The sequence below is a fragment of the Bradyrhizobium sp. WSM3983 genome (assembly GCF_000473045.1).
Classification (GTDB): Bacteria; Pseudomonadota; Alphaproteobacteria; order Rhizobiales; family Xanthobacteraceae; genus Bradyrhizobium.
This window is the reverse complement of sequence record NZ_AXAY01000007.1, coordinates 113,637-228,979: the sequence shown is the minus strand read 5'-3', so window position 1 is coordinate 228,979 and position 115,343 is coordinate 113,637. Positions and strand designations below refer to the sequence as shown.

At 64.6% G+C, this 115,343-nt stretch carries 103 protein-coding genes, 1 pseudogene and 2 riboswitches (2 of these 106 cut by a window edge); of the genes and pseudogenes, 29 read left to right on the top strand and 75 right to left on the bottom strand.

All coding sequences use genetic code 11. The features are described from left to right. The 5 genes in view from YUA_RS0114005 to YUA_RS0113985 are tightly spaced (at most 29 nt apart) and all read left to right on the top strand, a layout consistent with a single transcriptional unit that may run on beyond the window. Positions 1-698: the 3' portion of a VWA domain-containing protein gene (locus tag YUA_RS0114005; RefSeq protein WP_027531272.1), read on the top strand. The gene continues 421 nt to the left of window position 1, outside the view; only the last 698 of its 1,119 coding nucleotides appear in the window; its start codon lies beyond the left edge, outside the window; its stop codon occupies positions 696-698. Next, positions 695-1,579 (top strand): amidohydrolase, encoded by an 885-nt coding sequence (locus YUA_RS0114000; protein WP_027531271.1) that lies wholly within the window; start codon positions 695-697, stop codon positions 1,577-1,579. Before YUA_RS0114005 ends, YUA_RS0114000 begins: the two co-directional genes overlap by 4 nt. A gap of 29 nt (positions 1,580-1,608) precedes the next feature. Beyond that, complete coding sequence (locus YUA_RS0113995) at positions 1,609-2,457, top strand: MBL fold metallo-hydrolase (RefSeq protein WP_027531270.1); 849 nt, start codon at positions 1,609-1,611, stop codon at positions 2,455-2,457. A gap of 21 nt (positions 2,458-2,478) precedes the next feature. Beyond that, the gene (locus YUA_RS0113990) at positions 2,479-4,056 is read left to right on the top strand and encodes an isochorismatase family protein (protein ID WP_027531269.1); all 1,578 of its coding nucleotides are present in this window, start codon (positions 2,479-2,481) and stop codon (positions 4,054-4,056) included. A 3-nt stretch (positions 4,057-4,059) separates the two neighbouring features. After that, complete coding sequence (locus YUA_RS0113985) at positions 4,060-4,686, top strand: FMN-dependent NADH-azoreductase (RefSeq protein ID WP_027531268.1); 627 nt, start codon at positions 4,060-4,062, stop codon at positions 4,684-4,686. Positions 4,687-4,697: 11 nt separating this feature from the next. On the opposite strand, the gene YUA_RS0113980 is transcribed toward YUA_RS0113985, so the two are convergent. Then, on the bottom strand, positions 4,698-5,687 hold the full coding sequence (locus tag YUA_RS0113980; protein WP_027531267.1) for a tripartite tricarboxylate transporter substrate binding protein: 990 nt from the start codon (positions 5,685-5,687) through the stop codon (positions 4,698-4,700). Positions 5,688-6,060: 373 nt separating this feature from the next. Between YUA_RS0113980 and YUA_RS0113975 the strand changes: the two genes are divergently transcribed. Next, a complete protein-coding gene (locus YUA_RS0113975; protein ID WP_027531266.1) occupies positions 6,061-8,901 on the top strand; it encodes a winged helix-turn-helix domain-containing protein in 2,841 nt (946 codons plus the stop codon). Positions 8,902-8,990: 89 nt separating this feature from the next. On the opposite strand, the gene YUA_RS0113970 is transcribed toward YUA_RS0113975, so the two are convergent. The 3 genes from YUA_RS0113970 to YUA_RS0113960 all read right to left on the bottom strand — a co-directional run bounded on the left by YUA_RS0113970 (position 8,991) and on the right by YUA_RS0113960 (position 12,656). Further along, positions 8,991-9,929 (bottom strand): aldo/keto reductase, encoded by a 939-nt coding sequence (locus YUA_RS0113970; RefSeq protein ID WP_027531265.1) that lies wholly within the window; start codon positions 9,927-9,929, stop codon positions 8,991-8,993. Between the two features lie 94 nt (positions 9,930-10,023). Next, the gene (locus YUA_RS0113965) at positions 10,024-11,514 is read right to left on the bottom strand and encodes an MDR family MFS transporter (RefSeq protein WP_027531264.1); all 1,491 of its coding nucleotides are present in this window, start codon (positions 11,512-11,514) and stop codon (positions 10,024-10,026) included. Then, on the bottom strand, positions 11,511-12,656 hold the full coding sequence (locus YUA_RS0113960) for an HlyD family secretion protein (RefSeq protein WP_027531263.1): 1,146 nt from the start codon (positions 12,654-12,656) through the stop codon (positions 11,511-11,513). The genes YUA_RS0113965 and YUA_RS0113960 overlap by 4 nt, the downstream gene beginning before the upstream one ends. Positions 12,657-12,795: 139 nt before the next feature. On the opposite strand from YUA_RS0113960, the gene YUA_RS0113955 reads away from it, so the two are divergent. After that, positions 12,796-13,419, top strand: coding sequence for a TetR/AcrR family transcriptional regulator (locus YUA_RS0113955; protein ID WP_027531262.1), 624 nt, complete (start codon positions 12,796-12,798; stop codon positions 13,417-13,419). Between the two features lie 28 nt (positions 13,420-13,447). Here the strand turns inward: YUA_RS0113955 and msrA are convergent, their stop codons facing one another. From msrA to YUA_RS43890, 6 genes are all read right to left on the bottom strand, one after another. Continuing rightward, a complete protein-coding gene (gene msrA / locus YUA_RS0113950) occupies positions 13,448-13,963 on the bottom strand; it encodes a peptide-methionine (S)-S-oxide reductase MsrA (RefSeq protein ID WP_027531261.1) in 516 nt (171 codons plus the stop codon). Between the two features lie 160 nt (positions 13,964-14,123). Beyond that, positions 14,124-14,546: an OsmC family protein gene (locus tag YUA_RS0113945; protein ID WP_027531260.1), complete on the bottom strand. Its 423-nt coding sequence runs from the start codon at positions 14,544-14,546 to the stop codon at positions 14,124-14,126. A gap of 115 nt (positions 14,547-14,661) precedes the next feature. Further along, the gene (locus YUA_RS0113940) at positions 14,662-15,510 is read right to left on the bottom strand and encodes an enoyl-CoA hydratase/isomerase family protein (protein WP_027531259.1); all 849 of its coding nucleotides are present in this window, start codon (positions 15,508-15,510) and stop codon (positions 14,662-14,664) included. 53 nt (positions 15,511-15,563) lie between these two features. Further along, positions 15,564-16,877, bottom strand: coding sequence for an epoxide hydrolase family protein (locus tag YUA_RS0113935; protein WP_027531258.1), 1,314 nt, complete (start codon positions 16,875-16,877; stop codon positions 15,564-15,566). 280 nt (positions 16,878-17,157) lie between these two features. After that, positions 17,158-17,847, bottom strand: coding sequence for a VOC family protein (locus YUA_RS0113930; RefSeq protein WP_027531257.1), 690 nt, complete (start codon positions 17,845-17,847; stop codon positions 17,158-17,160). Positions 17,848-17,944: 97 nt separating this feature from the next. Continuing rightward, positions 17,945-18,655 (bottom strand): sensor histidine kinase, encoded by a 711-nt coding sequence (locus YUA_RS43890; RefSeq protein ID WP_051383165.1) that lies wholly within the window; start codon positions 18,653-18,655, stop codon positions 17,945-17,947. Positions 18,656-18,994: 339 nt separating this feature from the next. Between YUA_RS43890 and YUA_RS0113920 the strand changes: the two genes are divergently transcribed. The 6 genes from YUA_RS0113920 to YUA_RS0113895 all read left to right on the top strand — a co-directional run bounded on the left by YUA_RS0113920 (position 18,995) and on the right by YUA_RS0113895 (position 26,557). Next, positions 18,995-21,832: a winged helix-turn-helix domain-containing protein gene (locus YUA_RS0113920; RefSeq protein ID WP_027531256.1), complete on the top strand. Its 2,838-nt coding sequence runs from the start codon at positions 18,995-18,997 to the stop codon at positions 21,830-21,832. A gap of 117 nt (positions 21,833-21,949) precedes the next feature. Further along, the gene (locus YUA_RS0113915) at positions 21,950-22,657 is read left to right on the top strand and encodes a hypothetical protein (RefSeq protein WP_027531255.1); all 708 of its coding nucleotides are present in this window, start codon (positions 21,950-21,952) and stop codon (positions 22,655-22,657) included. A gap of 198 nt (positions 22,658-22,855) precedes the next feature. Then, a complete protein-coding gene (locus tag YUA_RS0113910) occupies positions 22,856-23,554 on the top strand; it encodes a type 1 glutamine amidotransferase domain-containing protein (protein ID WP_027531254.1) in 699 nt (232 codons plus the stop codon). Between the two features lie 149 nt (positions 23,555-23,703). Next, complete coding sequence (locus YUA_RS0113905; RefSeq protein ID WP_027531253.1) at positions 23,704-24,543, top strand: enoyl-CoA hydratase/isomerase family protein; 840 nt, start codon at positions 23,704-23,706, stop codon at positions 24,541-24,543. A 49-nt stretch (positions 24,544-24,592) separates the two neighbouring features. Next, complete coding sequence (locus YUA_RS51630; protein WP_063627782.1) at positions 24,593-25,567, top strand: heme-binding protein; 975 nt, start codon at positions 24,593-24,595, stop codon at positions 25,565-25,567. Positions 25,568-25,837: 270 nt separating this feature from the next. Then, positions 25,838-26,557, top strand: coding sequence for a hypothetical protein (locus YUA_RS0113895; RefSeq protein ID WP_027531252.1), 720 nt, complete (start codon positions 25,838-25,840; stop codon positions 26,555-26,557). Between the two features lie 13 nt (positions 26,558-26,570). On the opposite strand, the gene YUA_RS0113890 is transcribed toward YUA_RS0113895, so the two are convergent. Continuing rightward, positions 26,571-29,441, bottom strand: coding sequence for a winged helix-turn-helix domain-containing protein (locus YUA_RS0113890; RefSeq protein ID WP_027531251.1), 2,871 nt, complete (start codon positions 29,439-29,441; stop codon positions 26,571-26,573). A 306-nt stretch (positions 29,442-29,747) separates the two neighbouring features. Here YUA_RS0113890 and YUA_RS0113885 point away from each other — a divergent pair, with 306 nt between their 5' ends. Next, the gene (locus YUA_RS0113885) at positions 29,748-30,734 is read left to right on the top strand and encodes a helix-turn-helix domain-containing protein (RefSeq protein ID WP_027531250.1); all 987 of its coding nucleotides are present in this window, start codon (positions 29,748-29,750) and stop codon (positions 30,732-30,734) included. A gap of 129 nt (positions 30,735-30,863) precedes the next feature. Here the strand turns inward: YUA_RS0113885 and YUA_RS0113880 are convergent, their stop codons facing one another. The 7 genes from YUA_RS0113880 to YUA_RS0113850 all read right to left on the bottom strand — a co-directional run bounded on the left by YUA_RS0113880 (position 30,864) and on the right by YUA_RS0113850 (position 38,984). Beyond that, a complete protein-coding gene (locus YUA_RS0113880; protein ID WP_027531249.1) occupies positions 30,864-31,847 on the bottom strand; it encodes an ABC transporter ATP-binding protein in 984 nt (327 codons plus the stop codon). Beyond that, positions 31,844-32,833 carry an ABC transporter ATP-binding protein gene (locus YUA_RS0113875; protein WP_027531248.1) on the bottom strand — a complete coding sequence of 330 codons (990 nt, stop codon included), beginning with the start codon at positions 32,831-32,833 and terminating at the stop codon, positions 31,844-31,846. The genes YUA_RS0113880 and YUA_RS0113875 overlap by 4 nt, the downstream gene beginning before the upstream one ends. A gap of 19 nt (positions 32,834-32,852) precedes the next feature. Next, positions 32,853-33,776, bottom strand: a complete 924-nt coding sequence (locus tag YUA_RS0113870) for an ABC transporter permease (RefSeq protein ID WP_027531247.1) — start codon at positions 33,774-33,776, stop codon at positions 32,853-32,855. Beyond that, positions 33,773-34,714 carry an ABC transporter permease gene (locus tag YUA_RS0113865; protein WP_027531246.1) on the bottom strand — a complete coding sequence of 314 codons (942 nt, stop codon included), beginning with the start codon at positions 34,712-34,714 and terminating at the stop codon, positions 33,773-33,775. Before YUA_RS0113865 ends, YUA_RS0113870 begins: the two co-directional genes overlap by 4 nt. A gap of 17 nt (positions 34,715-34,731) precedes the next feature. Next, positions 34,732-36,336 carry an ABC transporter substrate-binding protein gene (locus tag YUA_RS0113860; protein WP_027531245.1) on the bottom strand — a complete coding sequence of 535 codons (1,605 nt, stop codon included), beginning with the start codon at positions 36,334-36,336 and terminating at the stop codon, positions 34,732-34,734. Between the two features lie 185 nt (positions 36,337-36,521). Next, entirely contained in the window at positions 36,522-37,991 is a 1,470-nt protein-coding gene (hydA, locus tag YUA_RS0113855; RefSeq protein ID WP_027531244.1) for a dihydropyrimidinase, read from the bottom strand. 60 nt (positions 37,992-38,051) lie between these two features. Next, on the bottom strand, positions 38,052-38,984 hold the full coding sequence (locus YUA_RS0113850; protein WP_027531243.1) for an N-carbamoyl-D-amino-acid hydrolase: 933 nt from the start codon (positions 38,982-38,984) through the stop codon (positions 38,052-38,054). A gap of 253 nt (positions 38,985-39,237) precedes the next feature. Here YUA_RS0113850 and YUA_RS0113845 point away from each other — a divergent pair, with 253 nt between their 5' ends. Then, on the top strand, positions 39,238-40,371 hold the full coding sequence (locus YUA_RS0113845) for an MFS transporter (protein WP_027531242.1): 1,134 nt from the start codon (positions 39,238-39,240) through the stop codon (positions 40,369-40,371). Between the two features lie 18 nt (positions 40,372-40,389). On the opposite strand, the gene YUA_RS0113840 is transcribed toward YUA_RS0113845, so the two are convergent. Continuing rightward, a complete protein-coding gene (locus YUA_RS0113840) occupies positions 40,390-41,823 on the bottom strand; it encodes a PepSY domain-containing protein (protein ID WP_027531241.1) in 1,434 nt (477 codons plus the stop codon). A gap of 12 nt (positions 41,824-41,835) precedes the next feature. After that, positions 41,836-44,184 carry a TonB-dependent siderophore receptor gene (locus YUA_RS51015; RefSeq protein ID WP_027531240.1) on the bottom strand — a complete coding sequence of 783 codons (2,349 nt, stop codon included), beginning with the start codon at positions 44,182-44,184 and terminating at the stop codon, positions 41,836-41,838. A gap of 116 nt (positions 44,185-44,300) precedes the next feature. Continuing rightward, positions 44,301-44,503: riboswitch (cobalamin riboswitch) on the bottom strand. Positions 44,504-44,576: 73 nt separating this feature from the next. Between YUA_RS51015 and YUA_RS0113830 the strand changes: the two genes are divergently transcribed. Further along, positions 44,577-45,149: a histidine phosphatase family protein gene (locus YUA_RS0113830; protein ID WP_027531239.1), complete on the top strand. Its 573-nt coding sequence runs from the start codon at positions 44,577-44,579 to the stop codon at positions 45,147-45,149. A gap of 1 nt (position 45,150) precedes the next feature. Here the strand turns inward: YUA_RS0113830 and cobT are convergent, their stop codons facing one another. Genes cobT through YUA_RS0113785 form a run of 7 tightly spaced genes read right to left on the bottom strand, consistent with a single transcriptional unit; the run spans position 45,151 to position 51,323 of the window. Further along, positions 45,151-46,203, bottom strand: a complete 1,053-nt coding sequence (gene cobT, locus YUA_RS43880) for a nicotinate-nucleotide--dimethylbenzimidazole phosphoribosyltransferase (RefSeq protein WP_035970961.1) — start codon at positions 46,201-46,203, stop codon at positions 45,151-45,153. Positions 46,204-46,213: 10 nt separating this feature from the next. Beyond that, complete coding sequence (gene cobF, locus YUA_RS0113810) at positions 46,214-46,963, bottom strand: precorrin-6A synthase (deacetylating) (RefSeq protein ID WP_027531236.1); 750 nt, start codon at positions 46,961-46,963, stop codon at positions 46,214-46,216. Further along, on the bottom strand, positions 46,960-47,691 hold the full coding sequence (gene cobA / locus YUA_RS0113805; RefSeq protein WP_027531235.1) for a uroporphyrinogen-III C-methyltransferase: 732 nt from the start codon (positions 47,689-47,691) through the stop codon (positions 46,960-46,962). The genes cobF and cobA overlap by 4 nt, the downstream gene beginning before the upstream one ends. Then, positions 47,688-48,998, bottom strand: coding sequence for a cobyrinate a,c-diamide synthase (locus YUA_RS0113800; RefSeq protein ID WP_027531234.1), 1,311 nt, complete (start codon positions 48,996-48,998; stop codon positions 47,688-47,690). The genes cobA and YUA_RS0113800 overlap by 4 nt, the downstream gene beginning before the upstream one ends. After that, positions 48,998-49,780 carry a precorrin-4 C(11)-methyltransferase gene (cobM, locus tag YUA_RS0113795; RefSeq protein ID WP_027531233.1) on the bottom strand — a complete coding sequence of 261 codons (783 nt, stop codon included), beginning with the start codon at positions 49,778-49,780 and terminating at the stop codon, positions 48,998-49,000. Before cobM ends, YUA_RS0113800 begins: the two co-directional genes overlap by 1 nt. After that, complete coding sequence (locus tag YUA_RS0113790) at positions 49,777-50,145, bottom strand: cobalamin biosynthesis protein (protein ID WP_027531232.1); 369 nt, start codon at positions 50,143-50,145, stop codon at positions 49,777-49,779. The genes cobM and YUA_RS0113790 overlap by 4 nt, the downstream gene beginning before the upstream one ends. Next, positions 50,142-51,323: a bifunctional cobalt-precorrin-7 (C(5))-methyltransferase/cobalt-precorrin-6B (C(15))-methyltransferase gene (locus YUA_RS0113785; RefSeq protein ID WP_027531231.1), complete on the bottom strand. Its 1,182-nt coding sequence runs from the start codon at positions 51,321-51,323 to the stop codon at positions 50,142-50,144. The genes YUA_RS0113790 and YUA_RS0113785 overlap by 4 nt, the downstream gene beginning before the upstream one ends. On the opposite strand from YUA_RS0113785, the gene YUA_RS0113780 reads away from it, so the two are divergent. Then, positions 51,322-52,068 (top strand): cobalt-precorrin-6A reductase, encoded by a 747-nt coding sequence (locus tag YUA_RS0113780; RefSeq protein WP_027531230.1) that lies wholly within the window; start codon positions 51,322-51,324, stop codon positions 52,066-52,068. The genes YUA_RS0113785 and YUA_RS0113780 overlap by 2 nt on opposite strands. Here YUA_RS0113780 and cobJ read toward each other — a convergent pair. The 7 genes from cobJ to YUA_RS0113745 are packed head-to-tail and all read right to left on the bottom strand — an operon-like array spanning position 52,044 to position 59,951. Beyond that, on the bottom strand, positions 52,044-52,778 hold the full coding sequence (gene cobJ, locus YUA_RS0113775; protein ID WP_027531229.1) for a precorrin-3B C(17)-methyltransferase: 735 nt from the start codon (positions 52,776-52,778) through the stop codon (positions 52,044-52,046). The genes YUA_RS0113780 and cobJ overlap by 25 nt on opposite strands. Beyond that, complete coding sequence (locus YUA_RS0113770) at positions 52,775-53,506, bottom strand: precorrin-2 C(20)-methyltransferase (protein ID WP_027531228.1); 732 nt, start codon at positions 53,504-53,506, stop codon at positions 52,775-52,777. The genes cobJ and YUA_RS0113770 overlap by 4 nt, the downstream gene beginning before the upstream one ends. 2 nt (positions 53,507-53,508) lie before the next feature. Next, positions 53,509-54,138, bottom strand: coding sequence for a precorrin-8X methylmutase (locus tag YUA_RS0113765; RefSeq protein WP_027531227.1), 630 nt, complete (start codon positions 54,136-54,138; stop codon positions 53,509-53,511). Further along, the gene (cobG, locus tag YUA_RS0113760; RefSeq protein ID WP_027531226.1) at positions 54,138-55,301 is read right to left on the bottom strand and encodes a precorrin-3B synthase; all 1,164 of its coding nucleotides are present in this window, start codon (positions 55,299-55,301) and stop codon (positions 54,138-54,140) included. Before cobG ends, YUA_RS0113765 begins: the two co-directional genes overlap by 1 nt. Continuing rightward, on the bottom strand, positions 55,298-58,546 hold the full coding sequence (gene cobN, locus YUA_RS0113755) for a cobaltochelatase subunit CobN (protein WP_027531225.1): 3,249 nt from the start codon (positions 58,544-58,546) through the stop codon (positions 55,298-55,300). Before cobN ends, cobG begins: the two co-directional genes overlap by 4 nt. After that, the gene (cobW, locus tag YUA_RS0113750) at positions 58,546-59,580 is read right to left on the bottom strand and encodes a cobalamin biosynthesis protein CobW (protein ID WP_027531224.1); all 1,035 of its coding nucleotides are present in this window, start codon (positions 59,578-59,580) and stop codon (positions 58,546-58,548) included. Before cobW ends, cobN begins: the two co-directional genes overlap by 1 nt. Continuing rightward, positions 59,577-59,951: a DUF1636 domain-containing protein gene (locus tag YUA_RS0113745; RefSeq protein WP_027531223.1), complete on the bottom strand. Its 375-nt coding sequence runs from the start codon at positions 59,949-59,951 to the stop codon at positions 59,577-59,579. The genes cobW and YUA_RS0113745 overlap by 4 nt, the downstream gene beginning before the upstream one ends. Before the next feature lie 94 nt (positions 59,952-60,045). Then, a riboswitch (cobalamin riboswitch) is annotated at positions 60,046-60,265 on the bottom strand. A gap of 40 nt (positions 60,266-60,305) precedes the next feature. Here YUA_RS0113745 and cobO point away from each other — a divergent pair. Continuing rightward, positions 60,306-60,941, top strand: coding sequence for a cob(I)yrinic acid a,c-diamide adenosyltransferase (cobO, locus tag YUA_RS0113740; RefSeq protein ID WP_027531222.1), 636 nt, complete (start codon positions 60,306-60,308; stop codon positions 60,939-60,941). Positions 60,942-60,950: 9 nt separating this feature from the next. Further along, the gene (locus tag YUA_RS0113735; RefSeq protein ID WP_027531221.1) at positions 60,951-62,399 is read left to right on the top strand and encodes a cobyric acid synthase; all 1,449 of its coding nucleotides are present in this window, start codon (positions 60,951-60,953) and stop codon (positions 62,397-62,399) included. On the opposite strand, the gene cobD is transcribed toward YUA_RS0113735, so the two are convergent. Continuing rightward, on the bottom strand, positions 62,388-63,353 hold the full coding sequence (gene cobD / locus YUA_RS0113730) for a threonine-phosphate decarboxylase CobD (RefSeq protein WP_027531220.1): 966 nt from the start codon (positions 63,351-63,353) through the stop codon (positions 62,388-62,390). The genes YUA_RS0113735 and cobD overlap by 12 nt on opposite strands. Positions 63,354-63,364: 11 nt before the next feature. Continuing rightward, a complete protein-coding gene (gene cbiB, locus YUA_RS0113725) occupies positions 63,365-64,318 on the bottom strand; it encodes an adenosylcobinamide-phosphate synthase CbiB (RefSeq protein WP_027531219.1) in 954 nt (317 codons plus the stop codon). 121 nt (positions 64,319-64,439) lie between these two features. Between cbiB and cobU the strand changes: the two genes are divergently transcribed. Genes cobU through bluB form a run of 3 tightly spaced genes read left to right on the top strand, consistent with a single transcriptional unit; the run spans position 64,440 to position 66,364 of the window. After that, positions 64,440-64,946 carry a bifunctional adenosylcobinamide kinase/adenosylcobinamide-phosphate guanylyltransferase gene (gene cobU, locus YUA_RS0113720; RefSeq protein ID WP_027531218.1) on the top strand — a complete coding sequence of 169 codons (507 nt, stop codon included), beginning with the start codon at positions 64,440-64,442 and terminating at the stop codon, positions 64,944-64,946. Next, a complete protein-coding gene (gene cobS / locus YUA_RS0113715) occupies positions 64,943-65,728 on the top strand; it encodes an adenosylcobinamide-GDP ribazoletransferase (RefSeq protein ID WP_027531217.1) in 786 nt (261 codons plus the stop codon). The genes cobU and cobS overlap by 4 nt, the downstream gene beginning before the upstream one ends. A gap of 3 nt (positions 65,729-65,731) precedes the next feature. Continuing rightward, on the top strand, positions 65,732-66,364 hold the full coding sequence (gene bluB, locus YUA_RS0113710) for a 5,6-dimethylbenzimidazole synthase (RefSeq protein ID WP_027531216.1): 633 nt from the start codon (positions 65,732-65,734) through the stop codon (positions 66,362-66,364). Between the two features lie 26 nt (positions 66,365-66,390). On the opposite strand, the gene YUA_RS0113705 is transcribed toward bluB, so the two are convergent. The 3 genes and pseudogenes from YUA_RS0113705 to YUA_RS52545 all read right to left on the bottom strand — a co-directional run. Then, the gene (locus YUA_RS0113705; protein WP_245285160.1) at positions 66,391-66,720 is read right to left on the bottom strand and encodes a nuclear transport factor 2 family protein; all 330 of its coding nucleotides are present in this window, start codon (positions 66,718-66,720) and stop codon (positions 66,391-66,393) included. A 261-nt stretch (positions 66,721-66,981) separates the two neighbouring features. Further along, positions 66,982-67,323 carry an H-NS family nucleoid-associated regulatory protein gene (locus YUA_RS0113700; protein ID WP_245285159.1) on the bottom strand — a complete coding sequence of 114 codons (342 nt, stop codon included), beginning with the start codon at positions 67,321-67,323 and terminating at the stop codon, positions 66,982-66,984. Between the two features lie 56 nt (positions 67,324-67,379). After that, positions 67,380-67,499: pseudogene (locus YUA_RS52545) on the bottom strand (PEPxxWA-CTERM sorting domain-containing protein); the annotation flags it as partial. Between the two features lie 698 nt (positions 67,500-68,197). Here YUA_RS52545 and YUA_RS46850 point away from each other — a divergent pair. Together YUA_RS46850 and YUA_RS0113685 are read left to right on the top strand one after the other, a co-directional pair. Continuing rightward, positions 68,198-71,290 (top strand): response regulator transcription factor, encoded by a 3,093-nt coding sequence (locus tag YUA_RS46850; RefSeq protein WP_051383164.1) that lies wholly within the window; start codon positions 68,198-68,200, stop codon positions 71,288-71,290. Between the two features lie 144 nt (positions 71,291-71,434). Then, the gene (locus tag YUA_RS0113685) at positions 71,435-72,892 is read left to right on the top strand and encodes an adenylate/guanylate cyclase domain-containing protein (RefSeq protein ID WP_027531212.1); all 1,458 of its coding nucleotides are present in this window, start codon (positions 71,435-71,437) and stop codon (positions 72,890-72,892) included. A 60-nt stretch (positions 72,893-72,952) separates the two neighbouring features. Here YUA_RS0113685 and YUA_RS0113680 read toward each other — a convergent pair whose 3' ends face one another. Continuing rightward, positions 72,953-73,864 carry a LysR family transcriptional regulator gene (locus YUA_RS0113680; RefSeq protein ID WP_027531211.1) on the bottom strand — a complete coding sequence of 304 codons (912 nt, stop codon included), beginning with the start codon at positions 73,862-73,864 and terminating at the stop codon, positions 72,953-72,955. 129 nt (positions 73,865-73,993) lie between these two features. On the opposite strand from YUA_RS0113680, the gene YUA_RS0113675 reads away from it, so the two are divergent. The 3 genes from YUA_RS0113675 to YUA_RS49955 all read left to right on the top strand — a co-directional run bounded on the left by YUA_RS0113675 (position 73,994) and on the right by YUA_RS49955 (position 75,796). Then, positions 73,994-74,932 carry a ring-cleaving dioxygenase gene (locus tag YUA_RS0113675; RefSeq protein ID WP_027531210.1) on the top strand — a complete coding sequence of 313 codons (939 nt, stop codon included), beginning with the start codon at positions 73,994-73,996 and terminating at the stop codon, positions 74,930-74,932. Continuing rightward, a complete protein-coding gene (locus YUA_RS0113670; RefSeq protein WP_027531209.1) occupies positions 74,929-75,549 on the top strand; it encodes an alpha/beta hydrolase in 621 nt (206 codons plus the stop codon). Before YUA_RS0113675 ends, YUA_RS0113670 begins: the two co-directional genes overlap by 4 nt. A gap of 106 nt (positions 75,550-75,655) precedes the next feature. Further along, positions 75,656-75,796, top strand: coding sequence for a hypothetical protein (locus YUA_RS49955; protein ID WP_156947113.1), 141 nt, complete (start codon positions 75,656-75,658; stop codon positions 75,794-75,796). Positions 75,797-76,084: 288 nt separating this feature from the next. On the opposite strand, the gene YUA_RS0113655 is transcribed toward YUA_RS49955, so the two are convergent. The 21 genes from YUA_RS0113655 to YUA_RS0113555 all read right to left on the bottom strand — a co-directional run bounded on the left by YUA_RS0113655 (position 76,085) and on the right by YUA_RS0113555 (position 98,279). Beyond that, positions 76,085-77,578, bottom strand: a complete 1,494-nt coding sequence (locus YUA_RS0113655; protein WP_027531208.1) for an ABC transporter substrate-binding protein — start codon at positions 77,576-77,578, stop codon at positions 76,085-76,087. Between the two features lie 58 nt (positions 77,579-77,636). Beyond that, entirely contained in the window at positions 77,637-78,641 is a 1,005-nt protein-coding gene (locus YUA_RS0113650; protein WP_027531207.1) for an ABC transporter ATP-binding protein, read from the bottom strand. After that, positions 78,638-79,651, bottom strand: coding sequence for an ABC transporter ATP-binding protein (locus YUA_RS0113645; RefSeq protein ID WP_027531206.1), 1,014 nt, complete (start codon positions 79,649-79,651; stop codon positions 78,638-78,640). The genes YUA_RS0113650 and YUA_RS0113645 overlap by 4 nt, the downstream gene beginning before the upstream one ends. A gap of 2 nt (positions 79,652-79,653) precedes the next feature. Further along, positions 79,654-80,547, bottom strand: coding sequence for an ABC transporter permease (locus tag YUA_RS0113640; RefSeq protein ID WP_027531205.1), 894 nt, complete (start codon positions 80,545-80,547; stop codon positions 79,654-79,656). After that, a complete protein-coding gene (locus YUA_RS0113635) occupies positions 80,544-81,494 on the bottom strand; it encodes an ABC transporter permease (RefSeq protein ID WP_027531204.1) in 951 nt (316 codons plus the stop codon). The genes YUA_RS0113640 and YUA_RS0113635 overlap by 4 nt, the downstream gene beginning before the upstream one ends. A gap of 84 nt (positions 81,495-81,578) precedes the next feature. Next, the gene (locus YUA_RS0113630; protein ID WP_027531203.1) at positions 81,579-83,000 is read right to left on the bottom strand and encodes an amidase; all 1,422 of its coding nucleotides are present in this window, start codon (positions 82,998-83,000) and stop codon (positions 81,579-81,581) included. Positions 83,001-83,113: 113 nt separating this feature from the next. Then, positions 83,114-84,049: a carbohydrate kinase gene (locus tag YUA_RS0113625; protein WP_027531202.1), complete on the bottom strand. Its 936-nt coding sequence runs from the start codon at positions 84,047-84,049 to the stop codon at positions 83,114-83,116. Positions 84,050-84,070: 21 nt separating this feature from the next. After that, positions 84,071-85,717, bottom strand: a complete 1,647-nt coding sequence (locus tag YUA_RS0113620; protein WP_027531201.1) for an FGGY-family carbohydrate kinase — start codon at positions 85,715-85,717, stop codon at positions 84,071-84,073. Between the two features lie 38 nt (positions 85,718-85,755). Beyond that, the gene (locus tag YUA_RS0113615; RefSeq protein ID WP_027531200.1) at positions 85,756-86,529 is read right to left on the bottom strand and encodes an SDR family NAD(P)-dependent oxidoreductase; all 774 of its coding nucleotides are present in this window, start codon (positions 86,527-86,529) and stop codon (positions 85,756-85,758) included. Between the two features lie 17 nt (positions 86,530-86,546). Then, on the bottom strand, positions 86,547-87,554 hold the full coding sequence (locus YUA_RS0113610) for an ABC transporter ATP-binding protein (protein ID WP_027531199.1): 1,008 nt from the start codon (positions 87,552-87,554) through the stop codon (positions 86,547-86,549). A 15-nt stretch (positions 87,555-87,569) separates the two neighbouring features. Continuing rightward, entirely contained in the window at positions 87,570-88,400 is an 831-nt protein-coding gene (locus tag YUA_RS0113605; protein WP_027531198.1) for a carbohydrate ABC transporter permease, read from the bottom strand. 3 nt (positions 88,401-88,403) lie between these two features. Further along, positions 88,404-89,276, bottom strand: a complete 873-nt coding sequence (locus YUA_RS0113600) for a carbohydrate ABC transporter permease (RefSeq protein WP_027531197.1) — start codon at positions 89,274-89,276, stop codon at positions 88,404-88,406. Between the two features lie 91 nt (positions 89,277-89,367). Next, complete coding sequence (locus tag YUA_RS0113595) at positions 89,368-90,678, bottom strand: sugar ABC transporter substrate-binding protein (RefSeq protein ID WP_027531196.1); 1,311 nt, start codon at positions 90,676-90,678, stop codon at positions 89,368-89,370. Positions 90,679-90,991: 313 nt separating this feature from the next. Next, positions 90,992-91,942, bottom strand: a complete 951-nt coding sequence (locus YUA_RS0113590; RefSeq protein WP_027531195.1) for a sugar-binding transcriptional regulator — start codon at positions 91,940-91,942, stop codon at positions 90,992-90,994. 6 nt (positions 91,943-91,948) lie between these two features. Continuing rightward, complete coding sequence (locus tag YUA_RS0113585; protein WP_027531194.1) at positions 91,949-92,611, bottom strand: HAD family hydrolase; 663 nt, start codon at positions 92,609-92,611, stop codon at positions 91,949-91,951. Between the two features lie 80 nt (positions 92,612-92,691). Continuing rightward, positions 92,692-94,605 (bottom strand): nitric oxide reductase activation protein NorD, encoded by a 1,914-nt coding sequence (locus YUA_RS0113580; RefSeq protein WP_027531193.1) that lies wholly within the window; start codon positions 94,603-94,605, stop codon positions 92,692-92,694. Between the two features lie 10 nt (positions 94,606-94,615). Continuing rightward, positions 94,616-95,428, bottom strand: coding sequence for a CbbQ/NirQ/NorQ/GpvN family protein (locus YUA_RS0113575; protein WP_027531192.1), 813 nt, complete (start codon positions 95,426-95,428; stop codon positions 94,616-94,618). A gap of 62 nt (positions 95,429-95,490) precedes the next feature. Next, positions 95,491-96,837: a cbb3-type cytochrome c oxidase subunit I gene (locus tag YUA_RS0113570; protein ID WP_027531191.1), complete on the bottom strand. Its 1,347-nt coding sequence runs from the start codon at positions 96,835-96,837 to the stop codon at positions 95,491-95,493. A gap of 39 nt (positions 96,838-96,876) precedes the next feature. Beyond that, the gene (locus YUA_RS0113565; protein ID WP_027531190.1) at positions 96,877-97,329 is read right to left on the bottom strand and encodes a cytochrome c; all 453 of its coding nucleotides are present in this window, start codon (positions 97,327-97,329) and stop codon (positions 96,877-96,879) included. Positions 97,330-97,440: 111 nt separating this feature from the next. After that, positions 97,441-97,701, bottom strand: coding sequence for a cytochrome C oxidase subunit IV family protein (locus tag YUA_RS0113560; RefSeq protein ID WP_027531189.1), 261 nt, complete (start codon positions 97,699-97,701; stop codon positions 97,441-97,443). 2 nt (positions 97,702-97,703) lie between these two features. Further along, positions 97,704-98,279, bottom strand: coding sequence for a cytochrome c oxidase subunit 3 family protein (locus tag YUA_RS0113555; RefSeq protein ID WP_027531188.1), 576 nt, complete (start codon positions 98,277-98,279; stop codon positions 97,704-97,706). Positions 98,280-98,408: 129 nt separating this feature from the next. Between YUA_RS0113555 and YUA_RS51010 the strand changes: the two genes are divergently transcribed. After that, on the top strand, positions 98,409-98,564 hold the full coding sequence (locus tag YUA_RS51010) for a hypothetical protein (RefSeq protein WP_198029412.1): 156 nt from the start codon (positions 98,409-98,411) through the stop codon (positions 98,562-98,564). A 118-nt stretch (positions 98,565-98,682) separates the two neighbouring features. Here the strand turns inward: YUA_RS51010 and mmsB are convergent, their stop codons facing one another. From mmsB to YUA_RS0113480, 14 genes are all read right to left on the bottom strand, one after another. After that, the gene (gene mmsB / locus YUA_RS0113545; RefSeq protein ID WP_027531187.1) at positions 98,683-99,873 is read right to left on the bottom strand and encodes a multiple monosaccharide ABC transporter permease; all 1,191 of its coding nucleotides are present in this window, start codon (positions 99,871-99,873) and stop codon (positions 98,683-98,685) included. Then, positions 99,870-101,447: a multiple monosaccharide ABC transporter ATP-binding protein gene (gene mmsA / locus YUA_RS0113540; RefSeq protein WP_027531186.1), complete on the bottom strand. Its 1,578-nt coding sequence runs from the start codon at positions 101,445-101,447 to the stop codon at positions 99,870-99,872. The genes mmsB and mmsA overlap by 4 nt, the downstream gene beginning before the upstream one ends. A gap of 89 nt (positions 101,448-101,536) precedes the next feature. Then, positions 101,537-102,610, bottom strand: coding sequence for a multiple monosaccharide ABC transporter substrate-binding protein (gene chvE, locus YUA_RS0113535; protein WP_027531185.1), 1,074 nt, complete (start codon positions 102,608-102,610; stop codon positions 101,537-101,539). A 74-nt stretch (positions 102,611-102,684) separates the two neighbouring features. Next, on the bottom strand, positions 102,685-103,563 hold the full coding sequence (locus tag YUA_RS0113530) for an SMP-30/gluconolactonase/LRE family protein (protein WP_027531184.1): 879 nt from the start codon (positions 103,561-103,563) through the stop codon (positions 102,685-102,687). After that, positions 103,563-104,639: an aldose epimerase family protein gene (locus YUA_RS0113525; protein ID WP_027531183.1), complete on the bottom strand. Its 1,077-nt coding sequence runs from the start codon at positions 104,637-104,639 to the stop codon at positions 103,563-103,565. Before YUA_RS0113525 ends, YUA_RS0113530 begins: the two co-directional genes overlap by 1 nt. A gap of 2 nt (positions 104,640-104,641) precedes the next feature. Continuing rightward, positions 104,642-105,568 (bottom strand): Gfo/Idh/MocA family protein, encoded by a 927-nt coding sequence (locus tag YUA_RS0113520; protein WP_027531182.1) that lies wholly within the window; start codon positions 105,566-105,568, stop codon positions 104,642-104,644. Beyond that, positions 105,565-106,332 (bottom strand): FadR/GntR family transcriptional regulator, encoded by a 768-nt coding sequence (locus YUA_RS0113515; RefSeq protein WP_027531181.1) that lies wholly within the window; start codon positions 106,330-106,332, stop codon positions 105,565-105,567. The genes YUA_RS0113520 and YUA_RS0113515 overlap by 4 nt, the downstream gene beginning before the upstream one ends. Continuing rightward, entirely contained in the window at positions 106,329-107,309 is a 981-nt protein-coding gene (yjfF, locus tag YUA_RS0113510; protein WP_027531180.1) for a galactofuranose ABC transporter, permease protein YjfF, read from the bottom strand. Before yjfF ends, YUA_RS0113515 begins: the two co-directional genes overlap by 4 nt. Next, complete coding sequence (locus YUA_RS0113505; protein WP_027531179.1) at positions 107,306-108,298, bottom strand: ABC transporter permease; 993 nt, start codon at positions 108,296-108,298, stop codon at positions 107,306-107,308. Before YUA_RS0113505 ends, yjfF begins: the two co-directional genes overlap by 4 nt. Next, entirely contained in the window at positions 108,295-109,836 is a 1,542-nt protein-coding gene (locus YUA_RS0113500) for a sugar ABC transporter ATP-binding protein (protein WP_027531178.1), read from the bottom strand. The genes YUA_RS0113505 and YUA_RS0113500 overlap by 4 nt, the downstream gene beginning before the upstream one ends. A 116-nt stretch (positions 109,837-109,952) precedes the next feature. Further along, complete coding sequence (ytfQ, locus tag YUA_RS0113495; RefSeq protein ID WP_027531177.1) at positions 109,953-110,918, bottom strand: galactofuranose ABC transporter, galactofuranose-binding protein YtfQ; 966 nt, start codon at positions 110,916-110,918, stop codon at positions 109,953-109,955. 412 nt (positions 110,919-111,330) lie between these two features. Next, complete coding sequence (locus YUA_RS0113490; RefSeq protein ID WP_027531176.1) at positions 111,331-112,503, bottom strand: fumarylacetoacetate hydrolase family protein; 1,173 nt, start codon at positions 112,501-112,503, stop codon at positions 111,331-111,333. A 139-nt stretch (positions 112,504-112,642) separates the two neighbouring features. Continuing rightward, positions 112,643-113,701, bottom strand: a complete 1,059-nt coding sequence (locus YUA_RS0113485; protein ID WP_027531175.1) for a YeiH family protein — start codon at positions 113,699-113,701, stop codon at positions 112,643-112,645. A 111-nt stretch (positions 113,702-113,812) separates the two neighbouring features. Beyond that, the gene (locus YUA_RS0113480; RefSeq protein ID WP_027531174.1) at positions 113,813-114,031 is read right to left on the bottom strand and encodes a hypothetical protein; all 219 of its coding nucleotides are present in this window, start codon (positions 114,029-114,031) and stop codon (positions 113,813-113,815) included. Positions 114,032-114,294: 263 nt separating this feature from the next. Between YUA_RS0113480 and YUA_RS0113475 the strand changes: the two genes are divergently transcribed. Continuing rightward, on the top strand, positions 114,295-115,343 hold the 5' portion of the coding sequence (locus YUA_RS0113475; RefSeq protein WP_027531173.1) for an NAD(P)/FAD-dependent oxidoreductase. The gene runs 862 nt beyond the window's last position; only the first 1,049 of its 1,911 coding nucleotides appear in the window; the start codon lies at positions 114,295-114,297; the stop codon falls past the right edge of the window.

Sequence of the window (115,343 nt, the reverse complement as noted above, 5' to 3'; positions counted from 1 at the left end):
GCCTGTCGCGCGAAGCTCCGCGGCGCCTGCCGCGACGGCGTGGCCATCGCCGCATGCGCGCCCGCCGCGGTCCTTTCGCCGATCTCCGCCGGACTTTACGCGACTCTGTTCGCAGCGACGGCGAGATTCTGCGGCTCGGTCACATGAAGCGGCGCCAGCGTCCGCGAAAATTCCTGCTGCTGATCGACGTCTCCGGCTCGATGAAGAGCCGCACCGAGGAGAACATGAAGCTGGCGCATGCGCTGGTGCAGGCCGCGCCCAATGTCGAGGTCTTCACCTTCGGCACCCGGCTGACCCGCGTCACCCGCGCGCTGCGGATGAAGCGGCGCGAGCAGGCGCTAAGTGCAGCCGCCCATCTCGTCAGCGACTGGGACGGCGGTACCCGCATCGGCGACGCGCTGCAAGCCTTCCTCGCGGTGCCCCGCTTTGGCGGCTATGCGCGCGGAGCGGCCGTTGTCGTCGTTTCCGATGGGCTGGAGCGGGGCGAACCCGACGCGCTCCGCCACGCCGTGGCAAAGCTGTCGCGGCGGGCATGGCGCGTGAGCTGGCTGACGCCGCTGGCGACCGCGCCAGGATTCCGCCCGCAGACGGAAGCGCTCGTTGCCATCGAGCCCTTCGTCGACGATCTCGTCGACGGCGGATCCAGCGCGTCGATTGTAGCGCATGTGCTGGCGCTGGGACGAAGGAGAGTTGCGTGACCGAAATTGTCGACGGCCATCATCATATCTGGCGACAGGCCGACCTGCCTTGGCTGGTCGGCCCGATGCAGCCTCGCATCTTCGGACCTTACGAGGCCATTCGCCGCGACTATCCAATTCAGGAATATCTCGACGACCTCAAGGGCAGCGGCGTCACCCGCTCGGTGTATGTTCAAACCAACTGGGCCAACGATCGTTTCGAGGACGAAGCCGCCTGGGTGCAGCAGACCGCCGACGAGCACGGCTGGCCGCATGCGATCGTCGCCTACGCCAATTTCGCCGTCGACGACGTGCGCCCGCAGCTCGACCGCCTGAAGCGCTATCCGCTGGTGCGCGGCGTGCGCATGCAGCTGCATTGGCACGAGAACCCGCTGTATCGTTTCGCTGCAAGGCCCGATCTCTGTGTCGATCCGATGGTCCGCCGCAACGTCGCCCACCTCTCCGATTACGGCTGGAGTTTTGATCTCCAGGTCTTCACTCCGCAGATGCCGGATGCAGCGCTGCTCGCCGAGTCCTGCCCCAAGGTGACTTTCATCCTTCAGCATGCCGGCATGCTCGAAGATCCTTCGCCGGCGGGACGCGCGGCCTGGCGTGCCGGGATGGCCCGGCTCGCGACCTGCCCGAACGTGGTCTCGAAGCTTTCGGGGCTCGGGACCTTCCTCCACCGGAATGATCCGGCGCATATCGCCGCTGTGCTCACCGACACCGTCGCGATCTTTGGCGCCGAACGCTGCCTGTTCGGCTCCAATTTCCCGATCGAGAAATTGTGGACCAGCTATCGCGAGCTCGTCGACGCATTTCGCGCAGCGGCCGCGCCGCTCACGACCGAACAGCAAGATGCGATCTTCAGGGGCACCGCAACGCGCGTCTACCGGCTTTGACAGATAAAAGAGAACAGGGAGGGAAACGAATGGCGCTGGAGATCAAGATCCTGGACTACGGCGATATCGAGCTGGAATCGAGCTTCCTGGTGCTCGGCCGCGACTGCGGCCGTACCCGCCGCGTCCTTACGTTGGGCTTTTTGATCCTCGGCGGCAAATATCCGGTCGTGGTCGACACCGGCTACCGCTCCAACCAGATCATGGAAACGCTGGGCATGAGGGGCCTGCAGTACCATGAGAACATGATCGAGAACCAACTTGCCCGCCACGGCGTGCGCATGGGCGACGTCCGCTTCGTTTGCCATACGCATCTGCACATCGACCACGCCGGCAAGGACGATCTGTTCCCGATGAACACGACCGTCGTGCTCAATCGCAAGGAGCTCGAATATTCCGTCTCCGGCCTGATGCATCCGCAATATCCGGCGCCCGACATCAAACATCTGATCGACCGGCTTCACACCAAGAGCGCGCTGCGCTTCCTGGATCTCGAAATTACCGGCCCCGTCGAGCTGATGCCCGGCGTCTATTGCGACGCGGCCAACGCCCACACCGAGGGCTCGATGAACATCATCGTCGAGACCGCCGACGGCATCGCCACCATCTGCGGTGACGTGATCTACGATTTCAACGACCAGATCGTCACGCCCTTCAACGAGATCCACGACTGGGAGCCGCGCACCACGGGCAACCATGGCACCAGCAAGCGCGCAGAGAAAGCCTCGATCAAGAAGCTGCTCAGCAATTCGCGCTATTTGCTGCCGGTGCACGATCGCCCCGCCAAGATCGAAGGTGGCAATGTCGTGGGCCGGCTCCACGATCAGGTCCCGGGCCCGATTGTGCAGTCCTTGCCCGCTCGCAACTGGTTCCCTGCCTGAGATGATCTTGGGGAAAGTCCGATGACACACGTCACCTTGCGCTCGGAATTCGAAACCCTGATCGATCCTTACGCACCCATTGCGCAGGTCGGAACCGGCTTTGACTTCACGGAAGGGCCGATCTGGCATCCGGTCGATCAGTATCTGTTGTTCTCGGACATGCCGGGCGACGTGCGCCGGCGCTGGGATGCCCGGCGCGGCGTTGCCGAGGTCAAGCGTCCCTCGAACAAATGCAACGGCATGACCTACGATGCCGAGCTCAACCTGATCGTCTGCGAGCACGCGACCTCGTCGCTGATCCGCGAGCGGCCGGACGGCAGGCGCGAGGTAGTGGCCTCGCACTTCCAGGGACAGGAGCTCAACAGCCCCAACGACGTGTGCGTGCACTCTTCCGGCGCAATCTATTTCTCGGACCCCTGGTATGGACGCATGCCGGTCTATGGCGTCGAGCGGCCGCGCCAGCTCGGCTTCCAGGGCGTCTATCGCGTGGTGCCGGGCAGCGAGCCGAAGCTCGTGGTCGATAGAACCTTGTTCGATCAGCCCAACGGACTGTGCTTCTCGCCCGACGAAAAACTGCTCTATGTCAACGACACCGTGCAGGCGCTGATCCGCGTGTTCGACGTCAATGCCGACGGCATGCTGTCGAACGCGCGCGTGTTCGCAAGCGGCATCCGCTCCGAGCTGGAGCCGGGCCTGCCCGACGGCATGAAGTGCGACCAGCACGGCAATGTCTGGGTCACCGCCCCCGGTGGCGTCTGGGTCTATTCGCCTCGCGGCGAGCTGCTGGGCAAGGTCCGTGTGCCCGAGCTCGTTGCCAACCTCGCCTGGGGCGGACCGGATTTCCGCACCCTGTACCTGACCTCGACGCATTCGGTCTACGCCATCCCGACCAAGGCCGGACCGCGTCACGAGCCCTATATGAGCGGCAGGCGCAGCAGCGGCGGATCCGCGAGCGCAGGTCCCACAGCCGCAGCCCCGATCCTCGCCGACGGCGAGATGCGGCTCGATCCAAACCGCTGCGCCATGATCATCCAGGATCTTCAGAACGACGTCATCATGGATGGCGGCGCCTTCGCCGGATCCGGTGCGCCCGGCCACGCCAAGCAGCAGCATGTCGTCCAGAACGTCCGGCGCCTGGCGGAGACAGCGCGCGCCCGCGGCGTTACCATCATCCATGTCTGGTTCGTGGTCGAACCCGGCGCGCCTGGCGTGACGCTGAACGCGCCATTGTTCGAGGGTCTCGTCGACAGCAAGGCGATGGTCCGCGGCAGCTGGGGTGCGGCGCCGGTCTCAGGCCTCGAGCCGCGCCCCGGCGACTTCGTCGTCGAGAAGATGCGAATGAGCGCCTGGGAAGGTACGCGTCTGGAAACGATCCTCAAAGCCACCGGCCGCGACATGATCATCAACACCGGCGCCTGGACCAACATGTCGGTCGAGCACACCGCGCGCACGGGCGCCGACAAGGGCTATTTCATGATCGTGCCGGAGGACTGCTGCTCGACCATGAATGCCGATTGGCACTCGGCCTCGATCAACTTTGCCATGCAGAACGTTGCTGTTGTGACTCGGGCAGATGCCGTCATCAGAGCGTTGGGATGAGCGGTGGCAAAGCTTTTGCACCTCTCCTGCTCTCCGCGTGCCGATTCCGAGTCGAGCGCCGGCGCGCGGCTCTTCCTTGACGGCTTTCGCCAGGTCCGCCCCGATTGGGACATCGACCTCGTCGATCTTTGGCGCGAACGCATGCCGGAATTTGCCGGTCCCATCGTTGAGGCCAAATATGCGCGCATGAACGCACAGGCCTTCAACGACGCGCAGCGGGACAGTTTTGCCGAGGCCGAGCGGATGGCGCTGCGCTTTTCGCTAGCCGATCGTGTTCTGATCTCGACGCCGATGTGGAATTTCGGCATCCCCTACAAGCTGAAACAGTGGTTCGACATCATCATCCAGCCCGGGCTCACCTTCCGCTTCGACCCGGCGCGGGGATATCTTCCGCTCCTGAAGGACCGGCCGACCATCGTGATCCTCGCCTCCGGCAGCGACTTTGCCACCGGCATGAACCGCGGTCGCATCGACATGGCGACGCCATACTTGCGCGAAGCGCTTCGCTTCATCGGCATCAGCGACGTGCGCTTCGTGCCGATCGGCCCAACGGTAGGCCCGGCCGAACCGATCCGCGCCGCGCGCGACACCGCCCACCGCCGCCTTGCCGAGATGGCCATGCGGTTCTGAACTGCACTCACCTACAGCGATTGAAGTCCGATCGACTTGATCACCGGAGCAAGGCTTGCCGAGGTAGCATCGACAATTCGCTGGAATTTGTCCGGGCTCGAATCGCCGTCGGGCTCCATGCCCTGCGCGCGATAGTTCGCCTGGAGTGCAGGATCTGCCATCGCCGTGCGTGTTGCCTCTGCGATGCGGTCGATGATCGCATCGTCCGTCCGTTTCGGCGCGAACAGGCCGAACCATCCTTCATAGCTGAGATCCGGCATGCCCGATTCAATGGCGGTCGGTATGTCCGGCGCGCCGCTCAATCGCTTCTCGGTTGTGACCGCAAGCAACCTTATCTTGCCGGCCCGGCTCAATTGCAGCAGTTGAACCGACATGACGGCAACGACCAGAGATATCTGGCCGCTGACGAGGTCGTTGGTGGCCTGCGCGATGCCCCGATAGGGAACGTGGACGATATCCAGCCCGCCCGCCTGCTGTTTGAACAGCTCGCCGACCAGATGATTTCCGGTGCCGATGCCGGGCGTCCCGTAAGACATCGTGCCGGGATTGACCTTGGCGTAAGCGATCAGCTCCTTCAGATTTGTGGCCGGCACAGAGGGATGGGTGGCAAAAACCAGCGCGCTGCTGATCAGGCGATAGATCGCCCGGAAGTCGCCGACAGAATAGCCGGGATTTGCCGTCGTCAGCGGGACGATGACTTGCGTGCTGCCGTTTCCCAACAGCAGTGAATAGCCATCTGGCGCATCGCGCGCGACTGCGGCCGTCCCGATCGCGCCGCCTGCACCGCCGATGTTCTCGACGAAAGTGGGACCAAGCTGAGATGACATCTTCTCGACCCAGGGACGTCCGATTTCATCGCCTGCGCCGCCGGCTCCATAGGGGATCACCAGGCGTATGGGACGCGATGGATAGCCTGCTGCGTTTCCGCTGCGTTGAAATCCGGTGACTATCGCTGCAAATGCAACTGCATTGACGAATCGTCGCCGCGAGAGGGAGGGCATGTCCTGTTCCGAAAGGCGCTTTTGATCAGTGGCGGGACCGGCTCCCAGAACTCCATTCGCAGCAGGATGCAGCCATCGTCAATGGCATGTGCGATCGGCGAGACGACCATGGCTTGTGAGCAAAGCGGACATCTCCACCCGATTTTCGGCATGCCCCTCTGCGCAGGACCGACAGCTGCGGCCGATGAGACACCTTCTTCAATCGGTCTAAGCCATTAATATGACGCCAATATTTTCTCTTGCACGAGACCAACAGAGCGACCCGGAGCGCGTTGGCAGCCTTCCCCTCTGCTTTCGTCCAGTTTACTCACTGCTTCGATCTGCTAGACCAAATTCAAACATTTTTGACTCCCTGCCGTGAGGGCAATAACGCGTGCCCGACGATAGCAACCAAGGCGCGGCCATCTCATTTGGGCCATTTCGACTGTTTCCGAAGTCCCGCCTCCTGGAGAAGGACGGCGCGCACCTTCACATCGGAGGCCGCGCGCTAGACATCCTGATCTTCCTGGCTGAGCGGCCCGGCGAAGTCGTCGACAAGCGCGAGCTGGTCAAGCGGGTCTGGGCCGACGTGAATGTGGATGACGGCAGCCTCCGCTTCCACATCGCAGCACTGCGCAAGGCACTTGGCGATAGCGGCAAATCGGCCCGCTATGTCGTCAATGTCCCAGGGCGCGGCTATTGCTTCGTCGCGTCACTCGCCCAGGTTGCCCCCGCAACTCCTGCTCCCCCGCTAGATGTCCCCATCTCCCGCTCGCTTCCCGCGCCGCTTGCACGGATGATCGGGCGAGATGACGTCATCGAGAAGATTTCGACCGGGCTCGCGCTGCATCGTTTCGTCACGGTGGTCGGCCCCGGCGGTATCGGCAAGACCGCAGTCGCCGTGACCGTGGGCCATCGCCGGCTTGCCCATTTCGATGGCAACGTCTTCTTCGTTGACTTTGGACCGGTGAGAAAGCCTGAACTCGCCGCCATCACCATCGCATCGACGCTCGGGCTGTCCATCAACGCGGAGGATCCGGTCCCGGCCCTGCTGACCCATCTCCAGGCGAAACCGACGCTGCTGATCTTCGACAGTTGCGAGCACGTGCTGGAGACCCTTGCGCCGCTGGTCGAGCGTCTGGTTCGCGAGGCACCGCGACTGCATGTACTGGCGACCAGCCGCGAATCCTTTCGCAGCGAAGGCGAGCGGATATTTCGACTGTTTCCACTGGATTGTCCGCCGCGGCGCGATGACCTCGCCGTAGCCGACGTGCTCGCCTATCCTGCAGCCCAGCTCTTCGTCGAACGTATCGCGCAGAGCTCCGGGCCATTTCAGCTCAGCGCCGAAGAAGCACCGCTGGTGGCGGACATCTGCCGGCGCCTTGACGGCATTGCGCTTGCGATCGAGCTCGCGGCGGGCCGCGTCAATGCCTATGGCATCGCCGGCACGGCGTCCCTCCTCGACAGCCGGTTTTCGCTGCAATGGCGCGGGCGCCGCACGGCCATCCCGCGACACCAGACGCTCAGCGCCGCGCTCGACTGGAGCTACGACCTGCTTCCCGCGTCCGAGAGCGCGATCTTGCGGAGATTGTCGGTCTTCGTCGGGCCGTTCACGCCGGAGGCAGCTGCTGCTGTCGCCGCGGGCGACGGGCTCAGCGCGTCGGCGACCATGGAGGCGATCGACAATCTCGTCACAAAATCGCTGATCGCACCGTCCGGCGGACGGATTTTGCGTTATCGCCTGCTGGATACTACGCGCACTTACGCACTCGGCAAGCTGAACGAGGCCGGCGAAGCGAAGCGGATTGCGCAGCGGCACGCCGAATATTTTCGCGACCTGTTCGAGCGCGCCGAGGCCGAGACCTCCGCTCCGCTGTCGGAATGGCTTGGCATCTACGGCGCCGAGCTCGACAATCTGCGCGCCGCGCTGGATTGGGCCTTCTCGCCCGACGGCGATTCACAGCTCGGCATCGCGCTGACGGCGGTGGCGGTCACGCTCTGGGTGCGTCTTTCGTTGTTCGCGGAGTGTCGCGAGCGCGCCAGGACGGCACTGGCCGCGCTCGGAGACCACGGCGACGAGCGGGTGCGCATGCAGCTCCTGGCGGCGCTCGGCTGGTCGCTGATGTATGGCGAAGGGCGGGCGCGCGAGGCCCGCCCGATCCTCGAGGCCACGCTCGAACTGGCCGAGAAGCTCGACGACAAGGATTTCCGGTTGCGGGCCCTCTGGGGCTTGTGCATCGACCAGTTCAACAACGGCGCGTTCGGCAAGGCGCGCGCGCTCGCCGATCGTTTTGCGGAAGCTGCGGCGAGTTCACCCGACAAGACCGATCTCATGCTGGGCGATCGGCTCACCGCCGTCGCCCTGCACTATCTCGGAGACCAGCGCGAGGCCAGGGTCCGCATCGACCGGGTCAACGCGTCCCTGCATGTGCTGGCCGAGAAGCCGAAGATCTTTCCGCTCGATGTCAGGCTATCGACCCAGTATTTCCGCGCCCGCATCCTGTGGCTCCAGGGTCATGCGGATCAGGCCCAGGCGCTCGCCGAGCAAAACATCCATGAAGGCCGAGCCAACGGCCACGCGCTGACCTTCTGCAGCGTGCTCGGACAGGCCGCCTGCCCGATCGCCTTTCTGGCCGGGGACTACGACGCCGCCGAACGTTATGGGACCGAATTGCTCGAACACACCGACCGCCACGCCATCAGGCTCTGGGGCCTGTGGGCGCGCGCCTTCAACGCCCTGGTCATCGCCAAGCGCACCAACGTCGAGATGGGCTTGCCGCTGCTGCGCGACGAGCTCAATCGCGCTGGCGATGCGCGCTTCCTGCCGCGTTTTCTTCCCCTGCTCGGCGAGCTCGCGGCCTGTTTCGGACAGGCCAACCAGGTCCATCACGGCTTCGACACGATCGAGAACGCGTTGGCGCGCTGCAACGACAGGCAGGAGCGCTGGTATCTGCCGGAGCTGCTCCGCATCAAGGGCGAGCTGATGCTGAGAGAGTCACCCCAATCGGAAGCCGCTGACGCCTGCTTCCACGAAGCCATGGATCTGGCAGCACAGCAGGGCGCGGAGTTCTGGCAGCTGCGATGCGCGATCAGCATCGCACGGTTCAGGATTGGAAAGGACCAGGGCGCAGAGGCGCTTGCTGTTCTGGAGAAGGCCTGCGCCGCGATGACCGAAGGATCTGATATCGCCGATATGCGGATCGCCCGTGATCTAGTCGCGCAACTGCAGTCCTGATCGAAATAACAACGCAACGCCAGGGCGCCACGACCGAGCTGCGGGCATGCCGCGTTCCGGTCGTGGAACGCGGCGCTATGCCACTCGATTCATCCGGCCCGAGGAATAAATCCCGGCACACCGGTCTCGACCACCGAGTTGAACCTGATGTTGGTTGTGATCTGGTCCCGTATCTCCTGCATGGCGTCTTCAGGCAGCGTCGAAATATCGATGTTCTCGTGGATGCGCCGGGGATTGGTCGAGGTTGTCAGGAAAGCCGTGCCGCGCTGGACGGCCCATGCCAGCGCAATCTGAGCCGGCGTCTTGTCGAGACGCTCCGCGATGGCGGTGATGACCGGGTCGGCAAGGAGGTTCGGCTTCATGGCGTGTCCCAGCGCTGCAAACGCCTGCAGCACAATTCCATGGTCGCGGCAGAAGTCGAGCAGCTCCCATTCGGGAAGATACGGATGCGATTCGACCTGCACCATGGCCGGCCTGATCCGGGCCACCGCTACAATCTCGCGCAGCTTCTCCAGGGTAATGTCCGACAAACCGATCGACTTACAATGCCCCTCGTCGACCAGGCGCTCCAGCGCACCCCATGTCTCCGCCAACGCAACACCTGAATCATAGATGACCTGGCCGCGGTCGTCTCGCGGGTCCTGGTCGTCGCCCGGCTGGAAGGCAAACGGTGTATGGACGATATAGCAATCGATATCGTCGAGCTGCAGCCGCCGCCGACTGGCGTCGAAGGCAGGCTTCACGCGCTCCGGCCGATGATTGGTGTTCCATAGCTTCGTCGTCACGAACAGGTCGCGGCGCTGAAGCGTCCCCGCCTTGAACGCCTCTTGCAGAGCATCGCCGACGGCCTCTTCATTGCGGTAGCGCTCCGCACAATCGAGATGCCGGAATCCCGCCTCCAATGCAGACTTGGTGGCTTGCCTGGTCACGAGCGGATCCGGAATGAGCGTGCCAAATCCCACAGCGGGAATCGTCCCGGACTCATGCGTGGGAATCTTCGTATAACGAAGCGTATCGGACGTCGTCATGCTGGTGCTCCTTTGTTGGTCCTCGACTCCCGCACAAGCAGGGGACGAAGTGATCGAACTTGAAAATACAATGTCATTTCACGAGCCCAGGGCGTTAACCGGCGGGCCGCGGCTTACGGAGAAGGAACACGAGCGGGATCACCACGAGCATCGCGAACATCAAGATCTCGAACTGGTCGATGACCGCCACTGTGGCCGCCTGACGCGTGACCATGCCGTTAAGCGCGGCGAGGCCTGGCTTGCCAATAGAGCCGCCAACGTAAGCGGCGACACGGTGTGGCGTCAGGTTCTTTGCGAGTGCGATGTGCACGGCTTGGGTGTTGGCGTAGAAGAAGAGCTGGACCACCGCGATGCCGATGGTACTGCCATAGAGGCGCGACAGGTTGATCAGCGCGCTGCCTTCTGGGCGGAGCTTCGGATCGAGCGTACCGAACGCAGCTCGCGCAAGCGCGGGCAACAACATGCCAATGCCGACACCCTGGAGCAGGCCGGCCTCGACCACTGGCCGCCAATCCATCGCCGGTGAATAGCCGAGCATCAACCAGTTGGCATAGACCACTAGTGCCATCCCGCCCATCAGGAACGGGCGACAGTCGACTTGCGCCGGAACCAGGCTCGTCAGCACCAGCGCGCCCACCAGCGCCACGCCACGCGGAATGGTCATGTAGCCAGTGGTGTCGACGGGGTAGTTGAGCAACTCCTCCAGCATCGGGGACGTCAGCGCCAGGGTCGGCAGCAGAACGAAGCCGAGCGCAAACGAGATGACCGTAGAGAGCACGAGATTGCGATCCCTGAACAGCGAGGTGCGGAGAAAATGCTCCCTTGTTGTCATGACGTGGACAATGAAGAGATAGAAACCGAGGATCGATGCGGTCGCTTCGATCCAGATCTCCGTCGAGGCGAACCATTCGAGGCGCTCGCCACGGTCAAGCAGCATTTGCAGCCCGATCATGCCGATGGAAAACGTCGTCAACCCGAATAAGTCGAAGGACGTGCTCTGCTCCGCACGCTTCTCGCCCAGCAACTGGGCCATCGTCAGGAAGATGAAGCCCGTCATCGGCAGGCTGAAATAGAAGATCGACGGCCAGCCGTAATATTCACTGAGCCAGCCGCCGATGGCAGGGCCGGTGCTGATGCCGAGCAGGGAGCACACAGTCCACGCCAGGCTCATGCGCGCATGTCGTGACGGCGGCGTCACTTCAAGCAGGATCGGCAGCGAAAGCGACGCAAGCGGCCCGCTCGCCGCGCCCTGGAGGATCCGGGCCAGCACAAACTGGACGGATGTGGTCGCCAGCGTATTGAGCACCAAGCCAAGCACGAAGATCGCGACGGCGACCTGAAAGACCTGCTTCCGGCCATAACGTCCCGCTAGCCACTGCGTGATCGACATGGTCACTGCACTCGCGGCGATATAGGACGAAAAGACCCAGCCGACCTCATCATTGGCCATGGAGAGCGTCGCCTGAATGTGCGGCAGCGCAGCGTTCGGTATCGAGATGTTGACGGCCTGCATATAGGTCGCCAGGAGAGCCGCCGCGGAGATCGCGTAATGACGCGCGGCGGCCGATGGGACGGTCGTACTCATTTGCCCTCCGACGCGAGCGCGGATTGAAGCAGGCGCGGCCAGCTGCGGCGATAGCCGGTATCGACCCGCGCCGTCACGCTGATGCCCGAATACAGCGGCCGGGTCGTATCGAGATCGTCGAGTTCGAGACGCACCGGCAGACGCTGGACGACCTTGACCCAATTCCCGGTCGCATTCTCGGGCGGCAGCACCGAGAAGTCCGATCCGGTGCCGGGGCTCATGCTGTCGATATGCGCCTTGAACTTGCGATCAGGATAGGCATCGACGTCGATTGTCGCCTCTTGACCGGGATGCATATGAGTGAGGTCGGTTTCCCGAAAATTCGCCTCGACCCAGACGTGTCGGCTCGACAGCAGCGAGAATGTGGGCGCCCCGGCATTGACGAAGCCGCCGATCTGCAGATCGTCGACCTTCGTCACGATGCCGTCGTCGGGCGCCGTCACCGTGGCATAGGAGAGGTCGAGCCGCGCACGGTCGAGCTGCGCTCTGGCCGCGCGAACCGTCGGATGACGATCGACGTCGATATCAGGATCACCGTTGAGCGCGACGATCGTGTTGGCGATCTGCTGTTCGATCGACCTTGCGCGATGGCGAGCGACCTTCATGTCCGTCTCGACCCGCTCGTAGACTGCGCGCGGCGTGAAGTCGGAGGCCACCAGCGTCTTCTTGCGGTCGAACTCGCGTTCGTCGAAGGAAGCCGATTCCTCGGCCGATTGCAGCTCCGCCTGCTGCTGACGGTAGGTCGCCTTGAGGGATTCGATCTGGAGCCGCGTGCTGCCGAGCCGTGCCTCCGCCTGATCGACGGCAATCTGGTACGGCTCCGGATCGATTCGGAACAGGACCTGTCCCTGTCGAACGCGCTCGTTATCATGCACAGCGATTTCAACCGCCTGACCCGAAACGCGGGCGTTAATAGTCACCTTTGCTGCGCGAACGAACGCGTCGTCGGTCGAGACGTATTGCTCCTGGGCCAGATAGACAGAGGCGCCGATCGCGGCCACAACGATCGGCACCGCCAGCATCAAGGGCCGGCGCAACCGCTTCCCGAGTTCCGGTCGGAATGACTGGCCAACAGCTTCGCTCTCGCAGAAGCTCGTGCGATCGCCCCACCAGCCAGCGATTGGCGCGAAATTGAAACGCATCGAAATCCTCGTCTTCAATTAACTAACGTTCGTTACAAATACTGTCCCATGGACTGGCAATCAAGCCTCGGCCTCTTGATTTTTATAACGATCCATACAAATATCTGTAACCAGGCACGATAACCCGGATCTTGACGAAATGGCGCGCAAAAGCAGCGAAACGAGCCCCGTACGCCGTGGGCGACCGCCGGCCTATGACGTTCAAACGGCCCTCAAGCGAGCAACCGAGAGCTTTTGGAAGACCGGCTACTCCGGAACTTCCCTGGACAAGGTGGCGGCGGCCACCGGCATGAGCCCGCCGAGCCTCTATGCGGTCTTTGGCAACAAGCACGCGCTCTACCTCGAGGCGCTCGCCCGTTATTGGGACATCAGCCTCGCCGCCACGCGCGAGGCACTCACGGGGGACCACCCCTTGGACGAAGCGCTGATGCTCGCCTACGACGCGGCCCTGTCCGTCTATTTTTCGGGTAAGGGACACGCGCGTGGCTGCTTTGTAGTCGGAACTGCCGTTACCGAAACCGCAGAAGATGCGGCGATCCGAAAAAGCGTTGCGACAGGACTTCGTGCGATTGACGCCGATTTCGAGGCACGATTCCGTCTCGCACAGGACAAGGGCGAGCTGAAGCGCGATGCCGACCCCGCGACGCTAGCCATCCTGGCGGCAGCCACGATGCACACCATCGCGATCCGAGCCCGCGCCGGCACCTCCCGCGCCGAACTGAGGGAGCTTGCGCGGAAGGCAGTAGATGTGATTTGCGGATGACAGACGGAGCCGCGCCGGGCGTCTCACCTTAGCTCCCCGCAGCAACCGCGCGCCGCGGCAACTTCCAATCGGGCCGGATGAAATGACAGGTGTAACCGTCAGGATAACGTTCGAGATAATCCTGATGCTCGGGCTCGGCCTCCCAGAATTCGCCGGCGGGGGCGACTTCCGTCACCACCTTGCCGGGCCACAGCCCCGATGCTTCGACATCGGCAATGGTGTCTTCAGCGACGTGCCTCTGCTCGTCCGACGTGTAGAAAATCGCCGAGCGGTAGCTCGTGCCCAGATCGTTGCCCTGACGGTTGAGCGTCGTGGGATCGTGGATCTGGAAGAAGAACTCCAGCATGGCCCGGAAGCTGGTCTTCGCGGGATCGAACATGATCTCGATCGCTTCGGCATGGCCTTCATGATTGCGATAAGTGGCGTTCTTCACCCGACCGCCGGTATAGCCGACGCGCGTTGAGATCACGCCGGACTGCTTGCGGATGAGATCCTGCATGCCCCAGAAACACCCTCCAGCCAAAACCGCGCGCTCTGTCGTCATTTGATGCTCCATCTGGTCAATTCGGATGATCTCACCTTACTGCGTGACTGCGTGCAAGCGAGGATCATCACGATCGTCGTGACACCTCAGGCAAAATCGCCCAAAACCTGTCCTCATCTGGCCGATGTTGGCAGGGCATGGGCGACTGCCTTTGGTTCGGCTAGGTGAGCTTGGCGTCGAGCGTGATCTCGGCGTTGAGCACTTTCGACACCGGACAATTCTTCTCGGCCTCACCGGCGATACGGGCAAAGCCGGCGTCGTCGAGGTTCGGCACCTTGGCGCGCAAGGTCAACGCCGACTTGCTGATCTTGAATCCCTTGCCTTCTGGATCGAGCGTAACTGCAGCTTCCGTTGAAAGCTCGGTCGGCGTGAAGCCCGCGAGCTGAAGACCGAAAGCCAGCGCCATCGTGAAGCAGCCGGCGTGTGCCGCTGCGATCAATTCCTCGGGATTGGTGCCCTTCTCGTTCTCGAAGCGCGTCTTGAACGAATAGGGCGTCTCGGCGAGCACGCTGGATTCGCTCGATAGATGACCGGTGCCATCGCGGCCGGTGCCCTGCCACACTGCTTTTGCCTTGCGGATCATCTCTTTTCTCCTTGTTTTGTTTGTGGTCGTTTGGCGGCGCTCCGCACCGGCGGAAGGTTATCCCGGCGCTGCCGCCGTGTCGCCTTCCAACCGGTCGAGCGCCGCAGCGGTTCCATCAGATGCCGATCTGTCCGACGTGGAAGCCCAGCCGGTTCTCGACATCGCCCGCGCGGTGGAAACCACGCGCCATCAGCGCCTTGATCCTGGTCTGGCTCGCAGGACGACCGAGGGCGGCTATGAAAGCGCCCCACTCCGGCTTGATCTCCTCATCCGGCGGCAGGCTCGCGACATCGACGAGACGCTTGGTCTCGGCGATCGCGTCCTTGTCGAAGGTGGCGATACGCATGGCGAGCGCCTCGACGAAACCGTCGAGCTCGGCATCCGGCAGGGACCGGTTCACATAGCCGTAACGCTCGGCGAGATCGCCGCGAATGTCATCGGCGCCGAGCAGCACCTCGAGCGCACGGCCGCGGCCCATCAGGCGCGGCAGCCGCGCCATCGGTCCGCCGCCGGGCACCAGACCGGCGCCGACTTCCCATTGCGACAGGATCGCCTTCTCGCGGCTGGCAAAGCGAATGTCGCTTGCGAGCGCGAGCTCACTGCCGACGCCGGTCGCGCGGCCCCGGATCGAGGCAATCGACACCACCGGTGCCCGGCTCAGGCGGACCAGCATGTCGGGCAGCGCCTGCAGCCCGGTCGGCCCCGGCGGGACATTGAGAGAGTCCTCCAGCGGCGCAAGAAAATCGTAGTGCGTGATGAAGAAACCCTCGACGGCGCTGTCGAATACCACGACCTTCACCTGCGGATCGGTTTCGATCGTCGTGATGATGTCGTTGAGCAACGGCAGGTGTTTCGGACCAAAGATGTTCACGGGCGGCATGTCGAAGGTGACCCGCCAGTATGTCGGCAGGCGTCGCTCCAACCGGATCTCATTTCCTGTGAAATTACGTTCGGGACGATTCATGGTTTTCACTCCTGATATGTTTTTGAAGGAAGGGGACGCGCGTCCCGCTCAACTCAGATCGACTGGCGCAGCGGCCGGAACGCGGTGCGCATTTCCGAGCAAAACAGCGCGGGCTGCTCCCAGGCCGCGAAGTGGCCGCCCTTGTCGAGGCGGTTGTAGTGAATCAGCTTGGGATAGGCCTTCTCGGCCCAGCTGCGCGGCGCGGCGTAGATCTCTTCCGGGAAGACGCTGACGGCGACCGGGATCTTCACGTGCTTGGGCTCGAAGAACACCAGTTTGTTCTCCCAGTACAGACGCGCCGAAGACACCGCCGTATTGGTGAGCCAGTAAAGCGTGATGTTGTCGATGACGTCATCCCGCGACAGCCCCTCGGTCTTGCCGTCGAAGACCCGCGCAATCATCGCGGCGCTGCGCGCGTCGTGATCGAGCATCCAGGAGGCCAGGCCCGCCGGCGAATCCACAAGGCCATAAAGCGTCTGCGGCCGGTTCGACATCTCGATCGCGTAGCCGAGGCCATGCTTGTAGAAATCGTCGAGCTGATCGTAGGCATATTTCTCGTCGTCCGAGAGGGCGGACGGCTTCGATCCACCGGGCTGAAGCGCCTTGGCGATGTCGTCGGGAACAGTCGCGGGCATATTGGTGTGAATCCCGAGCAGCTCCGGCGGCGCCAGCAGCGCCATCTGCTCCGTGACCGCGTTGCCCCAATCGCCGCCCTGGGCGACGTAGCGATTGTAGCCGAGCCGCTTCATCAGCACGACCCAGGCGCGCGCCACACGCTGTGGATCCCAGCCGAGCTCGGTCGGCTTGCCGGAGAAGCCGTGTCCGGGGAGCGAGGGAATCACGAGATCGAATGCGTCCACAGCCTTCACCCCATGTGCAGTCGGATCAGTCAGCGGGCCGACGATCTTCATCTGCTCGATGATCGAGCCAGGCCAACCATGCGTAACGATCATCGGCAAGGCATTCTCGTGCCTGGAGCGCACGTGAATGAAGTGAATGTCGACACCGTCGATCTCGGTGACGAATTGCGGCAGCGCGTTCAGCCGCGCCTCCATCTTGCGCCAGTCATACTCGGTCTGCCAGTAACGCACGAGCTGCTGGACGGTCGCGAGCTGCACGCCCTGCGATTGATCGGTGACGATCTCGCGATCCGGCCACCGCGTCGCCACAAGGCGGCGGCGCAGGTCGAGCAGATCCTCCTCGGGCACGTTGACGTGGAACGGACGGATCGCTCCGCTTGCAGCGGCCATTACTGGACGCGCCGGAAACAGGCTCGCCATGCTCGCGGCAACGGCGCCCATCGCGGCCTGGCCGAGCAGTTGGCGGCGGTCGGGGTTCATCATGTCGGCTCGTGTTTGCGTCGTCATTTTGGATCTCCCTGGCTTTGGTCCGCGACGTTGACCGAAATTCGAAATCGAAAGATCGGTTCGTCCTGAAGACAGATTGGCTCAGACGCCGGCCATTAGCTCGTTATGGATTGTTAGGCTGCGTTAGCCGTTGCGAGTCGTCGTAACGCAGGATCTGAGTTTGACGAGGGATGATCTTCGCAAGATGCGTCATCCAAACGCATCACGGCACGCGATGAGTCATCGCGCGCCGTGAACATTGATCTAACCTATTTACGCCCGCGATTCTTACGCTCGCGATTCAGGTCGGCAGCGAATGGCCGGCCTGCTCGCGCACGATGTAATCGGCGTACCAGTCCTGCCAGTTCTCGTCGTGCAAGCCGGTCCGCTTCTCGTGCTCGCCATGCGCTGCCGCCGCGCGTCGCAACGCGCGCGCAAGTTCGTCTGACGACGTGAACGTCGTGTCGGTTGCCTCGATACGCCCGGGTAGCCGTGTTGTGACTTCCTGGAAGAACCAACAATTGCCGTCGGGATCCCTAAAGGAGGCAAACGAGCTATAGCTGCCGCGTTTTGGATCAGCGCCGTTGAGCCGGACACTGCCGAAGAGATACGGCTCGTCCGCCCCGGCGTGAACGTCGCCGCCACCGTGGAAGGGTTCGCTGATCTTGATGCCACGCGCGAGCAGATCCTGTCGTGCCGCTTCGAGGTCGGAGACGATCAGATACAGGCCTTGCGCCGAACCGGGCGCCGCGGGCGTCACGTTCTTGCCGAAAATCACGGAGCAGGCCGAGCCCGGCGGCGTGAACTGGATGACGCGCCAGCCGTCTCCTGAGGCAAAGTCGGCATCCAGTCTCCAGCCGAGGCTCGCATAGAAGGCCTTGGCGCGGTCCACGTCCGAAACGGGGATCACGACGACCTCGAGCTTGAGGTCGATGGCGCGCGACGTCGCTGACTTGGCGTCGGCTGGGTGATTCATCTCGGGGGTGGTCATGTCGAACTCCCTGGTTTGAGATCGGGCTCGGGACCGAAACCCGCTTCTGACACCACGACTTCCGCGCGGACTGGGGAATAATGCTCGTTATCGGTTGTTATGGCTCGTTAGCGATTGCGAGCGCGGCCGCTCCCTCAAGCGACTGCGAGTGTGGCATCGCAATTGTCACGCGTGTGCCGCCCTGCCCGGCTTCGCCATGCAGCCAGGCACCGACGCTACGCGCGAGACCTTCCAGGATCCGGCTGCCGGCGCCCTGAAGCGGTCCGGTTGCACCGACGCCATTGTCAGCCACCGTGCAGAGCCAGCTGCCTTCGCGGCTCACGACCTCGATGCGGATCAGCGCGCTCTTCTTGTTCGGAAAGGCATGCTTTGCCGCATTCGTGACCAGCTCCGTCAGCATCAGTGCAAGCCGGTGGCACTGCCACGCCGGCAGCGTGCCGCTCTCGATCGATGCCTCACAGCGAATGCCGGCCGGTTCGAGCACCGCCTCGGACAGCGCGCCGCAAAGGCCTCCGAAGAAGGCATCGACGGAGATCACCGACAGATCGTCATTGTCGGACAAAAGTTGATAGAGCCTGCCGAAGGCGACGATCCGCCGCTCCAGCCGGTCCACCGCAACCGACAGGTCCTTGGTCCCGGCCCGCGTGAAATCGCGGCGGACTGACGCACCCAAGAGCGTCAGGGTGTTCTTCATACGATGGTGCGACTCGCGCAGCACGAGTTCCCAGTCACGCGATACATCGTCAAGATTGACGACAAAGTGAGATCGAACGCCCCTGTCGTCCGGTCTAGAGCCGATATCGAGCATGATAGCCTCCCCCGTTGGAAATAGGCCTAACTCGAAAGCAATACTGATGCAGACCCGCGGCTCACGCTCGTTAGACGTTGCAAGATTCTGTTATGATCGGAAGGCGCGTGATACTTGCATGACGCGACCGATGCATCGGTTCTGAAGCGCGCTGCCGAACTTTCATGCCCCGCATAAGCCGTTCGCGTTTAAACCAAATTCGCTGCGTTTCGCCCTTGCTCTTTCGGCCCGATCCCGTGCCCGTTGCTCGATTTCGCCGCTTTCGGCCGGTTTACTCACGGTCTCGTTCTGGTAGATCAATCAGACAGCAGCACTTTCCTTTCGCTGGAATCATGGCGCGTGTCAGACACTAACGACCAGGACTCAGCCATTTCCTTCGGGGCCTTTCGGCTGCTTCCCCGGTCGCGGCTGCTTGAGAAGGATGGCGTCCCGCTTCATCTTGGTGGCCGCGCGCTCGACATCCTCATTTTTCTCGCCGAGCGTGCCGGCGAGGTCGTCGACAAGCGTGAATTGGTCAAGCGGATCTGGGCCGACGTGAATGTCGACGAGGGCAGCCTGCGCTTCCACATCACGTCCCTGCGCAAGGCCCTGGGCGATGGCGGCGAAGGCTCCCGCTATGTCGTCAACGTGCCCGGCCGCGGCTATTGCTTCACGGCCCCTCTGCACCGCGCGGCGCCCGCGGCGAACCGGCCAGCCGCGACTGTGTCCTCGCTCCGGTCCATACCTGCCCCACTCGCGAAGATGATTGGCCGGGACGACTCCGTCGAGAAGATCGCGACTGAACTTCTCCTGCATCGGTTCGTCACCATCGTCGGCCCCGGCGGCATCGGCAAGACCTCGGTCGCACTTGCGGTGGCGCATGGTCAGCATGCGGAATTCGAAGGCCAGGTCTGCTTCGTCGATTTCGGCGCACTGACGGAGCCGCGGCTCATTCCCGGCACGATTGCCGCGGCGCTCGGCCTGACCGTCAATTCCGACGACCCGATACCCGGGCTGCTGCTGTCACTGCGCAACCGCCGGACGCTGCTGGTCCTCGACAGCTGCGAGCATATCGTCGACGCGCTCGCTCCCCTAGCAGAGCGCATCGTGAGGGAAGCTCCGGAGCTGCATGTTCTCGCCACCAGCCGCGAATCCTTCCGCACGGAGGGCGAACGGGTGTACCGACTGTTTCCGCTGGATTGTCCGCCGCAACGCGACGGACTCAGCATGGCCGACATCCTTGCCTATCCGGCAAGCCAGCTTTTCGTCGAGCGGATTGCCGAAAGCCTGAGCGAATTCGAGCTCAGTGAAGAGGATGCGCCTCTGGTCGCCGATATCTGCCGGCGCCTGGACGGCATTGCGCTTGCGATCGAACTCGCCGCCGGACGGGTCAACGCCTACGGGATCGCCGGCACGGCCTCGCTGCTGGACAGCCGTTTCTCGCTGCTGTGGCGAGGACGCCGCACCGCGATTCCCCGGCACCAGACGCTGAGCGCGGCGCTGAGCTGGAGCTACGACCTGCTGCCTCAAACCGAGAGCGCGACACTGCGCGGCCTGTCCGTTTTCGTTGGACCATTTACGCTGGAAGCCGCGCTCGCGGTCGCCGCGTGTCAGGGCATCGACGAGGCGGAAGCGGTCGAAGCGATCTCGAATTTGCTGTCGAAGTCCCTGATTGCAACGTCGCCTGCAGAACGGCGACTGAGATACCGCCTGCTCGACACGACCCGCGCCTTTGTGGGTGACAAGCTCGTCGAGAGCGGAGAAGCGGTCCGCGTTGCGCGCGCCCATGCTGAATATTTTCGCGACTTCCTGCAGGACATTTCCGTGAAATCGACGGGCCTGCAGAGCGCGGGCGGCTTCCTGCCCTATGCCGACCATCTGCCGAATGTGCGGGCCGCGCTGACCTGGAGCTTTTCAGAGGCCGGCGACCGCGCGGTCGGCGTCGACCTGGCGGCCGCGGCCGCGCAGTTTTTCCTCGAGCTCACATTGCTGACGGAATGCCATAGCTGGACCAAGCAGGCGCTCGCCTCTGCCGAGGTGGTCGACAGCCGCAAGGAAATGATATTGCAAGCGGCTCTCGGCGTCTCCGTGATGTTCACGCAAGGCAACACGGAGGGGGTCCGGTCGGCGTTCACGCGAAGCCTGCAACTGGCTGAGGAGCTCGACGACCTGCACTGGCAGCTTTGGCTGTTGCGCGGGCTGCACATCTACCTGACCCGCATCGGAGATTTTCACGGCGCGCTCGGCACCAGTGTACGTGGCGAAGGCGTCGCCAGGAAGCTGAACGACCCGACCAGCACGCTGAACGTCGAGTGGATGCTGGGCGTGGCGCATCATCTGATCGGGAACCAGGATAAGGCCGTTCAGTTCTGCGAGAGCGCGATGGTGCACAATCCGAGTTCGCAGCGGCTGAATATCGGCCATCTCGGCTATGACGACCGCATTGTCGCGCTGGTCGCCTTGGCGCGCGGGCTCTGGCTCAGCGGCCGGCCCGATCGTGCGATCGAGGCGGCCAGATACACGGTGCGCCAGGCCGAGCAACTCGAGCAGCCCCTGACGCTCGGCATTTCCCTGATCTGGACCATCTACGTGTTTCTGTGGGTCGGCGACTGGGCCAGCGCCGAAAGCCTGATCGATCGGCTGATCGACCATGCCGCACAGCACTTCCTCGGCCCCTATCACGCAGTCGGCATCGGCCAGAAGGGCGAGCTTCTGCTCCGCCACGGGGACATCGCCGGCGGCATCGATCACCTTCGCCGCAGCCAGGCGACCTTGTACGCCACGCGGCACCGGATCATGACGACGGTGTTTGCAACAGCGCTCGCGGAGGGTCTGGCGGCCCAGAACGAGGCCGAGGAGGCTTTGCGCACGATCGACGAAGCCATCGCCCAGATCGGCGATCATGGCGAATCCTTCGATATGCCGGAAATGCTGCGGGTCAAGGCGGAGATCCTGGTCCAATCCGCCAGGGCGACGGAGGCCGAAGCCTGTCTCCAGCAATCACTTGCCTTGTCGCGCCGGCAATGTGCGCGCGGCTGGGAGCTGCGGGGGGCGATGAGTCTCGCTCGCCTCTGGCAGCGGGCCGGCCGGAAAGGCGATGCGCAGGCCCTGCTCGCTCCGCTGGTCGGGCAATATCAGGAAGGCCTGTCGAGCCGCGACCTGGTCGCCGCCAGGGGGCTCCTGAGCGCGCTGAATTAAGAGCATCTTCAACGGGATACCGCCCGATTGGGCTCTTGCAACTCCTAACAACTTCTAACACGCCAAGCCGCATCCGCCCCGCCATGGTGCGGGGAATCACGGTGGATGCAGCGAGACATGGCACTTCTTGACGATGCGATCGACGCCTGCGGGGGCTTGGCCCGCTGGAACAGCTTGAGCCGATTCACGCTGCATCTTTCAGTTGGAGGAGCTCTGTTCTCCGACGCCGGACATGCCCGAGAATTCAAGGACGTCACCGCGGAGGGATCGACGCGGACACAATCGGTCCGCTTCACCGGCATCACCGGCGGCGAGCGGTCCGGCGCATTTGCGCCGGACGTGATCACGATCGAAAGCCTGGATGGTCAGGTGCTGCGGACCTGGCGCAGCCCGAGCCTTGCTTTCCCAACCAATGGCACACATGCGCTGGCGGATGAGCTGCATCTGGTCTTCTTCTGCGGCGTCCAGATCTGGAACTATCTCACGACCCCATTCCTCCTCGCTCGTCCCGATGTCGTGGTCGAGGAGCTGCCGCCGTGGCAGGAGAACGGTGGGACCTGGCGGCGTCTTCGCACGCAATTCCCGCCGGGCCTGATCAGCCTCGCGTCCGAGCAAGTGTTCTACTTCGACGAGAACGCTTTGCAGCGACGGACCGATCACGATCTCCTGGGCGCACATGTCGCGCACTATTCGTGGGCTCACGAGAACTTCTGCGGCATCGTGGTTCCAACTCTTCGGCGTACGCTGACGTTGCAGCCCGACGGCACCGTGATTGCAAAGCCCGTGCTGATCGACGTCGAGATCTTCGATGCCGTCTTCGAGTAACGACGTTAACAGGCAACGAGCCTGACCAACCTCCCACTCTCACCGTCTAACAATACATAACGGGCCAACAGCCCGGCCTGGGTGCAGATTGCGTCTCACGAGCCGCGAACAACGTTGCGGGCTCGAACGAGACCTACGCCGGCGCACCCCATCTCGATGAAGTGCGTCATCCAGCGAACGCAATCACGGGAGACAGTTATGAAAGTATTGATGGTCATCACCTCGCACGACCAGTTGGGCAACACCGGACGCAAGACCGGTTTCTGGCTCGAGGAACTCGCGGCGCCCTATTTCGTCTTCAAGGATTCCGGGGCCGAGATCACCCTCGCCTCGCCGAAGGGCGGACGCCCGCCGCTCGACCCCAAGAGCAACGAGCCCGAATTCCGCACCGACCTCACGCTCCGCTTCGAAGCTGATGCGGCGGCTGAAGCTCAGCTCGACAAGACGGTTCGCCTCGATAGCGTCAAGCAGGAAGACTTCGACACCGTGTTCTATCCCGGTGGTCACGGCCCGATGTGGGACCTCGCCGAGGACAGGGATTCGGCCAAGCTCATCGAATCCTTCATCGCCGCCGGCAAGACCATAGCGGTGGTCTGCCACTCCACCGGCGCGCTGCGCCACGTCAAGGCGCCGAACGGCAAGCCGCTGGTCGAAGGCAAGGAAGTCACGGGCTTCACCAACGGTGAAGAGGAAGAAGTCGGTCTCACCAAGGTGGTGCCCTTCCTCGTCGAGGACGAGATGCTCAAGCTCGGCGCCGTCTTCTCGAAGACGGCCAATTGGGGCGTTCACGTCGTCAAGGACGGCCTCCTGATCACCGGCCAGAATCCGCACTCGTCCGGTCCTGCCGCGCAGGCACTGCTGGCCGCACTGGCCCAGCAGGCCAAGTCGGCCGCCTAAGCACACCCTCGAGGAGAGGTGCGACGAGCACCTCTCCAACCATCAAAGTTGAAGCTCGCGCAACTCCGTCGCCGATCGGCGTTTGGAGAGCGATCACACGCACGACGATGAACCCGGCCGCTACGACGGCCCGAAAGCTGGAGGCTTCCATGAACGCGACGACCAAGACAACAACGCAGATTCGAGTTACTCGCCGCTCGGCCGCCTATTGGCGGATCACCTTCGACAATCCGCCGCTCAACGTGATGGGCCCGCAATTCGTTCGCGAGATGCGCGACATCGTCACGGCCGTCGAGGCCGACAAGAACGTCAAGGTTATCGTCTTCGACAGTGCGGTCGAGGGCTTCTTCCTGAACCACAGCGACTTCCTCGCCGACTTCAAGGAATTGACCGATATGCCGCAAGGGCCGACAGGCCTGGAAGCGTGGCCGGACCTCCTCGTCCGCATCACGCGCATGCCGGTCGCGTCGATCGCCCTGATCCGCGGCCGCGCCACCGGGAACGGAAGCGAGATCTCGCTCGCCTGCGACATGAGCTTTGCCAGCCGCGAGAAGGCGCGCCTGTCGCAATGGGAGGTCGGCGTCGGCCTCGTTGCCGGCGGTGGCCCGATGGCACGATTACCCGGCTTGATGGGCCGGCAGCGGGCCCTCGAAGTGCTGCTGAGCTCGGACGACATCGATGCCGATCTCGCCGCCGCCTACGGCTATGTGAACAGGTCGCTGCCGGACGCCCAACTCGACGGCTTCGTCGACGCGCTGGCGAACCGCATCGCATCCTTTGACAAATGGGCGATCGCGAACACCAAGCGTCTCGTCAACGCCGCAAGCCTGCCACCCGACGTCGAGATCGCGGCCGGCTGGGAAGCCTGCATGGCTTCGGTCACGCGGCCGGCAGCCCAGGACAGGATCAAGGCCTTCTTCGAACAGGGCTTCCATCGTCCCGGCGATGCTGAGGATCACATTGGATCCTATCTGCCGCGGCTCGGCTGACCAGCCAGCGACCATCCCTTGCACATCAAATCAATTGGAAGGACACATCATGGACTTGCTCGCATACACCAAGGCGATCGCCGAACGCATCGAGGCGCAGGCCGCTCACGCCAATGCCCCCGTGGCCGTCTGCGTCATCGACATTCACGGCAACATCATCCTGAAGCATCGGATGAATGGCGCGCCGGCCTTCTCGCTCGAACTGTCGGAGCGGAAGGCCTACACCTCCGCGCTGGTCGGACTGCGCACGGCGGACCTTTCGCCGCTCGTGCAGCCCGGACAGGCGCTGTTCCCGATGATGGGTGTCGCCGGCGGACGGTTTTGCTCCATGGGCGGCGGCGCACCGCTGAAAATCGACGGCCGGCTGGTTGCGGGCGTCGGCATCAGCGGCGGCACGGTCGATCAGGATGTCGAGATCCTCGAAGCGGGGCTGCGCGAGCCGGCAGCCTCCGAGACCGTCAAGATGAACATCGAGGTCATCGTCCTGCCCGTGGCGGACGCCGATCGCGCCAAGCGCTTCTATGGCGATCTGGGTTGGCGGCTCGACATCGACTACGCGCGCGACGATTACCGGGTGATCCAGTTCACGCCACCCGGCTCCGGATGTTCGATCATCTTCGGCAAGAACGTGACGACGGCTTTGCCAGGCTCGGTCCAGGGACTTCACCTGATCGTGTCGGACATCGTGGCGGCGCGCAACGAACTCGATCGACGCGGCATCGCAGTCGGCGATGCCTTCCACGATACCGGCGGCATCTTCCACCACGCAGGATCGGGCGTGCTCGCCGCAGGGCCCAACCTGCAGCGCAAGAGCTATGCCTCCTATGCGTCGTTCAGTGATCCCGACGGGAATGGCTGGGTATTCCAGGAAATCACGACACGGTTGACCGGGCATATCGAGGACGGCGACGAGAGTTTTACGCCTGAATTGACCGACGTCGTCCGTCGCGCGGAGGCTGCCCAGCGCAGCCGAGCGGGAATAAGCGACCTCGGCCTCAAATCCATCATGGCGGCGGCTGGCTGACAGCCATTCCGTAACCATTTCGCCAACACGAAAGCCCATATCCTCGAGGCCGGCCATTTCGCCCTGGATGAAGCAACAGACGAGATCGCCACGTTCATCCGCGACTTCTTGGCCAGTTGGATGGGCACTAGGACCGCAAGGCCGATGATCCTGCCGGGCATACGAACGACCGGCAGGCTCAACGGCACTTAACAACGCTTAACGGGCGGCCGCCCGCGTTCGGGCCTATCGCTGTGGGGTGACACGACCCGTGCGAGAGGTAACGGCCGGATGATTCCCCTGCTGGCAAATGCAATCGAGGCCCATGGCGGCCTGCACCGATGGAATGCCCACAAGCGCCTCACCGCCACGATCGTGACGGGGGGCGATCTCTGGGCGCTGAAGGGCCTCGACCAGGATCAGGACCCGCGCACCATGCGGATTGACATTCATCGCCAGTGGGCATCGGTCGAGCCGTTCGGGAAGCCAGGCCAGCGCACCGAGTTCAGCCCCGAGCGCATCGCCATTATCGCCGCGGATGGACGTATCGTGGCGGAGCGGAAGAATCCGCGGGCATCGTTTGCACGGCACGACATGCGGACGCATTGGGATCCGCTGCACCGCGCCTATTTCAACGGCTACGCACTGTGGACCTACCTGACCACGCCCTTCCTGCTTGCCATGGACGGCCTCGAGGCGCGCGAGATCGCGCCCTGGCGCGAAGGCGCCGAGATCTGGCACGGACTGCGCGCGAGCTTCCCGGCGGGGATTGCAAGCCACAGCCGCGAGCAGGATTTCTATTTCGGTCCTGACATGCTGATCCGGCGGCATGACTATTGCGTCGAAGTCGCCGGAAATTTCCCTGCCACGCAATATGCGTCTGATCCCGCCAATATCGACGGGATCACGACTCCGACACGACGGCGAATCTATCTCCGCGATGACGATCTGATGCCGATGCGCGATGCGTTGATGGTGTCGATCGATCTTTCGGACTTCCGGTTCGACTGAGACGCTGCCCCGCTTAGCCCACATCCAGCATTGCCCGTGCCGCTTTCAGATCGGCGGTCTCATACCCTTCCGAGAAACGAGCGAAGGTTTTGGCGAGGTCGTCGAGTGGGTTTCGAACACCCTGTCGAAGCTGTAGCCGCGCCAGCGACATCTCGCTCCGCAATCGCCAGGATAACGCGCCCTGCTGCTCGGCCATCGCAATCGACGTGGCAAAGCTTGCTTCGGCGGCGTCCAGTTCGTCGCTGCGCGCCTCGAGCTCGCCGCGCAGGCGCAGGAGCTCCGGCAAGTCGAAGGCTCCGCCCTCGGGCTCGATGCGCGCGATCGTCTCGTGCAGGACAGCGCGGCCTTCCGTCAATTGTCCCAGTGCAGCCAGCCCCTGTGCCAGCTCCGCAATGAAGGCCGACGCGTAGAGCTCGTAACGATCCGCATGCAGGCGCGGCAACGCGGTCCGCAGCAAATCGATCCCGCCCCTCACCTCGCCACGGGCGATCATGGTCTGGGCACGAAAGCCCGCCGCAACGGCCTCGTAAGGTGCGAGTCCGTGCATGCCGGCATGCGTCGCAAGCCGGCCGGTCAATGCCTCGACGGTGCCCCAGTCGCCGACCCAGCCGAATACCGAGGCCGACCAGCACAGCGCAATACAATGCATCACGACGTCGCGCGGCGCAGCAGCACCGATGAGCGGACGGACGCATGCGACCGCACGGTCAGGAGAGCCGCGCAACCACAGCACCCGCGCCAAGGGAATCTGCGGCGTGCGCGAGTAGGCAAAGTGCCCGGGCTGGGTGCCGCGCAAGGCGGCATCGTCACGCACGCCCTCGTCCAGATGGGCTTGCGCCTCGGTCTGGTTGCCGACGAGATGGTAGGACACGCCGACGAGGGCCTTCGCACCGGCGATCCCCGCGACGTCGCCGATCGCCCGCGCCACCTTTTCGGCTTCGAGGGCGATCGGGACCAACTGCCGATAGTTTCCTGTCCGGCGAGCGAACATGTTCAACCGCGACAGCAGCCTGAACTGGTTGGCCCGGTCGTCGAGCACCTCCGCGATCTCGAGGCCGCGCCTTAGCGCGCTCTCGGCCTGCTCGCTGTTGCGCTCCGTGAACATGAAGGCGTGGCCGAGCGTCGATTGAAGCTCAAGCTCCCACCTGCCGCCGCTGTTGGCGTCGTCAAGCATCGCAAGCGCGCGCTGGGACCAGAGACGCGCCTCGTTGAGCAGATTGAGCTCGACGAACAGCCGGGCGCAACTGCCCGCGAGCGGCACGCGCAAATCGGCACCAAAATCGTTGGCATAGCTCCATTCCAGCGCGGCGCGGGCATCGGCGAGCAGGCTCGCCCGGCTCTGCGAGCGCAAGGCCTGATGGCTGCCGGCCGACTCAACCATGCTAGTTTCCAGCGCGCGCTGAACATATCCGGCATGCCGGCGCGCAACCGCTTGTGCTTCGCCGGCCTCGACCAGCTTTTGAAGCGCATAGACGCGCGTGGCGTCGAGCAAGCGATAGCGACGCGAAGCGCCCTCCGGCCTTGTCGACACCAGCGACTTGGCCACCAGCTGCTCCAGCGCATCAACGACCCGCTCGACCGGCTCATTCTCGGCGGCTGCGATCGCGATCGCGTCCTGAAACGTGAAGGGACCTGCGAAGACGGCCAGCCGCTGAAGCACGATCCGCTCGGCCTCCCCGATCAAGCCAAAACTCCAGTCAAGCGTAGCGCCGAGGGTCTGTTGCCGCGGCGGCGCCGTGCGCCTGCCGCGCCATTCGAGCTTCAACCGGCTGTCGAGCAGCGCGGCCATCTCGCGCAACCCGTAGATACCGACACGCGCGGCGGCGAGCTCGATCGCCAGTGCGATACCGTCCAGCTTGCCGCAAATCTCGGCAAGGACCTCGGCGTCGTCATCCGAGACGTCGGCCCGGTGACCGGCCGCAGCAGCGCGCTCCACAAACAGGCGCACAGCCGGATAGTTCACCACTTCGTCCGCGCTGAGACGGGCCCCCGGCGGAGGCCCTGGCAATGGAACGAGCTCGAAGATCTGCTCACCTTCCACCAGCAACGACTCGCGGCTCGTGGCTAGAAGGCTTACGCCGGGCGCCTCGCGGTGAATGGTCTCTGCGAGGCGCGCGACTTCGTCGATCACGTGCTCGCAACTATCGAGCACGAGAAGCAGGCGTCGGTTGCGCAAAAAGCTGACAATGCCGCCGGTCGGATCGGTCTGATGGACGACAAGCCCAAGGCTGGCCGCGACCGTGCTGACAACGAGCGCAGAATCCCTCAGCGGACCGAGGTCGAGAAAATGGACGCCGCCTTCGAACGTCTCCCACATCTCGTGCGCCAGCGCGATCGCCACGGTTGTCTTGCCGATGCCGCCGGGCCCCCTGAGCGTGACGAATCGTTCATTCAGCAGCCGCGCCGCCAATTCCGGCAGCACGTCCTCTCGCCCGATCATGCGATCCAGACGGTGCGGCAAGGACATGGGCGAAGCCATGTTTGCGACCGGCTGCGGTACAGGCGTCGAGGCCGGCCGGCGCTCGCCACGCTCGACCGGTGCGACAAAGCAATAGCCCCGGCTCGGGATGTTCGTGATGTAGCGGACACCGTCCTTGCCGTCGCCCAGAACCTTGCGGAGTTCGGCGACATGGACCCGCAGGCTGATCTCCTCAACTGCGAGGCCGGACCATGCATAGGCAAGGATTTCAGCCTTCGGCACAACCTCGCCGGCGCGGCTCACGAGCAGGCGCAAGATGTCCATAGCGCGGCTGCCGAGCTTGACCGGCACACCGTCCCGCTCGAGCCGGCGCGAGCGGAGCGAAAACGGCCCGAATGAGACGGCGTCAAGCTCGACATGCGCGCCGGTGCCGCTGGCGGCCTTTCCTGACGAGAGCTCGTTCACTTCAGTCTCACTGGCCGGATTCGAGGGACAGGATCATGAGCCCTGTGTGCTTCGCCGCCGTGAAGCCGATAACTTGCCCATGCCTTGCCACGACTCTGCGCAACCAGCGTAAGCCTCTGACAATTTTAACAAAATTTCAACTCCTGCGGCCGGCCGTCGCACCCTCTCCGCTCCCACATAATCTAACAGATCCTAATCACCCCTAACGAGCTTCCAAGCCTGCTCACGCCTATCCTCTCAACATAGCAAGATTGCGAATTCGTGGTTGGCCACAAGCACGACCGCGAAGCTGAGAGAGGATGAGCAATGTTGACCGAATCGCAGACGGCCTACACTTGGATTGATCGTCCGGCCGGCCCGCGGGATCAGGAAATCCCTCGCGCGACCCAGGTGATCGCCCGAGAAGACGGATGGCGCCAGATTGCTTCGGGTTCGAAGATCGAAGACATCACGATCTCGCGATGGGAAGATTCGCGGGACACCAAATGGCACGAGGCGACGACGCCTGATGGCCGGTACTTCGTCGCGATCGCGCTGAAAACGACGCGAGCGAAACTGACCAGGGAACGCCAGATCATCTTCGACGGCACCATGCCATCAGGCACGCTGTATGTCAGCGCGCCGTCGCGACAGTTGAGCGCGCAATTCCAGGGGCCCTGCGACTTCCTGCACTTCCATATATCCGCCGACCATTTCCCGGCACGATGGTCGCTGGATGCGGCCGAGGAGCTCGACGATCTCGTTCTGCTGCGCGATCCGCTCGCCGCGGGGCTGACCAAGGCGCTTGCCGAACAGGGCGATGCCGCGGGCCATCAATTTGCGCGCAGTATCGGCGAAATCCTTGCGATGCGCCTGGCGCGGCCCGAATTGCCGCGCGCCAAGGTCAACGCCCTGCCCAAATGGCGCCTTCGACGCGTCGAGCAGCATATCGCCGCCCATTTCGAGCGCAGCATCAGCCTGTCCGAACTCGCCGGCATTGCCGGGCTGTCCCGAATGCATTTCGCCGCGCAATTCCGCGCAGCGACCGGCTATCGCCCGCGTGAATATTTGCTCAATCACCGCATCGAGCAGGCGAAATCGATGTTGATGGCGAGCGAGAGACCGCTGGCCGAAATCGCCCTTGCCGTCGGCTTCAGCACCCAGGCGCATTTCTCCACTGTGTTCAAGCGTGTCAGCGGCCAGACACCGGCGCGCTGGCGTGCGGCCTCCAGGAACCAGCGGCCTGATGTTGAAACGCTGCCGCGACGGCGTCCATCCTGGGATGGCGACCGCTTCGCAGGTAGCGCCGCATGAGAATGGTTTTGGCGCAAGTGCCCTGCCGCTTGCGCCGGCTCGCGCCCTCCTCCTCCCGGGCGTACGAGCCTCCTGGGGCCACCCTGCACCCACACAGGGCGGCCCCTTTTTCCTGCATCGGCCAACTCTTCATCCCGCCGGCAGCGCATCGAGGTGGCAGGCCACCCATTGCTCGCCCTCAGTCGAACGAAGCTGCGGCTCTTCCGTCCGACACCGATCAAACACATACGGGCAGCGGGTGTGGAAGCGGCATCCGCTCGGAGGATTGATCGGGCTCGGCACGTCTCCCTTGAGGATGATGGGATTGCGCTGAGCTCCGGGCTCCGGCAGCGGGACCGCCGACAACAGCGCCTTGGTGTAGGGATGCCTTGGCGCGGCAAAGATCTCCCGTCGCGGCGCCACCTCGACGATCTTGCCGAGATACATCACAGCGACGCGGTGGGTCATGTGCTCGACGATCGCGAGGTCATGGCTGATGAACAGCAGCGCGAGGCCAAACTCGCGCTGGAGATCCTGCAACAGGTTGACGATCTGCGCCTTGACCGAGACGTCGAGCGCCGAAACCGCCTCGTCGCACACGATCAATTCAGGCTCGGCCGCGAGCGCCCGTGCAATGCCGATGCGCTGACGCTGGCCGCCGGAGAATTCGTGTGGCCTGCGGTTGAGCGCTTCCCGCGGCAGGCGCACCGTGTCCATCAGCGCCGTCACGCGCGTCTCGAGATCGGTCGCCGATTTGGCGAGGCCGAAATTGCGGATCGGCTCCGCGAGGATGTCGCGCACGCGCATGCGCGGATTGAGGCTCGAGAACGGATCCTGGAACACCACCTGCATGCGTTGCCGCAGCTGACGCATCGTGCTCGGATGGGCATCGTCGATGCGCTGGCCGTCGAGGATCACCTGGCCGGACGTCACATCGAACAGCCGCAAAATCGCGCGGCCGACCGTCGACTTGCCGCAGCCGGACTCACCGACCAGCGACAACGTCTCGCCCTTCGCGATCTCGAACGACACACCGTCGACCGCGTAGACCCATTCGGATTTGCGTCCGAACAGGCCGGTCTTGACCGGAAAATGCTTCTTGAGGTCATTGACCTGGAGCAGCGGAGGGCTCATGCCGCAACCGCTCCCTTGGCGGCGTAGTGGCACGCGGCGATATGGCGTGGTCCCTTTTCTTCGAGACCCGGCGCATATTGCCGGCAGAGATCGGTCGCGAGCGCACAGCGTCCGGCAAAGACGCAGCCGGTGATCGGCTTGCGCAAATCAGGCACCTGCCCGGGAATCTCGGCGAGCCGCCTCGCCGTACCCGTCAGCGAAGAACCGAGCCGCGGCACCGCGCCGAGCAGGCCTTGCGTATAGGGATGGCGCGGCGAGCGAAACAATTCGGCCACCGGTGCCTCCTCGACCTTGCGGCCGGCATACATGACCATCACGCGTTCGGCGATCTCGGCGACCACGCCGAGATCGTGCGTGATCAGGATGATCGCCGCACCAACGCGGCGCTTCAGGTCCAGCATCAGTTTCAGGATCTGCGCCTGGATGGTGACGTCGAGCGCTGTGGTCGGCTCGTCCGCGATCAGGAGCTTTGGGTTGCAGGCGAGCGCGATCGCGATCATCACGCGCTGGCGCATGCCGCCGGAGAGCTGATGCGGATATTCGCGCACGCGCCGCTTCGGCTCGGGAATGCCGACCAGGGTCAGCATCTCGATCGCGTGCGCCTCGGCGGCCTGCTTGTCCAGGCCCTGATGGATCATCAGCGTTTCGCGGATCTGACGGCCGACGGTCAGGACCGGATTGAGGCTGGTCATCGGCTCCTGAAAGATCATCGAGATGTCGTTGCCGCGGATATCGCGCATCTCGCGGTCGGAGAGCTCCAGCAGATTCTTGCCTGCGAAGCGAATGGCGCCCGCGATTCTGCCCGGCGGCTCCGGGATCAGCCGCATCAGCGACATCGAGGTCACCGACTTGCCGCAGCCGGACTCGCCAACGATGGCGAGCGTCTCGCCTTCGTTGACATGAAAGGACACACCGTCCACCGCGCGGTTGATGCCGCTGGGGGTGCGGAAATGGGTCTGCAGATTTTCGACTTCGAGCAACGCCATCGCGATCAGCCCCTCGACATCACAGGCTCTTCGCCATGCGCGGATCGAGCGCATCGCGAAGGCCGTCGCCGAGCAGGTTCACGGCGAGCACGGTCACGGAGAGGAACGCCGCCGGGAAGAACACGATGTAGGGCTTGACCTGCCACAGCGCGCGGCCTTCGGCCATGATGTTGCCCCAGGACGGAATGGTGGGCGGCGTGCCGGCGCCGATAAAGGACAGGATCGCCTCCGTGATCATGGCGCTGGCGCAAATGTAAGTCGCCTGCACCAGCATCGGCGCGAGCGTGTTGGGCAGGATATGGCGCAGAATGATCATCGGCGTGCGCGTGCCGCAGGCGACCGCCGCATCGACATAGGGCTGCTCGCGCAGCGACAGCACGACGCTTCGCACGAGCCGCGAAACGCGCGGGATCTCGGCGATGGTAATCGCCAGGATGACGTTACCGACGCTGCCGCGCGTCAAGGCCATCAGCGCGATCGCCAGCAGGATCGGCGGGATCGACATCAAGCCGTCCATGAAGCGCATCAGGATGCCGTCGGCCCAGCGAATGAAGCCGGAGACGATGCCGATGGCAAGACCGGCCGCGGACGCGAGGATCGCAACCGACAGCCCAACCGTGAGCGAGACCCGAGCACCAAAGAGCACGCGGGAGTAGATGTCGCGGCCGAGTACGTCACTGCCGAACCAGAAAGCGGCCGACGGCGCGCGGGTCCGCTTGGCTGGCGCGAGCGCGGTCGGATCGACCGTTCCGAGATAGGGCGCGAAGACCGCGATCAGAACCAGCGTCAGCAACAGCGCGCCGCCGATCGCAACGGTGGGATGGCCGCGCAGGAAGCCGACGAAACCGCGCCGGATCGCGACCGGCCGAAGGATCTCCGGCAGTTGCGGAGCGAGGACGAAGCCGGCCGGCAGCGCTTGCGGATTGACGGTGGTATCGGTCAATAGCGGATCCTCGGGTCAACGAGCGTATAGGTGACGTCGATCATCAGGTTGACGAGGACGTAGACGAAGCTGAACAGCAGCACGATGCCCTGGATGACCGGATAGTCGCGGCGCAGGATCGCATCGATCGTGAGCCGGCCCAGACCTGGAATCGCGAACACGCTTTCAGTCACGACCGCGCCGCCGATCAGGAGCGCGATGCCGATCCCGATCACGGTCACAATTGGCACCGCCGCGTTCTTCAGCGCGTGAATGAACAGGATGCCACCCTGCCCGAGGCCCTTGGCGCGCGCAGTGCGGATATAATCCTGCTGCAACACTTCGAGCATCGTGGCGCGGGTGATGCGCGCAACCAGCGCGATGTAGACACAGCCGAGCGCGATCGCCGGCAGGATCAGGTTTTGCAGCCACGGCCAAAAGCCCTCCGTGAGCGGCGTATAGCCCTGCACGGGAAGCCATTCGAGCTCCAGCGCGAAAATATAGGCGAGCACGTAGCCGACGACGAAGACGGGCAGCGAGAACCCGAACACCGCGAATGCCATGATGGCGCGATCGATGAAGCTTCCGGCTTTCCACGCCGCCACCACCCCCAGCGGCACCGCGACGACGATCGTGAGCAGAAGCGTGACCGTCATTAGCGACAGCGTCGGTCCGAGACGCTGTCCGATCATCGCGGACACCGGCAGATTGGTAAAGATCGAGGTGCCGAGGTCGCCATGCAGGATGCGCCAGACCCAGCTGCCGAACTGGATCAGGAAGGGACGGTCGAGGCCGAGGCCCTGACGGATGCGCTCCACATCCTCCGGGCTCGCCTGGTCGCCTGCGATCACCACGGCGGGATCACCCGGCGCGATATAGAGCAGGCTGAACACAAACAGTGCAACAATCGCCATCACCGGCAAGGTGGCGACGATGCGCCGGAGGATATAGGAGAGCATCTGGCCTCAGCGCAGGATCATGCGGTCTTCGATACGCCCCAGAAGAACGGCAACGGTCCCTTGGCGATACCGGAGACGTTCTTGCGCCATGCGGTGTAGCTCAGGAAGAAGCCGGTCGGCGCGTAGACGACGTCATCGAGCGCCGCCTTGTTGAGGCGACCGATGGCGGCCTTCTCCTCGTCGAGGTTCTTGGCCTCGAACCAGGACGAGACCTCCTTCTCGGTATTGGGGCTGGTGGGCCAGCCGAACCAGGCCTTGTCGCCATTGGCGCGAATGGCGGTGTAGGGCGCGGGATTGATACAGTCCGCGCCCGCATGCCAGGTGTGGAACATGTTCCAGCCGCCCTGCCCCGGCGGCGTCTTGGCCGCGCGGCGGGAGCCGACCGTGCCCCAATCGGTGGCGACGAAATCGACATTCATGCCGAGCTGCTTGAGGAGATCCGCGGTGACGTCGCCTTGCGCCTTCGTGATCGGCTGGTCCTGCGCGACGAGGCACGTCACCGGCTGGCCGGAATAGCCGCTCTCCGCGAGCAGCTTCTTGGCCGCGTCGAGATTGCGCTTGCCCTTCAGGATCTCGCCGCCCATCTCGCTGTAGAGCGGCGTATCCGGCGTGAAGTAGCCGGGCAGCGGCTTCCACAGCGAATTGTCGTCGCCGATGATCGCGCGCATATAGTCTTCCTGGCTCATCGCCATCAGCACCGCACGCCGTGCCCGCACGTCGTTGAAGGGCGGATAGAGGAAGTTCATGCGGAACGAGCCGATATTGCCGAGGGGATCGCCGATATCGACGCTGATGTTCTTGTTCTTCTTCAGGACCGGAACGAGGTCGGCGATCGGGCTCTCCCACCAATCGACCTCGCCGTTCTGCAGCGCAGCCGCCGCGGTCGCCGCATCCGGCATCACGATCCATTCGACGCGGTCGATCAGGATCTGCTTGCCGCCGGCGAGCCACGACGCCTTCTCCTGCCGCGGCACGTAGTCGGCGAATTTCTCGAACACCGCCTTCGCGCCGGGCACCCATTCGCCCTTGGCGAACTTCATCGGTCCGGAGCCGACATAGTCGCCGATCTGCTTGAACGGGTCGGTTTGCGCGATGCGCTCGGGCATGATGAACGCACAGGGCGAATTGTTCTTCGCAAGCGCGTAGAGCATCTTCGGGAAGGGTTGCTTCAGCACCCATTTGAAGGTGCGATCGTCGACCGCCGTCAGCTCCTGCTGAAGCGCCTTGATCATCAGACCCATCGGATCGCGCGCCGCCCAGCGCGAAAGGCTCGCGACGACGTCCTTGCTCAGCACCGGCTCGCCGTCGTGGAATTTGAGGCCCGGGCGCAGCTTGAACGTCCAGGTCTTGCCGTCGTCCGACGTTTCCTCGGACTCGACCATTTGACGCTGCGGCTGAAGCGAGGAATCGATGCCGTAAAGCGTGTCCCAGACCAGCGCCGCGGCATTGCGCACGACATATTGCGTGCCCCAAATGGGGTCGAAATTGGCAAGATTGGCCTGCGGCACGAAACGCAGGGTCCGGGCGGAGGCGCCTTGCGCGATCGCCGGCGCCGAAAGGCCACCGGACAATGCCAGACCGCCCGCGCCAGCCAGTCCCTTCAATACGGTCCTGCGATCCATGAAGTCCTCCCAGTAATGCCGTGATGCCGGCCGTTCATTGGCCAAGGGCAGGTGAAACCGAACCCATTAGCGTGCAAATGGTATGCCAGTAAATGAACCTTCGCCAGCGGGATCTCTCATCGGCTTTTGCTGGCCAGGACCTCAAGAGCGGGGGTGTCAAAGAGCGGCCGCCAGCGCGGACCCGGTCACAGCAGTTTTGCCCCGAAATTCCGCTCAGGATCCATGTCCGCCACGAGCCGACCCGTCGGCCTTGCCGCCGCGCCGCCGCTCCGCGCCAGGAATTTGCCGCTGCCGGCGCTGGCGAGGCACTTGTCGCCGTCGATGATCACGCGGCCGCGCGAGAGCACAGACACCGGCCACCCCTTCAGCTTGCGACCAGCAAACGGAGTGTAACCGGCAAGATCGTGCATCATCTCGTCCGCGATCGTGGTCTCGCGATTGGGATCCCAGATCGCGATATCGGCATCCGCGCCGACCGCGATCGAGCCCTTGCGCGGATGCAGATTGTAGATTTTTGCGGGTGCCGTCGCGGTCAGCTCGACGAACTTTTCAAGACCGAGCCGTCCGTTCGACACCATCGCGTCGAACAGCAGCGGCAGCCGCAGCTCCAGTCCAGGCAGGCCGTTCGCGACCTGCTTGAAGTTCGGATTGGGGCCAGCGCGCAGCTTGCCGGTCTCGTCGTAACGATACGGCGCGTGGTCCGATGAGATGGTCTGGAGATCGCCGAGCGACAGCGCCTGCCACAGCGCCTCCTGGTCCTGATACGTGCGCGGCGGAGGGCTGCACATCCACTTGGCGCCTTCCGCACCGGGCTTGTCGAGATCATCAGCCGTGAGGAACAGGTATTGCGGACAGGTCTCGGCGAAGACCTTCAAGCCCTGCCCGCGCGAGTCGCGGATGACTTTGGCGCCCTCGGCGGTCGAAACATGGAAGATCATGATCGGCTGATCGATCAGCGCCGCCATGCCGATCAGCCGGGTGAAGGCTTCGGCCTCCGAGACGCGGGCATGGCTAACGGCGTGGTATTTCGGCATCGTGTAGCCGCGCGCGAGCAGGCGCTTCACCATCCAGGCGATGATGCCGTGATTTTCGGCATGGGCGCACAACATCGCGCCGGACTGCCGCGCCGCGAGGAGAATGTCGAGCAGCGGCTCGTCATCGACCTTGAGCCGGTCGTAGGTCATGAAGATCTTGATCGAGGCGTGGCCCTGCTTCACAAGCGCGGGAATATGCTCCTCGACCGTCTCCTTCGTCGCGTCCGCAATGATCATGTGAAAGGCGTAGTCGATCACGGCGCCCTTCCGGGCCAACGCGTGATAATCCTCCAGCACCTGCGGCAGCTTCATGCCGACATGCTGGGCCGCGAACGGGATCACCGTGGTTGTACCACCAAAGGCCGCCGACACGGTCGCGCTTTCAAAAGTGTCGGCATTCATGATGCCGGCCGCAGACAGCTGCTCGATATGCGCGTGACTGTCCACGCCGCCGGGCAGCACAAGCTTGCCGCGTGCATCGATTTCGCGCTTTGCCGGCGGCAGTCCGCGACCGATCGCCGCGATGGTCTCGCCAGAGATGGCGACATCGGCTTCGAACACATCGGTCGTGGTGGCGACACGGCCGCCGCGAATGATCAGGTCGTAAGTGGGTTCAGTCATGGGACACTCCAAGATAGGCCTGAGCGAAATGATCGCTGGTTTGCAGGAAGACCATCGGCGTCACTTCTCCGCCGGCGGCACCGCGCCGGTGCGGCTGGTGATCAGGCCGTAATGCTCGATGCGGCGGTGCTGCGCAAAGTTGAAGATCGTGGTCTTGCCGAAGGTGGTGGCATCGAGGTCGCAGGGATGGACAAGAAGCTCGTCGCCTTCCGTCTCGGCTTCGGCAACGATCTCGCCGTTGGGATCGACGATCAGACTGCCGCCAAACAACGCGTGGCCGTCCTCGACGCCAGCCTTGGCCACCGCGACCACCCAGGTCGCATTCTGATACGCGCCGGCCTGCACGGAGAGGCGGTTGTGAAACAGGCGCTTCTCGACGCCCTCCTCGTTTCGCTCCGCATTCACGGACGGTGTGTTGTAGCCGATCAGCACCATCTCGACGCCCTGCAAGCCCATGACGCGATAGGTCTCGGGCCAACGGCGGTCGTTGCAGATGGCCATGCCGATGATGCCGCCCAGCTCGCGCCAGACGTTGAATCCGAGATCGCCCGGCTCGAAATAGCGCTTCTCCAGATGCTGGTGCGACCGATTGGTGTCGTATTCTGCATGGCCAGGCAAATGGATCTTGCGATATTTGCCGACGATCTTTCCGGACTTGTCGGTCAGGATCGCCGTGTTGAAGTGGCGGCCGTCGGGCGTCAGCTCGGCATAACCGAAATTCATCGCCATCTGATGCTGCGCCGCACGCTCGAACAGTGGCCTGGTCGCAGCACTCGGCATTTCGCGTTCGAACCAGCTGTCGAACTCGGCCCGGTCCTCCACATACCAACGTGGGAAGAACGTCGTCAGCGCCAGTTCCGAATAGACGATCAGGTCGGCGCCCTTGGCCTTGGCCTCATCCATCAGCGCGATCATGCGCTTGACCACGGCCTCGCGGCTGTCGGCTTTCTGGATCGGGCCCATCTGGGCGGCGGCAACGTTGACGATACGCATCAGCGAGTTCCTGATTTTGGCAGATTTCTTGGCGAGGCTGGGGGGATCGCAGCTTCAGGGGCGTGCCGGCGCGCGTAGCATAACGTAGCCCCCCGCCGTTTTTCCAGCCAAGCAGCTTTCATGCCGCGCGCTTCGTTCGGCGGACAAGTCGCTCCATCCGGGCTACAAGCATGCGGAACCTCTCTCCTGGCTTTGGCTTATAATTGCTAATTGCGCCCCTCTCCTCTCCCCCAATCCCTCCGGAGCTTCACGAATGACATCAGCCGACCGGCCGGCGACGCGGCTCGCGACGCGCCTCTCGTTCCTGGTCGCCGGCTTCGGCATGGCGTCCTGGGCGCCGCTGGTGCCGTTCGCGAAGGAGCGGCTCGCGGTCGATGACGCGGTCCTTGGCTTGCTGCTGCTCAGTCTCGGCATCGGCTCGGTCGTCGCGATGCTCGCGACCGGCATTTTGAGCGCACGCTATGGCACCAAGCCAATCATCATCGCAGGCGGGATCGGTCTCGCCCTGGCCTTGCCCCTGCTGGTGATCGCAGGCACGCCCGCGACACTGGCGATGGCCTTGCTCGCATTCGGCGCTGCGCTCGGCTCCATCGATGTTGCCATGAACATTCATGCCGTCGAGGTCGAACGCGCGGCAGGACAACCGCTGATGTCGGGCTTTCACGCGCTCTTCAGCATTGGCGGTTTCGCCGGATCGGCGGTGATGACGGCGCTGTTGTCGTTCCATCTTGGACCGCTCGCATGCGCATCGATTTGCTCCGTGCTGATGCTGATCGCGATGGCGCTCGCCTGGCCACGCCTGCTGCGCCGGGCGCAGGCGCAAGAGGGGCCGCTGTTCGTGCTGCCGCATGGCATCGTGCTGCTGCTGGCGCTGCTGGCCGCCGTCACCTTCCTGATCGAAGGCGCGATGCTCGACTGGGGCGCGCTGCTCGTTATCGGCATGGGCCTCGTCAGCGAGGCCCATGGTGGAATCGGTTACATCGTGTTCTCGATCGCGATGACCGCCGGCCGGCTCGGCGGCGATGTCGTCGTGGCGCGTATCGGCGACCGCACAACGCTGGTCGGTGGAAGCCTGCTTGCCGTCGCAGGCCTTGCCGTGCTGTTGCTCGCGCCAAGCGCGGCGATTGCCATCGCCGGTTTCCTGCTGATCGGCCTCGGCGCCTCGAACCTCGTGCCGGTGCTGTTCCGCGGTGCGGCGACGCAGACCGCGATGCCCACGGGGCTCGCGGTGGCGTCAATCACGACCGCCGGCTATGCCGGTGTTCTGGTTGGCCCCGCCGGTATCGGCTTTGTCGCCCACGCCGTCGGCCTGCCGACGGCGTTCTGGATGCTCGCGGCGCTGATGTGCCTCGTCACGCTGTCCGCGCGCGCCGTGACCACAAAATAGAAAGGCGCGTCATGCAATTCAGGTTGCAAATTTCGACCGCAAACGCCGCCAGCCGATCACGATCCCCGTGATGGAGAACACCAGGCCCAGGGTGCAGAGTCCGACGATCAGCGTATCGCGCAGGCGCGGATGCGCCATGAGGACCGGGAAATCCAGCGTGTGCACGGCACTGTAAGCCCAGCGATAGGCCCGCCGCGAGGCATCCAGCCGTTGCAGCACCCTGCCGTCGGCGCCGTCGATGTCAAACCAGAGATCGCCGCAGCGGGAGCGGTAGACGGGCGCACCGGGGACGACGGATTGAGCCGGATAGTCGTCGTTATCCGCAAGAACGGCCGGCGCGCCGCATCCGGAGGCGAGACGCGCGATCAAGCTGGCGATCTCCTGCTCATCCAGGAATGCCGTCTGCCGCTGGCTGGTCGGCTCGCCGGCCTTGGTGAGGGTTTGACCGCCAAGGCCGATCCGGTCGCGCCGATAGAGACCGCCATTAAAGGCGAACCATTCGACTTCACGCACCGGGGACGGTATGGGCGGCTGACCGAGGAATGGAGCCGCGCGCCAGTCCGGCACGGCGTTCGTCACGGCGGCCTCGGCCGAGGTCAACTGCCCACGCGAGAACAGCCGGCCGTGATCCATGGAGAGCCAGCCGCTGAAAATCCAGGTCAGCACGAAAACGGTCGAAACGAGCCCGATGATATGATGCAGGGCATGCCAGCCGCGATAGGGCGACGAAATCCGGCGTCCGCGAATCCTGATCCTGATGATTCCAAGCACTGCGCCCAGCACCGCTGCGATCAAGGCCACCAGCGACAAGGCCGAGACAACCTGGTCCCACAGCGCCCAGTTGCTCCTGAGAACCGCCGGATAGATCCAGTGCAGGACGCTGCCAACCCAATTCCATCCACGCTCGCTACGCGCCGTATCCAGCATGACCTCGCCGGTGCGCGACGAGACATAGATTTCCGTTCCTGCCGCATCGCCGAGCGCGACGCGAAACAGGGGTCGATGAAAATCAAAGCCGTTCGGCACGCTCCATTGATCGTAATCGGCGCGCGCGACGGTCGTGGCGTGAGCGGCGTCCAGCCCGCGTCGACCGGCATATGCTCGCGCGATGGCGATCGCGACATCGGCAGACGCCACCGATGCGTCGGCTCCATCCGAAGCATGGACCGCCCGCACGCGCGACGGTCCAGACACGGCATAGACCGGCCCGTCGCTGCGCTGGATCAGGCGAACGCGCGTGGCGTCCGCGATCCCGCTGGCGGCGACGGCATCGGCCACCGCCATGGTCACCTCTCCGCGCGCCACCGGTGCGAGCCCGGCAAGGCGTTCCGCTTCCGTCAGCGACGGAAACGGAACGAAGTGCATCACGATTCCGCTCGCGAACCACATCGCGAACAGGAGGCAGAACGCGATCCCGAGCCAGCGATGCAGCAGGACGATCGCGCCCATCATGTGATCAGCGCCCTACCATTTGAACGCCGCGGAGATTTCGTAGGTCCGCGGCGCGCCCAGCAGGATCTGGTCGGGATAGAACGGGTCGCCCCAGATCGCGTAGCGCTTGTCGGTAAAGTTGCGCACCCGGAAGGTCACGCGGGCCTGGTCGACCGCGTTGAAGACCGTCTTGGGGATATCGACGAAGGCGTAGACATCGCCGACCGTGTAGGCATTCATGGTCACGGTGTTGGCGTCGGTGTTGTAGCGGTCGCCGACATGGCGGCCGGTGATGCCGACCTCCACCGGCCAGGGCGTGAAGAAGCGCCAGGACGCGCCGGCATTGGCGACGATGCGCGGCACGTTCGGCGGCGTATTGCCGGAGAACGAACCGCCGGCAAAGTCGTAGTCGGCGTAGCGCGCATCGACATAGGCGATGTTGCCCCAGAGACGCAGAGGCTCGATCGGGCGGATCGATCCGGCGAGCTCGACGCCCTTCGACTCCTGCCGTCCCGCAATGTTGAGCGTCTGGCCGCCGGCCGCCGCATAGACGTTCTTGCGCACGATATCGTAGGCCGAGAATGACCACTCTGCCCTGTTGTCCCATAGCACGTGCTTGACGCCCGTCTCATAGGTGCGTGCGGTCGTCAGGTCGAGCGGCTGGGTCGGTCCGAGCAGGAAGATATTGTTGGCAGAGATGTCGGCGCCGGTGGCGTACTGGCTGAAGAAGGTCAGACCCGGAACGGCTTCCCAGGCGTAACCGATGCGACCGGTGACGGGCGTCCAGGATTTCGAGAAGGGGAAATTCGCGTTCTCCAGACCGTTCCGGTCGGTCGAGTTGCGGTCGAGCCCGATATGCTCGACGCGCAGGCCGCCGATCAGTGCGAAGGTCTGCGTCAACTTCAGTCGGTTCTCGAACGACAGCGCCTCGTTATCGATACGCGCGGTCTGCTGCTTGGTCGCGAGATCGCCGTAAAAGCCTCGGACGGGATCGACCAACGAGACATAGTCGTTCGGGAAGATCGCCGCACCCGGCCTGACGAAGTCGAGGTAGCTCGACGACAACGTCGCGACCATGCGGTTGTCGAAGCCCGCGATGTTGGCGTCCCAGACCAAATCGGTGATGTTGCCGACGAGGCGCTGGCTGTGCGCGACATAGAAGCGCTCGCGATACACCTCGTTCTTGATCGAATCGAACGCCTCGATCTCATTGTTGAACCAGGTACGCTCTGCGCCGTAGCCATAGGCTTGACTCTTCAGCGTCAGGTCCGGCGCCAGTTTCAGCTCGAAACCGCCGCGCAGCCACACCTCCTGCGCCACGTTGCGATTGTCGAGGACGTTGTAGTTGGTGTTGAAAGTGCGGTCGTCGATCGTGACGGCCCCAAGATCAGTTCTATTGAAGTAGCTGCCGGAGACGATGCCTGCCGTCGCATGCGAGCCGCTGAAGGCCACCGGCACCAATGGCGCGCCCCAATAGGCTTTTGAGCGATCCTCGCGATACTCGATCGCGCCCCAGACTTTCAGGTTGTCGGAGATGCGGTAGTTGAGCTGGCCGGAGACGTCGAGCATTTTGGTGTTCGTGTCGTCGGCAAAGCCGTTGAGCGTGGAGCGGCTGATGTCGAAACGATAGTCGAGACCCTCGACATTGGTGCTGCCACCCGAGCCGTAATGCGCGCGGAACGAATTCAGCGAATCATATGAAAAGTCGGCTTCGTTCCGGATCGGCCCGGTGTGCGGCTGCTTGGTGACGAAGTTGATCGCGCCGCCGGCGGCGCCCTCGCCCGACATCAGCGAGGCCGGGCCTTTCAGGATTTCCACGGCTTCGAGATTGGCCGTGTCCATGATCCGCGAGGTCATGTTCTGCGGGCCGATCTTGATGCCGTTGTAGAGCGTGTTGATCTGGCTGTTGGTGAAGCCCCGCATCGAGAACGCCGAGGGCTCGGACGGATTGTCGCCGGCGGTGACGCCGACGGCGCCTTGCGCGACGTCGGAGACGGTGCGGTAGCCCTGCTCGCGCATGGTCTCGGCGGAGATCACCTCGACGGTCGCAGGCGTCTCGCGCACGGTCAGGCCGAGGCGCGAGGCGCTTTCGGCGACCACGTTGCTGTTAAGCGGTGTCGGCGCTACGGCGTTCGGTACGACCGGCTTTGGCCCGGCCGGTGCTGCGCCAGGTCTGCGCGCTGCCGCACGGCGCGCGCCTGCGGCGTCCCGGCCGGCCGGTTTGGCTTGCTTGCGGGATTGCGGGGGCGACACCTCCACGGGCGGCAGGGGTTCGCGGGCCTGCTGCGCCAAGGCGGCTGGCATGTCGCTGGCGACAAAAGATGTGAGAGCGGCGGAGGCCAGCAGGAAACGGCGTGGTCGCGCACTAAGGACGGAAGGCATGGTCCTTGGACCTCGGTGTGACGTCAGTGGCACGTCACCGCGAACCAAGGTCCCATCTTCCGGCTCTCAGCCTTCCGATGAAGCCGAATGTCTGTACTCCCCGACCGACATCTTCGCGTGTGACCACGGCTGACGGCAGGTCTCCTGGCTCGCGGGTCGTGACCGCTTCGTCGCCTTCCCGGGACCGAGGACCCAGTGGCTTCTGACGAAGGATTCACCGCTTACAGTTGCGGGGGCAGCTACGGCATTGGGGACAAGGTCCCCGCACCGCATTCCCTTTTCATCCCCTCTCGGGGAAACCGTCATCGCCATCTAGGATTACGGCGCAGACAGAGTCAATGTGTCTGTTGCGGCGATATTGCCACAGCGGCCAACTTCCCTGGGAGATCTGCATGGAAGGCGAGACCTTCCTCTGGCTGATACGGCATGCCCCCGTCGACGGCGTCGCGGGGACCATCCATGCGACCGATGCGCCGGCGGACTTTGGCGATCGCGTGCATCTGGAGGCGCTGCGCCGGCTTCTGCCGCCGGATGCGGCGAGCTATGCGAGCCCGGCGCGACGCACGGTCGAGACGGCGCGCGCGCTGGGGCTGGAGCCTGAGTTGCTGACCGAATTCAGCGAGCAGGATTTTGGCGACTGGACCGGCCGGCGGCATGACGAACTTGCAGCGAGCGGTGGCGAGGCGTATGCGCAGTTCTGGAGCGATCCCGCGCGCGGACGGACGCCGGGCGGGGAAAGTTTTGAGGATCAGGTCGCGCGCGTCCGGCTGGGGCTCGCACGGATCGGCGCAGGTTCGGCAACGCTCGTCGTGCATTCCGGCACCATCCGCGCCGCGCTCTGCATCGCGCTCGACCTGACGCCGGAAGCCGCCTTGCGCTTCGTAGTCGATCCGCTCTCCCTGACCCGGATCGATCGGCTCGCGATCGGCTGGCGCGTCGTCTCGGTCAATCAGCGCATGGCGTGAATCAGGCCGGCCGATCCGGCACATTGGCCTGCGCGAACGTCGCCATGTCGTTGTGAAGCGCGCAGGCCGACCGTACCAGCGGCAGGGCGATCGCAGCGCCCGATCCCTCCCCGAGCCTGAGATCGAGGCTGATCAGCGGCTGCACGTTCAGCGCGCGTAGCACCAGCCGGTGGCCTTGTTCGGCCGATTGATGCGAGGCGAGCTGGAACGGCTGGCACGATGGATTCAGCCGCACCGCCGCCAGGGCTGCAACCGAGACGATAAAACCGTCGATCAGCACGGGAATGCGCGCCTGCGCTGCCGCGATGATCGCGCCGGAGATCGCCGCGATCTCGAGGCCGCCCACGGCGCAGAGGATCTTTTCGGGTGCTGCACCCGCAACACCGTGACGCGCGATCGCCGCATCGATCACGCGCGCCTTGTGCGCACGTCCCGCTGCATCGACACCGGTACCCGTGCCCGCGATTTCCCCGGCGCTGATGCCGAGCAGGCCCGCGGCGATCGCCGCCGAGGCCGTGGTGTTGCCGATCCCCATCTCGCCGAAGATCAGGAGATCGGGCTGATTGGCCTTGGCACGCGCCACGGCGCGCTGGCCAGCCTCGAAGGCGAATGCCAGCTCCGCCGGCGTGAGTGCAGCGTCGACGCTGAAATCGCGGGTACCAAGCCTCGGCTTGTCCATGACAATGCCCGGCATCTCCGCCTCCGCCAGCGTGCCGGCGTCGACGACCTCAAGGGTCGAACCAAGCTCGCGCGCCAGCACCGAGATCGCGGCACCGCCAGACGCAAAGTTCGCCATCATCGCGATGGTGACAGCTTGCGGATAGGCCGACACGCCCTGCGCGACGATGCCGTGATCGCCGGCGAAGATGATGATCGGCACGCGTGCGGCTCGAGGGCGTTCGGTTGCCTGCAAGCCGGCAAGCTCGATCGCGAGCTGCTCGAGCCGGCCGAGCGCCCCGGTCGGTTTTGTCAGTTGCGCCTGCCGCGCGATCGCGGCGTCGCGATGAGGGGCGGAGATCTCGGGGCATTTCTGAGTAACCCATTCAGGGAGCATGCTGCCTCGCTTACGGCCTGCGCTTGAGAATGTAACTGTCCATGATCCAGCCATGCCGCTCGCGCGCGTCCTGTCGCGCTGCGACGATACGCGGGCCTACGACAGCCAGCGCGCCGGACATGATGATCTGATCTGGCATGCCGAGATAGGCGCCCCACCAGATGTGAAGTCCCGCCGGATCGAGCGACTGGAACGCCGTGCCGCCGTCGAGCATCACCACCACAGTATCGACGCCCGCCGGCCAGCCGCCTTCGCGCAAGCGGCGTCCTGTCGTGACCAGAAAGGGCTCGCCGATGTCATTGAGCGGCAGCGCATGCGCCGCGCACAGCGCCTGGATCGAGGTGATGCCGGGCACGACCTCAATATCAGGCAACGGATTGAGCCGCCGCGCGATGCGCAGCGAGGAATCGTACAGCGAGGGATCGCCCCAGATCAGCAGCGCGACCTTACCGTCACCGCCGAGATGATCAGCGATCGTCTGCGACCAGGTCGCGGCGATCGCGTCGTGCCAATCGTCCACGCCCTTGCGGTAATCGGCTTCACCGGCGTCGCGTAGGGGAAGATCGAACTCGGCAATGCGTGTGTTGTCGTTGGTGAGCACATCCGCGCAGATGGTGCGCCTGAGATCGGCGAGATCGGATTTTGCCGTCCCCTTGCGCGGGATCAGAACGAGATCGGCTGCGTTGATGGTTTGAACCGCAGCGCGCGTGAGCTGCCCGGGATCGCCGCAACCGATGCCGATCAGGGAGAGGGTCATCATGACGATCCGCCCTCCGCCAGCGCGCCGAACATGATCACGGCCGCCGTGGAAGCCGCGCCGCCGCGCGCGAGTTGCTCGGCGAGCTCGGCAATGGTGGTGCGCACCAGCCGCTCGTCGGGACGGCCGAGGGACTCGGCGAACAGCGCCGGTGTCCTGGGCGCAAGACCGTGCTCGATCAATTTCGCGACGAGCGCCGGAAACGTGCGCCGGCCCATGTAGACGACGGTGGTCGCGTCCGGGTCGGCCAGCGCCGCCCAGTTCAAATTCTGCGGCAGCTCGCCGGTGACATCGGCGCCGGTCACGAACTGCACCCGGCGCGAGGTGTGGCGGCGGGTCAGGGGAATGCCGGCTTGCGCGGCGGCAACGCAAGCCGAAGTGACGCCCGGAATGATCTCGTAGCCGATGCCGGCCTCACGCAACGTCTCGAGCTCCTCCTCGAGCCGGCCGAAGATTCCGGCATCGCCCGACTTCAGCCGCACGACGCGCACGCCCGTCGCGGCGTAGTCGACCAGGAGGCGGTTGACGTGATGCTGTTTTGTTGACGGCCGCCCTGCCCGCTTCCCGACCGCGACAAGATTGGCGTCGGGCCGCGCGAGATCGAGGATCGCGCCGGAGGCGAGATCGTCATAGAGCACGACATCGGCCTCGCGCAGCCGCGCGGCGCCCTTGAGCGTGAGAAGCTCGGGATCGCCGGGGCCGGCGGAAATGAAGGAGACAAAGCCGCTCACCGGTCCTCCGCAATCAGATGGAAGAACGTGCCAGTGGCGTGGCCGCGCCGCGAGCCGGTTTCAGCGATGACCGCGCCGGTTGCGTCCTGCACGACGGCCAGCGGCGTATCGGGCTGGGCGACGATCGTCGAATAGTGAAATTCATGACCGCGCAGGCGCGCACCGACCTGATGGCCCGGCATCGGCGCTGCGAGTGCAGCGAGACGATAGCCCAGATGCATGCGGCGCTTGGCAAAGCTCGTCTCCAGTCCGAGCACGCCCGTCATCTCATGCCTGATACCGTCGGCATCGGTCAAAGCCGTTCCCAGCACCATATAGCCTCCGCATTCGCCGTGCACCGGCCGTGTCTCGGCGAAGGCGCGCAGGCCATTGCGGAAGCGCGCATTGGCGGCGATCTTGCTGGCATGAAGCTCGGGATATCCGCCGGGCAGCCAGCACACATCGGCGCTGGCATCAGGCGCTTCATCGGCAAGCGGCGAGAATGTCAAGATCTCCGCGCCGGCCGCGCGCCAGGCTTCCAGCATATGCGGATAGACGAAGGAGAACGCAGTATCGCGCGCGAGCGCGATGCGCTGACCGGGCGGCGTCACGTTCAAGCCGTTCGCCGCTGGTTGCACAGACCACGCGGCCGCCGAGCGCAGCACCGCATCGAGATCGACATGCTCTGAGACAAAGCGCGCGGCTTCGTCGATCAGTTTTCCGATCTCGGCCTGCTCCTCGGCCTGCACCAGGCCGAGATGCCGCTTCGGCAGGCTGATCTCGGCATGGCGCGGCAGCGCGCCGAACATTGCGATGCCGGCGTCATTGAGCGCACAACGCACGAGGTCCTCGTGACGGGGGCTCGCGACGCGGTTGAGCACGACGCCGGCAAGGCGCACGCCGGCGCGATAGTCGCGAAGACCTGCGGCAATCGCCGCGGCCGTCTGCGCTTGCCCGGAGGGGTCGATCACCAGCACCACCGGCCAGCCCAGCATCTCAGCGATGTCGGCGGTGGCTCCGGTGCCGGAAACACCGCGCGCGGCAACGCCGTCGAACAGGCCCATCGAGCCCTCGGCGAGCACGATGTCGGCGTCAAGGCCCCGGCTGACGAGATGCGCGATCGTCGCGCGGTCCATTGCCCAGCTATCGACATTGACGGAGGCGTGGCCTGTGGCGGCGGCGTGAAAGGCGGGATCGATATAGTCCGGTCCGCTCTTGAAGCACTGCACGTGCAATCCGCGATTGCGCCAGGCGCGCGCGAGCGCCAGCGTCAGCGTGGTCTTGCCGACGCCGGAGGCTGGCGCGGAGATGACGAGACCCGCCGGCATCACCACGCCTCCGGAAAGCGCGGCTCGGCGCCGACAGGCCGATAGCGGCGATCGTAGTCAGCGGCATAGAGGCGGCTCTCGTCAAAATCCGCAGCGCCAAGAGTCTTGCCAACCAGGATGAGCGCGGTTCGCTCCATCTCGCCTCCGACGGCGGCGTCGAGCGTCGCAAGCGTAGCGCGCACGATGCGCTGATCGGGCCAGCTCGCGCGCCAGACGATAGCGACCGGACACTCCGCGCCGTAAGGCGGCGTCAGCTCGGCGATGACCTTGTCGAGCAGATGGATCGACAAATGGATGGCAAGCACCGCGCCCGTTGCGGCAAAGGCCGCGAGCTTCTCGCCCTCGGGCATCACGCTGGCGCGGCCCGGCGTGCGCGTCAGCACGACCGACTGGGCAAGACCGGGCAATGTCAGCTCGGCTTCGAGCGCGGCGGCAGCGGCTGCGAAGGACGGCACGCCCGGCGTCACCGTGAAGGGAATGCCGAGTGCGCGCAAGCGGCGAAGCTGCTCGCCCATCGCCGACCAGATCGAGAGATCGCCGGAATGCAGCCGCGCAACGTCCTTGCCCTCCGCATGCGCGGTGGCAAGCTCCGCGACGATCTCGTCGAGAGACAACGGCGCCGTATTGACGATGCGCGCGCCGGGCGGGCAATGCGCCAGCACGCCCTCCGGCACCAGCGAGCCAGCATAGAGACAGACCGGACAGGCCGCGATCAAATCGCGTCCGCGCAAAGTGAGAAGATCGGCAGCGCCCGGCCCGGCGCCGATGAAGTGCACCGTCATACCCCCTCTCCTTCGGCGATCGCGGCGGTCGCGGTGCGATCTCGCGAGACGGCGCGCGTTGCGATGAGTCGCGCGCGAGGGCCGGCCGCGGCGAGCGCCGCCGCCTCGGCGACCGATCCCGTGCCGAATTTTTCGGTGATGAGCTGCGACTGCGTCGGCGTGGCGATACCGGCCAGCATTTCGGCCGGGACGGCCCTGATCGGAACGCCGCACTCGCGCGCGAGCTGCTTCAACGGCTCCGCATCGGCCTTGTCGATGACGGTCGCCAACGCCGCAAGGCCTTGAGTGCCGCCGGCCGCCAGAAGCGCCTCGCGCAACGAGACGAGCGTGACATCCTTTTTGAATCCGAGCCCGGCCACCTTCATCGGACTGCACTCCACTGCACCACCGGCCGCGCCGCCTCCCATGACCGGTAGCGGCCGAGCGGAGCGACATGCGCAATCTCGACTCGCATCAGCTCGCCGCCATGACGCTGATGCAGCTCGCCGAGCAGCGCATCCGTCTCCAGCGTCACCGCATGTGCGACCAGACGCGCACCCGGCGCGAGCCGCGACCAGATAGAGTCGAACATCGCAAGGTCGAGACCACCGCCGATGAAGACGGCATCGGGCGGGTCCAGGGCGGCAAGCGCTTCGGGGGCTTGCCCGGTGAGGACGGTGATCCGATGCGCCAATCCGAACACGGCCGCATTGCTGCGCGCATTTGCGGCGCGATCCTCGCGCGCTTCGATCGCAATCGCGGTGCCGCCGCACAGCGCCCACTCCACCGAGACCGAGCCGGACCCGGCGCCGATATCCCACAACCGCTCGCCGAGACGTGGCGCCAACGCCGAGAGTGCGAGCGCGCGCATCGGTCGCTTCGTGATCTGGCCGTCATGGACAAAGAGATCGTCCGCAAGGCCCGAGCTGCGGGGAATGCCTTGGCCTCCCCTCGCCTGCACCGCCACCGCAACCAGATTTCCAGCAATATCCTCAGCGAAGAGATCTGCGCGATGCTGGTCGATGTATTCGCGTGGGCCGCCAAGGGCGGCGAGAGTCCACAGGAGCGAGGCGCCCCATCCGCGTTCCGTCAGCCATTTGGCGAGTTTGGCCATCGCCGCTGCGTCGCGCACTAGGCAAATGATGCGTGCATCTTGCGCCAAATGCGGCACAAGGCGCTCGAACGGTGCGGCGTGGAGACCGAGACAGGCTGTTGCTTCGAGCCGCCAACCCAGGCGCGCGGCGGCGAGCGAGAAGGTCGATGGCGCCGGATGCGCGATCCACTCGTCCCCATAAAGCTTCTCGGCGAGGCTTGCACCCGCGCCGTACCAAAACGGATCGCCGGAGGCCAGCACCGCCGTCGGCCGGCCGCGGCAGCTCAGCACGATGTCAGCGTCGAACGGCACCGGCCACACGCGGCCGCGGCTTCCCACATCCGCAAGCGCGAGATGACGCTCGCCGCCAAAGACGGTTTCCGCGCTGGACAGGGCCTTTCGGCTTGCTTCCGACAGCCCGGCAAGGCCATCTTCGCTGATACCGATGATGGTCAGCCAGGGATCAGTCATGATGCGCGCCCTTATATTGGGCGGAATTACCGATGCGAGCTTGCTCGCCGCGGAGATCGCACGCGCGGGCATTGATGCCGTGTATTCTTACGGTGGCCGCACGCGCGCGCCTGCCGATCAGCCGCTGCCGACCCGCATCGGCGGTTTTGGTGGCGTGAGCGGGCTTGCCGATTACGTCAGGCGCGAAGGCATCACGCATGTGATCGACGCGACGCATCCTTTCGCGGCCGAGATGAGCCGCAACGCCGTCGAAGCGTGTGCAGAAACCGGTACGCCACTGGTGGCGCTGGAACGTGCGCCCTGGACCAGAGGACCGGGCGACAACTGGATCGAAGTCGGTGATGTCAACGCCGCGGGTGCCGCCCTTCCCGAAGCGCCCACAAGCGTGTTCCTCGGCATCGGCCGCCAACACATCGCGCCGTTCGCGACGCGGCCGCAGCACACCTACACGCTGCGATTCGTCGATCCGCCCGAAGCGCCGCTGCCCTTCGCTGCCGATGTGATCGTATCGCGCGGACCGTTCACCCTTGATGGCGAGTTGGAGATGATGCGCAGACGCGGCATCGCGTGGATCGTGGCGCGCAATTCCGGCGGCGACGGTGCGCGCGCCAAGATCGATGCCGCCCGCATGCTTGGCCTGCCCGTGATCATGATCTCGCGACCACGACTGCCCGAGCGGCTGCGGGTGGAGAGCGTCACTGAAGTGATGCAATGGCTGGATCATCGGACCTGCCTCGGCGCATAGACCCAGCGGCCGACGCGACGCGTCTGCGAGTTGCCGACGATGACGAGCGTGCGCATGTCGGCCATTTCAGGCGTCGCGTCGTTCAGCGTCACGGTCACGATCTTCTCGTCGGCAGCGGTGATCGCGCGCGCGAAAATCACGAGGCGCTCACCGCAGCCCGCCTCTTTCAACACCGCGAGCGCGCGGCCGAATCCTTCCGGCCGGCTCGCCGAGCGCGGATTGTACAGGGCGATGGAAAAATCAGCTTCCGCGGCAAGCCGCAGGCGCTTCTCGATCACCGCCCAGGGCTTGAGATTATCGGAGAGATTGATCGCGCAGAAATCGTGGCCGAGCGGCGCACCGGCGCGCGCCGCGGCGGCCAGCATCGCAGTGATGCCCGGCAGCACGCGGATCGGCAGATCCTGATAGTGCGGCGCCTGTTCGAGCGCCTCGAACACGGCCGAGGCCATCGCAAACACGCCGGGGTCGCCGGAGGAGACGACGACGACCTGGCCGCCTTCGGCGGCAAGCCGCAGCGCCTCGGCTGCCCGCTGCAGCTCTTCGCGGTTGTCGGACGGATGCAGGGTGAGACCGGCACGCGCCGGGACGCGCGCGACATAGGGCGCATATCCCAAAATATCGGTCGCGGCGGCCAACGCGGCGGAAACCTCCGGCGTCACCAGCGCATCATTGCCCGGCCCGAGGCCCGCGATGGTCAATGTGCCCGTCATTCGGCGGCGTCCGGATGCCGGCCCTTGCCGTGGACGAGCACGATCGCAAAGTAAGGACAGTCAGCGGCATCGATCTCGGCGAGCCGCACGACGCGTTCCCCCGGCATGGTGCCGCGCTCGACCAGCCAGGCATCGTCGAGCCGGCCGGCGGACGCGAGCGCGCGGCGCACTTTTGCAAGATTGCGGCCGGTCTTCATGATCACCAGCGCATCAGAATCGCGCATGCGGCGTTCGAGCTCGGCTTCAGCCAGCGTGCCCATCAGCACCGTGGTCACGTCGTCGCCAAGCGCGATCGGTTGACCAACGCCGTTCCAGCAGCCGACCATGCCGGGAATGCCGGCGATCACCTCGATCTCGATGCGGCCCTGCAAGCGCGTGTGCAGATGCATGAAGGAGCCGTAAAAGTAAGGATCGCCCTCGCAGAGCACGACGACATCGACGGCGCGCGCCAGCCGCGCCAGCCGCTCTGCCCATTCGTCGTAGAAGCCGGCCAGCAGCTGGATGTAGCCCGTGCTGTCGAAGGCGATCTCGGTGGTAACAGGATATTCCATGGGATATTCGCTGACATCGGCAGCGAGCATGCCTTCGACGATGCGACGCGCCTGGCCGGGCCGCCCCTTCTTGCGGAAAAAAGCGACGTGCTTCGCGCCGCGCACGGTGCGATCGGCGCGCACGCTCATCAGATCGGGATCGCCGGGGCCGAGACCGCAGCAGATGATGCGTCCCATCGCTATTCGCTCCGGCTTGCGAGCGCATTCACGGCGGCGACCGTGATCGCGGAGCCGCCGAGGCGGCCTTCGACCGTCAGCGCCGGCACGGGAGGACTGGCCATCAGCGCGGCCTTGGATTCGGCCGCGCCAACGAAGCCGACCGGGCAGCCGACGATCGCCGCGGGCCGCGGGCAGTCGCGATCCTCAAGCATGTTGAGCAGATGAAACAGCGCGGTTGGCGCATTGCCGATCGCGACGATCGCGCCATCGAGATGCGGCCGCCACAGTTCCAGCGCGGCGGCCGAGCGCGTATTGCGCATGGACTGCGCCAGCGCGGGAACGGACTCGTCGCCGAGCGTGCAGATCACGGCGTTGGCTGCGGGCAATCTCGCGCGCGTAATTCCCTCCGAGACCATGCGCGCATCGCACAGAATCGGCGCGCCCTTCTGCAAGGCCGCGCGCGCAGCGGTCGCCATGCCAGGCGTGAAGCGGATATGCGCCTCCAGCCCCACCATGCCGGCGGCGTGGATCATCCGCACCACGACCTGCTCTTCGTCCGGCGTGAAGCGCGCCAAATCGGCCTCGGCTCTGATGGTCGCGAAGGATTGCCGATAGATTGCCGCACCGTCGGTCTCGTAAGGGTACGGCATCAGTGCCCTCCCATCAGGATGGAGGGATCGCGAATGATGTCGTCGCGGTCGAGCCCGCGCAGGATGGGCTCATCGCGGGTCGATCCGCCGCGCACGAGATCGAATCCCGCACCGGTCGCAACCAGGGTGATCGCCGCCGCGCCGGAATGGGCGCAGCCTTTGGCGCAGCCCGAGACGTGAAGCCGCGCGGCAGCGCCGATATTCGGCGCGAGCGCCGCGGCCAGCGCACGGGTGTCGGCGTGGGCCTCGCGGCAGCGCGGCGCGCCGCTGCAGGCGACCACACGCAGCGCCGGATCGTATGCCTCGGTGATCAATCCGGCCGCGGTCGGCATCGTCCGCTTGCCGTCGCTCAAGACCATGCGCCACGGCGTCATCCGCAGCGCGTGCCCGCAACCCGACAACTGATTGAGCGTCGCGTGCGGCATCTGCCCGAAGGCGACACCGACCATGGCGCCTTGCGGATAGAGACCGGGCCGCACCGCGGCCATGATGGGCGCAGGCTCCGCCTCGCCGCGAAGCGCCTCGGGCAATTCCGCTCCGGCCGCAAGATGCGTTGCCATGCGCCCTCGCCCGCCCCGCGCGCCACCGGAGGTGACGAACCAGCTTGCGAAAGCGAGTGCAGTGGTCACGGCTTCGCCGCGCGCGACGCTGCAGCCGAGCCGGGCGCCATCCGCGCGCACGAGTAGACCGCCGGCGGCGTCACGTTCGATCCGCACGTCAGCGGAATTCCCCGCGAGCACGCGCGACTTGCCGTCATCGATGGCGAAACCGAATTTGGTCGGCAACTCGAGCCTGGAGTCCGCAAGTGCCTCTTCGAGTTCGGCGGCGAGCGCCTGAGTCTCGTCGCCGTCGCGCCAGAACGGCGTGACCAGAATGTTACGCCGGGATTCGGTGTCGGCATCGGGGTCGAGCAATGCCAGTTGCGCAAGACCATCAAGCAGCAGCCGGTGGCTGGCCTCACTGACGCCCCTGATCTGGAGATTGGCGCGGCTCGTCACGTCGATCAGACCATTGCCGTGGCGCTCGGCGAGATGCGCAATCCCGGCGGTCTGTGCCGTATCGAGCCGGCCACCGAACGGGCGTACGCGGACCACGAGCCCGTCGCCCGATTGCATCGGCCGCAGCGCGCCAGGACACCAGCCCTTGACCATGGACGCGCTCATGACGCCTCCTTGAGCGCAGCCGCAATCGAATTGCGGCGCGTTCGCCAGAGCGAGGCCTCGTGCAGACGCGTGAAGCAGGCCTCCATCGCAGCAAGCGCCGCCGGATTTTCACGTCCCATGAAGGCACGGACGTCGGCGTCGCCGAGCGTCGCGTCAAAGTAGAGATCGAACAGATGCGGCGGCACGGCGCCGGCGAGATGCGCGAAGGCGGCCATGTGCTCCAGCGTCGCGGTGATCTCGGCGGCCCCGCGAAAACCGTGGCGCATCATGCCGGCGATCCAGGCCGGATTGGCGGCGCGTGCGCGGACCACGCGCGAAATCTCTTCGGTCAGCGTGCGCGCATGCGGCTGCTCGGGACGCGTCGTGTCGAGGTGATAGAGCGATGGCCCCGCTGCGCCGAGATGCGCTGCAGCCGCCGCCACGCCGGCTTCGTGCGCAGCATAGTCGGCGGCGAGCAGCAGATCGGTTTCCGGCAGATCCTGGACGTGGACGAAAGCATCGGCGGACGCGAGCCGCTGTTCGATGCCGGCGCGATCGTGCCTGATCTCGCCATCGGCGGAGAACGCCCAGGACGATGCCGACAGCCAGGCCTCGCCCGCGGCATCGCGCGTCACTGGCGTGAAGGCATCGGGGATTGTCGAGAGGCCGACGCCGTATTGCCCGGGGCGCGGTGCGAACACGCGCGAGGCGCGGTGGCGATAGGGATTCTCGTCGCCCTCCTCCTCGCGGCTCGCTAGCGCTTCTGTGGCGGCCTCGAACAATTGCGCCAGGCCTGCGAAGACATCGCGAAACAGGCCTGACACACGCAGCGTGACATCGATGCGGGGACGGCCAAGCTCCGCCGGCGCGACGATGTCGTAACCGGTGACGCGGCCGGAGGCGTGGTCCCAGCGCGGCGCAAGGCCGGCCAGATGCAGCGCCATCGCAAACTCTTCGCCTGCGGAGCGCATTGTCGCGGAGCCCCAGAGATCGACCACGAGGCCTTTCGGCCAGTCGCCGTGATCCTGAAGGTGACGACGCAGCAGCTCTTCGGCGAGCCTGATGCCTTGCGCATGCGCCGACGGCGTCGGCACTGCACGGGGATCGGCGGCGAAGAGATTGCGTCCCGTCGGCAGAACGTCCCCGCGCCCGCGATAGGGCGAGCCCGACGGGCCCGGCGCGACGCGATGGCCCGCAAGCGCGGCACGCAGCGCATCCCGCTCGGCCTCGCCACAGGCGCCGCGGCCGAACACGTGCAGGCCATCGCCGAACTGGCTTTCCTTGAGATCACAGACGAAGCGATCGATCCGCGGGATCGCTTCGGCCGGCGCAGCCGATGCATCGAGGCCGAGATCGTCTTCGAGGCCCGCTGTGCGCGCCTCGTCGCGGATCGCGGCGATCAGGCGCTGGCGGCGCGCGGGATCGAGACCGTCGGCGGTCGAGTATTCGTCGAGCAGACGTTCGAGCCGGCGCAGGCCTTCGGGCACGGCGGATTGTTCGAGCGGCGGCGGCAGATGGCCAATGGTGACGGCGCCGATGCGCCGCTTGGCCTGCGCGGCTTCGCCGGGATCGTTGACGATGAAGGGATAGATGACGGGGAGATCGCCGATCAGGGCTGCCGTCCAGCAGTGCGAGGACAGCGCCACGGATTTCCCCGGCAGCCATTCCAGCGTGCCGTGCGCGCCCATATGCACGACCGCATCGATCCCCTGCTCGCGGAGCCAGAGATAGAACGCGACATAGGCATGGCGCGGCGTGCGGGCGAGATCGTGATAGTCGGAATCGCGCGTGGTCGCATCACCGCGCTCGGGTTGGACTGCAATAATCGACTGGCCGCATGAGATCGCAGCGAAGTGGAACGCGCCATCGCGGTAGCTCGGATCATTCTGCGGCGCGCCCCAGGCTTGCGCGAGATCGTCTTGCAAGACTTTCGGAAGACGCGATAGCGCCGCGCGGTACTCAGCAACGCTCCACGTCAATTTATGCGTCAGCAGTGTCTCGCCGAGCGCTCCGACCGGCGCGACATTGAAGCCGGCCTCCGCGAGATCGGATACCAACACTTCGACCGAAGCCAACGCGTCGAGACCGACTGCATGCGCGATCTGGTGCGGGCGTCCGGGATAGTTCGAGACCACAATGGCCAACCGCTTCTCGGCAGGCGGCTTCTCCGCGAGGCGCCGCCAGGCCGCAACGCGGCCGGCGACGGCCTTCACACGCTCCTCATCCGGCCTGTGGGCCAGATGCGAAAATTGCAGATCGGGATCGCGCATCGCGGCCGACTTGAAGCTCACCACGCCCGCGAACAGGCGGCCGTCGACCTCCGGCAGCACCACATGCATCGCGAGATCGCCGGGCGACAGGCCGCGCATCGACTCCGCCCAATCTTCCCGCCGCGCCGATGAGAGCGCGACCTGGAAGACGGGACAGGGTGCGGTATCGAACGGGGTCGTGCCGTCATCGCCCATCGCCGAGAACGCCGTCGCATTGACGATCGCGGCCGGAGGATTCTTGGCGAGATGCGCCCGCAGCCAATCGGCAACGCCTGCAGCCTTCAGCGAGGTGACGAACACGCCATGAGCGTCAAAGCCCTTTTCGCGCAGCGCGGCGATCAGCGCATCGACCGGGCCGGTGTCCGCGGCGGTGAGATAGGAGCGGTAGAAGGTCACCAGCGCGAGCGGCCTGCCCTCGCTCGGCACCGGCGCCGCAATCACACCAAATGCGGGATCGTAGAAGCCCATCTCGGGAACGGTCATCTCGCCGGTGACCGGCCCGGCATAAAGGCCCGAGGCCAGCGCGAGCTGCGCGATCGCGGCTTGCGCCGCGACCGGACCGCCGGTGTCGCAGAGCACCTTGAGCCGCCGCAGCGTCGAGACCGGCAGGGTCGAATACGCATCGAGCCGTGTATCGTCGCGGCCATCGGCCGGCAGCACGGCGAGCACGATGTTGCGGTCTTTTGTCAGTTGCTGGAGCGCCGCGAGCCCGTATGGCCAGTAGGATTCACCGCCGATGAGGCGCACCAAAATGCCGCGTGCCTGCGACAGCGTGCGCTCGACATAGGTGTCGACCGAGAGCGGATGACGGAGTTCCGCGAGGTTCGCCAGCCGCAGCGACGGCAGGCTGTCGCGGCCACGCCGCCAGCCGGCCGCAAACGCAGCGAGATCGGAATCCGAGTACGAGAGCACCACGAGATCGGCCGGGTCCTGGCCGATGTCCCTTGGCGTCGCGGTCTCCTCCAGACCGCGGCTCTCGCGGAAGACGACGTGCATCAGACTCCCAATCCCGCCTTGATGGCGGCCTCGTCGATATCGCCGTGCTCGCCGATCACGACGAGCTTTGACCGTCTGTTGCCCGCGCCCCAGGGCTTGTCGAACTGGTGGCGCACGCGTTCGCCGACAGCTTGCAGCAGAAGACGCATCGGCTTGCCCGCGACCGCGATGTAGCCCTTGGCGCGCAGCACATTCTGCTCGCGCGCCAGCTTCTGGACGGAAGTGACCAGCGCATCGACATCCGCAACTTCCGGAAGATCGATCACGACGGAGGCGAAATCGTCATGCTCATGCTCCTCCTCGCCGTCATGATGCGAGGGACGCGCGGCGAGATCGTTCTCAGCGGCAGCGCTGAGACCGAGGATGATGCGCGCATCGATCGCACCGTCCGTGATGGGCAGCATCGGCACGCGGCGCGGCATCTCTGCGGTGATCAAGGCCTTGGCAGCTTCCACCCCAGCCGCGCCCGCGAGATCGGCCTTGGTCAGCAGCACGATGTCGGCGCAGGCGATCTGGTCTTCGAACACTTCCGACAGCGGCGTTTCGTGATCGAGATTCTCGTCCGCCGCGCGCTGCGCTTCGACGGCATCCGGATCGGGCGCGAAACGGCCGGCGGCGACAGCCTCGGCATCGGCCAGCGCGATCACGCCGTCGACGGTGATGCGCGAGCGGATCTCCGGCCAGTCGAACGCCTTGAGCAGCGGCTTGGGCAACGCAAGACCTGAAGTCTCGATCAGAATGTGATCGGGCCGCACCGGGCGCGCCAGCAACTTCTCCATGGTCGGAATGAAATCGTCCGCGACAGTGCAGCAGATGCAGCCATTGGCGAGCTCGACGATGTTTTCTTCCGGGCAGTTGGCATCGGCGCAGGATTTCAGGATCTCGCCATCGACACCCTCACTGCCGAACTCGTTGACGAGGACAGCGAGCTTCTTGCCGTTGGGATTTGCGAGCAGATGCTGGATCAGCGTCGTCTTGCCGGAGCCGAGAAAACCGGTGACCACCGTCACCGGGACTTTTGCGAGCGAGTTCATTCGGCGGCCTCCGGCAACACGGCAATGGGGGGAATGCGCGCAAGCGATTGCTTGCGGAAGATTTCCGGCCGGCTGCGCCAGGGCACGAGGCCATCGGGCGCGGCGGCATAGGCTGCGGCGCCCGCGACCACGTCGCTCGCATTCGCATCTGACAGCCGGCCATAGACATAGGACCAACGGCCGGGTGCGCTGAGCGCGACCGAGCAGCCCTGATTGCATGCAGACAGGCATTCCACGGGAACCACATTGACGCCGTCGGGCACGCCGGCCTCGAGGATCGCGCCATGCAAGCGCTTACCGGGCGTGACCTCGTCCTCGCCAAGCGTCTCGCCGGCGCGGCAGGTGATGCAAACGTGCAGTGTGACGGTCATCGCCTCTTCCAGATAATCAGCGGGAGGCGAAGAGGCCTACGAACCGTTCTTGCGAAGGCCCGCTTCCCCGTCGCGGAACACCCCGTCCGCCGGTCCAAAAATCGTCCGCGCTGGCAGGTCTCCCGGCTTGCGGAGCAGGGTTTCCCCTTCGATCCCCGCCTTCCCGATCCCCAGGGGGATCAGTGGCTTTGGGCATCTCTCCGGTCACGGTCGCGGGGGCGGCTGCATTTTGGACCCAAATCTTGCCGATTCGGACCCTATCGCATTCCCTCTTCGCCTGTCATAGGACAGGAACCAACGCCGGGCCACCATTTGCCCCCGGCCGCCTCTTGTCAAGCCGAAGGACCCTGTCAGATGACGCCTGAACCGGATACCCAAACGGCCGACGAAACCGACGCCAAGCACGCCGCAAAAATGGCGAAGATCAAGGTCGCCCGCGACAAGATCATGGCGACCAAGAGCGGCGAAAAGGGCCTCATTATCGTCCACACCGGCGCCGGCAAGGGCAAGTCGTCCTCCGCCTTCGGCATGATCGTGCGCTGCGTCGCCCATGGCCTTCCCTGCGCCGTCGTGCAGTTCATCAAGGGCGCCTGGGATACCGGCGAGCGGCGCCTGCTCACCGGCCATTTCGGCGAGCTCTGCCAGTTCCACGCCATGGGCGAAGGCTTTACCTGGGAGACGCAGGACCGCGCCCGCGACATCGCGGCCGCGCGCGCCGGCTGGGAGAAGGCGAAGGAGCTGATCCTCGATTCCAATTTGCGCATGGTCGTGCTCGACGAGATCAATATCGCGCTGCGCTACGACTATCTCGACATCGCCGAGGTCGTCGACTTCCTGAAGACCTCGAAACCGCCGATGACGCATGTCGTGCTCACCGGGCGCAACGCCAAGGACGAACTGATCGAGATCGCCGATCTCGTCACCGAAATGACGCTGGTGAAGCATCCGTTCCGCTCGGGCATCAAGGCGCAAGCCGGCGTCGAGTTCTGAACGACAGCGATGGCACACGCATTGATGATCCAGGGCGCCGGTTCGGACGTGGGCAAGTCGCTCATCGTCGCCGGCCTTGCGCGCGCCTTCACGCGGCGTGGCCTGCGCGTGCTCCCGTTCAAGCCGCAGAACATGTCGAACAACGCGGCGGTGACCGTCGATGGCGGCGAGATCGGCCGGGCCCAGGCGCTTCAGGCGCTGGCTGCGGGCGTCGAGCCGCACACCGACATGAATCCGGTGCTGCTGAAACCAGAGACCGATGTCGGTGCACAGGTGATCGTGCAGGGAAAGCGCATCGCGACCGCGCCGGCGCGCGAATATGCGGCGATGAAGCCTTCCTTGATGGGCGCCGTGCTGGAGAGCTTTGAGCGGCTGAAGGCGCGCGCTGATCTGGTGCTGGTCGAAGGCGCCGGCAGTCCCGCCGAGGTCAACCTGCGCGAGGCCGACATCGCCAATATGGGCTTTGCGCGCAAGGCCGACGTCCCCGTCGTGCTGGTCGGCGACATCGACCGCGGCGGCGTCATCGCGCAGCTCGTCGGGATCAAGACGGTGATCGATCCTGACGATGCCGCAATGATCCAGGGATTTGTCATCAACAAGTTTCGCGGTGATCCCACGCTGTTCGATGATGGCTACAGGCTGATCGAAGCGAAGACCGATTGGCGCGGCCTTGGCGTGCTGCCCTGGTTCGCGCGCGCCGGCGAGCTGCCGGCCGAGGATGCGCTCGGCCTCAGTGACGCGCGCAAGCCCGGTCAATGCAAGATCGCGTGCCTCGCACTGTCGCGGATCGCCAATTTCGACGATCTCGATCCGCTGAAACTCGAGCCGGGTGTCGATCTCGTGATGGTGCGTCCGGGCGAAGCGATTCCCGGCGATGTCAGGCTGGTCATCATCCCCGGCTCCAAATCCACCCGCGGCGATCTCGCCTTCCTCCGCGCACAGGGCTGGGACATCGACCTGCTCGCGCATCACCGCCGCGGCGGCCATGTGCTTGGGCTGTGCGGCGGCTACCAGATGCTTGGGCGCAGCGTCGCGGACCCAGATGGCATCGAAGGCCCCGCGGGCGACACGCCGGGCCTCGGACTTCTGGATGTGGAAACTGTAATGAGCCCGGAGAAGACGCTGACGCGTGTTGAGGCCGTGCATGCGGCGACGGATCAAGCGATCCACGCCTACGAAATCCACATCGGTCGCACCGATGGGGCGGACCGCGCGCGACCGTTCGCGAAACTGAATGGCGAGCCGGAAGGCGCGATCTCACACGATGGCCGCGTGCAGGGCAGTTATCTGCACGGCCTCTTCACGTCGGATGATTTCCGCAAGGCCTTCCTCGCAAAGCTCGACATTCCCGCAGGCGAAGAGCCATATCATGCGAGAGTCGAGAGCACACTCGATGCCCTCGCCGACCACATCGAAAAGCACCTCGACGTCGAAGGCCTGCTCGCGCTAGCGCGCTAGCACCTCGGTAAGGCGCGTCCATTCGGATTCGCTGCCCGGAAGTCCGAGGCGCAGCCATGTCGGGTTCTGCGCGAAGACTCGGGACCAGATCTGGCCACGCGCGAGTTTCTCCTGCGCGGCACCTGCATCCGCCGTCTCGTAGAGGCGAAACAGTGGCGCGCCGCCGACGAGCCGCCAGCCTTGCGACTGCACCAGCTCATCGAGGCGAACACAGTCGCGCGCAAGCCGCGCCGACGTCGCCTTGGCCCAGGCATCATCGCGCAAGGCGCGGCAGCCGATTGCGATCGCGGCGCCCGACACCGGCCATGGACCTGACATCGCCGCGAGATTGCCGATGTCAGCGGCATTACCGATCGCGAAGCCGAGCCGTACGCCGGCAAGCCCATAGAACTTTCCGAACGAGCGCAGGATCATCAGCCCAGGCTGCCCTGCTTCTGAAGCGAGCGAGAGCTCGGGAACGGCGTCAACAAAACTCTCGTCGATGACGAGACGATCGACGCGCGGCAACAACGCAAGCAGGTCCCTCGGGGCATGACAGCGCCCGTCGGGATTGTTGGGATTGACGACGATGGCAAGGTTCGCACCCGACAACGCATCGAGCTCCCTCACCTCCTCGACCTCCCATCCCGCCGCCGACAGAACGGGGGCATATTCGTTGTAGGTCGGGGCGAGGATGCGAGCCCGGCCGCGCGGCGCCAGTTGCGGCAAAAGTTGAATGGCGGCTTGCGCACCCCCCATCGCAACGATCGGCGCGCTTGTCGCGTAGGCGTGCCGTGCGGCCTGATGCAGCGCCTCGATCTCGGATCGCGACGGCAACGCCTGCCAATGGTGCGCGGCGATTTCGCCCAGGGGATAAGGCAGCCGGTTGATCCCGGTCGAGAGATCAATCCAGTCCTCCGAGCGTCTGCCAAAACGCTGCTGGGCCAGATCGAGATTTCCACCGTGCTCGCGCATGCCCTGTTCTTTCACGCAAAGGCCAGGATCGCAAGGACGCCCGCGAGCAGCAGCATGGCGCGGCGGTAGACGGTCAATCCCTCGACGATGTCGGCCGCCAGCGGATCGCGCGCGCCTTCGTTGAGCCAGGGCTCGTCGGTGATGCTGCCGTGATAGATGCGGGGGCCGCTGAGCCGCACGCCCAGCGCGCCGGCCATCGCCGCTTCCGGCCAGCCGGCATTAGGCGAACGGTGGCGGCGCGCATCGCGCGTCATGCACGACAGCGCCTCGGATCGTCGCGGCGCCAGCAGCACGAAGAGAAAGCCGGTCAGACGGGCCGGAATGAAATTGGCGACATCGTCGATGCGCGCCGCGGCCCAGCCAAAGGCTTCGTGCCGTTCGCTGCGATGGCCGATCATGGAGTCCAGCGTGTTGATTGCCTTGTATCCCAATATGCCCGGCAGGCCGAACAGTGCGCCCCACAACAGCGGCGCGACGATACCGTCGGACGCGTTTTCGGCGAGGCTTTCGATGGCGGCGCGCGCGATGCCGGCCTCATCGAGCGCAGCAGGATCGCGGCCGACGATGCGTGACACCGCTTCGCGCGCGGCGGCGATGTCGCCGCCCAGCAGAGGATTTGCGACGGCCGCGACATGATCATGCAGCGAGCGCAGCGCAACCAGCGGCCAGGCGAGGATGCCGACCAGCACGATCTGGGTCCAGCCCCAAGGCAGTAAGAATTGAAGCAAGGATTGAAGCGCCCAACCGAGCGCGACCGCGAGCGCAATCACCAGAAGCGCGCCGGCGACGCCCGCAACGCGGCGAAGCGCCGGCGGATCAGACTCGCGATTCCAGCCGGTATCGATGGCGGCGATCAGCCGACCCAGCCAGGTCACGGGATGGCCGATCCGCGCAAACAACGGTGACGGCCAGCCCAGCAGGGCATCCACCGCCATCGCCACCACCATCGCGCCCGCAAAACCCACACCAGCCTCCTGTCCCGCCCCTGTTGCGCAAAGCGAGGGGCGAGCGCAAGCCCCCGGGTGCCTGATTTCGGCTTTGTCTTTGGCCGCGATTGGTGATTAGTCAGGCTCACAGGAGACCTTCATGGCCGTCATCTTGATCACGGGCGGAGCGCGATCGGGCAAGAGCGCCCACGCGGAAAAGCGCGCGCGCAGCTTTCCGGGCCGGCCCATCTACATCGCGACGGCCGAGGCGCTCGATGCCGAAATGGAGACGCGCATCGCGAAGCATCGAGCCAAGCGCGCGGCGGTCGACTGGATTGAGCGGGAGGTACCGCTGGATCTCCTGCAGACGCTGATCGAAACCGATGGCGGTGGCCCAAGGCTCGTGGACTGCCTGACCTTGTGGCTCTCCAATATGATGCATGCGGGGCGCGACTGGGAACACGAGGTCACGAAACTCGCCGTCTTCCTCGGCGGCCAGAAAAGCCCGGTCGTTTTCGTCACTAACGAGGTCGGTCTCGGCATCGTGCCCGACAATGCGCTGGCGCGCAGCTATCGCGACGCCGCCGGCATCATGAACCAGATCATGGCGGCCGTTGCTAACGAGGTCGATTTCGTGGTCGCCGGCCTGCCGATGAAACTGAAATGACGCCGCGCGCCGACATTCTGAAAGACGTCGTCGCCGATCTCAGGATCGCTGCGTCCTTCGTCACGATCGTGCCGGTGGCATCGTCAAACCCGGCCGGCGATGGTGACATCGCGCGCGCGACCTGGGCGCTGCCGATCGCGGGATTGCTGGTAGGCCTTGCAGGCGCGGTGGTCTACGCGCTCGCGAACAAGCTGGGACTGGCACCAGGCATGGCCGCCCTGCTCGCGCTCGCCGCAACCGCCCTCGTCACCGGCGCCCTGCACGAAGACGGGCTTGCCGACACCGCCGACGGACTCGGCGGTGGACGGACGCGCGCGCGCAAGCTCGAGATCATGCGCGACAGCAGGATCGGCAGCTACGGTGTCTGCGCGCTGATCCTGTCGTTCGGCCTGCGCTGGAGTGCGTTGGCCACAATCGCCAATCCATGGGCCGTGATGCTGGCTTTGTGCTCGGCCCACGCTGCGGCCCGCGCCGGGGTGCCGGCCTTCATGTCGTTGATAGCCCCGGCGCGTCCCGACGGGCTCTCCGCGCGCGCCGGATCGCCGCCGGGCCGCAGCGTGGCCATCGCCTTCGCTGTTGGAACGCTCGCCCTCGCCCTTGCGCTCGGACCGGCCAAGGCGCTGGTCGGCCTGGTCCTGCTGTCCCTCGCGGGGCTCGTCCTGGCGCGGCTCGCCATCCGTCAGATCGGCGGACAAACCGGAGACATCCTCGGCGCTTTCGAGCAGGTCGGCGAGACCCTGATCCTGCTGGTGGCCGCAGCCTTCCTTCACGTGGGAGGATGATCGATGGTCGAGTTCGACGACACCTTCCGCCGGCAATTGCGCAAGCTGTTCGTGTGGCGCCGCGACGTGCGCCGCTTTCGCACCGATGCGCTGCCCGACGGCGCCGTGGAGCGATTAATCGAGACGGCCTGCCTCTCGCCCTCGGTCGGCCTGAGCCAACCGTGGCGCTTCGTCATCGTCGATGATGCGGCACGGCGCCGCGCCGTGATCGACGATTTCAAAGCTTGCAACGCCGACGCACTGAATTGCTATTCCGGCCAGCGCGCTGGCCGCTATGCCACGCTCAAGCTCTCCGGCCTCGAACAGGCGCCCGGCCATCTCGCCGTGTTCGCCGACAAGGCCAATGATATCGGCCACGGCCTCGGCCGCGCGACCATGCCCGAGACCACCGAATATTCCGTAGTCGCGGCGATCACAGCGATGTGGCTCGCCGCGCGCGCCGAGGGCATCGGGCTCGGCTGGGTCTCGATCCTCAGCCCGGACCGCATCCACGGCGTGCTCGACGTGCCCGCCTCCTGGAAGTTCATCGCCTATCTCTGCATTGGCTATCCGGAAGTCGAGTGCGATCAGCCCGAGCTCGAGCGGGCGAAGTGGGAACACCGGCGAGGTGCGGACGGATTCACGTTGCGGCGCTGATCTCGCTGAAGGCGAGTGTCCGACTGCTAATGTGAAGGGCCGCAGTTTAGGGTCTTGATCTTGCCGGCACGGTCGAACACGAGAACTGCACTTACAACCCCAGTCCTCGTGACGTACGAGATAACTGCTCCATCGTGCGAAGGTTGAAGATCGTCCAGACCGGTGGCTGGATGTTCTCGGAGACGCTCAACCCAATATGCGCGGAGTGCTTCCCTACCGGTCAAGGTCTTCACGCCGCTGCAGCTGCATTGAACCACGACATTTTCCGCGTACATCTCCAGAATTGCCTCAATATCGCCAGCGCGGTAGGCATCGAGCCAGTCAACCGCAGCGGCCATCGGGTCGAAGGACATCATCCTCACCTGCTTGCCGTTATCGGCTGCAGTGCCTCATGGCAAGCACAGCTCGCAAAGCAAAACTCTGGTCGACATTCTCGGCAGCTTCATCAGACTCAGGAGCTCCATCAGATGGAGCGAGGAAGTGGCGACCTCTTCGAGCGGCCCATGCGTCCAACTGCACGGACAACACCGCTAGCGCCAGTCTAATTTCGTCTAGTTCTTGCAGTCGATTATCTTGATCCATTCAAGACATCCTTACGTCGATTTGACGTAGACCGCTTAGACCTGCGGCGTAGTCATTTCGCGGATCTGAAAATCGCGAATGCTCATTCCTGCATCCAATAGCTCTGTCACCCAGCGCGGCCGTTTGCCTCGGCCACTCCAGGTTTGGTCAGGCCGGGCCGGATTGCGAAACTTTGGAGTCACCACGGGATACGGGCGCCGCGAATATTCGCCCTCCTTGACCCGCACGCCGTTTGCATGCAGCTGAGCCAACCGCTTATCGAGCTCGGCTTTTTGATCTTCCAGTTTCGACGCAAGGATGACTACGATGCTTTGATGCAGATTCCAAAGCTCATCGATAGCCATTTCCGTCAGGCTTCGTTCATCCACCGTGCGCACTCGCTGTTCTTCATCATGGAAGGCCGCCTGAGGCGGCCTTCCATGCCGGACTGGATTCAGACGATGCGAAGTGTTGCTCCGTCGGAGCGGCGGCGATACGCCAGGAAGCCCACGCCAGCGAAGCCCAGGATCATCATTGCCCAGGTCGTGGGCTCGGGAACTGCGGTAACGGCAGTCACGCCCGACAGCTCGAACTGCTTGATCTGCGAGAAGCCGATATCTGAGTGAAGAGTGATCCAAGTCAGGTTGGTGCCGTTGATTGAGAATGCCTTAAATTCATCATTGCCGTTCTTGAGATCGCTAAGGCTGGCAGTCCCGCCGTTCGAAGCCGCTATCGTGAACGGGTCAGGGCTCGCAATATCGAAAACAACATCAGTAAACGTGAAGCCCTTCGCGATCGTGATCGTGAGGTCGTGGTACAGCGAACCAAAGAAATCAATGGAGGCGAAGCCGTTCTTGGCGTCGACGACGGTCGGGCTGGTGAAGCTCACCAGCGGCGTTCCCGTCTGACTGCCGACATGGCCTGTGATGTTGGTGGCCTTGGCGGCGTCGAAATAGATCTTCTGTTCGCCCGCCGCTGGAACCTGGCCGATCTCAACGTCGAGATTGGCAGTGCCACCAAAAACTATTGTTGCGTTGGCGCATCCAGAAAAAAGGACTGCGCCAGCGAATATCGTACTTGCAACTACGGCGCGACTGAAAATCATTCTAATACTCCTGCGCTGATATTGGGAAACTAGGCGACCTCTCGGTTAATGGTTAAAAAGAATTGGCCAAAAGACCTCTATTTTAATCCATTAAAAAGATATTAATTGAGCGACCCGGCCTCAGCCATATGCCGTAGGACATAGAACGCCGGGACGAGGGATAGCCCATGCTGAAGCAGTCCAGGGATGATGGATCATGCCGGCGCTGTATCCGGATAGTGATCGCAGATCGACAGCCGATCGTCCTGCAGGGGCTGATATCCATATTTGCGACGCAGCACGATTTCGAGATCGTCGCATCGTGTAGCGATGGGACAAGTTTCCTCGCAGCAGTTCGAAATTTTGCGCCGGATGTCGCGCTTCTTTCCGATTCCTTGCCTCGCCTGACCGTTTCCGAAATCCTCGCCGTTGCTAAAACCGAAAATCTGGCCACACGGCTGGTGTTTTTCACCGATTACGAAAACGACAACGACCTCGCGTCGGCTATTGCAGCCGGTGTTTGCGGTGCAATCTCCAGGTCCGAGAACCCCGGTGCTGTGCTGGGATCTCTGAGGATGATGGCGGAGCGCGTTGCGTCACCGGAGCAGCTCCCCGATCAATCGCCAATCGGAAAGGAGTCCGACAGCGCCAAACTGGAGAAGTTGCTGGGATTGCTAACTCAGCGGGAGCGCGAAATTGTACGACTTGTATCCGGTGGCCTGTCGAACAAGCAGATTGCGCGTCAATTAAACCTTTCCCCCGGCACAGTTAAAGTTCACCTCCGCAACATATTTCAGAAGCTTGCGGTAAATAACAGGACCGTGCTCGCTACGATCGCGTTACTACAACGATCGGCCGGCTTCGGCACGCTCTTGCTCGCCGCACTTGCCTTCGCAGTCTTGGACGACGCCGAGGCATCGAGCAAGAATGACTCCTTCGAGGATGACGACAGCACCGCATGGAATGCCGACGCTGGTCTCGAGCACTCTGAATTCAAACTGAAGAAAGCAATCATCCAGCACACCGTCGATGCCGGCGAGAAGATCTTGGTTTCTCCGAGAGGCCATGCCGCTGAGGCGAGCCAGGAGGCGTCCTCGGCAGCAAGAGCGGAATCGTTTGAGGCGGCTCAGCAGACCGCCCCGTCCATTCTCCATAGAAACGACGGTCTGATTGGATCCAGCACCCCTCCATCTTCAATCCCTCCATCATTACTAGCGATCACCAATGGCCAGATCGCAAGCCCCATGGCGCAGCAGCAATTCCCTCTGCTGCCGTCTGGCTCGAATCCGATGAAAGGTCTCGGCGGCTCTGGCATTTTCACGATGCTGACCGGCGCGTGGATCTACGCACTAGAGAGCACCCATGCTTCAGCACATCCGCTTGGTTCGGGCGAAGTGCTGGCCGGCACTTCGATGGTCGTCACGGGAGATAGCGCCGCAAAAGTGGCAACGACCGCCGTCCATCGCGAGTTCACGTCGTGGGCGAACACGATCAACCTGGCAGCTTTTGGCACGCTGGCGGTCCTGCATCTGACGTCAGCAAGCCACTCAGTGCCGCCTCATACCCTGGCGTGGATGTACAACCCCGCGAGTAACGAAACGATCGTGTATGTGAATTCGACAGATCGCAGCCTGAACATCGGAGATGCTGGTCTGCAGGAAATTCATGTTCAGGGATTTGTTTCCACAGCAGACTTGGCTTCCATCTTCGGCTCGGAAGCCACGGCCGTTGCTGCGGCCTTGGAAGGTATCGATGCCACGTCGGTCGCGAAGGATGCAGATCTTCTGACGACGAACACCGCCGATGCCTCTATTCAAACCGGGCTGAACGAGGGCACAGACGGAGCGGCTGGTGTCTGGAGCATGCCTGCCGACAATGGCTTCAGATTTCACTTCGAACGCGACCGGAGCGGCTCTGACGTTTCGGCGAGGCAGATTGGTTTGAGTGACGATTCTGCAGCTGCCCAGCAAGAGAGCGATGACGCAGCCAGCGCCTCGCTCCACGTTTCATCGATCGGGCTTACCGGGACCAAGATAACAAGCATTTTCGAAGAGAACGTCACATCAAAGAACGAGACCCTCAATACGAATAACAGCGGTTTGTCGACAGAGCATGGCAAAGCGCCGGCAACTGCTGGACCTGCATTTTTCGAGTTTGCCGCGCTGGGGGCAGTGACCGGGCCGACCGAACCAACCGCCGCACCTGGCAATAGTGCAGAGCATCGCAATTCGCAGCACGCGTCCGAGGCGGCCTCGGAAACAGCCGCAGTCACCGAGCCGACCGAACCAGTCGCCGCACCTGGCAATAGCGCAGAGCATCGCAATTCNCAGCACGCGTCCGAGGCGGCCTCGGAAACAGCCGCAGCCACCGAGCCGACCGAACCAGCCGCCGCACCTGGCAATAGCGCAGAGCATCGCAATTCACAGCACGCGTCCGAGGCGGCCGCGGAAACAGCCGCAGCCACCGCGCCGACCGAACCAGCCGCCGCACCTGGAAATAGCGCAGAGCATCGCAATTCACAGCACGCGTCCGAGGCGGCCTCGGAAACGGCCGCAGCCACCGAGCCGACCGAACCAGCCGCCGCACCTGGCAATAGCGCAGAGCATCGCAATTCACAGCACGCGTCCGAGGCGGCCTCGGAAACAGCCGCAGCCAGCGAGCCGACCGAACCAGCCGCCGCGCCTGGCAATAGCGCAGAGCATCGCAATTCACAGCACGCCTCCGAGGCGGCCTCGGAAACAGCCGCAGCCACCGCGCCGACTGAACCAGGCGCCGCACCTGGCAATAGCGCGGAGCATGGTAATTCGCAGCACGCCTCCGAGGCGGCCTCGGAAACGGCCGCAGCCACCGCGCCGATTGAACCAGGCGCCGCGGTGCGGCCCTTAGACTCGGGTTCTGCAAGCTCCATGGCAACGGCTAATCCGATCGAAACGAACGTCGATCTCAGTAACGGCGCGGGCCAAGGTATCTCGCAGCACGTTCCGCACTCGGCTGCTAACAATGCACCAGATGCCACGCAGCCGCCTGCAGCCACGTCCGAGGCCGGCAGCGCCGACCAAGAATTGGTATTCCGCTTCGATAGCCAGCCTACCCCTTCCCCCCTCACTGCGGTCGTCGAGCTGACGGCAACTAACGATCCGCCCGTGCTGCTCGATCCCGACGTTGGATTCGGGGCACCTCTCAAAGTAAGCCCACCTGCATTACAGGAACACGCAGTGGGTCACGACAATAACGCTCAGCCTCATGCTACAGCGCATTCGCCCCACGACCTCCTGATTTAGAGACGGCTCTTGGACGGCACCCATCGCGATGGCAGCCGAATACGCGGCGAATTGAAAATTCCTGCAGTGCAGCAGGTCGCCGACAGTAGATAGTTCGTGACGACGCGTCGAACCTGATAGAATGTTATCGTCGGGAGCTGACCGATGACATCCATTGACGAACGGCTTCTCGAAAACAAGATGACGCAGATCGAGCAGGCCCGCACTTGGAGCCCGCGCGTCATCTCCAAATTCGAAACGCTGATCCGCGGCGCCGACGAGGTGAGCCTCCACCGCGCCAATCCGCTGGCATTCGCCCGCGATCGCGGCGTGGCTGAGCCGGAATCGATCGACCTGTTCCTTCACGCCGCTCGCGTCGGGCTGGTCGACATGCATTGGGACATTCTCTGTCCCCACTCCGGTTTGGTGCTGGAAAGTTTCGGGAGGCTGCGTGCGCTCCGGAGTCATTTCGTATGCGGGCTGTGCGATATCGAGGGGCAGACCGAGCTCGACGACTTCATCGAGGTTTCCTTTTCCGTCTCGCCAGAGGTCCGGCGTCTCCAATTGCATGACGTCGACAACCTCTCGATCGAAGATCTGCACTGGAAGCTCAAATTCGCCAGCAGCGGATGGCTGCCTGGCAGGCAAACCCGATTTGTCGATGCACTGCGCAGCCTGGTCCGCGGAATGACCTATCTGCCATCCGGTATGACCACGACACTGCAGGCCGAGATTGGGCCGGGCTCACTCGCAGGAGTCAACGTCCAGACGCAGGCGGGCTTCATCCTTCCGGTCGTGCCTTCTGCCGTGGAACTTCCGAGCACTCCGACGATCATTCGCATCGGTTATGACGGGCACCGTTTCACGCCTGCCATTTCGGCTGTGCCGCCCGGGCCTGCGGTCTTCGAGATCAGCAACACCGGCCCCAAGCGCGGCTCGCTGCTTCTGATCAATTGGCCGCCTGAGATCGTGGCTATGCAGGAGAGGCCGACGCTCGAATTTGACCCCTACGTCTCGGGCGGCATGCTGCTGACGCGTCAGACGTTCCGCAAACTCTTCCGTTCCGAGCGCGTCGACGAGGAGGAGGGCCTCGGCGTCCGGCAGGTGACATTCCTGTTCACGGATTTGAAGGGTTCGACCGCGCTCTACGAGCGTCTCGGAGATCTCAATGCCTATGCCCTGGTCCGAGAACATTTCGCTCTCCTGGACGCAATTGCCCATCAGCATGCGGGTGCCATCGTCAAGACCATCGGCGACGCAGTCATGGCAGCGTTCTTCCGACCAGTCGACGCGGTGGCGGCAGCGCTCCACATCCTGCAGGAAATCGGTCGGTTCAACCGCGAGCACGGCCAACCCGCCATCATTCTCAAGATGGGCGCCCACTGCGGGCCGTCCATCGCCGTGACCCTCAACGAGAATCTAGACTATTTCGGCCAGACCGTGAACATTGCCGCAAGGGTGCAATCATTCGCCGATGCCGGAGAGATCTGCCTCACGGAAGCGCTCTATACGACCCCCGCGGTTCGCAATCTGCTGGTGGGCTACGATGTTGAGGAGTTCGACGCGCCGCTGCGCGGCGTGGATGGCGAAGCGCGAGTTTATCGGGTCACTGGCCGGCCATAGAATTGATGCATCAATCCGCTCGAGCGAAGCGTCACCGCTTGATGAGTAGACGTCCCAGCCTCAGTGCACCCCCACGCGCGCCTCGTCCTCACGCCCGAACCGCTCGACCAGGAAATCGATGAACAGCCGCACCTTCACCGACAGATGCCGCGTCGGCGGATACACCGCATAGAGCGCGAGCGGCGGCGCCGAATACTTTTCCAGCACGACTCGAAGCTCGCCTTTCCTTAAAGCATCCGCGGCAATGAACTCGGGCAGCAGCGCGAGCCCCCTGCCCTTGATCGCGACGTCGCGCAGCACCTCGGCGTTGTTGACGCAGAGTGACCAGGCTGGCTGGATCCAGTGGTCGCCGTCGCTGCCGGTGAGCTTCCACTGGTTGCCTGTCAGCAGGAACCCGTAGGTCAGCGAGGCATGCTCGCGCAGATCCTGCGGATGCTTTGGCGTGCCGTGGCGCGCCAGATAATCCGGCGAGGCGCAGACCATGCGCGGCACCGGCACGATCTTGCGCGCAATCAGGCTCGAGGATTCCAGCTCCGCGATCCGCAGCGTCACGTCAAATCCGTCCTGGACGGGATCGAGCAGATCGTCGCTGAGCACGATCTGGAGCTGAAGCTCGGGATAGCGCGCCATGAAGTCGGCCAGCACGGGCCCGAGCCGCATCGTGCCGAACGACATCGGCGCGTTGAGGCGCAACAGGCCGCGCGGCGCCGACTGGGCTTGCGCCACTGCCTGATCGGCGGCCTCGATCTCCGAGAGGATGACCACCGCGCGCTCGAAATAGCGCTGGCCGTTCTCGGTCGGGCTCGCGTGCCTTGTGGTGCGGTTCAACAGCTGCACGCCGAGGCTCTCCTCGAGGTCGGCGATGTATTTGCTGATCGCCGAGCGCGACAGCCGCAGCTGCCGGCCGGCCTCGGCAAAGCTGCCGCTCTCGACCACCTTCACGAAGGCCCGGAGGCTGGCAACCTTATCCAAGGGCCGGCCTAGGGGATTGTTTCCAAATCATAGACATAGTCGTCATATTTGCATGGATTGTCTCCAATCCAAAGCGGAACGATATTTCAGCCCAGAGCAAGACCACTCCCCGAATTCTGGAGGACGACAATGTCTGGACTGCACCATGTGACTGCGATCGCCGGTGACCCCATCCGCAATTTTGGCTTCTACACCCGGGATCTCGGCCTGCGCTTCGTCAAGAAGACGGTCAATTTCGACGATCCCGGCACCTATCACTTCTATTACGGCGACGAGACCGGCCGCCCCGGCACCATCCTGACCTTCTTCCCGTGGGCCGGCGTGCCGGCCGGGCGGCGCGGCGTCGGCGAGACCCACCAGACCGCCTTCCGCGTGCCGCAGCGCTCGCTCGGCTACTGGACCCAGCGCTTCACCGAGAAGGGCATCGCGTATGAGGCGCTGGAAAAGCGCTTCGGCGAGCCGGTGCTGCCGTTCACCGATCCGGATGGCATGGCGCTGGCGCTGGTCGGCATTCCCGGCGCCGAGAACGAGCCGGGCTGGAGCAATGGCGATGTGCCGGCCGAGCACGCGATCCGCGGCTTCCACGGCGTGACCTTGCTGCTCGACAGCGCCGCGAAGACGGCCGCCGTCCTCACCGACGTGTTCGGCTTCAAGGAGACCGGGCGCGAAGGCTCGGTGATCCGCTTCAAGGCGCCGGGCGATGCCGAGGGCAGCGTCGTCGACATCTACGAGGCCAAGGGCTTTCTGCGGGGCCATCAGGGCGGCGGCTCGGTGCACCACATTGCCTTCCGCGCGGCTGACGATGCCGAGCAGGGCCAGATGGCGCAAAAGCTCGTGAGCAATCACGGCCTGCATCCGACCGAGCAGAGGGACCGCAACTACTTCCGCTCGATCTATTTCCGCGAGCCCGGCGGCGTGCTGTTCGAGATCGCGACCGACATCCCCGGCTTCGCCGTCGACGAACCGGTGGCGACGCTCGGACGAGACCTGAAGCTGCCGGGCTTCCTCGAACAGCATCGCAAGCAGATCGAGGGCGTGCTACCGAATTTGGAAGAGACCGCGTCATGACCGACTTCATCCATCGCTTCGAGCCCGCGACCAACGCGGGCTCCCCTCCGCTGCTGCTGTTGCACGGCACCGGCGGTGACGAGAACGACCTGCTCGGGCTAGGCAAGATGATCTCGCCCGGCTCCGCCCTGCTCTCGCCGCGCGGCCGCGTGCTCGAGCACGGCATGCCGCGCTTCTTCCGCCGCCTGGCGGAAGGCGTGTTCGACGAGGACGATTTGCGCCGTCGTGCGCTCGAACTCGGCGCGTTCGTCGCCGACGCACGGAAGCAATACGGCGTCGCCGCGCCGGTTGCGGTCGGCTTCTCCAACGGCGCCAACATCGCAGCCGCGCTGTTGCTGCTGAAGCCGGACGTGCTGGCCGGCGCGATCCTGCTGCGCGCGATGGTGCCGCTCTCGGATCCGCCCAAGGCTAACCTGGCAGGCAAGCCCGTTCTGCTGTTGTCCGGCCAGGCTGACCCGATCGTGCCGGCGAGCAATTCGGCAAAGCTTGCGGCGCTGTTGTCGGAAGCAGGAGCGCGTGTCGACCACAAGGTCCTGCCGGCAGGACACCAACTGTCGCAGGCCGATTTGACGCTGGCCCGCAACTGGATCGGCAACGTCGACGCGAAAGCGGCTTAAGCTAACAGATGGCGGCGCATCGTTTTCGAACGGTGCGCCGCGAATCTCGAGCAGCTTCTCGACGAACTGCTTTTCTTCATCAGTCGCGTTCAGAAGATCGGCCCAGATGATCTCCGAGGGCATTTCCGCGCCGATGCTCTGCCAGTCGTCGGTCGGCCACCTGTGCAGTTTCAGCAATGACCGAACTCCGTTTGCCCTCGCGCCGGATCGCACGGCGATCGCCATCCTGCGCCGGGCTAACGCATGAGGGTTCCAATCGTTCGACGTCGGGGATCAACAGGGCGCTCTCAAATGAAAGCGGGCGCGGCCTTCTTCGACGATGCCATCATGCCGGTGTTTTGCCCGACGGATCAACCAGAATTTCTGATTTACGGAATCCACCCGAGCGGGCCGCGCTAGTCATTGAAAGAACCAGCCCCGGCTACTGTGCATGGGGTTGTTTTGCAGGTTTTGTTTTGATGCCGCCAAACAATTGGCCTCTCCCCCGATGGAGAGAGGCCAATTGAGGTGTCAGACCAGATTTGGGTGTCCGGGTCTACTCCCAGGACCAGGCCGAGAAATCGTTCTCGAACTGCGGGACTTCCTTCCAGACGCCCTTCAGCTTCTTGTTGATGACCGTGGGCCATTGCGGCTGGAACAGGAAGCCGGCCACCGCGTCGGTCGCCAGCAAGCGCTGGGCATCGCCGAGCAGTTTGGCGCGGCCAGCCTCGTCCGGCGTCGACACGACCTGCTTGTAGAGCGCGTTGAACGCCTCGTTGTTGTAGCCGAGGTAATAGTCGGGCTCGGTCAGCTTCACGAGATCGAACGGCTCGACATGAGAAACGATCGTGAGGTCGTAATTGTGCGGCCCGTTGGGGGCGAATACTTGCGACAGCCACTGCGCCCACTCGACGTTCTCGATCCTGGCGGTGATGCCGACCTTGGCGAGCTGGGCCGCGAGAATCTCGCCGCCCTGCCGCGCGTAGGGCGGCGGCGGCAGCTTCAGGCTGATTTCGAGCGGCGTGGTGACGCCGGCTTCGGCCAGCAGCTTCTTCGCCTTCTCGGGGTCGTAGGGATTGACCGCGGTGGTGTCGACATAGCCGAGCGAGCCTGGCGTGTAGAAGCTGCCGATCGGCGTGCCGAAACCTTCGACCGCGCCGTCGATCATCGCTTTGCGATCGATCGCGGCGAGGATCGCGCGGCGCACCCGCACGTCGTCGAGCGGCTTCTTCTTCTCGTTGATGGCGACGATGGTCTTGGCCTTGGAGCCACCGACCAGCACGGTGAAGCGCGGATCGCTCTTGAACTGCGCGACGCCGCGGGTGGTGACGCGCGGAAACGCGTCGACGTCACCGGACAGCAGCGCCGCAATTTGCGCGGCGGGATCGCCGATGAAGCGGATCGTCACCTTCGACAGCTTGATCGCGGAGGCATTGCGATAGTCGGCCCATTTGTTGAGCGTGAGCGAGGAGCCCTTGACCCAGGCCCCTAACCGGTACGGCCCGGTGCCCACCGGCTGCGTCACGTTGGTCGCGGCACTCTTCGGCTCGACGATCGAGCCGCTCGCCTGCCCGAGCAGGAACGGCAGGTTCGGCTCGGGATATTTCAGCGTGAGCACGATCGTGTCGGCGTCTGGCGCGTCGACCTTCTCGAAGGCCTGGAACAGGCTCTTGTCCTTGTTGGTGCTGTTCGCGGCCGCGTTGCGCTCGAACGAGAATTTTACGGCAGCGGAATCGAAGGCCTCGCCGTTCTGGAATTTGACGCCCTTGCGCAGCTTGAACGTGTAGGTCTTCAGGTCGGGAGACGCGGTCCAGCTCTCGGCGAGCAGCGGCGAGACCGAGCCGTCCTCGTTGATCTTGGTCAGGGTCTCATAGATGTTGTAGAGCGTGACCTCGGCGATCGCGGCAGCCGCAGCGTTGGTGGGATCGAGTCCCGGCGGCTCCAGCGTCATGCCCATGACGACGCTGTCCTTCTTGCCCTGCGCCAGCACCGGCAGCGGCGCCGCGGCCAATGCTGCGGCAAAAGCGACGATCGTTAGCTTCTTCAACATGCCCAACTCCCCGGTCTTCTTCTGTCTTCTTGAGACTACGCCAATCCCGTAGCCGACATTAACCTTCCATGGCCGCCTGCGGCAATGCCATCACAGCCTCCGCCTTGTGGCAGGCGGCGAGATGTCCCTCGCCCACCCTGCGTAGCAAGGGCGGAACCTCGCGGCAATGCTGGTCGGCGAGCGGACAACGCGCCGCATAGGGGCAGCCGGCAGCGGCCACCGATTGCGAGGCGATCGCCTGAGCGCCGCGCCGGCGCCGGCCGCCTCCGGCGCGTGCGCGCGGCACCGCGTCCAGCAGCGCCCGCGTGTACGGATGCGCGCAGCGCTCGAACAGATCCTCCGGCCGCCCCTGCTCGACGATCCGGCCGAGATACATCACCGCGACCTCGTCGCAGAGATAATCGACCACAGCGAGGTCGTGGCTGATCAGGATATAGCTGAGGCCGAACTGCCCCTGGAGATCCTGCATCAGGTTCAGAACCTGCCCCTGCACGGAGACGTCGAGCGCGGAGACGGGCTCGTCCGCAACGATCAGCTTTGGTTGCGTGATCAGCGCACGCGCGATCGCGATGCGCTGGCGCTGCCCGCCGGAGAACTCGTGCGGATATTTGTCCATGTCCGCTTCGCGCAAGCCGACCTGCTTCAGCACCGCGGCGACGCGGGCGCGGAACGTGGTGCGGTCGGCATCGTCAAGCACGGTCAGCGGCTCGGCGACGATGCGCGCAATGGTCTGGCGTGGGTCGAGCGATCCGTAAGGATCCTGGAACACCATCTGGAAATCGCGCCGCGCGCGGCGCAATTCATCGGGAGAAATGCGGTTGAGGTCGCGGCCGAGCAGCGTGACCTCTCCCGCGGTCGGCCGCTCCAGCGCCATCACCACCCGCGCGAAGGTCGACTTGCCCGAGCCGGATTCGCCGACGATGCCGAGGCTCTTGCCGGCGGAGACCTGCACGCTGACACCGTTGAGCGCGCGCACATGGCCGGGCGGACGGAACAGGCTTTCGCGCGGCAGCGTGTAGCGCTGCTCGAGATCTTTGACGTCGAGAAGAGGCGCTGCACTCATGCGGACATCGCCCCGACATTCGCAGCCATCGAGACGTCAGTGCGCACGCAACGCACGATGTGGCCTGGACCGACTTCGACCATCGGCGGCAGCGCCGCGCGGCATTTGTCCTCGACCAGCGGACAGCGCTCGCCGAAGGCGCAGCCGGCCGGCAGATCGGCGAGTTCCGGAACCGTGCCCGAGATCGTCGTCAGCCGCGTCCCCTTGCGCGCACCGAGCCGCGGACGGGCGCGGAACAGGCCCTGCGTGTACGGATGGCCCATGCGGCGGAACACCTCGTCGGTCGGCCCGCTCTCGACGACGGTGCCGCCATACATCACCATCATGCGCTGCACGTTCTCGGCGATGACGCCGAGATCGTGGGAGATCAGGATCATCGACATGCCGCGCTCCTCGACGAGGTCGGCGATCAGATCGAGGATCTGGCCCTGGATGGTGACGTCAAGCGCGGTGGTCGGCTCGTCCGCGATCAGGAGATCCGGCTCGCAGGCGAGCGCCATCGCAATCGTAACGCGCTGGCGCTGGCCGCCGGAGAATTGATGCGGATAGGCATCGATGCGCTTTGCGGGATCGGGCAGCCCGACGCGGTCCAGCAAGGCGATCGCCTCTTTGCGCGCCTGCGCGGCGGAATATTTCTTGTGACGCCGCAGCGGCTCGGCGACCTGACGGCCGATCGTGTGCATCGGATTCAGCGCGGTCATCGGCTCCTGGAAGATCATGCTGATGCGGTTGCCACGCAAGCCGCAGTAATCCGCATCCGGGAGCCGCGCGAGCTCGTTGCCATCAAGCTTGATGCTGCCGGTGACGACCGCGCTGTCCGGCAGCAATCCCATCAGCGACAACGCCGTGACCGACTTGCCGCAGCCGGACTCGCCGACCAGCCCAAGCGTCTCGCCGCGTTTCAACGAAAAGCTGACGCCACGAACGGCCGGCGCCGGGCCGCGGCTGGTGTTGAGGCGAACGCCGAGATTGTCGACCTCGATCAGCGGCAAGTTTGCGGGGTCAGCCATCGTCACCGCTCCCGCGCCAGCCTGGGATCAAGCAAATCGCGCAAGCCGTCGCCGAGCAGATTAAGGCCGAGCACGGCGATCGCGATCGCGGCGCCCGGATAGACCGCGAGCATCGGCGACTGGAACAGCATGGTCTGCGCGTCATTCAGCATGCGGCCCCAGGACGGCTGCGGCGGCTGGGTGCCGAGGCCGAGATAGGACAGCGCGGCTTCGGCGAGAATGGCAAGCGCGAACTGGATGGTCGCCTGCACGATCAGGATCGACAGGATGTTCGGCAGCACGTGTTCGATGGTGATGCGGAAGGCGCCCTTCCCCGAGGCGCGCGCCGCCAGCACGAATTCGCGCGCCCAGATTGCATTGGCCGAGCCGCGCGTCAGCCGGATAAGCGTCGGGATCTGGAAGATGCCGATTGCGATGATCGAGGTCAGCATGCCCGGCCCCGCGACCGCGGCGAGCATGATCGCCGAGAGCACGGCCGGAAAGGCGAAGGTGAAATCGGAGAAGCGCATGATGATCTCTTCGGTCCAGCCCCGCTTGGCCGATGCGATCAGGCCGAGGCAGACGCCGAAGGTGAGACCGATGCTGACCGCGATGATGCCGACCAGGATGGTGGAGCGGGCGCCGGCGAGCAGCAGCGAGACGATGTCGCGGCCAAAGGTATCGGTGCCGAGCCAGTGCGCCGCCGACGGCGGCTGAAGTTTCGAGGCGATATCGATCTCATAAGGCGACCACGGCGTCCACACCAGCGAGAGCAATGCCGAGGCGACCACCAGCAGGGTCAGTGCGCCGCCCAGCACAAAGCTGCGGTGGCGCAGCGCGCGGCGCCAGAACGTCCTGGCCGGCAAGGGGCGCGTTGCGACCGGCGCGTCAACCGGAGTGGAAAGCTGCGCGCTCACAGGTCGTGCACCTTGATGCGGGGATCGATGAAGGCATAGAGCACGTCGACGACGAAATTGACGACGACGACCATGGCGGCCAGCAGCATCACGCAATTGCGCACCACGATCAGGTCGCGGTTGGCGATCGACTGGAAGATCAGCCGACCGAGCCCAGGCAGGTAGAACACGTTCTCGATCACGATGGTGCCTGCGAGCAGATTGGCGAATTGCAGGCCCATCACCGTCATCACCGGGATCATGGCGTTGCGCAGCACGTGGCTCCACAGCACCTCGCGCTTGCCGAGCCCCTTTGCCCGCGCGGTGCGGACGAAATCTTCGCGCAGCACTTCGAGCACGGCCGAGCGCGTGACGCGGGCGAGAATTGCGGCCTGCACCACCGCAAGCGAGATCGACGGCAGCAGCAGCGATTTGACGCCCGGCCAGATGCCGTCGTCCCAGCCGGGAAAGCCGCCCGCGGCGAGCCATTGCAGCCGCACGGCGAACAAGAGGACCAGGAGAATTGCGAACCAGAAATTCGGCAGCGCGATGCCGATCTGCGTCAACGACATCACGCCGACATCGCCGAGCTTGTTGTGATTGGCCGCCGTGTAAATGCCGGCCGAGAGCGCCAGCGTCACGGTGATCAGCATCGACATGATCGCGAGCGGAACGGTCAGCACCAGCCGCTCCGCGATCAGGCTGGCGACCGGCGTGCCGTAGACATAGGAGTTGCCGAGATCACCGACGACAAAGCCCTTGATCCATTGCAGGTAGCGGACCGCCAGCGGCTGATCGAGCCCCAGCTTGACCGTGAGCGCGCGGACCGCGTCGGCAGAGGCGTCGGCGCCCATCAGCATCTGGGCGGCATTGCCCGGCAGCGCATCCAGCACCAGGAAAATGATCACGGATGCGCCGACCAGCGTCGCCAGCAATGTCAGGACACGTCGGAGGAAAAATACGCTCATGCGCGGTCGGGTTCAGGGCTCATCATCGGCACGATCAACATGTCCGGACGCCTGACGCAAGCCCCTTGCCGCATGTGTCCCATCTCAACCCGGCCAGCGGGCGAGAAAGTCGTGCGAGGCCTCGAACAGCGCGCTGACGCGCAGCAATTCCGCGTCGGCCCGGAAGCGGCCGACGAGTTGGAGCCCGATCGGCAGGCCGTCGCGACCGAAGCCGCAGGGCAGGCTGATCGCGGGGTGGCCGGTCATGTTGAACGGCATGGTCCAGGGGAACCAATGCGGCCGGACGCTGTCGAAATGCGCCCCGTCGATCTCGATGGCGCCGAACAGGTCCTGATCGATCGGCAGCGCAGTGCGGGTGATGGTCGGCATCGCCAACAGATGCCCCCGCGCAAGCAGGGATTGCACACGGCGGAACAACGCCGTGCGCGCGAACATCGCCTCTTGATAGTCGACACCGCTGACGTTGGTTGCGAGCGAAATCTGCTTGATGAAGGCATTGCTCAAGGCATCGCCATGCTCCGCCACCAGCTTCGAGAATCGCGAGCGCCAGACGGTGTGGTTGATGGCGCGCCAGATCGGCTCGACGTCGTAGCCCTCGCCGGAAAATTCCTCGAGCTCGGCACCCAGGCTCGCGAGCCGATCGAGGCTCGCCTTGAAGGCCATAGCGACATCTGACGACACTGGGCGTCCCGGCGGCGAGGCGCAGAACAGAATCTTCTGCCCGCGCAGATCGCCGCGCGGGGCGGCGGTGCCGATGAAATCGGGCACGGGCACGCCGATCGACCAGGGATCGCAGGCATCCTCGCCGGCCATCGCCTGCATCATCAGGGCGGTGTCGGCGACAGTGCGCGTGGTCGGCGTGACATAGGTCTGGTTTCCGAACGCATCCAGCGCCTGGCTGTGCGCGATTACGCCATTGCTCTGCTTCAGTCCGACCACGCCGTTGCAGGCGGCGGGAATCCGCGTCGAGCCGCCGCCATCGGTGGCAATCGCGAGCGGCGCGATGCCGCTCGCGACCGCCACCGCCGCGCCGCCGCTGGAGCCGCCGGACGAACGTTCCGCACTCCACGCATTGCGGGTGCGGCCGAACAACGGTGAATCGGTCAGGCACTTGCTGCCAAACTCGGGCGTCGTGGTCTTGCCGATCAGGATCGCGCCTTCCGCGCGCAACTTGGCAACCGCAATGGCATCCTCAGTCGGGACGTTGTCCTTATACGGGACGGCGCCAAAGGTGGTCTTCACGCCCTTGGTGTTGACGATGTCCTTGACGGTGACGGGAAGGCCATGCAGCAGACCGAGCGACTCGCCGGCCATCACCTTGCGCTCGGCTTCGCGCGCCGCTGCCATCGCCTCGTCGCCACAGAGCGTGATGAAGCAGTTGAGTTCGGGCTGGAGCGCCTCGGCGCGCGCGAGCACGGCGCTGACGATTTCGACCGGCGACACCTTCTTGCTGGTGATGCGTTCGCGCAGCTCGGTGGCGGAGAGGAAACAGAGATCGTTGCTCATCAGGACAGGCTCGCGTCAGGACGCGCGGACCTTGCCAGCGCGAAGTTAACCTGTCCATTTCGGCCGACGCATGGCCACAATCCGCCGGGACATCGCGAGGCTCCTGACGCCGCCTACCAGCTCCAGCTGATCTCGTGGCTCCAGGGCGGATCGGCACCCGGACGGGTGCAGGTCAGGCCGGCGCAGTTGGCGGCAAAGGACAGCGCGCGGCGGAGCTCGTCTGCGCCGATGTCCTTCAATCGTTGCCGGGCGAGGCGCCCCTGCTTGTGCAGGGCAAACAACAAGGCAGCCTGAAAGCTGTCGCCGGCGCCGATGGTGTCGGCGACCGCGACCTCGGGCGCCTCGACCTCAATCTGCCCTGCCTTCGCATGCCAGGCGATAGCGCCATTGTTGCCGCGGGTGATGACGACGAGACTTGTGCCCTGCCCCAGCAGCGCACTCGCGCGTTGCTGATAAGGCTCCTCGCCGAACAGATAGGCGAAGTCGACGTCCGACATCTTGATAAGATCGGCGCTCGCGGCGAACTCGACCATGCGCGCAAGATAGGCCGGCTTGTCCTGGACCAGATTGGGCCGGCAGTTCGGATCGAAGGAGATCGTTGATGAGGCCCGCGCATCTGCGATCAGGGCCATGGTCTCGGCAGCGCCCTGGTCGTTGACCAGTGTGGTCGAGCCGACATGGACGGCTTCGACCGTATCGAACGGGATGGAGCCGCGCCGAAACGTCCAATTCCGCGTCGCCGTCTCGGCGTCATAGAAGGCGTAATGGGACTCGCCGGCGACGATGCGGACGAAAGCGAGCGTGGTCTGGTGATCGCTGCGGGTAGCGAGGCCAAGCTCGACGTTCGAAGCGGTGGCGTGGTCCGCGATCATGCGCCCGAACAAGTCGGTCGAGACGCCGCCGACAAAACCGGTCGGTGCGCCAAGCCGCGCGATGCCAATCGCGACGTTGAGGCAGGAGCCGCCGACCGCCGGCATCACTGCTTCGCGCCCCGCCGCGTTTCGCGTCGGGACGAAATCGATCAGCGCATCGCCGCAGGAAATCAGCATGTTTCTTAACGTGTCCTTCAACTAACTCTTGGCGATGTCGCGCATCGCCGCGCGGCTGCCGCGATCGACCTCGCGCAGCAGCTTGTACACCTCGCGCTTCTTCGTGTGAAACGCGGCCATGTCCGGCGCGGTCGGCTCGCTCTTGCGTCCGAGCGCCGACATTTTTGCCATGGTCTCGCCGATCGAGGCATAGGCCCCACCCGCAACCGCCCCGAGCATCGCCGCCCCCAGCAGGACCGGCTCCTTGGTTTGCGGCAGCGCGACGGTAAGGCCGGTGGTATCGGCCATGATCTGCCTCACCAGCGGACTGCGGCTGGCGCCGCCGCCCATGATCATGATGCCAGCATGCACGCCATGCGCGGCAAAGGCCTCGATCACCTCGGCGAGCCCGTAGGCCAGCCCGCACAGGCCGGCGATGAACAGCCGCTCCATCGAACTGACATCGGTGTCAAGATCGAGGCCCGCGATCACGGCGCGCGTGTCGGGGTCGGCGTAAGGCGAGCGGTTGCCGATGAACTCAGGGAGCACATGGACGTCGCGGGCGAGCAACGCGGCGCGGCTGGCATCACCGGCGCGCGCGATGATGCGGCGCTCGAGGAACTCGATCAGGTCGATGCCCTCGCTGCGCGCAGCCGCGCTCGCCTCGGCGTGGCCGGGATGCGACTTTAGGAGATGGTCGATCGCCGCACCCGCGGCCGACTGGCCACCCTCGTTGAGCCAGGAGTCCGGCACCATGCCGGAATAATAGGGCCCCCAGACACCGGGCACGAAGCACGGCTCTTTGGTCGTCGCCATGATGCAGGCGGACGTTCCCATGATGTAGGCAAGGCGATCGCTGACATCCATCGTTCCGCCCGATCCGTCACGCCCGCCGATCGCGCCGATGCCGCCGGCATGGGCGTCGATCAAGGAGGCACCGACCGGCGTGCCCGACGCCAGGCCAAGATCGGCGGCAGCGGCGCGCGTCAGGCCGGCGCCGAGCCGCGTGCCGGGGGCGACGATCTGGGTGCCGATACGGGCGTATTTCTCGCTGACAAAGTCGGACAGGCCAATGCGCTGAAAGAACGGCGCGCTCCAGCCGCCACCATCATGCGCAAGGTAGTTCCATTTACAGGTGACGGTGCAGGTCGAGCGTTGCAGCGAACCGGTCGCGCGCCAGGTCAGATAGTCTGCCAAATCGAAAAAGTGCCCGGCAGCGTCAAAACTCGTGCGCAGATGCCGCTTCAGCCACAACAGTTTCGGCATTTCCATCTCGGGCGAGATCGAGCCGCCGACATAGCGCAGTACCGCATCCCCGGTCTCGTTGATCAGCCGCGCTTCCGCGACGGCGCGATGGTCCATCCAGACGATGACATTGCGCTGCTTGTCACCGGAGGCGCTGACCGTGACCGGCTCGCCCTTGATATCAAGCACCACCAGGGAACAGGTCGCGTCGAAACCGATGCCGCCGACGCTGTCGGGCGCAATCGCCGCTTCCGCCATTGCCGCCCGGACCGATTTGACGCAGGCCTCCCAGATGTCCTGGGACGACTGCTCGACGATGTCGCCGGCCTCGTGCCAGATCCGGATCGGGTGCCTGGCGGTCGCAAGCAGCGTGCCGGCCTCGTCAAACACCCCTGCCCGCGTGCTCGTGGTCCCCACGTCGACGCCGATATACGCTCGCGGCATTGTAGCTCCCGGTAGCTCTCGTCAGTTTTGACGCAAGCCTACCAGCAAGTGTAGCCGCCATCCACCAGCACGATGCTGCCGGTCATCAGGCTCGCGGCTTCGGAGGCCAGGAACAGGACGACCGAGGCGATCTCCTCGACCTGCCCCATCCGCGCCATCGGGGTTCCACCGATCCAGGCGTCGTACATCTTGGCGTTGCTCTTTACGAAGGCGTTGAGCGGCGTCTCGATATAGGTCGGGGCCACCGCGTTGACGCGGATGCCGCGCGCGCCCCATTCGGCGGCCAGCGACTTGGTCAGATGATGCACGCCGGCCTTGGAGGCGTTGTAGAAGCACTGCTCCTGCGGCTTGTTGACGATGAACCCGGACATCGAACCAACATTGACGATGGCGCCACTCTTGGCCTTCAGCATGTGCCTGCCGAACTCACGGCAGCACCAGAAGGTGCCGTTGAGATTGACGTCGATGACGTTGAGCCAGTGCTCGTCGGTCACGGTCTCGGCCGGCGTTTCGCTGCGGGCAATGCCGGCATTGTTGACGAGGATGTCGACCTTGCCGTGGCGGGCGACGAGATCGTTGGCGACCTCCGCGACACGCTTGGTATCGGTGACGTCCATGATCGCAGTCTCGATGTCGTAGCCTTTTGCTTTCAGCTCGGCCTTGGCGCTGTCGGCGACCTTGCTGTCGCGGTCGCCGATGATCACCTTGGCGCCCGCTTCGGCCAGCGCTTCCGCGCAGCCAAGGCCGATGCCTTGCCCGCCGCCGGTGATGAACGCGGTCTTGCCGTTCAGCTTGAATTTTTCCAGGTACATGGTCGTATTCCCGTTTCTTAGTTCCGAAGCGCGTTGCCGCTCGCGTCAAAGCGGTGAATGCGCGCGGGGTCCGGCACCAGCGACACGTGGTCGCCGGCATGCAGGCTCAGTTCGCCGATGTAACGCGCAGTCAGCATCCCGAGCGACCCGGCGTCGACATAGAGAAAGGTGTCGCTGCCGAGATGCTCGGCCACCGCGATCGTGCCCTGCCAGCCGCCGGTGCCGTCGCGCTCGATCTTGAGATGCTCCGGCCGCACGCCGATCGTGGCCGCGCCCTTTTGCGCGGCGTTCTCGCCGGTGACGAAATTCATCTTGGGCGAGCCGATGAAGCCGGCAACGAAGAGGTTGGCTGGGCGCTCATACAGCTCCAGCGGCGAGCCGTATTGCTCGATCTTGCCGCCATTGAGCACGACGATCTTGTCGGCCATGGTCATGGCCTCGACCTGGTCGTGGGTAACGTAGATCGCTGTGGTGCCGAGCTGCTTCTGCAGCCGCGTCACCTCGATGCGCATCTGCACCCGCAGCGCGGCATCGAGATTGGACAGCGGCTCGTCGAACAGGAACGCCTTGGGCTCGCGCACGATGGCGCGGCCGATCGCGACGCGCTGGCGCTGGCCACCGGAGAGCTCGCGCGGCTTGCGATCGAGATAGGGCGTCAGGTTGAGCGTCGCGGCGGCGGCCTCGACCTTGCGGTTGGTCTCGTCCTTGGAGAGGCCCGCCATCTTCAGGCCGAAGCCGATATTGCCGCGCACGCTCATATGCGGATAGAGCGCATAGGACTGGAACACCATCGACAGCCCGCGCTTGGCAGGCGGCGTGTCGACGACGTTCTTGCCGTCGATCAGGATCTTGCCGCCGGAGACATCCTCGAGGCCCGCGATCAGCCGCAGCAGCGTGGTCTTGCCGCAGCCAGAGGGACCGACGAACACCACGAAGGAGCCGTCGGCAATATCGAGATCGGCGCCCTTGATGATGTGCACGGGGCCGAAGGATTTCTGCACGCCCTGAAGTGTGATCTGACCCATGATCCGGCAGCCCCTCTACTTCACCGCGCCGAAGGTGAGCCCGCGCACGAGCTGCTTCTGGCTGAACCAACCGAGGACGAGAATGGGCGCGATCGCCAGCGTCGAGGCCGCCGACAGTTTTGCCCAGAACAGCCCTTCCGGACTGGAATAGGACGCGATGAATGTGGTGAGCGGCGCGGCGTTCGAGGTCGACAAATTGAGCGTCCAGAACGCCTCGTTCCAGGCCAGGATCAGATTGAGCAGCATGGTCGAAGCCAGACCCGGGATCGCCATCGGCGTCAGCACGTAGACAAGCTCGCGGCCGATGGTCGCGCCGTCCATGCGTGCAGCTTCGAGGATGTCGCGCGGGATCTCCTTGAAGTACGTGAACAGCATCCAGATCACGATCGGCAAGTTTCCGAGGCAGAGGATGAAGACAAGACCGATGCGGGAATCGAGCAAACCAAAAGTCTTGTAGATCAGGTAGATCGGCACCAGCACGCCGACCGGCGGCATCATCTTGGTCGAGAGCATCCAGAGCAGGATGTCCTTGGTGCGCCTGGTCGGCGAGAACGCCATCGACCACGCCGCGGGGATCGCGATCAGGAGCGCAATCAGCGTCGAGCCGCCGGCGATGATGATCGAGTTCAGCGCATGGTGCAGATAGTCGCTGCGCTCCTGCACCGTCGCATAGTTTTCCGTGGTCCAGTGGAAGAACAGGAAGGACGGCGGAATGGCGAAAGCTTCAAGCTCGGTCTTGAAGCTCGCCAGCACCATCCACAGGATCGGGAAGAAGATCAGGAAGCCGAAGAACCACGCCCCGATCGTCGATACGACCACCCGCTGCGTCGTCGCCATCCGTGCCATGCTTCAAGCCTCCAAGTTGCGGCCGACAATGCGGACGAGGAAGAAGGCGACGACATTGGCGATCACGACGGCAACGAGCCCGCCCGCGGACGCGCTGCCGACGTCGAACTGGATCAGCGCCTGCGAATAGATCAGGAAGGCGATGTTGGTGGTCGACAGCCCCGGGCCACCGCCGGTGGTCACGTAGATCTCTGCAAAGACCGTGAGCAGGAAGATGGTCTCGATCAGGATCACCACCGTGATCGGCCGGGCCAGATGCGGCAGCGTGATATAGATGAAAGTCGAGACGGCGCTCGCGCCGTCCATTTCGGCGGCTTCCTTCTGCTCCTCATCCAACGACTGCATCGCGGTGAGCAGGATCAGCGTCGCAAACGGCAGCCATTGCCAGGAGACGATCAGGATCACGGCAAGGAGCGGCACGTCGTTGAACCAGTCGACCGGCGTCAGCCCGACCAGCTTGGCCAGCCAGGCGAACAGACCCGACACCGGGTGCATCAGCAAATTCTTCCAGACCAGCGCGCTCACCGTCGGCATCACGAAGAACGGCGCGATCACCATCAGCCGGACGAAGTTGCGGCCGATCACGGGCTGATCCATCAGCAGCGCCAGGGGAATCCCGAGCAGGATCGTCAGCGCCAGCACCGAGCCGACCAGCACCAGCGTGTTCTGGAGCGAGGCGAGGAAGGCGGGATCGGTAAGGAAGTAGCGGAAGTTTTCCAGCCCGACAAATGATTCCGAGCCGGGATCGAGCAGGCTGTAGTGCAGCGTCGAGAAATAGAGCGTCAGCGCGAGCGGGACGATCATCCAGATGAAGAGCAGCCCGACGGCCGGGGTCAGGAGTGACCGCGCAAGGAATTGCGTCTGCCGGGTTGCCATCCTCAGGCTCTCCGCTTGGAGGAAGAAGGCGGCCATCCATCCGGGGATGGAAGGATGGCCGCAAGTTTGAGCTCAGGGAGAGCTCAGAGGTTCACTTGATGTAACCGGCGCGCTTCATCTCGCGCTCGGTGGCGGATTGCGCAGCGGCGAGCGCCGCATCGACCGTCATCGAGCCCGCAAGCGCGGCGGAGAACTGCTGGCCGACCTGGGTGCCGATGCCCTGGAATTCGGGGATCGCGGCATATTGCACGCCGACATAAGGCACCGGCTTCACGGTCGGCTTGTTCGGATCGGCCGCGTCGATCGAGGCCAGCGTCAGCTTGGCGAAGGGCGCAACCTTGAGATAGTCAGGGTTCTGGTAGAGCGAGGTGCGCGTGCCCGGCGGCACGTTGGCCCAACCCTCCTTCGAGGCGACGAGCTTGGTGTAATCCTTGCTGGTCGCCCAGCCGATGAACTTCTCCGCGGCCTCGGTCTTCTTCGAGCCGGCGGGGATCGCGAGATTCCACGCCCACAGCCAATTGGCGTTCTTGCCGAGCCCGGTGTTGGGCGCGAGCGCAAAGCCGACCTTGTCGGCGACGTTGGAATCCTTCGGGTTGGTGACGAAGGATGCCGCCACGGTGGCGTCGATCCACATGCCGCACTTGCCGGCGTTGAACAGCGCCAGATTCTCGTTGAAGCCGTTCGAGCTCGCGCCGGGAGGTCCTGCGTCCTTCATCAGATTGACGTAGGTCGTGAGCGTCGTCTTCCATTCCGGCGTGTTGAACTGCGGCTCCCACTTCTCGTCGAACCAGCGCGCGCCGTAGGAATTGGCCATCGCCGAGAGGAACGCCATGTTCTCGCCCCAGCCGGCCTTGCCGCGCAGGCAGATGCCGTAGACGCCGCCGTTCTTGTCGGTGAGTTTCTTGGCGGCGTCGATCACGAACTCCCAGGTCGGCTTCTCCGGCATCTTCAGGCCGGCCTTGTCGAACAGGTCGGTGCGGTACATGATCATTGAGCTCTCGCCATAGAACGGCGCCGCGTAGAGCTTGCCGTCGACGGAGACCGCGTCCTTGATCTTCGGCAGGAGGTCCGCGACGTCGTAATCGGCGCCGAGATTGGCGAGCGGCACCAGCCAGCCCTTCTTGGCCCAGATCGGCACCTCGTAAGTGCCGATGGTCAGCACGTCGAACTGGCCGCCCTTTGTGGCGATATCGGTGGTGACGCGCTGGCGGAGCACGTTTTCCTCGAGCGTCACCCATTTCACTGAAATGTCCGGGTTCGCCTTGGTGAATTCGCTGGTCAGCCCCTGCATGCGGATCATGTCGCCATTGTTGACGGTGGCGATCGTCAGGGTCGTTTCGGCCATCGCGGGGACGGCAAGCAGGACGGACGCGCCGCAGACGGCGCCCAGAACGTGTTTCACGGTGACCTCCCTCAACTCGCGTTTTGAGCATATGCCCACGCGTTGAGCGTATGTTCGGACGAGCCCTGCCGCTTGTCAAGCACTGGCGCAGCCATTCCCGCAACTTATGAGTGCTGCGGTGCGGGAGGGAAGAGAGGTGTTGCTCCGCCCACGCTGTCGTGCTCCGCGAAAGCGGGGCACCCAGTACGCCGTGCCGTTCATTGGTTTGCCCCAAGCGAAGCCGCGGCGTACTGGATCGTCCGCCTTCGCGGACGATGACAGTGTTATGTGGGGAAGGACCGCCTGCCTCGCAGGCATGCGAAGAGCGAACCGCCTACCGCTCCAGGATCGCCCGTGCCGTGGCCTCGTCGGTGATCAGGCCGTTGATCAACCGCCCGTTCAGTGCCGCCGCGATCGCCGGCACCTTGGCCGCACCGACAGCGGCGCCGATCGTCGTGGTCTTCGCCGGCACTTCCGGCGGAATGCTCGTGAGGCGCTTGTTGGTGCCGGCCTTGAGCAGGCGGCCCTTGGAATCATAGGCCCAGCCGGTGATCTCGCCGATGGCGCCCTGCCGCATCATCTCGAACAATTCGTCACGCGTGACGAAGCCGTCGACATGGACCTGCGCCTTCTGGTCCATCTGGCCGATGCCGACGAGGCGCAGATCGGCCTTGGCCGCGACCGCCTTCACCTTGGCGATCGGCTCGATCCGCACCATCTTGTTGCGCTCGTCCTCCGAGGACATCAGGAACGGCAGCGGCATCGGATAATGCCGCGCGCCGGTGCGGTCGGCGAGCCGGCCGACGGTGTCGTAGAAACTCGCCGAGCCATCGGCGGAGATGTTGCCGACCAGCGAGACAATCTGGTGATTGGGCCGGTCGATCGGCGTGACGCGCTCGACCGCGGCGCGTACCGCCCGCCCCGTGCCGAGTGCAACGATGACCGGCGTCTCCGAGCGCAGCGTCGCATCGAGCAGATTGGCGCAGCGTTCGGCAATGCCAGCGGTCGCCTGCGGCGCGGCAGGATCGGCCGGCACCACCTCGCAATGGCTGAGCTCAAACCGCTCTTTCAGGCGTGCGGCCAATTCCATGCAGGCGGCGATGGGATGCTCGAGCCGAAAGGTGATCAGCCGCTCGGCGAGACACAGCGACACCAACCGCTGCGCCGAGGCGCGCGACACCTGGAGCATCCTTGCGATCTCGTCCTGGGTGTGGCCGGCAATGAAATAGAGCCAGCCGGCACGCGCAGCGTCGTCGAGCCTCGATTTTTCGTTCTCGGCGGCCATGCGGCCTCACGCCCCCCAGAAATCGCTCATGCGCGCGAAGACCCGATCGGCTCCGGCAGCGGACAATATAGCGCGGCCATCGCGCGCGCGATAATGGCCACCGCCGACAAATCCCCAGACCATCATGCCGGCCGCCTTGGCAGCCTGCACGCCGCTGATACTGTCCTCGATCACCAGCGTGCGCGCGGGATCGGTCTGCATTTTCCCTGCCGCGTGAAGAAAGAGATCCGGCGCCGGCTTGCCGTGCCTGACCATCTGTGCGGTGTAGAGCCGGCCGCCGAAATGCGGCGCGAGGCCGGTGACATCGAGCGACAGCGAGACGCGGTCGAGGTCGCTCGACGATGCCACACAGCGGGGCGTCTCCGATTCAGACAACACGGTGTCGACGCCGGGGATCGGCTGGAGCGCACCTGCAAACGTCTCGAGCACACGTGCCTTCAGGCGCGGAAGAAAATCGTCGGGCAGGGTGTGCCCGAGATCGCGATAATGCTGCTCGATCGCTTTCGTGCTGCGCCCGAGGAAAAGCTCAAGCGCTTGTGCTGCACCGAGTTGAAAGCCGAACTCCGCCAGCACCTCGGACAGGCAGCGACAGCTCAACAGCTCGCTGTCGACGAGCACGCCGTCGCAATCGAAGATGATCAGATCGGGTCTTGGCCGGCCCTGGTCCATGCGGCCATTCGATCATATACCCAATTGATGAGCAATAGTTCACACGGGGAACACGTCGCCGCGGGCTTTATCCTGCCGGTTCAATGGGCCACCTGCCGATAGATCGCCGGCAGCGCGGCGGGCAGCCGGCGGATGTTGCCGACGATAGCGTAGCCGCCGTGGCCGAACAGCGTCGGAAAATAGGACTGCGCGGTGGCATCGACCGTCACGCCGAACACGGCAATGCCGAGCCGCCGCGCCTCCTGCACGGATTTGCGGGTGTCCTCGACCGCAAATCGCCCCACATAGTGATCGACATCGTTCGGCTTGCCGTCGGTAAGGACGAGCAGCAGCTTCTTGCGCTGCGGCTGGCGCGCGAGTTCGGCGGAGGCGTGGCGTACCGCGGCGCCGATCCGGGTGTAGTAGCCCGGCCTCAGCGCGCCAATGCGACGCTCCACCGCCCCGCTGATCGGCTCGCCGAACGCCTTGACCGTCTCGAGCCGCACCCAGGCGCGTCGGCGCGAGGTGAAGGTCAAAATGCTGTGGTGATCGCCGCAGGCCGAAAGGCCGTGCGCAAGCACAAGCAGCGCCTCCTTCTCGACGTCGAGCACCCGATAGCCATCCACCCACGCATCCGTGGAGAGCGAGACGTCGACCAGCAAGGTCGCGGCGAGATCGTGTCCTTGCGACCGCATCGCCACGTGGACGCGATCGAGCGCGCCGCTGCCGGCGCGGAGATCGCAGCGCGCCCGCACCAACGCGTCGAGATCGAGATCGTGGCCATCGGCCTGCGCGCGCATCAATTCGTGGCGCGGCCGCAAGACCTCGAAGCGGCGGCGGACCTGGCGGATGTGCCGGCGCATGCTCTCGTCGGGCGCCCAGGCCTCACCTCGCTCGGACGCGGCCGCCGCGAGCACGCGGCAATGATCGGGCAGATAGGATCGGCTGCGATAATCCCATTCGGGATAGGTCATCTCCGCATTCAATCGCGAGGCATCCAGCGCTTCAGGCGGCAGGTCGAGATCGAATTTCAGCCGGGTCGCCGGCTTGCCGCTGCGCCGGCCCAGCGTGATCTCCTCGAGATCGTCGGCCGCCTTCTGCGCGTCCTCGTCCTCATTGTCGTCGGCCGGGCGATCGACATTGACCATCTCGGCCATGGCCAGGATCTTTTCGAAGCGGTTGAGCACGAAGGGATCGCGACGGTTGGCGCCATCGTCGCGTTCGCGGACAGTGAAACGCTTGCGCTCGTCCGGCGGCGTGGCCGCGTTGCTTCCGGCCGCCTCGTCATCATGCATTCCCGCCGGCGCAAACTCGCGCGTCCAGCAATCGCCCCACAGCGGGCATGGCAGGATGGCGTGATATCCGGGCGGGGCCTTGTCCGGCAGCGGACCGGTTCCCATCATGGCCGGCCAGAGCTTGCCCGCGGGCGGCATATCGGCGCCGAGCAGCGTGAGCATGATCTGCTCCATGTCCTGCTCGATGCGCGGCAGCGGCCGGCGCGGCCGGGCCATCGCCATGGCCGCAGCGAGCCGGGCGTAGTCTTCGGCAAGGCCTGGACACTCCGTCAGCACCAGCACCGCGATCTCGCTGACCCGCCGCAACAGCAACAGATCGCGCCGCAGCGGATCGACCTCGCCGATCGTGTCGACCGGCGCAAATGCGAACCAGGCGGCGAGCCACCGATACAATGCGGCGTTCAATTCACGGTCGGCGAAGATCGCGAGACTGTCTGGGAGGAAAATGGTGGCGGCATCGCGCCCGGGCTGCTCAAGGCGCTCGTCGCCAATCCCGATGCGCTGGCGCCATCCGAGCCGGTGTCCGGTCCGGCGAGCACTCGCGCTCGCGATCTGGACGCCCGCCTCGCCACCGAGCGCACGGAACATCACGGCGATGCGCGGGCGGATCTCAGCAAGCGACACCGCGTGATCGGCATGAACCGGGTAGCTCGCGGTGCCGCCGACGAGGCGATGCCAGGCCCGGCCGACGGTTTCTTCGAGCTCGAGGAAATCGAGCATCGCAGCCCCCTCAGGAGATCACGGCGCGCGCGACGTCGAGCAGCGCCGCCTTGACGTCGGCATCGTCGGTCAACGGCTCGATCATGCCGGCGAGTACGGCATCGGCGATCGACGCTCCCGCGGCAATCAGGGTGGCGCAATAGACGACGAGCCGGGTTGAAACGCCCTCCTCCAGATCATGCCCTTTCAGCGTGCGGAGCCGACCGGCCAGCACGACCAGTGGCCGCACGCAATCCGGCGCGAGCCCGCTTTCTGCCGCGACCACCGCAATCTCCTGTTCCGGCGGCAGGAAGCCGAACTCGATGGCGACGAAGCGCTGCCGCGTCGACGGCTTCAGCGCCTTCAGCAGCGTCTGGTAGCCGGGATTGTAGGAGACCACGACCATGAAGATGTCGGGAGCCGCAAGCTCCTCACCGGTCCGCTCCAGCGGCAGGATGCGGCGATCGTCGGTGAGCGGATGCAGGACGACAGTGACGTCCTTGCGCGCCTCCACCACTTCGTCGAGATAGCAGATGCCGCCTTCCCGCACCGCGCGCGTCAACGGACCGTCGGCCCACACGGTGTCACCGCCCCTGAGCAGGAAGCGGCCGGTGAGATCGGCGGCAGTGAGATCGTCGTGACAGGCGACGGTGTGGAGCGGCAGTCCCAACCGCGCCGCCATATGGGCGACGAAGCGCGTCTTGCCGCAGCCGGTCGGCCCCTTCAGCAGAACCGGCAAGCGATGCCGCCAGGCGTGCTCGAACAGCACGCATTCATTGCCGCTGGGGACATAGGCTGGAAGCGCGGGCGCGGACGCTGGCACGGCGTGAAGAGCTGCTTTCATGGTCCTTCTCCGGAAATTCTCTTGGACAGGCGGCCGCGATTGTCCGCGGCCGCCGTTCTCGCTTATTCCGCCGGCTGCAGCGCGCCCGGGATGGTCGCCGGCCTTTCGCGGCCCGGCACCAACACCGCCCAGACGAACATCAGCGCAGAGATCGCGACGAATACGCCGGAGCCGAGCCGTACCCAGTAGAAGAAGGCGAGCTGGTCCTGCACATCCATGTAGCTCTGGCCGAGCACGCGCTGGAGATGGACCTGGATCACGCCGGCGAAGGTCAGCGCGAAGGTCATCACCATCATGGCGGTGCACATAATCCAGAAGCTCGTCATGGAGAGCCACTGGTTGTAGGGCGCGCGCCCCTTGATCTGCGGGATGGCGTAGGCCATCACCGACAGATTCAGCATGACATAGGCGCCGAAGAAGGCGAGATGGCCGTGCGCGGCGGTGACCTGCGTGCCGTGGGTGTAGTAGTTCACCGACGACAGCGTGTGCAGGAAGCCCCAGACGCCCGCTCCAAGGAACGCCATCACGGAGCAACCGACGGACCACAACAGCGCTGCGCGGTTCGGATGCTTGCGGCCGGCCTTCCAGGTCATCTGCACCGTGAAGATCACCATGGTGAAGAACGGCGCGACTTCGAGCGTCGAGAAGAGCGAGCCGATCCACTGCCAGTAGCCGGGCGCGCCGATCCAGTAGAAGTGATGGCCGGTGCCGAGGATGCCGGAGAACAACGCAAGGCCGATGATGACATAGAGCCACTTCTCGACGACCTCGCGGTCGATGCCGTTGAGCTTGATCATCAGGAAGGCGAGCACGGAGGCCATGATCAACTCCCAGACGCCCTCGACCCAGAGATGGACGACGTACCACCAGTACATCTTGTCGACCGCGAGATTGGCTGGGTTATAGAAGGCGAACAGGAAGAAGATCGCAACGCCCCACAGGCCGAACAGCAGGATGTTGGTGACCGTGGTCTTGCGGCCCTTGAGCGCCGTCATCGTCACGTTGAACAGAAACATCAGGCAGACCACGACGATGCCGACCTTGATGATGAAGGGCTGTTCGAGGAACTCGCGACCCTCGTGGTAGTGGAAGAGATAGCCGACCACGGCCACGGCTGCCGCACAGAAGAACATCCAGAACTGGATCTTTGCGAGCAGCGGGCTGAACAGCTCGGTCTCGGTTTCCTCAGGCAGCAGGTAGTAGGTCGCGCCCATGAAGCCGATCAGCGACCATACGATGAGTGTGTTGGTGTGGATCATTCTGACGATGTTGAACGGCAGCAGCACCGACAGCGTGTTGGGCAGGACGTAGATGGTTCCGGCGAGCAGGCCGAAGAGGACCTGGGCCAGGAAGAGCGTCAGCGCGCCGTAGAAATACAGCATCGCGACTTTCTGGGTCTGATATTTCATCTCGGGGTCTCTCTGTCTTGAAAGAAGAATGCAGGCCACTCAGCCGGCCTTGTTCGGCGGCCAGTCCTGGCGCTTGATCGTGCTGACCCATTGCAGGAAGTCGGCGAGATCGTTGAGCTCCTGGTCCGTCAGGTTGAATTGCGGCATCTGCCGCCGGCCTTTCGCGCCCGAGGGCTGCGATTGCATCCAGGCCTTCAGGGTCTCGCGCGCGCCGGCCGGATCCTCCTTGCCGCCCCAGCGATCCCAGACGTTGCCGACCTCGGGTGCGAAATAGGCGCCCTCGCCCAGTAGCGTGTGGCAGTTGATGCAGGAGTTGCGCTCCCAGACATGCTTGCCGCGCGCAACCGACGCGGTCAGCGTGGGCGCGTCGGTCGAGGTCGTGACCATGTAGTAATGGCTGTGCGCAGTCAGCCCCAGGAAGATTGCAAAGAAGAAGGCCGAGCCGCCGTAGAAGACGTTTCGAGCCGCCGACTTGGTCAGGCGTTCAGCCATTGCCAGTCCTTTCCGTGTGAGTCGTGTCGCGAGGAAGCAGTGATGCTGTATCTTGCCGATCGGTGCGGACGGGTCTTTGTCGGGGCGCAATGAACGCTAGCGTTGACCGCGTCAGATCAAGCTGACGATCGCCGAGGCGAGCCAGGCAAACAGCGCGAGAATCACGATCCAGGCGCTGACAAGCCCGCGCCAGAGCGCCGGCGCGGCGCGCAGGTCGAGGAAATCGAGCGCAATCCGGCGGCCCTTGATGGCGGCAAGGACCAGGACCAGCGCGTTGGCGAGCAGCGGGCGCGGCAACAGCGGCGGCAGTAGAAGGGTCGCGAGCGCGAGGCCGATCAGCACGATCCAGGTGGTGTCAAGGCGATCCGGCATCGTCATCGCACCAGATAGAGCATCGGGAACATCACGATCCAAACCAGATCGACCATGTGCCAGAACGCAGCCCCGGTCTCGATGCCCACCGTCTCAGCGCGGCGGCAGACCACGGCAAGGATCACGATGCCGAGGCCGACGTGCAGGAGGTGAAAGCCGGTCAGGAGGAAGTAGAGCGTGAAGAAGGTGCTGGTCTCCAGACCAACGCCGCGACCGATCTCTCCGGCATATTCGGCGAGCTTGATGGCGATGAAGACGCCGCCGAGCGCCATGGCGATCAGGAGCCGGCGGCGCGATGCCCGCTTCTCGCCGGCGCGCGCGGACTTCGCCGCCCGGGCCGCGGCCCAGCCGCTGGTCACCAGCACGACCGTATTGAGCCCGGCAAGGTTCGAATTGAGCGCCGCCTGCCCTGCCGCGAACACCGCAGGATGGATTGCGCGCGCAACCACGATGGCGCCGAGAAACAAGCAGAACGCGGCGAGCTCGCTGAAGATCAGCACCCAGATCGTGGGATCGCCGGAGAGATCCTCCAGAATTCCCCAACCGGTTCCCGGTTGTTCGCACTCCGCCGCCGACATCTGCTCTTCCGGATCAGGACACCGGTCAGCCATAGCCCACCCCTCCAGCTCGGAATTTGTCGCAGGACAAACTGGGAGACGCAGGAGCGCGGTAAGAGCTGACTCAGGGGTTCACGGAGTGGCGAAGAGATGAGCGAAGCACAACTCGGGCTGATGACCGCGACGCCGATCATCATCATTTTCGCCATCGCGCTACGGAAGATGGGCGTGCTGTCGACCGTCGCAACCGTATCGGCGGTGAGCCTCTCCGTCGCGATCGCGACGGTGCTGTTCACGACACAGTAACAGCGGCTGTAGAGTGGGTAAGGCGGACCCGTGCCGCCCACGCATGCCGAGGTCGTGGAAAGATGGTGGGCATGGGGCAAGTGCGCCTTTGCCCACCCTACGGCACGACCCGATGTGGTTACCGGCGCTGATTATACACGTCGATGCACACCGCACCCAGCAGCACCAGGCCCTTGATGACCTGCTGGTAGTCGATGCCGATGCCGAGAATGGACATGCCGTTGTTCATCACGCCCATGATCATGGCGCCGACCACGGCGCCGCCGACGCGCCCGACGCCGCCATAGGCCGAGGCGCCGCCGATGAAGCAGGCGGCGATGACGTCGAGCTCGAATCCTAGACCTGCCTTGGGTGTCGCGGTGTTGAGCCGCGCGGCGAAGACGAGGCCGGCGAGCGCGGCCAGCGCGCCCATGTTGACGAAGGTGAAGAAGGTCAGCCGCTCGGTCTTGATGCCCGACAGGCCTGCCGCCTTGGCGTTGCCGCCGACCGCATAGATCTGCCGGCCGACTATGGTGCGGCGGGTGACGAAGCCATAGAGCGCAATCAGGGCGCTCATGATCACGAGCACGTTCGGCAGGCCGCGATAAGTCGCGATCAGGTAGGTGAAATAGAGCACGGCGCAGGCGAGCACGACGCTCTTGCCGAGGAAGAATGCGTAGGGCTCGACCTCGATACCGTGCGAGACTTCACGCGCGCGGCCCTTGGCGCTGGCATAGACCAGCCCCAGCGCCAGCACCGCGCCGATCAGCATGGAGGTCGGATGCAGCGTGCCGGCCTCAGGCAGCAGCTCCGGAATGAAGCCCGACGACAATTTCTGGAAGGTTGACGGGAACGGGCCGAGCGACTGGCCCTGCAAAACGGCAAGCGCGAGGCCCTTGAACACCAGCATGCCGGCCAGGGTCACGATGAAGGATGGGATCTTGAAATAGGCCACCCAATAGCCCTGCGCGGCGCCGATAGCCGCGCCGACCGCGAGGCAGATGATAAAGGCGAGCGTGTAGTCGACCTTGTAGGTCACCATGAGAAGAGCGGCGACCGCACCGACGAAACCTGCGACCGAACCGACCGACAGGTCGATATGTCCCGTCACGATCACCAGCAGCATACCCAGCGCCATGATGACGATGTAGCTGTTCTGCAGCACCAGATTGGTCAGGTTGAGCGGCTGGAGCAGCGTGCCGCCGGTCATGACCTGGAAGAACAGCATGATCGCGAGCAACGACATCAGCATGCCGTAGTTGCGTAGATTGTTCTTGATGAAGCTGCCGTGCCGGCGCTCCTCAGGCAGCGAAACCGTCTTGTCGGTCATGGCTGCGATCCTCCCATCTCCGCGGCCTCGACCGCGCCGTTACCGTTGCTTCGTTCGTTGCGCATGATGGCGCGCATGATCTTTTCCTGTGTGGCCTCGGCGCCCGGGAACTCGCCGACGAAGGCGCCGTCGTTCATGACGCAGATGCGGTCGCAGATGCCGAGCAGCTCGGGCATCTCCGAGGAGATCACCACCACGCCGCGGCCGGCTTCCGCAAGCTCGTTGATGATACAGTAAATCTCGTATTTGGCACCGACGTCGATGCCCCTTGTCGGCTCGTCCAGGATCAGGACCTTGGGGTCGGTCATCAGCCACTTCGACAGCACCACCTTCTGCTGGTTCCCGCCGGAGAGCTGGCCGGTCTCCTGGTAGACGTCGGAACAGCGTATCCGCATGCGGTTGCGGTAGTCGCTGGCGACCTTCAGCTCGGCGATGTCGTCGATCACCCGCCCCGGCGCGACCTGTTTGAGGCTTGCCAGCGTAATGTTCTTCCGGACGTCGTCGGCCAGGATCAGCCCGAGCTGCTTGCGGTCCTCGGTGACATAGGCAAGGCCGGCATCGATCGCAGCCGCGACGCTCGTCAGCGCGATCTCGCGGCCTTCGAGGGCGATGCGGCCGCTGATATTGGTACCCCAGGACCGGCCGAACAGGCTCATGGCGAACTCGGTGCGGCCGGCGCCCATCAGCCCGGCGATGCCGACGACCTCGCCGCGCTTGACGCCGAAATTGAGGTTCTTGATCACCTGCCGCTCGGGATGGATGGGGTGATAGACCGACCAGTTCGAAACGTCGAGCACGGACTCGCCGATTTTCGCGCTGCGCTCGGGGAAGCGGTGGGCGAGATCGCGATTGACCATGCTGCGGATGATGCGGTCTTCCTGGATCGGCTCGGCGCGACAGTCGATGCCGTCGACGGTGCGGCCGTCGCGCAGCACGGTGATGTGATCGGCGACTCGGGCGACCTCGTTGAGCTTGTGCGAGATCAGGATCGAGCCGATGCCCTGCTCGCGGAATTTCATCAGGCGCTCCAGCAAGGCGGCGCTGTCGGCCTCGTTCAGGCTCGCGGTCGGCTCGTCCAGGATCAGCATCCGGACGCGCTTGGACAGCGCCTTGGCGATCTCGACGAGCTGCTGCTTGCCGACGCCGAGATCGGTGATCAGCGTATCCGGCGATTCCTTGAGGCCGACCTGCGCAAGCAGGTCGCGGGTGCGCCGGTACACCTCGTCGCGATCGATCACGCCGAATTTTGACGGCGGATGTGACAGGAAAATGTTTTCCGCGATCGACATCAGCGGGATCAGCGCCAGCTCCTGGTGGATGATGATGATGCCGAGCGCCTCGGAATCGTTGATGTCGCGGAAGCGGCGCTCCTCGCCTTCGAAGACGATGGTGCCTTCGTAGCTGCCCGCCGGGTAGACGCCGCTCAGCACCTTCATCAAGGTCGATTTGCCGGCGCCGTTCTCGCCGACCAGGGCGTGGATCTGGCCAGCTTCGACCGAGAAGTTGACGTCGCGCAGCGCCTGCACACCGGCAAAGCTCTTGCTGACGTTACGCATCTCCAGCATGGCGGTCATCGTCGTTACGTCCTTTAGTGCCCGTGTGGACAGAGCCCTTACCCCTCTCCCCGTAAGAACGGGGAGAGGGAGAGGATAGAGAGAGAGCCTTACTGGAACTGCGACTTCTTGTAGTAGCCGCTCTCGACCAGGACCTTCTCCCAATTGTCCTTGTACACCACGACCGGCTTGAGGAGGTAGGACGGCACGGTCTTGGCGCCGTTCTCGTAGGTCTTGGTGTCGTTGACCGTGACCTGCTTGCCGGCAAGCGCAGCGTCGACCATGTCGGCGGTCACCTTGGCGAGATCACGTGTGTCCTTGAAGATGGTCGAGTACTGATCGCCGCGCAGCATGGCCTTGATCGAGGGAACCTCGGCGTCCTGGCCCGAGATGATCGGCATCGGCTGATCGGCGCTGCCATAGCCCACGCCCTTCAGCGAGGAGATGATGCCGATCGAGAGGCCATCATAGGGCGACAGCACGGCGTTGACCTTCTTGTTGCCGTAGTAGGCGCTGAGCAGATTGTCCATACGGGCCTGGGCGGTGGCGCCGTCCCAGCGCAAGGTCGCGACCTTGTCCATGCCCATCTGACCGGAGGCGACCACGAGCTTGCCGCTATCGATATAGGGCTTCAGCACGCTCATCGCGCCGTTGTAGAAGAAGTAGGCGTTGTTGTCGTCGGGCGAGCCGCCGAACAGCTCGATGTTGAACGGGCCCTTGCCTTCCTTGAGGCCAAGCCCCTTCTCGATCGATTCCGCCTGGAGCACGCCGACCTGGAAATTGTCGAAGGTCGCGTAATAGTCGACATTCGGCGTGCCGCGGATCAGGCGGTCATAGGCGATCACGGTGATGCCCTTGGCCTTGGCCTGCTTGAGCACGTCGGACAGCGTGGTGCCGTCGATCGCGGCGATCACGAGCGCCTTGGCGCCCTTGGTCACCATGTTCTCGACCTGCGAGAGCTGGTTCGGAATGTCGTCCTCGGCATATTGCAGGTCGGTGTTGTAGCCGCGCTCCTTCAGCACCTTGACCATGTTGTTGCCGTCGTCGATCCAGCGCGCCGAGGATTTCGTCGGCATGGCGATGCCGACGGTGGCCTTGTCCTGCGCTGAGGCGGTGACGCCCGCGGCCAACGTTGCGGCGCCGGCCAGCGCCAGTGCAAGAAATGTCGTCTTCAATTTCAACATGCTTTACTCCCTTTGGGTGTCAGACTGTTTCTTGGTTTCGTCCAGTACGTCGGTAGAGGTCGGCTTCGGATCTCCTATGCTAGCTTGACGTCGGGCTCCGCGCGACCGCGCGCGGAGGCTTGTAGCACAAAAGTGCAGCCGGCCTGCGAGTCGGCGGCGCGCGCCTCCGCGTCCATATCCTGCCAAGCGGAGGTGACGAGCAGACGCGACAGATCCGGGCCGACGAAGGCAGGACAGCTCGCCTGCTTGGCCGGAACACGCAGCGAACGCAAGCGCTCCCCTTGCGGCGAGTACACGTCAATCCGGCTGGCGCCCCAGCAGGCGTTCCAGATCTGCCCGTCGGCATCGCACACCGAGCCGTCGAGGCCGCCGATGCCGGTATGGCGCAACAGCACCTCCGGCTCACCGCGCGGAAGGCCGGTGGCGGGATTGAGTGGCACTGCATAAAGCACGGCGCGCGCGGTATCGGTGAAGTAGCCTGTCGCGCCATCCGGCGAGAAGCAAATCGAGTTGGGAATGCTGATGCCCGGAAACAGCGTCGAGATCTTGCCGCGGTGGAGCGCGTAGATCGCCCCTAGCCCTCGTTCGGCCTTGCGTCCCATGGTGCCGATCCAGAACGTGCCGGATTGGTGCACGCGGCAATCATTGGAACGCGTCGCGGGATTGTCCGCTTCGAGCGGACAGAACAACGTCATCGCGCTATCGGCGAGCGTGCGGATGTAACAACCATCTTCCGCGACGAGCAGCTGGCGCTCGGCATCGATCCGCCCGAGCGCGCTCGCCATCCGGCCGAGCGCGTGGATGCGGATCGCGCCGCTGCCAAGATGCGCCTCGAACAGACGTCCCTCGCGAATGTCGAACCACCAGGCGGTGTCGGTGGTGACGTCATAGGTCGGCCCCTCGCCGAGGTGACAGTGTTCGGCGGACAGAACGGAGGTCGGCACCTCTTCCATCATGGCGCCCTCACGGCGAAGCGATAGACGGTGTGATGGCGATAGACGCCGCCAGGATCGAGGCGCGGGCTCGGAAAGTCCGGCCGGTTCGGCGAATTCGGCCACATGTGCGGCTCCAGGCACAACGCGTCCGACTGTCGGATCAGCTTGCCGCCTTTGCCCGAGATCGTGCCGTCGAGATAGTTGCCGGAATAGACCTGAAGGCCGGGCTGATCGGTGAACAGCTCCATGATCCGCCCCGAGCGCGGGGCCTCCAGCCGGGCCGCGAACGCGAGCTTGCCGTCACGCGCGAGACAATAGGTGTGATCATAGCCCTTGCCGTTGAGCAATTGCTGATTGCTCTCGCGGATGCGCGCGCCGACGGCGCGGGCCTCCCGGAAGTCGAACGGTGTGCCAGCCACCACGCGCGGCGGCTCGGGCAGCGGGATCGCGGTGGGGTCGATGGCCAGGAAATGATCGGCCTTGACCATCAGCCTGTGGTCGAGGGTGGGCGTGCCTGAAGTCGCGCCTTCCAGATTGAAGAAGCTGTGGTTGGTCAGGTTGACGATGGTCGGCCGGTCGGTCCGTGCCTCCATCATCAGCGACAGCTCGGCCGAGCCGGTGACGCGATAGGTCAACCGCACATCGAGCTTGCCAGGATAATTCTCCTCGCCATGCGGGCTGGTGTAGGTCAGCGTGACCGCAGGGTTGGCGCCGTCGTCGAGCTCGGCAATGTCCCAGAGCTTGCGGTCGAAGCCGTCGAGGCCACCATGCAGCGCATTCGGGCCGTTATTGATTGGAAGCTGGAACGTCTCGCCATCGAGCGAGAACTCCCCGTTGGCGATGCGGTTGGCGTAGCGGCCGACTGTGGCACCAAAAAACTTCCGCTCGGCGAGATAGCCGGCGAAGGCGTCATGGCCGAGCACGACGTCGTCATAGCTGCCCCTGGCGTCCGGCGCGATCAACGCCTGGATCACCGCGCCATGGGTGATGATGCGGGCCTCAAACCCGCCCTCCCCGCGCAGCACGATCCGCTCGACATTGCGTCCGTCCGGCAGCGTTCCGAAAACGTCTTTTGCTATCTTGGCGCTCGCCATGTCTAGTCCACAAACGGTTCGACGATGTTACGCTTGCCGAGCAGGAAAGCGTCGGCGACGAGACGAAGCGGTGCCAGGTCGACATCGCTCGCGCCGGACTCCGCGAGCTTGACGAAGTGCCGGTACAGCTCTCGATATTCCTCATCGGGCGCGTCGGCAACAACCTTGCCGTCGACCTCCATGATCCTGCCACCGCGGGACAATGTCATCCGACCCTGATCGGTTTCCGCGACGATGTCCCAGCTCTGCGGCCCGGTCTGGCGAAAGTCGAACTCTGCCGTGATCGGCAGGTCGCTGATGTCGGTCAGCGTCAGATTGGCGGCAATCGGCGACTGGCAATTGGCCGGAAAAGCAAGCTCAGCCGCGGTGACGAACACCGGCCTTGGCAGGATGCGGGTCAGGATCGAGAGCGCGTTGATACCGGGATCGAACACGCCGAGCCCGCCGGGTTCCCAAATCCAGGCCTGGCCGGGATGCCAGACACGGACGTCTTCCTTCCAATTGATGTGCACCGACTTGATCCTGCGCGTAGCCAGCCATTCGCGGGCTGGCTCGACCGCGGGGGCATGGCGCGAATGCCAGGTCGCAAACAAAGTGCGCTTTGCGTCTGCCGCCATCGCGGTCAGCGGGTCGAGCTCGGCAACGCCGATGCCGGGCGGCTTCTCCAGCATGACATGCTTGCCGGCGGCGAGCGCCGCAGCGGCCTGGGCGCGTCGCACCTGCGGCGGTGTGCAGAGCGACACCGCATCGATCTCCGGGCCCTTCTCCAGCAGCTCCTCGATGGTCGCAAAATGCGGCAGGCCCGGCAGCGACGCGTTACGGCTGGCAACGGCGGCTAGCATGGCGCCCGGCGTCGCGGCGATCGCGCCGACATGCTGGTCGCGCGCGATCTTGCCGAAGCCGACGATGGCGATGCGAAAGGTTGTCACGAACTTTCTCCAGATTCTGCAGGTGCCGCCGGTGCTGTTTCGGCCGCCACTCCCTGATGCCGGCGCATGCCGTTGTGAATGACGAAGGCCATCGCCTCGGCCGCCGCGTCGGCATCACCGGTTGCGATCGAGTCGACGATCTTCTGGTGCCAGACCAAGGCGATCTCGCGGTCCTCCGACCCGGCCGGTGCACTGAGCATGAAAGCCGCACGCAAGGCAGCCTCGATCACATGACCGATGGAGCGCATGAACAGATTGCCGGATGCTCGCGCCACCGCAAGGTGCACGGCGAGGTCGGCATCGGCAAAGCCGACGGACTCGGACGTCTCGTGCCGCATGCGGTCCATGCTGCGCTGAAGCTCGGCGATGTCCTCCTCCGAACGGCGCGTGGCCGCGAGCGCTGCCGCGCGCGGCTCGACCGCGAGGCGGATCTCGGCGAGGTCGTTGAGAAAACGCCTGTCGATACCGGCGTCGAGATGCCAGGCCAGCACGTCGGCATCAAACATGTTCCACGCAGCGCGCTCGCGCACGACGGTGCCGACCCGCGCCTTGGTGGTCAAAAGCCCCTTGGCCACGAGCGTCTTCACGCTCTCGCGCAGCACCGGCCGCGACACGCCGAACATCGCCGTCAGCTCGGCATCACCCGGAAGCCGCACCCCTTCCGCATAGCGGCCAGCGATGATGTCGACGCCGATCGAGCGCGCGACCTCCGCGTGGTTGGAATGGGCCCGTGGTGTCGGAATGACGACGATGCGCGAGGTCATGAGACGGCTCCCGCGCGCTTCGCCGCCGGCCGGCGCGCCAGCGCGACCAGCCCCTGCTGCAGCGCGATAAAGGCGAACAGCAAGACGCCGGTCGCGATCTTGGTCCACCAGCTCGACAGCGTGCCGTCGAAATTGATGTAGGTCTGGATCATGCCCTGGATCAGCACGCCGAGGAAGGTGCCGATCACCGAGCCCTGCCCGCCCGTGAGCAGCGTGCCGCCGATGACAACGGCTGCAATTGTGTCGAGCTCGACGCCGACGGCGGAGAGAGAATAGCCGGCGCTGGTGTAGAAAGAGAACACGATGCCGGCGATGCCCGCGAGCAGGCTCGATAGCATGTAGATCTTCACCGTCATCTTGCCGACCGCGACGCCCATCAGGCTGGCAGTCGCCCGGCTGCCGCCGAGCGCATGGACATTGGCGCCGAACCGGGTGAGTTGCAGCAGCAAGACGCCGCCGATCACGATGGCGAGCATGATGATCGCGATCGCGCTCAAACGCCCGCCACCGGGCATGCGCAACGCGAAGTCGGACACGGTCGAATAAACCGGCGCGGTGATCGGCACCGATTCCGTCGAGAGCAGGAAGCTGGCGCCGCGCGCCAGAAACATGCCGGCGAGCGTGACGATGAAAGGCGGCAGGTCGAAGACATGGATGATCGCGCCCATCGCGGCGCCAAAGGCCGCCGAGAGCGCGAGGATGGCGACGAACGCGACCAGCGGCGGCACGCCCCAGCGCTCGATCGCGAGCGCCACGAACACTGTGGTGAATCCGATCACCGAGCCGACCGAGAGATCGATGCCGCCGGAGATGATGACGAAGGTCATGCCGGTCGCGACGATGCCGAGGAAGGCATTGTCGGTCAGGAGGTTGCCGACCACGCGGGTGGAGGCGATGTTGGGAAACTGCACCGCGCAAGCTGCGAAGCCCGCGACGAGAACGATGGCCGTGATCAGGACGGGCGGCAGGCCTTTCATGGTTTCGTTCTCCGCAGCCGCACCATGATGCCGGCAAAGCCGGACAGTTTTGGCGATTGCAGCAGCAGCACGGCGAGCACCACCACGGCCTTGACCAGCAGGTTGAACTCCGGCGGATAGCCTGACAGCAAAATGCCGGTGTTCATGGTCTGGATGATTAGCGCACCCAGCACCGCCAGGACAAGGCTGAAGCGGCCTCCGAACAACGAGGTGCCGCCGATCACCACCGCGAGGATGGCGTCGAGCTCGAGCCAGAGGCCGGCATTATTGGCATCCGCTCCCATGATGTCAGCCGCAGCGATCACGCCGGCGAGCGCGGCACAGACCCCGCACCAGACATAGACCGCCAAAATCATCGCGCGCGTGCCGACGCCGGCAAGCTCGCTCGCCCGCGCATTGCCGCCGGTTGCCTCGATCAGGAGCCCGAGCGCCGAGCCGCGCACTACCGCACCCGTGAGGATCAGCATGCCAAGCGCGATCGCGATCGGGACAGGCACGCCGAGAATGGCGCCGTTCCCGAGCCAGACCAGGTCCGGCGAGGAGAACGTCACGATCCGTCCTTCGGTGATGAGCTGGGCGATACCGCGCCCGGCGACCATCAGGATCAGCGTCGCCACTATCGGCTGCATGCCGAGCACCGCGACGAGGAAGCCGTTCCACAACCCGCAGATCAAACCGGCGCCAAGCGCCGCCGCCAGCACCACCGGCAGGCCGTGGCTGTCGGCGAGGCTCGCGGCAATCGCGCCGCAGATCGCCATCACCGCACCGACGGAAAGGTCGATGCCGCGCGTCGCGATCACCAGCACCATACCGAGCGAGAGCAGCGCCACCGGCGTGCCGCGGTTGAGGACGTCGATGAGGCTGCCGAACAGACGACCGTCCTGAAGCCGCAGGTCGAAGAATTGCGGCGACACCACGCGGTCGACCGCGAGGATGACGATCAAAGCCAGGATCTGGGCAAGGCCGCGGCGCGGCAACAGCTCTGTCATGCCCGGGCCTCTTGCATCGCTGCGCCATCGGCGGCGATGGCCGCGAGAATGTTGGTGACGTCGATGGCCTCGCCCGAGAGCTCCTCGACATGGACACGATCGCGCAGCACGACCACACGGTCGGAATAGGTCACGATCTCGTCGAGCTCCGAGGAGATCACCAGCAGCGCCAGCCCGTCGTCGCAGAGCTCGCGGATCAGGCGGATGATCTCGGCATGCGCGCCGACATCGATGCCGCGCGTCGGTTCATCCAGCACGAGAAGCCGCGGCGCGGTCGCGAGCCAGCGCGCCAGCAGCACCTTTTGCTGATTGCCGCCGGAGAGCAGGCCGACGGGCCGTTCGGCATCGGGCGGGCGGATGTCGAGCATCTTGACGTAACGGCGCGCGATCTCGTCCTGCTCGCGACGCGACAGCGGCCGATGCAGCCCGCGCTTGGCCTGAAGCGCCAGCACGATGTTCTCGCGCACGCTGAGTTCGGCGACGATGCCGTCGGTCTTGCGCTCCTCAGGGCAATAGCCAAAGCCGTGGCGCACGCCATCGCGCGGCGACTGCAGCCGCACCGAAGCGCCCTCCACCCTCGCCTGCCCGCCATCGGCACGCTCGGCGCCGAACACCAGCCGCGCCGTCTCGGTGCGGCCCGAGCCGAGGAGGCCCGCGAGGCCGACGACCTCGCCACGGCGCAGCTCGAGATTGAACGGGGCGACATATCCGGCCTTGCCGTAATTCTCGAAACTGGCGCAGACCTCGCGCGCTTTCTGTTCGCTCGCCGCTGCCCGTGAACTGGTGGTCTCGGCCAGCTCGCGCCCGAGCATCATCCGGATCAGCTCCAGCCGCGGCAGCGAGGCGGTCTCGCGCTCACCAACCAGGCGGCCGTTACGCAACACAGTGATGCGGTCTGAGATCTCGTAGACCTGATCGAGGAAATGACTGACGAAGACGATGCCGATGCCGCGCCTGGCAAGCTGGCGCATGATTCCGAACAGGATCTCGACCTCGTGACGATCGAGGCTCGCGGTCGGTTCGTCCAGGATCAGCACGCGCGCGGAAAGATCGACCGCGCGCGCGATCGCGGTGACATGTTGTATCGCCACCGAATAATTGCCAAGTGGCGCGGCAACGTCGATATCGAGACCGAACTCCGTGAGAAGCGCCTTGGCGCGACGGCGCATCTCGCCTTCGCGCACGATGCCGAAGCGCATCGGCTGGCGGTCGAGAAACAAGTTCTGCGCCACCGACAGGTTCGGCAGCAGATTGACTTCCTGGTAGACGGTGGCAATGCCGGCCTGCAGCGCGGACTTGGCCGAACGCGGCGCGACCTCTTCGTCGCCCAGACGGACGAGACCGGCATCGCGCGGGAACACGCCGGTGACGACCTTGATCAGCGTAGATTTGCCGGCGCCGTTCTCGCCGAGCAGCGCATGGATCTCGCCGGCGCGAAGCGTGAAGTCGACCTCCTGCAACGCACGCACCGCGCCGAAGCTCTTGCTGATCCCGCGCACCTCCAACAGGGGCGGAGCAGGATCAAGGCTGTTCTCCATAACGACGTCACTCCCACCGGCGCCCGCTTATGCTGCGGACACCCACCCTATTCGTTCGCGCGGCGGTTTCGAAGGGGGGCCGGACCACAAAGGAGTGGTCCGGCGAGACGCCCGCCTCAGTAACCGAGGCCCTTCTTGCTGTCGTAGACCTTCTGCGGATCGTCGGCGGCGGTGAGCAGCTTGGATTCGGTCTGGATCCACTTCGGCGGAACGGTGCCCTTCTCCTTGAACGCCGCGACGGCATCGAAAGCAGGGCCCGCCATGTTCGGCGTCAGCTCGACTGTGGCATTGGCTTCACCGGCGACCATCGCCTTGAAGATGTCGGGGACCGCGTCGATCGAGACCGTGAGGATGTCCTTGCCCGGCTTGAGGCCGGCTTCCTTCATCGCCTGGATCGCGCCGACCATCATGTCGTCGTTGTGCGCGTAGACCGCGCAGATGTTCTTGCCGCCGCCTTCGGCCTTGATGAAGCTCTCCATCACTTCCTTGCCCTTGGCGCGGGTGAAGTCGCCGGTCTGGCTGCGCACCACCTTCAAATTGGCGTGCTTGGCAATGGCGGTGTCAAAGCCTTTCTTGCGATTGGCGGCGACGCTCGCGCCGACCGTGCCCTGCAATTCGACGATGTTGCAGGCCTTGTCGCCGACGGTCTTGGCCAGCCAGTCGCCAGCGACCGCGCCTTCGTGCACGCTGTCCGAGGTGACGGCGGTGAGATAGAGGTCCTTGCCCGATGGATCGATGTCGCGGTCGAGCAGCACGACCGGGATCTTGGCTTCCTTTGCTTCCTTCAGCACCGAATCCCAGCCGGTCGAGACCACGGGCGCCAGGAAGATCGCGTCGACATTCTGCGCGATGAAGGAGCGGATCGCCTTGATCTGGTTCTCCTGCTTCTGCTGCGCGTCGGCGATCTTGAGATTGACCTTGCGCTTGGTGGCCTCCTGCTTGGAGACCGAGGTCTCGGCCGCGCGCCAGCCGGATTCCGATCCGATCTGCGAGAAGCCGACGGTGAGCTCGGCGGCATTGGCCGGCAGCGCGAGCAACAACGTGGCCGTGGCGCTGGCCGCAAAGAGGGCTTTGAGGGTCATCAGGCGTATCTCCCAAGATTGTTTATCTGGGGCGCCGCTGGTAGCATGACACCCTCAGGCCGGCCCTTGAGGCGGCGGAAGGGACTATTTCACGGAACAGCGGCTTCGTATAGTCATATTATCTGACTATTTGGACGAATGATGCAGAGGTGCCGCAGACTTGCGTAGATCACACGCTAGGCGCGATTCTTTTCGATTTATGCAACGCTAAGGTGAAGGAATGTTTGTGGATGGTCGCCCGAGCAAAGGTGCTCCCCTCGCCCCGTTCTTACGGGGAGGGGGTTGCGGCGAGAGGCTCCTTCCACAGAAACGGTGAGAGCTGAACCGGCGGAGAGTCCCCCTCACCCGAATTCGATCTCCGATCGAATTTGAACTCTCCCCGCAAGCGGGGCGAGGGGAAGCGAGCCGACCGCTAGATCACCTCCCGCTGCGCCAGGTTCTTCATCAGCGCACCGATGCCGAACGTCCAGGGCTCGCACTCGTCACTGGTCCGCATCCGATTCACGAGCTTGCCGAGCTGAGGTGCGGCGATGGTGACGATATCGTCGCGCTTGTGGGTGAAGCCCTGCCCCGGCGCTTCGCGATCCTTGACGGGTGCGAACATCGTGCCGAGGAACAGCACAAAACCATCAGGATATTGATGCACCTTGCCGATGGTCTGCGCGACGAGATCGGTCGGATCGCGGCTGATCATGCTGATCGAGGAATGGCCGTCGAGGACGAAACCGTCCGCGCCCTTCACGTTGAGGCTGATGTCGAGCTTGCGCGCATCGTCGAGCGTGAAGCTGTCGTCGAACAGACGCAGCAGCGGACCGATGGCGCAGGACGCATTGTTGTCCTTGGCCTTCGATAAAAGCAGTGCGGAGCGGCCCTCAAAGTCACGCAGATTCACGTCGTTGCCAAGCGCTCCGCCGACGATCTTGCCGCGGCTGGAGACGAACAGCACCAGCTCCGGCTCCGGGTTGTTCCAGGTCGACTTCGGATGCAGCCCGGCATCCATGCCGGTGCCGACCGAGGACAGCGTCGGTGCTTTGGTGAAGACCTCGGCGTCGGGACCGATACCGACTTCGAGATACTGGCTCCAGGCGTTCTGGTCGATCAGCACCTGCTTCAGGTGCATCGCCTGGTCCGAGCCCGGCTTGAGTTTTGACAGATCGTCGCCGATCAGTCGTGTCACTTCTTTCCGGATCGCTTCGGCCGAGGCCGGATTGCCCTTGGCCCGCTCCTCGATCACGCGCTCCAGCATCGAGATCGCGAAGGTGACACCCGCGGCTTTCAACGTCTGGAGATCAACGGGTGCGAGCAGCCAGGGCTTCGTTGAATCACGCCCATCGGGCGCCGTGTTGGCGACGATGGCTTCGAGGTCGCCGATACGCTCGCCCTTGGTTGCGGCAAGCGTCTTGGCGGGATTGTCCTCTTCGCAAAGCGCGCTGATGGTCGGAAACTTTGCGGTGACGTCGAAGACGCCGTCAGTGCGGACGGCAACGACGGCCGGACCGTTCGCCTGCGGCAGCCAGACGCGGCCGACCAGCGTCCCCTTCGTTCCATCCTCGGGGAGAAGATCTTTCACGGTCAGTGTCGTCATGGCGGCGTCCTCGTTTGCTCTCGGATCGGCAGCACTGGCTCTACGGCCAATCACGTTGGCGAAAACCAATACCGGTCTGGCGGGGGAAGTCCAGCGCTGCAGCGCGCCGCAATTCATGCGCGCCAGCGCGGCGCGTCCCTCACTTAAACCAGTGCACCAGCACGATGCTGATCCCCAGCAGTAGCATCAGCGACAGCGTCACCGCGGCTGTCACCCGTCCCCCGACATTGGCAAGCACCTTCACGTCGACGCCCAAGCCCAGCGCGGCCATCGACACCACCGTAAGGAAGCTCGTGATCTTCGTCACGGGACCAACCACCGTGCCCGGCACGATCTCGAGCGAGCGCAGCGTCGCCAGCGCGAGGAAGCCAAGGATGAACCACGGCACCAGGCGGAAGAAGCCGACATTGGTCTTCTTGGCGCCGGTCTGCCAGCGCGAGGCGGCCAGCGAGAGGCCGACGACCACGGGGCCAAGCATCAGCACGCGCATCAGCTTCACCAGCGTGCCGATCTGCGTGGAGATCAGGCCCGCCGGCACCGTTGCGGCGAGCACCTGCGGCACCGCATAGACGGTGAGGCCCGCGAGGATGCCGTATTGCGTGGCGGTGAGTTGCAACAGCGGGATCAGCAGCGGCAAGCCCAGCACCATCATCACGCCGAGGATGGCGGTAAAAGAGATAGAGGATGCGATCTCGTCGCTGTTGGCGCCGATGATCGGCGCGACCGCCGCGATGGCGGAATTGCCGCAGATGGAATTGCCGCAGGCGATCAGGATCGAGAGCCGCGTCGACAGGCCAAGCAAGCGGCTGAGACCGAAGGAGACGCAGAGGGCCACCACCACCACGGCCGCGATCGACGCCAAAAGCGCGATGCCTGAGGCCGCGATGGCGGCAAAGCTGATGGAGGCCCCCAGCAGCATGACGGCGACTTCAAGCAGCTGTTTGGCGCTGAAGGCGATGCCGGCCTGCCAGCGCGGCGCCGGTTTCCAGAAGCTGCGCACGGCCATCCCCAGCAGGATCGCCATCACCAGCGCCTCGACATAGGGGTGTTCGAACACGCCGAGCTCGGCCCGTTCCAGCAGGGCCGAGACGCCAGCCACTGCGACGCACAGAAGAATGCCGGGAATCAGCGCAACGATGCGGCTTACGGCAGTGGTCGGCTTGGCGTCAGCCGGGCTGGATGCTTGATTCTGCGACACAAATCTCTCCCAGAGGAGAAAGATTTATACGCACGGCAGTCGGGTTGGGGAATAAGTTTTCGGCATATCAGGGCCGAGGGAAGTTCTATCCTCAGCCCGGAACAATCCGGCTCAGAACAGCAGGTTCTTGGCGAGCGAGGCCACGTGGCTGAAGCCGTCATAGACGCCCGGTTCAAAGAACGCGGCGCGCGCCAGCACGATGGCAGCGACCAGCGACCAGAACAGGCCGGTGCCGGCCCGCAGCAGCATCTTTGACGCGCGCGACCGCGGCTGGGTGTCCGTTGCGGACACCAGCTGCTCGCCGAAGGGCTCAAATCCAGTGCGTTCCATGGCCGTCAATCCATCAATTTCTGACGGAAATGTCGTCGTTTCGGCCCCAAACAGCAATGGAAGCGATTGGCGTTTTTGCCCCATCGAGGGGAAACTCCTTCCGCCGGAAGGTCCCGGAGCAATAGTTTTCTTCTCCCGCCCTATTCGGGCACCGGAGCGTTGCCGGATCCCGCCCGAATGGACGATTCCGTCCTTGTCGACTAGCGTACCGTCGCCGCGGGTCCTTCGTTCGTTGCTGGATCGCCGGAGATCAGAAGAAGACGATGAACATCGAATCTCCACGCAAACCGCTCGACCTTGCCTCGGCCCTCGCGGAAGCCGACATCCGCTGCCTGCTGATGGTGCTGGTGCACATGACCGGCGACGAACGCTGGCTCGAGCCGCCCTATTTGCCCAAGCGCGATATTCGTCTCATTCCCGATCCCGAGGCCGGTGTGCCCCGCGAGATCCAGGACGAAATCCGCGCCGCTGTCGTCAAGCTGTTTGCCGACGGCACGCCGAAGCCTGTCATCATCGATCCCGGCGAAGAGCTGCTGCTCAAGATGATGCGCGCCTGCCTCGGCGAGAAGGTCGCACCGGAATATGCACCGCTGATGCGCGAGGAGATGGGCTTTGTGCCGCGCCAGTCGCGGTGGACGACGCGCCCCTCGGACGAAAAGCTCGCCGATCAGCATGTCCTGATCGTCGGCGCTGGCGTCTGCGCCATCGCGCTCGGCGTGGCGCTCGGCCATCTCGGCATCCCCTACACCATCGTCGAGAAGAACGCCGAGCTCGGCGGCACCTGGTGGATCAACCGCTATCCGGGCTGCGGCGTCGATACGCCGAACCATTCCTATTCCTACTCGTTCGGCTCGGGCAATGCATGGACGCGCTATTTCTGCCAGCGCGAAGAACTGCTCGGCTATCTCAAGAAGGTCGCCGACGAATACGGCATCCGGAAACATCTGCGCGTCAATACCGAACTGACGGCGTCGCGTTGGGATGAGGGCAAGCGACGCTGGATCTCGACGCTGAAGACGACGAACGGCGAAGAGACCATCGAATCCACCACCCTCGTCTCGGCCATCGGCCAGCTCAACGATCCCTCGCGTGCGCACTTCAGGGGCGAGGAGGATTTCAAAGGCACAATCCTGCACTCGGCGCTGTGGTCGGACGATATCAAGCTCGACGGCAAGCATGTCGCCGTGATCGGCACCGGCGCGACGTCGATGCAGCTGGTGCCGGCAATCGCTGGCCGCGTCGCCTCGGTCACCGTCTATCAGCGCAGCGCGCAATGGGCGCGGCCGGTGAAGGGCTATGCCGATCCGATCAC

Coding starts and splice junctions, on each gene's coding strand:
- YUA_RS0113995 (WP_027531270.1), top strand. CDS start 1,609: ATGGCGCTGGAGATCAAGATCCTGGACTACGGCGATATCGAGCTGGAA.
- YUA_RS0113990 (WP_027531269.1), top strand. CDS start 2,479: ATGACACACGTCACCTTGCGCTCGGAATTCGAAACCCTGATCGATCCT.
- YUA_RS0113980 (WP_027531267.1), bottom strand. CDS start 5,687: ATGCCCTCCCTCTCGCGGCGACGATTCGTCAATGCAGTTGCATTTGCA.
- YUA_RS0113970 (WP_027531265.1), bottom strand. CDS start 9,929: ATGACGACGTCCGATACGCTTCGTTATACGAAGATTCCCACGCATGAG.
- YUA_RS0113965 (WP_027531264.1), bottom strand. CDS start 11,514: ATGAGTACGACCGTCCCATCGGCCGCCGCGCGTCATTACGCGATCTCC.
- YUA_RS0113960 (WP_027531263.1), bottom strand. CDS start 12,656: ATGCGTTTCAATTTCGCGCCAATCGCTGGCTGGTGGGGCGATCGCACG.
- YUA_RS0113955 (WP_027531262.1), top strand. CDS start 12,796: ATGGCGCGCAAAAGCAGCGAAACGAGCCCCGTACGCCGTGGGCGACCG.
- msrA (WP_027531261.1), bottom strand. CDS start 13,963: ATGACGACAGAGCGCGCGGTTTTGGCTGGAGGGTGTTTCTGGGGCATG.
- YUA_RS0113945 (WP_027531260.1), bottom strand. CDS start 14,546: ATGATCCGCAAGGCAAAAGCAGTGTGGCAGGGCACCGGCCGCGATGGC.
- YUA_RS0113940 (WP_027531259.1), bottom strand. CDS start 15,510: ATGAATCGTCCCGAACGTAATTTCACAGGAAATGAGATCCGGTTGGAG.
- YUA_RS0113935 (WP_027531258.1), bottom strand. CDS start 16,877: ATGACGACGCAAACACGAGCCGACATGATGAACCCCGACCGCCGCCAA.
- YUA_RS0113930 (WP_027531257.1), bottom strand. CDS start 17,847: ATGACCACCCCCGAGATGAATCACCCAGCCGACGCCAAGTCAGCGACG.
- YUA_RS43890 (WP_051383165.1), bottom strand. CDS start 18,655: ATGCTCGATATCGGCTCTAGACCGGACGACAGGGGCGTTCGATCTCAC.
- YUA_RS0113915 (WP_027531255.1), top strand. CDS start 21,950: ATGGCACTTCTTGACGATGCGATCGACGCCTGCGGGGGCTTGGCCCGC.
- YUA_RS0113910 (WP_027531254.1), top strand. CDS start 22,856: ATGAAAGTATTGATGGTCATCACCTCGCACGACCAGTTGGGCAACACC.
- YUA_RS0113905 (WP_027531253.1), top strand. CDS start 23,704: ATGAACGCGACGACCAAGACAACAACGCAGATTCGAGTTACTCGCCGC.
- YUA_RS51630 (WP_063627782.1), top strand. CDS start 24,593: ATGGACTTGCTCGCATACACCAAGGCGATCGCCGAACGCATCGAGGCG.
- YUA_RS0113895 (WP_027531252.1), top strand. CDS start 25,838: ATGATTCCCCTGCTGGCAAATGCAATCGAGGCCCATGGCGGCCTGCAC.
- YUA_RS0113885 (WP_027531250.1), top strand. CDS start 29,748: ATGTTGACCGAATCGCAGACGGCCTACACTTGGATTGATCGTCCGGCC.
- YUA_RS0113880 (WP_027531249.1), bottom strand. CDS start 31,847: ATGAGCCCTCCGCTGCTCCAGGTCAATGACCTCAAGAAGCATTTTCCG.
- YUA_RS0113875 (WP_027531248.1), bottom strand. CDS start 32,833: ATGGCGTTGCTCGAAGTCGAAAATCTGCAGACCCATTTCCGCACCCCC.
- YUA_RS0113865 (WP_027531246.1), bottom strand. CDS start 34,714: ATGCTCTCCTATATCCTCCGGCGCATCGTCGCCACCTTGCCGGTGATG.
- YUA_RS0113860 (WP_027531245.1), bottom strand. CDS start 36,336: ATGGATCGCAGGACCGTATTGAAGGGACTGGCTGGCGCGGGCGGTCTG.
- hydA (WP_027531244.1), bottom strand. CDS start 37,991: ATGACTGAACCCACTTACGACCTGATCATTCGCGGCGGCCGTGTCGCC.
- YUA_RS0113850 (WP_027531243.1), bottom strand. CDS start 38,984: ATGCGTATCGTCAACGTTGCCGCCGCCCAGATGGGCCCGATCCAGAAA.
- YUA_RS0113845 (WP_027531242.1), top strand. CDS start 39,238: ATGACATCAGCCGACCGGCCGGCGACGCGGCTCGCGACGCGCCTCTCG.
- YUA_RS0113840 (WP_027531241.1), bottom strand. CDS start 41,823: ATGATGGGCGCGATCGTCCTGCTGCATCGCTGGCTCGGGATCGCGTTC.
- YUA_RS51015 (WP_027531240.1), bottom strand. CDS start 44,184: ATGCCTTCCGTCCTTAGTGCGCGACCACGCCGTTTCCTGCTGGCCTCC.
- YUA_RS0113830 (WP_027531239.1), top strand. CDS start 44,577: ATGGAAGGCGAGACCTTCCTCTGGCTGATACGGCATGCCCCCGTCGAC.
- cobT (WP_035970961.1), bottom strand. CDS start 46,203: ATGCTCCCTGAATGGGTTACTCAGAAATGCCCCGAGATCTCCGCCCCT.
- cobF (WP_027531236.1), bottom strand. CDS start 46,963: ATGATGACCCTCTCCCTGATCGGCATCGGTTGCGGCGATCCCGGGCAG.
- YUA_RS0113800 (WP_027531234.1), bottom strand. CDS start 48,998: ATGCCGGCGGGTCTCGTCATCTCCGCGCCAGCCTCCGGCGTCGGCAAG.
- cobM (WP_027531233.1), bottom strand. CDS start 49,780: ATGACGGTGCACTTCATCGGCGCCGGGCCGGGCGCTGCCGATCTTCTC.
- YUA_RS0113790 (WP_027531232.1), bottom strand. CDS start 50,145: ATGAAGGTGGCCGGGCTCGGATTCAAAAAGGATGTCACGCTCGTCTCG.
- YUA_RS0113780 (WP_027531230.1), top strand. CDS start 51,322: ATGATGCGCGCCCTTATATTGGGCGGAATTACCGATGCGAGCTTGCTC.
- YUA_RS0113785 (WP_027531231.1), bottom strand. CDS start 51,323: ATGACTGATCCCTGGCTGACCATCATCGGTATCAGCGAAGATGGCCTT.
- cobJ (WP_027531229.1), bottom strand. CDS start 52,778: ATGACGGGCACATTGACCATCGCGGGCCTCGGGCCGGGCAATGATGCG.
- YUA_RS0113770 (WP_027531228.1), bottom strand. CDS start 53,506: ATGGGACGCATCATCTGCTGCGGTCTCGGCCCCGGCGATCCCGATCTG.
- YUA_RS0113765 (WP_027531227.1), bottom strand. CDS start 54,138: ATGCCGTACCCTTACGAGACCGACGGTGCGGCAATCTATCGGCAATCC.
- cobG (WP_027531226.1), bottom strand. CDS start 55,301: ATGAGCGCGTCCATGGTCAAGGGCTGGTGTCCTGGCGCGCTGCGGCCG.
- cobN (WP_027531225.1), bottom strand. CDS start 58,546: ATGCACGTCGTCTTCCGCGAGAGCCGCGGTCTGGAGGAGACCGCGACG.
- cobW (WP_027531224.1), bottom strand. CDS start 59,580: ATGAACTCGCTCGCAAAAGTCCCGGTGACGGTGGTCACCGGTTTTCTC.
- YUA_RS0113745 (WP_027531223.1), bottom strand. CDS start 59,951: ATGACCGTCACACTGCACGTTTGCATCACCTGCCGCGCCGGCGAGACG.
- cobO (WP_027531222.1), top strand. CDS start 60,306: ATGACGCCTGAACCGGATACCCAAACGGCCGACGAAACCGACGCCAAG.
- YUA_RS0113735 (WP_027531221.1), top strand. CDS start 60,951: ATGGCACACGCATTGATGATCCAGGGCGCCGGTTCGGACGTGGGCAAG.
- cobD (WP_027531220.1), bottom strand. CDS start 63,353: ATGCGCGAGCACGGTGGAAATCTCGATCTGGCCCAGCAGCGTTTTGGC.
- cobU (WP_027531218.1), top strand. CDS start 64,440: ATGGCCGTCATCTTGATCACGGGCGGAGCGCGATCGGGCAAGAGCGCC.
- cobS (WP_027531217.1), top strand. CDS start 64,943: ATGACGCCGCGCGCCGACATTCTGAAAGACGTCGTCGCCGATCTCAGG.
- bluB (WP_027531216.1), top strand. CDS start 65,732: ATGGTCGAGTTCGACGACACCTTCCGCCGGCAATTGCGCAAGCTGTTC.
- YUA_RS0113705 (WP_245285160.1), bottom strand. CDS start 66,720: ATGATGTCCTTCGACCCGATGGCCGCTGCGGTTGACTGGCTCGATGCC.
- YUA_RS0113685 (WP_027531212.1), top strand. CDS start 71,435: ATGACATCCATTGACGAACGGCTTCTCGAAAACAAGATGACGCAGATC.
- YUA_RS0113675 (WP_027531210.1), top strand. CDS start 73,994: ATGTCTGGACTGCACCATGTGACTGCGATCGCCGGTGACCCCATCCGC.
- YUA_RS0113670 (WP_027531209.1), top strand. CDS start 74,929: ATGACCGACTTCATCCATCGCTTCGAGCCCGCGACCAACGCGGGCTCC.
- YUA_RS49955 (WP_156947113.1), top strand. CDS start 75,656: ATGATCTCCGAGGGCATTTCCGCGCCGATGCTCTGCCAGTCGTCGGTC.
- YUA_RS0113655 (WP_027531208.1), bottom strand. CDS start 77,578: ATGTTGAAGAAGCTAACGATCGTCGCTTTTGCCGCAGCATTGGCCGCG.
- YUA_RS0113650 (WP_027531207.1), bottom strand. CDS start 78,641: ATGAGTGCAGCGCCTCTTCTCGACGTCAAAGATCTCGAGCAGCGCTAC.
- YUA_RS0113645 (WP_027531206.1), bottom strand. CDS start 79,651: ATGGCTGACCCCGCAAACTTGCCGCTGATCGAGGTCGACAATCTCGGC.
- YUA_RS0113635 (WP_027531204.1), bottom strand. CDS start 81,494: ATGAGCGTATTTTTCCTCCGACGTGTCCTGACATTGCTGGCGACGCTG.
- YUA_RS0113630 (WP_027531203.1), bottom strand. CDS start 83,000: ATGAGCAACGATCTCTGTTTCCTCTCCGCCACCGAGCTGCGCGAACGC.
- YUA_RS0113625 (WP_027531202.1), bottom strand. CDS start 84,049: ATGCTGATTTCCTGCGGCGATGCGCTGATCGATTTCGTCCCGACGCGA.
- YUA_RS0113620 (WP_027531201.1), bottom strand. CDS start 85,717: ATGCCGCGAGCGTATATCGGCGTCGACGTGGGGACCACGAGCACGCGG.
- YUA_RS0113615 (WP_027531200.1), bottom strand. CDS start 86,529: ATGTACCTGGAAAAATTCAAGCTGAACGGCAAGACCGCGTTCATCACC.
- YUA_RS0113610 (WP_027531199.1), bottom strand. CDS start 87,554: ATGGGTCAGATCACACTTCAGGGCGTGCAGAAATCCTTCGGCCCCGTG.
- YUA_RS0113605 (WP_027531198.1), bottom strand. CDS start 88,400: ATGGCACGGATGGCGACGACGCAGCGGGTGGTCGTATCGACGATCGGG.
- YUA_RS0113600 (WP_027531197.1), bottom strand. CDS start 89,276: ATGGCAACCCGGCAGACGCAATTCCTTGCGCGGTCACTCCTGACCCCG.
- YUA_RS0113590 (WP_027531195.1), bottom strand. CDS start 91,942: ATGGCCGCCGAGAACGAAAAATCGAGGCTCGACGACGCTGCGCGTGCC.
- YUA_RS0113585 (WP_027531194.1), bottom strand. CDS start 92,611: ATGGACCAGGGCCGGCCAAGACCCGATCTGATCATCTTCGATTGCGAC.
- YUA_RS0113580 (WP_027531193.1), bottom strand. CDS start 94,605: ATGCTCGATTTCCTCGAGCTCGAAGAAACCGTCGGCCGGGCCTGGCAT.
- YUA_RS0113575 (WP_027531192.1), bottom strand. CDS start 95,428: ATGAAAGCAGCTCTTCACGCCGTGCCAGCGTCCGCGCCCGCGCTTCCA.
- YUA_RS0113570 (WP_027531191.1), bottom strand. CDS start 96,837: ATGAAATATCAGACCCAGAAAGTCGCGATGCTGTATTTCTACGGCGCG.
- YUA_RS0113565 (WP_027531190.1), bottom strand. CDS start 97,329: ATGGCTGAACGCCTGACCAAGTCGGCGGCTCGAAACGTCTTCTACGGC.
- YUA_RS0113560 (WP_027531189.1), bottom strand. CDS start 97,701: ATGCCGGATCGCCTTGACACCACCTGGATCGTGCTGATCGGCCTCGCG.
- YUA_RS0113555 (WP_027531188.1), bottom strand. CDS start 98,279: ATGTCGGCGGCGGAGTGCGAACAACCGGGAACCGGTTGGGGAATTCTG.
- YUA_RS51010 (WP_198029412.1), top strand. CDS start 98,409: ATGAGCGAAGCACAACTCGGGCTGATGACCGCGACGCCGATCATCATC.
- mmsB (WP_027531187.1), bottom strand. CDS start 99,873: ATGACCGACAAGACGGTTTCGCTGCCTGAGGAGCGCCGGCACGGCAGC.
- mmsA (WP_027531186.1), bottom strand. CDS start 101,447: ATGACCGCCATGCTGGAGATGCGTAACGTCAGCAAGAGCTTTGCCGGT.
- chvE (WP_027531185.1), bottom strand. CDS start 102,610: ATGTTGAAATTGAAGACGACATTTCTTGCACTGGCGCTGGCCGGCGCC.
- YUA_RS0113530 (WP_027531184.1), bottom strand. CDS start 103,563: ATGGAAGAGGTGCCGACCTCCGTTCTGTCCGCCGAACACTGTCACCTC.
- YUA_RS0113525 (WP_027531183.1), bottom strand. CDS start 104,639: ATGGCGAGCGCCAAGATAGCAAAAGACGTTTTCGGAACGCTGCCGGAC.
- YUA_RS0113515 (WP_027531181.1), bottom strand. CDS start 106,332: ATGACCTCGCGCATCGTCGTCATTCCGACACCACGGGCCCATTCCAAC.
- yjfF (WP_027531180.1), bottom strand. CDS start 107,309: ATGAAAGGCCTGCCGCCCGTCCTGATCACGGCCATCGTTCTCGTCGCG.
- YUA_RS0113505 (WP_027531179.1), bottom strand. CDS start 108,298: ATGACAGAGCTGTTGCCGCGCCGCGGCCTTGCCCAGATCCTGGCTTTG.
- YUA_RS0113500 (WP_027531178.1), bottom strand. CDS start 109,836: ATGGAGAACAGCCTTGATCCTGCTCCGCCCCTGTTGGAGGTGCGCGGG.
- ytfQ (WP_027531177.1), bottom strand. CDS start 110,918: ATGACCCTCAAAGCCCTCTTTGCGGCCAGCGCCACGGCCACGTTGTTG.
- YUA_RS0113490 (WP_027531176.1), bottom strand. CDS start 112,503: ATGACGACACTGACCGTGAAAGATCTTCTCCCCGAGGATGGAACGAAG.
- YUA_RS0113480 (WP_027531174.1), bottom strand. CDS start 114,031: ATGGAACGCACTGGATTTGAGCCCTTCGGCGAGCAGCTGGTGTCCGCA.